The sequence below is a fragment of the Chromobacterium sp. CCUG 30098 genome (assembly GCF_059916605.1).
In genome coordinates, this window is record NZ_JAUCGS010000013.1 from 1 (window position 1) to 84,696 (window position 84,696).

Genomic DNA, 84,696 nt, shown 5'->3' on the forward strand with positions numbered 1-84,696 from the left:
ATCGAGCTGGGCTTTATGCATTGTGCTGTTGAACGGCGACACGGAAGCCTCCCCAAAGGGAGGCTTTGTTGCGTCCGGACGGAGCCGCCGCTTCTCCATTATCTTCCGTTTTCCTTCTCTTTTCCTGGCTTGTTGTTGGGTGCCGATGCGGCAAACGCCATACCCATGTCTTAATTGCGGGTTTGATGAACTAAGTCGACGGTGATCATCTAAATAAATAGTTACTGAATAAAATTAAAAAACTTTATACCACTGCACTAGGAAAGGACGCGAATGAGCGAGCATCTGTGTCGGGAAGGCCATTGCGGCGAAACCATCGGCCGGCGGACGGTGATGAAAACCGCGCTGGGCGCGGCGGCGCTATTTGCCATCGGCGCCAACGGGGGCGTGAACGGCGTGGCTTACGCGGCGTCTTTGAGCAAGACGCAGCGGGATGCGATGACGCCGGAGCAGGTGCTGGCGGAGATGGCCAAGGGCAATGAACGTTTCCGCACCGGCAAGCCGATGCAGCACGATTACCTGGCGCAAAAGCGTTCCAGCGCCGAGGGGCAATACCCCGCCGCGGTGGTGCTCAGTTGCATAGACTCGCGCGCGCCGGCGGAAATTGTGATGGACGCCGGCATAGGTGACACCTTCAATTCGCGGGTGGCCGGCAATGTGGTGAATGACGACTTGCTGGGCAGCATGGAGTTCGCCTGCGCGGTTGCCGGCGCCAAGGTGGTGCTGGTGATGGGGCATACCGCCTGTGGGGCGATCAAGGGGGCGATAGACCATGTGGAGCTGGGCAATCTGACCGGCTTGCTGGCGCGCATCCGCCCGGCGATTGCGCAGACCCGCTACGAGGGCGAGCGCAGCAGCAAGAACGCGGAGTTTGTCGACGCGGTGGCGCGCAGCAATGTGCTGCATACCATTGATCAGATCCGCAAGCGCAGCGATGTGCTGGCCAAGCTGGAGAAGGAGGGCCGGATCAAGATCGCCGGCGCCATGTACCATTTGAGCGGCGGCCGCCTCGAGTTTCTGTAAGCGCCGTCGATAGGGGGCCGGCGGCGTTCAGCTCGCCGGCGCTCTCAGCCGTTCCGCCATGTCTTCCTCCGAACAGACCTCGATGCCGGCCTGCCGCAATAGGCTGGCGGCCACGCCTTCCCCGTCCTTGAGCGTGCCGGAAAACTCGCCGTCGTAGATGCGGCGCGTGCCGCAGGAGGGGCTGTTGGCTTTCAACAGCGCTTGTCGGCAGCCATGGGCTTGCGCCAGACGCAGGCATGCCTGGGCGCCGCGCAGAAAGGCGGCGCTGACGTCTTCGCCTGCGGCGGCTTCCACGGTGGCCTGGCCGCGCAAGGCGGCCGCGCCGTCGCCGCCGCGCAGTTCCGCCGCCGGCCTAGGCGTGGGCAGCCCGCCCATGCATTCGGGACAGGCGGAGATCAGGGTGAAATCCCGGCGCAATCGCGCCCAGTCCCGTTCAGCCAGCGGTTTGGCCTGGCCGTCGTAGCGCACGGGCTGCCCCAGCAGGCAGGCGCTGACCAGCAAAGTCGGTTTCATTTCCATCGCGTTTCCAATAGCGCCGCCAGCTTGAGCGCGGCGGCGTGAAGTTCTTGTTCCTCCACGCCTGCGTAGCCCAGCACCAGCCCGCTGCGGTCCGGCCGTCCGATGAAGTGCTTGGCCAGCGGGCGCAGCCACAGTTGCTGCCGGGCGGCGGCCTGGCTGAGTTCCTCTTCGTCGAAGCCGGCGGGCAGTTGCGCGACCAAGTGCAGGCCGGCTTCGCCTGCGGACAGCGGCAGCGCGTCTCCCAAGGCGCGCTGCAGGGTGCCGCGCAGCAGTTGTTGCCGCAGTTGGTAGAGTTCGCGCATATGTTTAATGTGGCGGGCGAAATGGCCTTGTTCGATGAAATCGGCCAAGGCCGCCTGCACCTGATAATTGCCTTCTCGGTACAAGCGCGCCTGCACGCGGCGGAACGGTTCCACCAATTCTTCCGGCAGGATCAGATAGCCCAGACCCAGCGCCGGAAACATCACTTTGCTGAAGGTGCCGAGATAAATGACGCGTTCGCTGTCGGCCAGGCCTTGAAGGGAGGCGATGGGGTGGGTGGCGTAGCGGAATTCGCTGTCGTAGTCGTCCTCGATGATCCAGCTGTCGTGCTGTTTGGCTAATTGCAGCAGCGCGAGCCGCCGCGCCAGCGACATGACGACGCCGGTCGGGTATTGGTGGGACGGCGTGATGTAAATCAGGCGCGGCGGCGCGGCCTGATGCGCGGGCGTCGGGGCCATGCCCTGAGCGTCGACCGGGATCGGGACGATGTCCAATTCCGACGCGCGCAGCGCGGCTTGCGCGCCGCTATAGCCGGGGTCCTCCACCCAGGCGGCGTCGCCGGGGTCGGCCAATAGCCGGGCGAGTAATTCCAGCCCTTGTTGCGCGCCCTGGATGATGACGATTTGCTCCGGCTGGCAGCGAACCGAGCGCGATAGATACAGGTATTGGCTGAGGGAACGCTTGAGCTCGGGCAGGCCGCCGTCGTGGCGATAATGAAGATGATCCAGTTGCGGACGCTGGATATGGTGTTGCAGGCAACGCTGCCACTGGGCGTGGGGGAACTGCTTCAGTTCCGGCGTGCCGGGGGCGAAGGCGCCGGCCAGCCCGGTGGGCAGCGAGCACTGCCCGGAGACGCGTTGGCCGCGCTGAGACAGCCCCGGGTGTTGCGGAGCGCGCAGAGGCGGCGAGGCGCTGGGGCTGAACAGGGCGGCGACATAGGTGCCGGAGCCGTGGCGGCTTTCCAGATAGCCTTCGGCGGCCAGTTGTTCGTAGGCGTTGAGAATGGTGTTGCGGCCCAGCGCCAGCTCCGCCGCCAGCGCGCGGCTGGCGGGCAAGGGCGCGCCGCCGGCCAGCTGACCGGCGCGGATCAGTTCGCGCAATAAACGGTAGAGCTGGCGCGCCAAACTTTCCGCGCCCTGGCGTTGCAAGCGCTGACGCAGGAAATCGATCAACCACTCGGCGGACAAAGTGGTTCCTTCGGATTTTGCATGGTGGCACTGTTTGGGGTATGACTTGTCGCTTAGGCTAACAGCATTCCCAGAGCCGCAGGAGAAAAAAATGTTGAGTCAGCAGGATTTTTACGCCGCCAAGCTGGCGTACGAGATGGACGCGGCCGATGTCTGGAGCGCCTTGCAAGCCGGGGAGAAACTGGTTCTGATCGACGCCCGCGCGGAAGAGGCCTTCCGCAAGGAAACCCTGCCCGGCGCCGTGTCCGTGCCGCACCGGACCATGGATGAGGGGAGCACCGCGCATTTGCCCAAGGATGCGGTCCTGGTGTCGTTCTGCGACGGCATAGGCTGCAACGCGTCGACCAAGGGCGCTTTGAAGCTGGCGCGTCTCGGCTTCAATGTGCGCGAACTGCAAGGCGGCCTGGATTGGTGGGTGCGCGATGGCTACGCGACCACGGCGCGCGCCGGCGTCGCCGTGTCCTGCGCATGCTGAAAGGGGCAGCGATGTTGGAAACGGGCATGGCGCAGGCGGGCGAGGCCAACGCTCTGGGGCAGGCGGTGGGATGGCCGGTGGCCGACTGGCGCGAGGCGGCTTGGCCGCCTAAGACGGATCTGCAGGGGCGCTTCTGCCGGCTGGAGCCGTTGCAGGCGGAGCGGCACGGTCCCGCTTTGTTCGCGGCGATGGGCGCGGACGCGGAGGCGCGCAATTGGACTTATCTGAGTTACGGGCCGTTTGCCGATTACGCCGACTACTACGGCTGGCTGGCCGAGCAGCAATGGCGGCGCGATCCGCATTTTTACGCGATCGTGGACGCGGTCAGCGGGGAGGCGCTAGGCGTGGCCGCCTATCTGCGCATCGATCCGGCCATGGGCTGCATCGAAGTCGGGCATCTGAATTTCTCGCCCTTGCTGCAGCGTCGGCCGGCGGCGACGGAAGCGATGTATCTGTTGATGCGCCAGGCCTTTGAGCTGGGCTATCGCCGTTATGAGTGGAAGTGCGACGCGCTGAACCTGCCTTCGCAGCGAGCGGCGCAGCGGCTGGGCTTCCGCTTCGAAGGCGTGTTCCGGCAGGCCATGGTCTACAAGGGGCGCAATCGCGACACCGCCTGGTTTTCCATCCTGGATCAGGAGTGGCCGGCCTTGCGGCAAGGCTTCGAAGCCTGGTTGTCCGCGGACAACTTCGACGCGGCGGGCGGGCAGCGCCGGACGCTGGCGCAATGGCGGGACGGGGATTGATTTTGCCGGCGGACTTCAAGCCGCCCCGCTAGGCAGGTACAATGAGTGTTTGATTTATTGAATAGATTTGCTTGCCAGATGAAATCCCTGCCGCGTAATGCCCGCATCAAGGGCGAGCCGTTCTTGCCCAACCGCTTCATTTTTGGTGATGCCGTCGACGATCAGGGCCTGGAAGGTTCCGAGTACCTGATTCACACGGAAACGCCGGCTTTTGTCTGCCGCCTGCTTGGCGACGACGACACCGACTTTCCCGGCCGCGAGCGGGAAGGCCTGGTCAGCGCCATGCTGTTCGACGAGGCGGACAATGTGACGGTCTATGTCTGCAATCTGCGTCTGCGCTTGTTCGACTTCAACTTCAGCAATGAAGACGAGATGCCGACCGTGGGCCAGTTGCAGGCGATCTGCGACGAGGCGATGCAGGCTTATCAGCGCCTGCACAAGGCCTACGCCGACCGCGAAGCCGCCGGCCCGGTGCCGCGCGAGATGCGCGCCGGCCCCACCGAGCCGCTGCCGCCGGCGGAGCGCGGCCGCGCGGTGAACCAATTGGTGGAACTGGCGCGGCGCGCGGTGGATCAGCCTATGGACCGGGCGCAGCTGGCGGGCGAGGTGCAGATGGCGCTGGCGGCCGGCGATCAGGCGGTGTTCACCGAATCGCAGCTGGCGCTGTTGTCCCAGCCGGCCGCGAGGCAGTTGCTGGTGAATTGCGCGCGCGACGCGATCGCCTTCCCCGAGGTGATGCGCAAGGACGGCGCCGTGGTGTCGTTCGAGCTGTGGGCTTTGCCGTTCGCGTTTTCACGCGCCCAGGGCGGAGTGTGGTGGCATTTCCCGCAGCTGGAGCGGCTGGAGGTGGCGCTGGCGGACGCGCTGGAGGTGCCGGAGCAGTCGATATTGTGGATTTCTCCCACCTTGTTCACGCTGGAGATGCTGAACGAGCGCGCCTGCCAGGACTTGGTGCAATTGGCGCCGGTGATGGACGCCGGCTGCGATTTCGCGCCGCTGGACCCGGACTCCTCGCGCGCCACTTACGAGGCGGCGCGCAAGACCAACGAGCCGCAATTGGTGCTGGCCTGGATTCCCTTCCTGGTGGAGCGCGGCGCTTTGCCGCCGGAGCAGGCGCGCCGTCTGGCGCGCAAGGCGCTGGACGCGGCGATGCCGCTGGTGCAGCAGGCGGTGGGGGCCGAGATGGAATACGGCGAGGCCGAGCTGTTCGCGCCCTTGCCTTGGTGGGAGGCGGTGCAGACCGGCGTGCGGGCCTGGAACCGTAAGCGCCTGGGCGTGACCGCGGCGCTGCTGGCCGCGAGCGCCGGCGGAGTGCAGGAACTGGAGGCGGTGGCGGAATACCAGCCGGAATTGCAGGGTTATGAGGTGGGCTTCCGCCTGCGCGGTCGCGAGGAGTCCGCCGCGCACGCGCCGTGGCTGGTGACGCCGGACGTGGCGCCTGAGCGCGACGAGGCCTGGCGCGATCTGGCGGAATGCCTGAAAGAGGCCGGCATCCCCTTGTCGGAGACCTTGGCCAAGTTCCACTAGGTGCAGGGCTGAAGTGGTCAAAAAAAACGGGCTGGATTTCCAGCCCGTTTCGCATTGGCGCGGCGCTTTACTGGTCGATGCCGCCCAGCAGCACGTATTTGATTTCCAGATAGTCCTCAATGCCGTACTTGGAGCCTTCGCGGCCCAGACCGGATTGCTTGACGCCGCCGAAGGGCGCGGCCTCGTTGGACAGGATGCCGGTGTTGACCGCCACCATGCCGTATTCCAGACCCTCGGACACGCGGAAGATGCGGCCGATGTCGCGGGCGTAGAAGTAGCTGGCCAGGCCGAACTCGGTGTCGTTGGCCATCTGGATCGCTTCCGCCTCGCTGTGGAAGCGGAACAGCGGCGCCAGCGGGCCGAAGGTTTCCTCCTTGGCCACCTTCATCCGCGGCGTGACGTCGGTGATCACGGTCGGCTCGAAGAAGCTGTGGCCCAGCGCGTGGCGTTTGCCGCCGGCCACCAGCTTGCCGCCCTTGGCCAGCGCGTCGGCGATGTGCTCTTCCACTTTGCTCACCGCGTTCATGTCTATCATCGGGCCCTGGGTGACGCCGGCTTCCAGGCCGTTACCCACCTTGAGCTTGGCCACCGCGGCGGCGAACTTCTCGGCGAAGGCGTCGTAGACGCCGTCCTGCACCAGCAGCCGGTTGGCGCAGACGCAGGTCTGGCCGGCGTTGCGGTATTTGGAGATGATGGCGCCTTCCACCGCGGCGTCGAGGTCGGCGTCGTCGAAGACGATGAAGGGCGCGTTGCCGCCCAGCTCCATCGACACTTTCTTGACGGTGTCCGCGCATTGGGCGATCAGCTTGCGGCCCACTTCGGTGGAGCCGGTGAAGGAGAATTTCTTCACGGTGTCGCTGCCGGTCAGCACCGCGCCGATTTCGCTGGAGCCGCCGGTCAGCACCGAGAACACGCCGGCGGGAATGCCGGCGCGCTCGGCCAGCGCCGCCAGGGCCAAGGCGGACAGCGGGGTCTGGCTGGCCGGGCGCACCACCATCGGGCAGCCGGCGGCCAGCGCCGGGGCCGCTTTGCGTGTGATCATCGCATTGGGGAAGTTCCACGGCGTGATCGCGGCGGTCACGCCTATCGGCTCCTTGTTGACCAGGATGCGTTTGTCGGCGCCGGGAGAGGGGATGGTGTCGCCGTACAGGCGCTTGGCTTCTTCGGCGTACCACTCGATATAGGACGCGCCGTAGGCGATTTCGCCCTTGGCTTCCGAGAGCGGCTTGCCCTGTTCGCAGGTGAGGATGACGGCCAGATCATCCTGGTTCGCCATCACCAGATCGAACCAGCGGCGCAGCAGGGCAGCGCGTTCTTTCGCCGGCTTGCGCTTCCAGACGAGGAAGGCCTCGGCCGCGCCGGCCACGGCGCGCTCGGCTTCGGCCTTGCCCATCTTGGGCACGCTGGCGATGATTTCGCCGGTGGCCGGGTTGCTCACCGGGATGGTTTCGCCGTTGTCGGCGTCAAGCCAGGCGCCGTTCACATAGCACTGCTGTTTCAGCAGCGAGGGGTCTTTCAAATTCAACATGCGGCTCTCCAACGCGGAAGATGTCGGATAAGGCCCGCGCCGGGCGGCGCGGGCCTTGGACTTTGAACTGGCGCTTAAGCTTTGAGTGCGGCTTCCAGCTTGGCCAGGGCTTCTTCGAACACCGCGTCTTCTATGGTCAGCGGGAACAGGAAACGGACCACGTTGGCGTAGACGCCGCAGGTCAGCAGGATCAGGCCGGATTCCAGCGCCTTGGTCTGCACTTTCTTGGCGAAGTCCGGGTCAGGCTGCGGGCTGCCGGGCTGATTGAACTCCACCGCCAGCATCGCGCCCAGTCCGCGGACTTCGGCGATCTGCGGCACCGCGCTTTTCAGGCCGTGCAGTTTTTCCTTCAGCAGCTCGCCCAGACGGTTGGCGCGCTCCAGCAGCTTTTCTTCCGCGATGACGTCGATCACCGCCAGCGCCGCGGCCACCGCCAGCGGGTTGCCGGCATAGGTGCCGCCTAGGCCGCCGGGCGCCGGAGCGTCCATCAGTTCGGCGCGGCCGGTCAGCGCGGACAGCGGGAAGCCGCCGGCCAGCGATTTGGCCATGGTGATCAGGTCGGCCTGCACCGGGTAGTGTTCCATCGCGAACAGCTTGCCGGTGCGGGCGAAGCCGGACTGCACCTCGTCGGCGATCAGCAGGATGCCGTGTTCGTCGCAGATCTTGCGCAGCTGCACCACCCATTCGCTGGGCGCGGCGTAGAAACCGCCTTCGCCCTGCACCGGTTCGAAGATGATGGCGGCGACGCGCTTGGGATCGACATCGTATTTGAACAGCTTTTCCAGACCGTGCAGGGAGTCTTCCACGGACACGCCGTGCAGCGCGTTGGGATAGGGCGCGTGATAGACGTCGCTGGGGAAGGGGCCGAAGCCAACTTTGTACGGCGCCACCTTGCCGGTCAGTGCCATGCCCAGCAGGGTGCGGCCGTGGAAGGCGCCGCCGAAGGCGATGACGCCGGCGCGGCCGGTGGCGGCGCGCGCCACTTTCACCGCGTTTTCCACCGCTTCGGCGCCGGTGGTGAACAGCGCGGTTTTCTTGGCGTGCTGGCCCGGGGTCAGCTGGTTCAGCCGTTCGGTCAGGCGGATATAGGATTCGTAGGGAACGACTTGATAGCAGGTGTGGCTGAAGCGGGACAGTTGTTCCGCCACCGCGGCCTGCACCTTGTCGTGCAGATGGCCGGTGTTCAAGACGCCGATGCCGCCGGCGAAGTCGATGTAGCGTTTGCCGTCGGTATCCCAGACTTCGGCATTCTTGGCGCGCTCGGCAAAGAAGCCGCACATGACGCCCACGCCGCGCGGGGTGGCGTCGGCCTTGCGTTGCATCAAATCCTTATTGCTCATCTGCTCTCTCCTCGACGTTGTGCGGTCGGCGCCGCATCGGACGGGCCGCCGCGAATCGGTGTCGGAACGGGGCCGGTCTGTCATGGCGCCGGTTGCCGCTCCGTGGTTTTTGCTTTCATTATTGCTGTCTGACCATCTCAGGCATTCTATGTTCGTGTTTAGCAAAAAGCTACACATGCCCTAAAAAATTAAACACCTGTTGCGTGGACGTCAGCGGGGGAGGGAGAGGGGCGGAAAGCAGCGGAAGAAGGCGGCGGCCATGCCGGTTGGCATGGCCGCGGAGAAGCGGATTTAACGGCGGATGACGGCGTTGACCTTGCCCAGCACCTCGCTATCCAGCTGGCCGGCGGCCTGGGATAAGGACAGCCGCGCGATCAGATACTCGTACTTGGCGGTGGCCAGGCTGGTCAGCGTCGAGTAGTAAGCCTGCTCGGCCTGCAGCAGATCGATATTGGTGCGGATGCCGACCTCCTTGCCCAGGCGGGTGGATTCCACCTTGCTCTTGGCCGAGATCAGCAGTTGCTCCTGGGCCCGCACCAGCGCCGCGCCGTTGGTGACGCCGAGGAAGGTGCGGCGCACGTCTTCGCGCACCTGGCGGCGGGTGGCTTCCAGCTTGTCCTTGGCGGACTCCTGCTGCGCCGCCGCCTCGCGCACTTGCGAATTGATGCCGCCGCCGGCGAACAGGGGCAGGGTGACGCCGACGCCTATGCTGCTGCCGCGGGTGTGCGGCTGCTGCATCGGGGCGCGGGTCTGAGTGTCGCTGTAGCCGGCGGTCAGGCTGATCACCGGCAGGTGGCCGCCCTTTTTCTCGGTGACGTTCTTGTCGGCGATCTCCAGCGCCTGCTCGGCGGTCTTGATGCTCAGGCTGTTGCGCAGGGCCAGCCCGATCCAGGCTTCCAGCGTGGCCGGGGTCGGCAGTTCCAGCGGCAGTTTGTCCAGCACCGGCTGGATGGTCTTGGGGTCCAGCCCGGTGATGCGGCGCAGATTGTTTTCCGCCAGCTCCAGGCTGTTGATCGCCTTGATTTCCTGGGCCACCGCGCCGTCGTAGCCGGCCTGAGCCTCGTGCGTGTCGGTGATGGTGGCGGTGCCCACTTCGAAGGCGGTCTTGGCCTGCTCCAGTTGTTGCTGGAAGGTTTTCTTGCTGGCGCTGGTGGCGGACAGGGTGTCCTTGGCCAGCAGCACGTTGAAATAGGCCTGCGAGGTGTCCAGGATCAGCTGCTGTTCGGCGGCGCTGAAGCTGGTTTCCGCCTGCTGCGTCGCCAGTTTGCCTTTTTGATAGCCGGTGTATTTGCCCACGTCGAACAGCGGCTGCTGCAGATTGACGCCGTAGGTGGTGGAGTCGTAACGGCCCTGGCCGGCCGGCGCGATCGGATTGGTGTAATTGTAATTGGCGGTGGCGCCGACCTGGGGCATCAGCAGCGCGCGGCCCTGCGGCGCTTTTTCGCGGCCGGCGTCCAGGTCGGAGCGCGCGGCGGCGAAGTCGGCGTTGTAGTCGCGGGCGGCGCGCCAGGCTTCCACCAGGTCGAAAGCGTGGACCGGCAGGGCGAAGCCCAGCAGCAACAGGCTGCCCAGCAGGGGCGAGCGGAATCGGGTCTTGTTCATTGGTGTTTATTTGCTCGGTTTGTTTTGTGTGCTTGTGTGTGGCGGCAAGGCGCCGTCAGGCCTGAGGCCGCCGTATCTTGAACCATTGCGCGTACAGCGCCGGCAGGAACAGCAGGGTCAGCACCGTGGCCACCAGCAGCCCGCCCATGATGGCCACGGCCATCGGTCCCCAGAACGTGCTGCGGCTCAGCGGGATCATCGCCAGGATCGCCGCCAATGCCGTCAGCATGATAGGCCTAAAACGTCTAATTGTGGAGCCGACAATCGCATGCCAGGGATCGATGCCGTCGCGAATATCGTGCTCGATCTGATCGACTAGGATAACCGAGTTGCGCATGATCATGCCGGACAGCGCGATCACCCCCAGCATGGCGACAAAGCCGAAGGGCGCGCTGAAGGAGATCAGGGTCAGCGTCACGCCTATCATGCCCAGCGGCGCGGTCAGCAGCACCATGATGGTGCGCTGCACGCTGTGCAACTGCAACATCAGCAGGGTCACCACCACCACCAGCATCAGCGGCGCCACCGCGGCGATGGCTTTTTGCGATTTGGCGCTGGACTCCATGCTGCCGCCGGTTTCGATGTGATAGCCCAGCGGCAGCGTCCGCTCCAATTCTTGCATCTTGGGCTGCAACTGCCGGGAGATGTCCGCGCCCTGGGCGCCTTCCGCCGGGTCCGCGCTCACGGTGATGGCGGGCAGGCGGTTGCGCCGCCAGATGATGCTTTCCTCAGGCTGGTATTCGATGTGTCCGATTTGCGACACCGGCACGAAGCGGCCGCTGCCGGTTTGTATCATCAAATTGCCGAGGCCGGCGACGTTCTTGCGCTCGTCCGGATTGAGCCGGGCGACGATGGCGATGGCCTGGTCGCCTTCGCGGAAGCTGGTGACGGCGGCGCCGGAAATCAGCATCTGCAATTGCTGGGACAATTGCTGCGAGGACAGGCCGAGCGCGCGCGCCTTGTCCTGATCGATGCGGATGCGCAGCGCCTTCACCTGCTCGCCCCAATTGATGTTGACCTGGCGGGTGGACGGATGCGCGCGCATCAGCGCCTCCACCTGGGCGGCGATGGCGCGCACCTTGGCGTGGTCCTCGCCCATTACCCGGAATTGCACCGCGTAGCCCACCGGCGGGCCGTTTTCCAGCCGGGTCACCCGGCCGCGGACATTGGGGAAGTCGTTGTCGAACAGCTTTTCCAGCCGTTTCTTCACGTCTTCGCGCACATGTTCGTCGCGGGTCATCAACATCAGCTGCGCGTAGTTCAGATGCTGCAGCTGCTGATCCAGCGGCAGATAGAAGCGCGGACTGCCGCTGCCCACGTAGCTGGTGACGCTGACGATGTCCGGGTCGCGCTTGAGCAGCGCTTCCAGTTTTTCCACTTCGCGCTCCGTGGCCTGATGGCTGGCGCCGCGCGGCAGCCACATGTCCACCATCAGCTCGGGCCGGTTGGAGGAGGGGAAGAATTGCTGGGCCACCAGCAATTTGAAGGCGAGCAAGGACAGCACGAAGGCGGCCAGCGTCAGCGCGATCACGGTCTTGCGCCGCTCCAGGCACCACTCCACCACTCGGCGGAAGCGCCGGTAGAACGGCTTGTCGTAGACATCGTGCGCCTCGTGGTGTTGCAGGTTTTCCGGCAGCAGCTTGTAGCCCAGATAGGGGGTGAACACCACCGCGACGATCCAGGACAGCACCAGCGCGATGCCCACCACGGCGAACAGGCTGAATACGTATTCGCCGGCGTTGGACTTGGCTATGCCCACCGGCAGGAAGGTGGCGGCGGTGATCAGGGTGCCGGTCAGCATCGGGAAGGCGGTGCTGGTGTAGGCGAAGGTGGCGGCCTGGAATTTGCTCCAGCCCTGCTCCAGTTTCAGCGCCATCATTTCCACCGCGATGATGGCGTCGTCCACCAGCAGGCCCAGCGCGATGATCAGCGATCCCAGCGAGATGCGTTGCAGGTCGATGTTGAAGAAATACATCGCCAGAAAGGTCATCGCCAGCACCAGCGGGATGGACAGCGCCACCACGATGCCGGTGCGCAGGCCCAGGCTGAAGAAGCTGACCGCCAGCACGATGACCACCGCCTCCACCAGAGAACGCATGAATTCGCTCACCGCGTTCTTGACCACCTTGGGTTGGTCCGATACCGAGTGGATCTCCAGACCCACCGGCATCTTGGACTGGATCTGCCGCATGGCCTCGTCCAGGTTTTTGCCCAGGCGCAGCACGTCGCCGCCGGCCTTCATGGTGATGGCCATGCCCAGCACCGGCTTGCCGTTGAAGCGCATGGTATTTTGCGGCGGGTCGATATAGCCGCGTTTGACCGTGGCGATGTCGCCGAGGCGGAAGGTTTTGCCGTTGACGGTGACCGGGGTGGCGGCGATGGCCTCCACGCTGGCGTAGTTGCCGGTGGGACGGACCCAGATGCGGTCGCTGGCGGTTTCGAACACGCCGGACGGCGTCATCGCGTTTTGCTGTTGCAAGGCTTTCCAGATCGCGCCGGTGTCCAGGCCTAGCGAAGCCAGCTTGGCGGTGGACAGGTCCACGTAGACGCGCTGCTCCTGCACGCCCAGCAGGCTGACCTTGGCCACGTCCGGCACGCGCAGGATCTCGCGCTTGGCATCCTCCAGGTATTGGCGCACTTCCTCGTAGCTGAAGCCGTCGCCGGCGAAGGCGTAGATATTGCCGAAGGTGTCGCCGAACTCGTCGTTGAAGAAGGGCCCCTGGATGTCGGCCGGCAGGGTGGCGCGGATATCGCCTATCTTCTTGCGCACCTGATACCAGAGCTGCTGCACGTTCTTGGGCGGCACGTCCTCGCGCACCGAAATCAGCAACAGGCTCTCGCCGGGCTTGGTATAGCTTTGGACGAAGTCGATTTCGCCCATTTCCTGCAGCTTCTCCTCCAGCTTGTTGGTGACCTGCTGTTCCATTTCCAGCGTGCCGGCGCCGGGCCAGTAGGCTTGCACCAGCATGGCCTTGAAGGTGAATTCCGGGTCTTCCTTCTGGCCCAGCTGGGTGTAAGCCCAGACGCCGGCCAGCATCAGCATCACCATCAAATAGCGCACCAGCGACTGGTGGCGCAGCGCCCATTCCGACAGGTTCAGTTTTTTCATGGCCGTCTCAGCGCTCCAACAGTTTCACGGCCTGGCCGTCGCGCAGCAGGTGGATGCCGGCGGTGACGATCTTGTCGCCCGCTTGCACGCCCTGGGACAAGGTGGCGGAGTCGGCGTCGACGCGGCTGACCGTCACCGCGCGGCGGGCGACCTTGCCGTCGGCGGCGATCAGCCAGACATAGTGCTTGCCCTGCTCGTCCAGCAGCGCGGTCAGCGGCAGCCGCATCTGCGCGTCGGCGGCGTCCGGCAGCGCGACGCTGGCGGTCATCCCCAGTTGCAGGCGGCTGGAATCGCCGCTGATGGCGACGCGCGCCGGATAGGTGCGGGTGGCCGGGTCGGCGTCGGCTGCCAGTTCGCGCAGCGTGCCCGTCATCGGCGCGCCGCCGTTCCACAAGCGCACCTGGAACCGCCCGGCGCGGCGCACCTTGTCCAGCGCGTTTTCCGGCACCTGGATCGCGGCCTCGCGCGGGCCGTCCTGGGACAGACGCGCCATCGGCTGGCCGGCGGCTACCACCAGGCCGGGTTCGGCGGCCATCTGGCTCAGCACGCCGTCGGCGTCCGCCACCAGGCTGGTGTAGCCGGTCTGATTGCGGCTGGCGGCCAGCTGGGCCCTGGCCTGGTCCACCTTGGCGCGGGCGGCGTTGACCGCGTTTTGCTGGCCGTCCACCTGGGACTGGCTGACGAACTGCTTGGCCAGCAGCTCGCGGTAGCGTTTCAGATTCAGTTCCTGCTGGCCGAGATCGGACTGCGCGGCGGCCAGTTGAGCTTGTTTGGCCGACAGGTCCAGCGCGTAGTCGCTGGGGTCCAGCCGCGCCAGCATCTGGCCTTTCTTCACCCGGTCACCGCTATTGGCCAGCTTGGCCACCACCTTGCCGGCCACGCGGAAGGCCAGATTGGTCTCGTGGCGGGCGCGGATTTCGCCGGCGTAGCTGTCGCCCTGCTGCTGGGCGGCGGCGCCGGCCACCACGTAGCGGACCGGGCGCGGCGCTTCCGGCGGCGCCTCCGGCTTACTGCAGGCGGCGAGGGTCAGGCTGGCGATGCCCAGCCAGAGGCAATGAGCGGCAGTTTTCATGTCAATTCTCGTAGGTGGGATTCTTCAGGCCCTGCAGCACCAACTGCAGGGCTTCGCTCAGGTGCGCGCGGGAGTATTGATGCGAGTAGCCGCAGACATCGGGCACCACCTTGGCGAAGGAGTGGGCCCAGGTCATCGCCATCACCAGCGGCGCCAGCAGGGCGTCGCTGCTGCTGGCGATGGGCAGGACGCGGAATTCCCCGCTGTCCATGCCGCGGCGCAGAATGTGCTCGACCATGCGCAGACAGGGCGAGATCACTTCCGTGGTGTAGAAGCGCGCCAGCTCCGGAAAGTTGGTGGCTTCGGCGATGGCCAGCTTGCACAGGCCGGCGGCGGGCGTGGCGCCCACTTCGTCCCACCATTTGAGCAGCAGAATCTGCAGCAGCTCGCCCACCGGGCCGGTGTGTTGCTGCTCCAGTTCGACAAAGGCGCCGAGACGGCTGGACAGATGGTGGCGGACCATGGCCTTGAAGATTTCTTCCTTGTTCTGGAAGTACAGATAGGGCGTGCCCTTGGTCACGCCGGCGGCGCGGGCGATGTCTTCCATCTTGGTGGCGCTGAAGCCTTTCTCTACGAACAGGGCCAGCGCGGCGTCCAGGATTTCGCTGGGGCGGGCGTCTTTTTTGCGCTGCCAGCGCGAGGCGGGGGCTTGGGCCATGGCGATATAGCTGAATTCTGGTTCATTAATGATGTGGACTGTATTGCACAATGCCGTTGTTCTGCAATTAATAAATCACAGTTCATTAACAAGCTTGATTAAAATGCAACAGATCAGACCATTGGGTCAGAACCGTCATCTCGCCGGCCGGCAACGGCCCGGCGCAACCATGGAGAACGCCGTGCCGACCGATGCAGCAGAAAAAGCCCTGATTCTTGCCGAAGCCCTGCCCTATATCCGCCGTTTCGCCGGCAAGACCCTGGTCATCAAGTACGGCGGCAACGCGATGACCGACGCGGCTTTGAAAGAGGGCTTCGCCAAGGACGTGGTGTTGCTCAAGCTGGTGGGCATCAACCCGGTGGTGGTGCACGGCGGCGGACCGCAGATCAACGAGCTGCTGAACCGCGTTGGCAAGCAGGGCGAGTTCATCCAGGGCATGCGCGTGACCGACTCGGACACCATGGACCTGGTGGAAATGGTGCTGGGCGGCCTGGTGAACAAGGAAATCGTGTCTCTGATCAACAAGCACGGCGGCAAGGCCGTGGGCCTGACCGGCAAGGACGGACATTTCATTCGCGCCAGCAAGATGTATTTGAAGTCCGAGACCGACGATGAGATCGACATCGGCCAGGTGGGCGAAATCTCCAGCATCGATCCGGCGCTGGTGTCCTTGCTGGACAGTCAGGACTTCATCCCGGTGGTGGCGCCGATAGGCGTTGGCGAAGACGGCGAGGCCTACAACATCAACGCGGATCTGGTGGCCGGCAAGCTGGCGGAGACCCTGGGCGCGGAAAAACTGGTGCTGATGACCAATACTCCGGGCGTGCTGGACAAGAACGGCAAGCTGTTGACCGGGCTGTCGGCGCAGCAGGTGGACGGATTGTTCGCCGACGGCACCATACACGGCGGCATGCTGCCCAAGATCAGCTCGGCCTTGGACGCGGCGCGCAACGGCGTCAACGCGGTGCACATCATCGATGGCCGCGTGCCGCACGCGCTATTGCTGGAGATCCTGACCGACGCCGGCGTCGGCACCATGATCCGGGCTTGAGGCGAGGCTCCGCCCCGGCAGGGCGCCGCGCGCTTACCGAGGCGCCGCAGCCTGCGCTATAGTGGATTGGTAGGCGCTCGTCCGCGTCGCCAAGCGGCGGGCGGGGCCACGGGAACGGCCGGATTGCCGGTTTGAAAGGGGACATGCATGCAAACGGTAAGACAGTTGTTGGACAGCAAGCCAAACCGAGCCTTGGTCTACGTGAACCCGGACAGCACGGTGTTCCAGGCCTTGCAGGTGATGGCGGAAAACGACATCGGCGCGGTGCTGGTGATGGAGGAGGGCGGCATCGTCGGCATCTTCTCCGAGCGAGACTACGCGCGGCGCATCGTATTGCAGGGCCGCACCTCGGCCGGCACCAAGGTGCGCGACATCATGACCAGCCGCGTGGTCTACGTGACGCCCAGCCAGACGTTGGACGACTGCATGGGCCTGATGACGGAAAAGCGCATTCGCCACCTGCCGGTGTTGGAAGGCAGCGACGTGATGGGCATGTTGTCGATCGGCGACCTGGTGCGCGCCACCATCGAAGAGCAGGAGCAGGTGATCAACCACCTGGTCCATTACATCCAGTCCGCCTGAGCCCGGCGAACGGAGCCGCGCGCTCAGCCCAGCGGCGCCAGCCGCTGACGCAAGGCCTTCAAGGCCGGCGCGATGCGTTCGCGCATCGCGCCTTCGCTCAAGGCGAAGGCCGGGCCGCTGGCGTTCAAGGCCATCGGCGCCTGGCCGGGCACGGCCAAGTGCACGCCCACGGCCATCACATCCGGTTCGTATTCTCCGAAAGACGCTGAATAACCCTGGCGCAGATAGGCCTGGCGGGCCTCCTCCAGGCGCGCGCCTATTTCCGGCCACTCCGCGCCGTAGCGCGCGGCCAGCAGCGCTTGCAGCTTGAGCTGCTCCGCCGCCGGCAAGCCGGCGTAATAAGCGCGGCCGATGGCGGTGGTGGCCAAGGGCACCCGCGAGCCCACGGTCAATTGCACCGAAATGCGGGCCGGGCTGCGGCAGGTTTCCAGATACACCATATCGCTGCCGTCGCGCAGCGCCAGGCTGATGGACAGGCCTTGCTCCAGCGCGAACTCGCGCATCAGCGGCCCGGCGATTTGGCGGATGTCGTAGCTGGCGAGCACCGTGGAGCCCAAGGCCAGCACCGCCAGTCCCAGCCGGTAGTGGCCGCTGGCTTCGTCCTGCGCCAGATAGCCCAGGCGGGTCAGAGTGTAGCTCAAACGCGACACTGTTGATTTGGGCAGGCCGGTGCGTTTGGCCAGCTCCTGATTGGACAGCGCCAGTTCGCCGGGGCGAAACGCCGCCAGCACTTCCAGTCCGCGCGCCAGCGCGGTGACGAACAGCCTGTCCTTGTCCGTTTCCAAATCCATTGAATCCATCTTGTCTCGTGAGCCTCCGCTTGGGTTGCGCGCCGGGGGCGGGCGTCGAGTTTCGCAAAAACGCTTTACATCCGTCCAGGCGACGATTAGCCTATTCTGCAATGTGAAACCAAGTTCCGCAATGCGGAACAAGTAACGCGGAGACAGAACCTATGGCAGCCCCCTCCAGTCGCGCGCCGTTCAGCTGGGACGATCCTTTGCTTTTGGCCGAATGCCTGAGCGAAGAAGAACGCATGGTGCAGCAGAGCGCCCATGACTACTGTCAGGACAAGTTGTTTCCGCGGGTGTTGAGCGCCAACCGCGAAGAACGCTTCGACCGCGAAATCATCAACGAGATGGGCGAGCTCGGCCTGCTCGGCTGCACCATAGAAGGCTATGGCTGCGCCGGCCTCAACCACGTGGCCTACGGCCTGGTGGCGCGCGAAGTGGAGCGGGTGGATTCCGGCTACCGCTCGGCGATGAGCGTGCAGTCCAGCCTGGTGATGCATCCGATCTGGGCTTACGGCTCGGACGCGCAGAAGGATAAATACCTGCCGCGGCTGGCCAGCGGCGAATGGCTGGGCTGTTTCGGCCTGACCGAACCGGATTCCGGCTCGGACCCGGCCAGCATGAAGACGCGGGCGCGCAAAGTGGACGGCGGCTATCTGCTCAACGGCAGCAAGATGTGGATCACCAACAGCCCGCAGGCCGATGTGTTCGTGGTCTGGGCCAAGGACGACGAAGACGAAATCCGCGGCTTTGTGCTGGAGAAGGGCATGGCCGGGCTGTCCGCGCCCAAGATCCACGGCAAGTTCTCGCTGCGCGCCTCCATCACCGGCGAGATCGTGATGGACGACGTGCTGGTGCCGGAAGACGCCATCCTGCCGGGCGTCAAGGGTTTGAAGGGGCCGTTCGGCTGCCTGAACAAGGCGCGCTACGGCATCGCCTGGGGCGCGCTGGGCGCCGCCGAATTCTGCTGGCACGCGGCGCGCCAGTACACGCTGGACCGCAAGCAGTTTGGCCGTCCGCTGGCCGCCAATCAATTGATCCAGCTGAAACTGGCCAATATGCAGACCGAGATCGCCCTGGGCCTGCACGCGGCGCTGCGCGTGGGACGCCTGATGGACGAAGGCAAGGCCGCGCCGGAAATGATCTCGCTGATCAAGCGCAACAACTGCGGCAAAGCGCTGGACATCGCCCGGCTGTCGCGCGATATGCACGGGGGCAACGGCATCGCCGACGAATTCCACGTGATCCGCCATGTGATGAACCTGGAGGCGGTCAACACTTACGAAGGCACGCACGATGTGCATGCCTTGATTCTGGGCCGAGCCCAGACCGGTATTCAGGCGTTTGCCTGATAAGCCGGCGCGGCCGGGAGGCCGGCCGCGCCGTTATTCCTGTCTGTCCTTGGAGGCCCGGCTTGCCGGGCCGCTTTTTTTTCGATGGGCTGCATGTATCGGGAGACGCAGATGACGGGCGCGCTGGAAGGCATCAAGGTATTGGATTTGTCCAGGGTATTGGCCGGGCCGTGGACCGGCCAGTTGCTGGCCGACCTGGGCGCGGAAGTGATCAAGGTGGAGCGCCCGGGTTGCGGCGACGATACCCGGCAATGGGCGCCGCCCAGCCTGCCGGACGGCACCGCCGCTTATTTTCTGTGCGCCAACCGCGGCAAGAAATCGCTGACCGTGGACATCGCCAAGCCGGAAGGGCAGGAGATCGTCCGCCGGCTGGCCGCCGACGCCGACGTGCTGATCGAAAACTACAAGGTGGGCGGGCTGGCCAAATACGGGCTGGACTACGCCAGCCTGGCCGAACTCAACCCGCGGCTGGTGTATTGCTCGGTCACCGGCTTCGGCCAGGACGGGCCGTACGCGCAGATGGCCGGCTACGACTACATCGTGCAGGGCATGTCCGGCCTCATGAGCATCACCGGCCCGGCCGACGGCGAACCGCATAAGGTAGGGGTGGCGGTCACCGATCTGTTCACCGGGCTCTACGCCGCCAACGCGATCCAGGCCGCCTTGTGGGCGCGTCAAGGTAGCGGCCGCGGCCAGCATATCGACATGGCCTTGTTCGACTGCGCGCTGGCGATGCTGGCCAACGTCAATATGAACTGGCTGGTGGGCGGCGCAGTGCCGCCGCGCCTGGGCAACGCCCATCCCAATATCGTGCCCTACCAAGTATTCAAATGCGCCGGCGACGGCCACTTCATCCTGGCCTGCGGCAACGACCGCCAGTTCCGCTCGGTGTGCGAGCTGATAGGCTGCCCGGAACTGGCCGACGATCCCCGCTTCGCCAGCAATCCGCAGCGCGTCGCGCACCGGGACGAGCTGGTGCCCTTGCTGGCCGCCGGCTTCCTGGCTCAGCCGCGCGACGCCTGGCTGGCGCGGCTGGATCAGGCCGGCGTGCCCTGCGGACCGATCAATACCGTGGACGAGGCCTTCGCCGATCCGCAAATCCGGCATCGTCAGATGCAGATCGAACTGCCGGGTCTGGACGGCCAGGCCGTGCCCCTGGTGGCCTGCCCGATCAAACTGTCGGACACGCCGCCGCAATATCGCGAGGCGCCGCCCCGGCTGGGCCAGCACACCGACGCCTTGCTGGAGAAGGCCGGCTACGGCGCCGAGGACATTGCCCGCCTGCGCGGGGCGGGCGTGATCTGAGACGAGTAAATGCCTTTGGCATGGTTTGGGCCTGGGTGCCGCGCGCGGATTCGTGCGAAAATGCGCCGTCGAGTTGCCGCCGGCGGTCTGCGCCGGGGCAAGGTCCACCGCTTGTTCAATGAAATGCCTAGCGTGAAGAGCCGCTTCTTTGCCGTCTGTTGCCTGTTTGCCGGGCTCTTGTCCTGCGCCGGGGCTTACGCCGCCTTGCCGGCCGCGTCCAAACCCGCGGCCAAGCCGGCGGCTTCGGCACCCGCGGTCAGCGTGGCGGACAAGCTGTCCGAGGCGCAGCAGGCGCTGGATCAATTGGAAGCCATCAAGCTGGACAAGTTGCCGGCCGGCGTCACCCCGGGCGAGCTGTTGTTTCGCCGCGCCTTGCTGGAACGCTTGGTGGCGTCTTACGCCTGGCAGCTGGATCTTGCGGGGGAACGCGATCAGAGGCTGAGGCAGCAAGCCGAGGCCGAAGAGGCCTTGCGGAACTGGAGCGGCTTTGCGCAAGCCGGCCCCTATCCGGTGTCCTTGGTGGAGGGCTTGCGCAGCCGCCTGCAGACCGGCGGCTGGGAAAAGGATACCCAGCAGGCGCAGCAACTGATGTTGTCGCAGATGCAGGAGGCGATGCGCAACAGCCTCAAGCTCAACGAGGTGAGTCTGCGCCAGGCGCGGGAGCAGTTGGAAGGGGCCGCGGCCGGCGAGGCCGAGGCGCTGCGCTGGCGGATGGACGGCGCGCGCTGGCGCCGCGACATCAGCGCGTCGGAATTGCTGCAGTTCGACGCCTTGGGGCAGGTGCTGCGCATCCGTCAGCAGACCTTGCAGGCGCAGTTGGACTTGTGGCGGAAGCAACTGGACGGCGTCGGCAAACAGGTCCGTTTCCAGCCGGCGGAACTGGACGGGGTGCAACGGCGCTTGGGAGAGGAACGCCTGCGCCTGGAGCGGGAGATGAGCGCGCACGAGCAGCGCCGCCGCCGGGTCAAGGCCGAGCTGGAGGAACTGGAGCGGCAGTTGGCGGCCTTGAAGCAGAAAAAGGACGCGCCGGCGCAGGCCGCGCTGTTACAGGATTTGACCCAGCGCACAGTCGAGCAGCGCCAGGCTCTGGACAATAGCGACCTCGCGGTGCAGCTGATGCGCATCCGTCAGGAGGCGAACTCGCAGGAGGGCGGCATCTGGGAGTACCGCTACCAGTTGTACGCCGGCAAGGCGGCCAATCTTGCCGAGGTGGCCAGCGCCAGCCGTCAGGCCGGCGAGGAATTGGGCGCGGTGCGCGACTACCTGCAAAAAGAGGCGGAGCTGACCATGGCCAAGATGGCGGACGTGCAGCATGAAGTCGGCCTGGACCGCGGCGGCGGCCACGCGCTGGCGATGCTGCAACTGCTGCGCCAACGGCTGGACATCGTCAACGCCGCCCAACAGCCGGTGCAGGCGGCCTTGACCGGCATTCTGCTGTTGCAGCAGGAGTTCGACGTCGGCGCGCCGGCGGAGGGCACGCCGCAGGAGGTGTCCCGCCGGCTGAGCGAGCGCGTGTTGCAGGCGGCGCGGGCGCTGTGGAATTATGAACTGTTCAGCGCCGACGACAGCGTGGAGATCAACGGCCAGAAAGTGCAGGCCACCCGCAGCGTGACCATAGGCAAGAGTCTGGGCGCCATCCTGGTGCTGCTGATAGGCTACGCCGCCAGCACTGCGCTGCTGCGCGCTTTGCGGCGCTTGGCCACGCATAGGCTGGGTTTCAGCGAGGCCGCCGCCAATATCTGGTGGCGCTGGAGTTATGTCTGCGTGATCGCCCTGCTGGTGGTGTTCGCGCTCAATCTGGTCAAGATTCCACTGACGGTGTTCGCCTTCCTGGGCGGCGCCTTGGCGATCGGCATCGGCTTCGGCACTCAGAACCTGCTGAAGAACCTGATCAGCGGCGTGATGCTCTTGGTGGAGCGGCCGCTGAAAGTGGGCGACTTCGTCCAGGTCGGCGGCATCAGCGGCACCGTCAGCAGCATAGGGCTACGTTCTTCGGTGGTGCGCGCAGGCGACGGCATCGAGACGCTGATCCCCAACTCCACCTTCGTGGAGAGCGCGGTGACCAACTGGACTTACAGCAACCGGCGGATTCGCCGGAAAATCGCCATCGGCGTGGCTTACGGCAGCCCGCCGCGCGAGGTGTGCAATCTATTGCTGGCGGAGGCGGAGCGTCACGGCCTAGTGCTCAAGGAGCCGCCGCCGCGGGTGTTGTTCAGCAACTTCGGCGCCGACGCGCTGGAGTTCGAGCTGGAGTACTGGCTGGACATCGGCGACGCCGATTCCGTGCTGGTGGCCAGCGATCTGCGTCACATGATAGACGGCGCGCTGGCCAAGGCCGGCATCGAGCTGCCCTTCCCGCAGCGCGATGTGCATTTGCAACAGGATGAGCCTTTACAGATTGAAGTCAGACGGGCGGCCGGCGGTCGGGCGTCTGACAGTTTTTAAACGGTTGTTTGATTTTTGATCGCGCGCCATGCAACATGCATGCGGTAGCGGGGCTTTTGAACCCGGCGCGCGATTAAGGAGATGCAGTGGAACGCGATTACATGGAATACGATGTGGTGATCGTCGGCGGCGGCCCCTCCGGGCTGACCGCGGCGATTCGCCTGAAGCAGCTGGCGGCGGAGCAGGGCCGGGAGATCAGCGTCTGTCTATTGGAGAAGGGCTCGGAAATCGGCGCCCACATCCTGTCCGGCGCGGTGATCGAACCGCGGGTGCTCAATGAGCTGATCCCGGACTGGAAGGAAAAAGGCGCGCCGCTGAACACCGAGGCTAAGTCCGACCGTTTCCTGTTGTTGACCGAAACCGAATCCATTCAGCTGCCGACGCCGCCGCAGATGCACAATCACGGCAACTACATCGTCAGCCTCGGCAATTTCTGTCGCTGGCTCGGCCAGCAGGCCGAGGAACTGGGCGTGGAGATCTACCCCGGCTTCGCAGCCGCCGAAGTGCTCTATCACGAGGACGGCTCGGTCAAGGGCGTGGCCACCGGCGACATGGGCATCGGCAAGGACGGCGAGAAAACCGACGCCTGGCAACCCGGCATGGAGCTGTGGGCCAAGCAGACGATTTTCGCCGAAGGCTGTAGAGGCTCGCTGACCAAGATGTTGTTCGAGCGCTTCCGCCTGCACGACGGCGCCGATCCGCAAACCTACGGCATCGGCATCAAGGAATTGTGGGAGGTACGGCCGGAACTGCATCAGCCGGGCAGCATCACCCATACCGTGGGCTGGCCGGTGGACACCGCCACCTACGGCGGCTCCTTCATGTACCACCTGGACAATAATCAGGTGGTGGTCGGCTTCGTCATCGGCCTGGATTACCAGAACCCCTATCTGTCGCCGTTCGATGAATTCCAGCGCTTCAAGACCCATCCGGCCATCCGCAAGGTGTTCGAAGGCGGCCGCCGGCTGTCTTACGGCGCGCGCGCGCTGACCGAGGGCGGCCTGCAAAGCCTGCCGCGGCTGACCTTCCCCGGCGGCCTGCTGGTGGGCGACACCGCCGGCTTCCTCAACGTGCCCAAGATCAAGGGCACCCATACCGCGATGCAGTCGGCGATGCTGGCGGCGGAAGCGGTGTTCGAACTGCTGGGCCAGGAGCAGCCGGCGCGCGAAGCCACCGCCTACAGCCAGAAATTCAAGCAAAGCTGGCTGCACGAGGAACTGCACCGGGTGCGCAATATCCGGCCCTCGTTCCGCTGGGGTCTGTGGCCGGCGATGATTTATTCGGCGCTGGACACCTTTTTGTTCCGCGGTAAGGCGCCGTGGACGCTGCGCCACCACCAGGCCGACCATCAGAGCCTGAAGCCGGCCGACGAGTGCGCGCCCATCGCCTATCCCAAGCCGGACGGGGTGTTGACCTTCGACCGTCTGTCCTCGGTGTTCATTTCCAACACCAATCACGGCGAAGACCAGCCGCCGCATCTGAAGCTGAAGGACGCCAGCGTGCCGGTGCAGTTCAATCTGGCCAAGTACGACGCGCCGGAACAACGCTACTGCCCGGCCGGGGTGTATGAGATCGTCGGCCGCGAAGAGGGCGAGCCGCGCTTGCAGATCAACGCGCAGAACTGCGTGCACTGCAAGACCTGCGACATCAAGGACCCGACCCAGAACATCGTCTGGACCGTGCCTGAGGGCGGCGGCGGCCCCAACTATCCCAATATGTAAGCGGGATGGTCTGGCGAAACCCCGGAGCATGCTCCGGGGTTTTTCTTGACAAGCCGGGCCTATTGTTGGCAGCATGCACGACATGACCCAATCTTTCGCCTTCTTCAACAGCTATTTTTATTGGTACCGCACACCGGCGGCGCCAAGGGATGGCTGTGGACTGAAAGATTGACCCAGCACTAGTAAAGATTCCCGATAAATGCCGCCGCGCTACCGGCGGCATTTGTTTTTCCTCCCCGAAATACATGACCTCCGGAAGCCAGGCCAGACCCCAGGAGGTCCGTTCCATGAATGAAGTCAGCGATGCCGCGCAAATCGCGCGCCAGTCTTGGTCCCTGCTGTGTCCCAGCGACGCCGTTCCGGTGAAAGTGTTGACCGATGGCGAACGCTACGCCAACCGCCCGGCGCCGGACGCCGCGTGGATGGCCGCCGCGCGGCGCGACGGCGGCGTGCTGGAAAGCCGGCTGCCGCAGCTGCGCGCGATGGCCATGCTGTTGGCCGCGCAACGCTGGCGCGAACGGAGCGGGGAGACGCCGGCGCGGCTGGCCGACGCGGCGGATTGGCTGGCCGCGCGCATTCTGCTGCTGGGCCTCAGCCACGTGCAGGTGACGGCGGAGAGCTTTGCCCGGCTGGATCTGGCGAACCGCCGCTGCCGCGCCTGGTCGGAACAGATCGGCCTGCCGTTCGCGCCGGCCTTGCCCATTCTGGTGGCGGACGCCGGCGGCGAATCGTGTTTGCAGGCCTGGAGCCGCAGCGCCGAGGTGGCGCTGGCCCTGGCCGGCGGCAGAGGGGAAGCAGCGTTGACGCGGCATTGCGAACAGCGCTTGCAAGCGCTGCTGGCTAGGGTATCTTGATAATTGTTTCGCATAAATTTTGAGCCGGGGAGGCATGATGTCCATGGACGTGATCACGCAAGAAGACGAACGCAAACTGAATAATCTGACCCTGGTGGTCTATATCCTGCAGGCAATCAGCCTGTTTGTCGGCCTGACCGGCTTGGTGGCGGTGATCATCAACTACGTCAAGCGCGACGATGTGCGCGGCACGCGCTATGAAAGCCATTTCAGCTGGCAGATCCGCACCTTCTGGTGGGCCTTGCTCGGCACCGTGTTGGGCGTGGCGCTGGCCTGGATCCTGGTGGGCTTCGTGATTTTGGGCGTTACCTGGGTGTGGTACGTGTACCGCATCGTGCGCGGTTTCCTGAATTTCAACGACGGCAAACCGATGCCGGAGTGAGCGGTCTCCGGACAAAAAGAGCGGGCGCGGGCATATGCTATGCCCGGCGCCCGGCAAGGTTCTGCGCGAACCGGAAAATGGGCGGCCGGCGGGCCGCTGGTTTTTGAAAGCCGCCTACATGCTAAACCGCGTGCCTGGCCGCCCCCAGCAAAACCCGGCCGGCGCTTGCGCCATGTCAAGCCAGGGGCGCGGGCATGGCCAGCGGGCCGCGGTTTTGGCACAATGCGCAGGCTGTTTGAACGAGAGGCGCAATGCAAGCCGATGATTTGCAAAGCCTGGTGACCCGGGCCATGCCGTTTGGCAAACACAAGGGCACGCTGATCTGCGACCTGCCCGGCAACTATCTGAACTGGTTCGCCCGCGAAGGCTTTCCTCCCGGCGAAATTGGCCGCCTGCTGCAATTGATGCAGGAGCTGGACCATAATGGCCTAACCTATCTACTTGATCCGATAAGAAAGCGCTAGAAGCATGGCAATCCAATGGTTCCCCGGCCATATGAACAAGGCCCGCAAGGATGTGGCCGAGCGATTGAAAGACATCGACGTGGTCATTGAAATGCTGGACGCGCGGCTGCCGGCTTCCAGCGCCAATCCCATGCTGGCGCGCATGGCCAAGGGCAAGCCGCGGCTGATGATCCTGAACAAACAGGACCTGGCCGACGCCGCCGCCACCCAGCAGTGGCTGGACTGGTATCGCGCCAAGAAAAACACCCAGGCGCTGGGCATGGATGCCGGCGAGCGCGCGCCGGCGCAAAAGCTGGTGGCCGCCTGCCGCGAGCTGGCGCCGACGCGCGGCGGCCTGGAAAAGCCGCTGCGGGTGTTGATCTGCGGCATTCCCAATGTGGGCAAGTCCACGCTGATCAACAGCATGAGCAGCCGCAAGGTGGCCAAGACCGGCAATATGCCCGGCGTCACCAAGAACGAGCAGCGCATCATCCTGGCCGACGACGTGGAACTATTCGACACCCCGGGCATGCTGTGGCCCAAGATCGAGGTGGAAGAGGGCGGCTACAATCTGGCGGCCAGCGGAGCGGTGGGCCGCAACGCGATGGATGAAGAGGAAGTGGCGTTGGAGCTGCTCAAGTATCTGATGCAGCACTACACGCCGGAGCTGAGCGCGCGCTACAAGCTGGACGACATCGCCGGTCAGCAGGATTGGCAGGTGCTGGAAATGATAGGCCGCAAGCGCGGCGCGGTGCAGTCCGGCGGCAAGATCAATGTGCAGAAGGCGGCCGAGATCGTGCTGACCGATTTCCGCGACGGCAATATCGGCCGCATCACGCTGGAACGGCCGGAAGAATGGCTGGCCTGGGAAAAGCGCGCCAAGGAATTGGCCGCCATCCGCGCTGCCGAACGCGAAGCCCGGCAACAGGAGAGGGACAGCAAGAAGTCCGGCCGCCGCTGAGCCAGCGTCCCTTCTTGCTCCGCCCAAGCGCGGCCCATTGCGGGCCGCGTTTTTTTTGCCGCCTCAAAGCGGCTGGCAGGGCTCGCTGAAACCATAGCCCACGCCCCTGGCCGCCAGGATGGGGTTGTGTTGCGGCGCGATGCCGCTGAGCTTGCGCCGCAGGCGGCTGATCAGGGTTTCCAGTCTGCGTTCGTCGTAATGAAGATAATTGGCGCCCAGCGCCTCCGCCAGTTCGCGACGGTGCGCCGGTTCCGGCGCGCGCCGCAGCATCGCGCTCATCACCTGATGTTCCGCATGGGTCAGGTGCAGCTGCTGGCCGTTGGGCGCGGTCAGCGTGCGGTTGGCGGCGTGGTAACGCCAGCCGTCGGCGCGCTCCGCCGCGTCGCCGTCCAGCCGCCGCAGCACGCTGGCCAGCGTGGCCAGCAATTCCGCCAGCGGCGTCGGTTTGACCAGATAGGCGTCGGCGCCTTGCTGCAGGCCCTGCACCTTGTCGTCCAGCGCGCCGCGCGCGGTGAGCATGACTTGCCCCAGGCCGGGGTGGCTGGCGCGCAGCCGCCGGCTCAGCGCCATGCCGTCGATATCGGGCAAGCCCAGGTCCAGTATCAGCAGCCGGCAGGGATGTTCGGCCAGATGCCGTTCCAGCTCCTGGCCGCAGGCGAGGCCGGTGGCCTGGTAGCCGCAGCGCTTGAGCTGGAACAGCAGCTCTTCGCGCAGGTCCGGGTTGTCTTCAAGCAAGGCTATGTGCGTCATGAGCGGCTTTCGGTAGATGCAAGATGAAGCTGGCGCCGTGCGGCCAGTGAGGGTCCAGGCCCAGCTCGCCGCCGTGTTGGACGGCGATGCGCCGCGCCAGGTGCAGGCCCAGTCCCAGGCCGGGGCGGTTGCTGGTTTCCGCCAAGCGGGTGAAGCGCTGGAAAATCGCCTCTTCCTGGCCCGGCGCGATGCCGGGGCCGTAGTCGCTGATTTGCCAGACGATGCGGTCGGCGAGGCGGTGGACGCCGATCTGGATGGGAGTGTCCGGGTGCGCGTATTTCAGGGCGTTTTCCATCAGGTTCTGCAGCAGCATCGTCAGCAATTGGTCGTCGCCGCACAGCGGCATGCGCGCGCCGCCGCTTTGCAGCCAGAAGCGCCGCTGCGCGTCCGCGTCCAGTTGTTCCAGGCTGCGCCGGGTCAGCTCCAGCAAATCCAGCGGGCGGCTGTGCAGGCCGGCGTCGCTCACATCGGCGCGGCCGTGTTGCTCGGCCAGCCGCATCAATTCCTGCATCCGTTGCAAGGCGCGCTGGATGCGTTCGTGGCGCGCCTGCCGCTGCGCCAGCACCGGCGGCGCCGGCGCGTCCTCTTCCAGCAGGCGCAGGCTGCTGCTGGCGGCGTCGATGATGGCCACCGGGGTGCGGATTTCATGGGTGATCATCGCCAGCAGATCGGCCTGCTCTTCGCGCGCCTCGCGCTGACGCAGGCTGTCGGCCTGGGCCTGGCTGGCCTGATGCAGCGCCTCGATGCGTTCGCGCTCCAGCGTGCGCATGCGCAGGAACAGGCCGATGTAGAGCAGGGTGATGGGCGGCAGATCGGCCAGGCGGCCGTATTCCTGGATCCAGGATTGATAGGGGATGTGTCCCAGATGCAATAGCAGCGCGGGGATGTTGAGCGCCAGATTGGTGGGCAGATGCAGCGCGATCAGGCGGTCGCCGCTGTCGTTGCGCCGCCACAGCCGCCAGCAGACCGGCAGGGTCAGCAGATTGATGACGATGATGGCGTAGAGGGTGACCGGAATGCTGTAAGCGAGGCCAAAGGGCCAGAACAAGGCGCACAGCACGGTGGCGGCGCCGGCGGCGGCCTGCAGCTGGTATAGCCGGTAGGTGCGGGGGTAGTCGCGCTTCAGTTCCAGCAGATGGGCGAAATAGGCGCAGCCCAGCATGACGGCGGCGCCCAGGCCGACGTAATTGCACAACAGCGCGATCTGGGGCTGTTCCGGAAACAGCAGCAGGCGGGCCATGCCGTCGGTGGCGAAGCGGTGGCAGGCCACCGCCAGGATGTAGCCGAACAGCTTGGCGTGCTGCGCCCGGCGGGTGATCAGCCAGGCCGCCAGCGCGATCAGCACCATGGTCAGCATATAGCCGTAGATCAGACCCAATTGCAGCAGGCGCTGATTGTTGTGGGCGGCCAGTTCCGCCTCGCTCCACAGGCGCGGCTGCGCGTTCAAGGCCAGCGACTGGACTTTGACGAAGACCGTTTGCTCATGCGGTAGCAGGGAAAAACTGGCGGCGATCAGCGGCAGCTCCATCGCGGACACCGGACGCCAGGAACCGATGTCCCGTCGTTGCCAACCGCCGTCCGGCAGCCGCTGATACAGGCTTAGCCGCGCCAAATAGCTGGGAATCAGCTCCAGCCAGGGCCGGGGCGGCACATCGCTCAGCTTGAGCCGCAGCCAGCAGGTGTCGTGCCCGTAGCCGCGCGCCAGTTTGCCGTCCGGCAGCGGCTGGAAACGCGTCTGCCAGCCGGCGCTGGCGACGCGGTCTATGCCCAGGCCGGCGTCGGCGCTGCAATAGACGGCGGCGTCCCGTTCGCTGAAGGTCCGGAAGCCGGCATGCGCGACGCCGCCGGCCAAGAGCAGGCACAGCAGCAGCAATGTCGACAGCGCGCGTGTCATCGGGTCAACGGCTCGAAGTTCGGGATTGGGGCGACATTGTGACGGCAATGTCATTTCTTGTCAGCGCTTACGCCAAAAATTAAAACAGATATCGTCGGCGTAATGAAAGATGACTTTGTAATGATAGGCGCAGGCGGACGGTTTTCGCCGTTCGTCGCTTGGGGGCGGGTCCGAATTCAGCGCCGCAGCAAGAACAGGCCGACAAGGACCACCAGCGCGCCAACGGCCTGGGCCAGCCATGCCGACCAGTGTTTGCCCGGCTCCAGGCAGGCTTCTTCGGGATTCTGCGGGTTGTAGAACACCGGCACGGTTTTGCCCGCCGGATAGCGTTGCACGATCTCTCGCGCCTGCTCGTCGCTGCTGCCGTAGCCGGGGTTGGGGAAGCGCAGCCGCTCGGCGCGGTGGACGCCGTCGGCCACGCGGTATTCGTAGCGCACGATGGCGCGGTATTCCCGACGGTCCGAGCTGTCGCCGCCGCGCGCGTGGCGCCAGTCCACTTCGCTGGAGACGATCTTGCCGGCGACGCTGGGCCAGCCGGCGGCTTGCTGGGCCTTGACGGACTGCTGCCAGAGATAGGCGGAAACGGCCACGCCGATGGAGATGACCAGCAGGGCGATGACTTTTTCGCTCATGGGGCGCGGATGCCTCGGTGAATGCGCCGGCGCGGCAGCGGCAGCTTGGCCCGCAGCCGGTACAGCAGCGCCCAGCCGAACAGCGCGCTCAGCGCCGCCAGGATGAATTTGGCGCTGCCGATATCGCTGTCGCCACCCTTGATCAGCACGGATTCGGCAGGGCTGCGCGGATTGTAGTAGACGGTGATCGCCTTGCCGGAGGGGAAGCGCCGCGTCAGATCGTCGGCGTTGCTGCGGTCGCCCGGCAGGGCGCCGTCGACGGCGAACAGCCGGTCGCTGTGGTAGACCTGGCCGCGCACCGTGTACAGGTATTGCACATGCGGCTGCCAGTACAGCTGATCGGGATGCTCGTCGCTGGACACCACCAGCATGCGGCTGCTTTCCACGTGGCCCGGCGCGTTGCGCCATTCGCGCAATTGATGGCTGGGCGTCAGCAAGACCGCGATCAAGCCCAGCAGGCTGGCGAGAAAGGCCAGCATCAGCGCGCTGACCCGGGCTTGCGGCGAGAATTTCATGATGGGCTCAGACGGCCTGGCCGGGATGCTCGAACCAGGTCAGCAGAATGGCCTGGGCCGCCACCTGGTCCAGCGCCGGCTTTTGCTTGCGGCCGCGCACGCCGGCTTCTTCCAGCATGGATTCGGCCACCACCGAGGTCAGCCGTTCGTCCACCAGCCACACCGGCAGGCCGTAGCGGCCCTTGAGCCGGTTGGCGAAGCGGCGCGCCAGCTGCGTCATCTGGTGTTCGGTGCCGTCTATGTGCATAGGCAGCCCCACCACCAGTTGCGCCGGCTGCCATTCCGCGATCAAGGCGGCGATGGCGGCGAAACGCGCGTCGTTGATTTCCGTGTCTATCGTGATGAGAGGGTGGGGAATGCCGAGCAGGGTGTCCCCGACGGCAACGCCGATGCGGCGCTCGCCGAAATCGAATGCCAAAGCACAACCTTCAGGCATGGCCGACATCCGTGGACAAGAGCGAGGGATCGAAGCCCAGCAGCGCCATCGCGGCGTCGTAGCGTTCTTCGCAGGGCAGGCCGAAGATGATGTCCGGCCGGGCCGGCACCGTCAGCCAGCCGTTGTCGGCGATCTCCTGCTCCAGCTGGCCGGCGCTCCAGCCGGAATAGCCCAGGGTGATCAGCATGCGGTCCGGCTGCTTGTGGTTTTCAGACACCGCGATCAACACGTCCTTGGACGTGGTCAGCGCGATGTCGTCGGTGACCAGCAGGCTGGATTGCCAATTGCCCACCGGCATGTGCAGCACGAAACCCCGGTCCGGCTGAACCGGTCCGCCGAAGTAGACCGGCTCGGCGCGCAGCGAGTCGCCGTCCAGCGGCAGATCGATCTGATCGAACAACTGCGCCATGGCGATGCCGGAAGGCTTGTTGACGATCAGGCCCATGGCGCCGTGCTCGCCGTGCTCGCAGACGAAGACCAGCGAGCGCGAGAACAGCGGGTCCGCCATATTGGGCATGGCGATCAAGAATTGATTGGACAACGATAGCGGTTCCATGCGGCCATTATGGCATAAGTCGGCGGGCCGGGTAGATGCGGCTGCGCGACGCGCAACAGGTCCGCGCGCGACGCGCGGCGAAGGCGGGCAACTGCTAAAATGCCGATTTTCGCCCAGCCATTGCGAGGACATTTTGCGTCTCACCCACATCAAGCTTGCCGGTTTCAAGTCATTCGTCGACCCCACCAGCATTGCCGTGCCCGGCCAACTGGTGGCGGTGATCGGCCCCAATGGCTGCGGCAAGTCCAATGTGATAGACGCGGTGCGCTGGGTATTGGGAGAATCCTCGGCCAAGCAGCTGCGCGGCGAATCGATGCAGGACGTGATCTTCAACGGTTCGTCCACGCGCAAGCCGGTCAGCCGCGCCTCGGTGGAACTGGTGTTCGACAACGGCGACGGCGCGCTCACCGGCGCCTGGGGCCAGTACGCGGAAGTGTCGATCAAGCGGGTGCTGACCCGCCAGGGCGAATCCAGTTACTTCATCAACAACCAGCAAGTGCGCCGCCGCGACATCACCGATCTGTTCCTGGGCACCGGCGTGGGCGCGCGCGGCTACGCGGTGATCGAGCAGGGCATGATCTCCCGCATCATCGAAGCGCGGCCGGAAGAACTGCGCGCCTATCTGGAAGAAGCCGCCGGCGTGTCCAAGTACAAGGAACGCCGCCGAGAGACCGAACACCGCATCGCGGACACCCGCGCCAATCTGGAACGCATCGCCGACTTGCGGCAAGAGCTGGAACGCCAGGTGGAGCGGCTGTCCGAGCAGGCCGAAGTGGCCGCCCAATACCACGATCTGCGCGGCGCGCTGACGCACAAGCAAAACCTGTTGGCCTTGGCGCGGCGCGAAGAGGCCGCGCGCAACGAGGCGGCGGCGCGCGGGGAACTGGCGCGCATAGAAACCGAGGAAGCGGCGCTGGAGGCCGCGGTCACCCATGTGGAGGCCGAGTCCGAGACCGTGCGCGAAAGCCATTTCGCCGCCAGCGACGAAGTGCACGAGGCGCAACAGCGCTTGTTCGAGGCCAACGCCCAACTGGCGCGGCTGGAAGAGGCTCAGCGCCATCGCGAGCAGAACCGCGCCCGCGTCGACCGCGAACTGGGCGCCGTGCGCACCGAGCGCCAGGTGCTGGCCGAAAGCCGCGGCCAGGTGAAGGCCGAACTGGACGATTGGCTGCCGCGGCGGGAAGAAGCGCAGATGCGGCTGGAAGAGGCGCAGATGACGCTGGAGGACGGTGCCGACGAACTGCCCACCGCCGAGGCGGAATACCGCGCCATCGAACAACAACTGAACGGATTGACCGCGCAGCAGGCCAAGCTCGGCCGCGATCGCGACCTGGCGCGCCAGAACGGCGAGCATCAGCGCCGCAACCTGGAACAACTGTCCGGCCGGGAAGACGCATTGCGGCGCGAGCTGAGCGATCTGAACCTGCCGGACCAAGAGAAGCAACAAGCCGCCGCCGCCGAAGCGGAACGCGCGCGCGGCGCGCTGGAAACGGTGCGCAGCCGGCTGGTGGCCGACGAGGCCAAGCAAGCGGACCTGGCGGCCGAGCGGGAAAAACTGGACGAACAACTGGCCGGGCTGCGCAGCGAACAGGCGCGGGCCGAGGCCGAGGCCGCCGCGCTGGCCGGCATGCTGGCGCGCGAGGCGGCCAGCGAACAATTGGACGCCTGGCTGCAGCGCCGCGGCCTGGCCGAGGCGCCGCAGCTGTGGCAAAGCCTGCAGGTGGAGCCCAAGTGGCAGCCGGCGCTGGAGGCGGCGCTGGGCGAGCGTCTTGCCGCGCGTGCCGCCGCGCTGCAAGGAGAACCGCCGCCGGCGGCGCTGGCGCTGGCGGACGGCGCGGCGGCGCGCGATTGGCAGGCCGAGCGCCCGTGGCCGACGTTGCTGCAGCAAGTGCGCGCCGCCCAGCCCTTCCAGGCGGCCTTGCAGGACTGGCTGGCCGGCGTTTACCTGGCCGGCTCGCTGGACGAGGCCTTGGCCATGCGCGGGCAGTTGCCGGCCGGCGCCTGCCTGCTGACGCCGGAGGGCCACCGCGTTTACGCCGCCAGCCTCTGCCTGCACGCCGAAGCCAGCGGCGACGGCCTGATGGCGCGCAAGGCGCTGCTGGAAGCAGCGCAGGCGCGGTTGGACGCCTTGTCGCCGGAAATCGACGCCTTGCAGCGGCGCCGCGAATCCTTGCAAAGCCGCGGCGGCATGCTGGCCGAGGCGGTGCGCGCGCAAAAGGGCGCGCTGACCCGCTTGGAAGCGGAGCTGAACGCGGCGACGCTGGAACACGTCAAGCTGGATCAGGCCGCGCGGCAGGGCGCGGCGCGGCTGGCGGCGATCGAGGCCGAGCGCGGCCGCATCGCCGAAGAGGGCGAACTGGCGCGTCAGAGCATCGCCGAGGCCGAAATGCTGGGCGAAGAGACGGCGCTGACGCTGGAAGAACTGACTGTGCAGCTGGAAGACATGCGCGTGGACCGGCTCAACGCCGAAACCGGCTTGCAACTGGCGCGCAACAAGACCCGCGACGCCGAGCGCATGCTGCACGAGATCAAGCTGGAAATGAGCACCGCCGAGCAGAAGGTGGCGGAGCTGGCGCGGCGCGGTCGCGAACTGGACGAGCGCGACCAGCAACTGGCCGAGCGCCTGGAAACCCTGGCCGAAGAGGCCGAGGCGGTGGAGGAGGCGGTGCCGGAGGAGGCCTTGCAACTGGCCCTGGCCGAGCGGGAGCAACGCGAACATAGTCTGGGCGCGGTGCGTGACCGGCTAAACGGCCTGACCGAGAAGCTGCGCGAACTGACCCATCAACAACAGCAAGCCAACGCCGCTTTGCCGGCGCTGCGCGAAGCGCGCTCGGACTGGTTGCTCAAGCACCAGGAAGCGCGGCTGGCGATGGAGCGCTTCGCCGAAGAACTGGCCAGCGCCGGCGCCGACGAAGCCGCGCTGATGGCCGATTTGAGCGAGGCGGTGAAACCGAACGCGTTGGCCGCCGAGATCGCGCGGCTGGCGCGCGCGCTGGAAGGCCTGGGCGCGGTCAATCTGGCCGCGTTGGAAGAACTGGACGAAGCCCGGAAGCGCGGCGATTACCTGGCGGCTCAGTCCGAGGACCTGAATCAGGCGATGGCCACGCTGGAGGAGGCCATCGCCAAGATAGACGGCGAAACCCGCGAAATGCTGCAAGCCACTTACGACGCGGTCAACGCCAAGATGCGCGAGTTCTTCCCCACGCTGTTCGGGGGCGGCCGCGCCGAACTGGTGCTGACCGGCGAGGACTTGCTGGACGCCGGCGTGCAGATCATCGCCCAGCCGCCGGGCAAGAAGAACAGCACCATTCACCTGCTGTCCGGCGGGGAAAAGGCGTTGACGGCGATGAGCCTGGTGTTCTCGCTGTTCTCTCTGAATCCCGCGCCGTTCTGCCTGTTGGACGAGGTGGACGCGCCGCTGGACGACGCCAATACCAGCCGCTTCTGCGATCTGGTCAAGCAGATGTCGGAGCGCACGCAGTTTCTCTATATTTCCCATAACCGGCTGACCATGGAAATGGCCGAGCAATTGGTGGGCGTCACCATGCAGGAGCAGGGCGTCAGCCGCATTGTGGCGGTGGACATCGTGGAAGCGTTGAAAATGCGGGAAACCGCCTAAGAACCTGTTTGCGATCTGCTGCGCGTCGTGAGGCGTCACACGGTGAGTACCGCTTCGAAATGCTCATGTCGCACGCGTACATTCGGCTTTCTCAGCGGTTTTGGCCTTGCCTCGCCCTCGCTGGCGAGTTTTTGAAAAAGCGCTTGGCGCAATGGCAAAGTCCGCTTGGCGTCGGCCAGGTTTTTGTTAGTCATCGTTTAAACAGGCTGGTGAGGACTATTATCGTCAGTTACAGTTTGACGGCGCGCAAACCGGGCCGCGCGCGCGGATGGCATACTGCGCAGCTTCCCGACGGCAGCGGCCGTCGGGCGATATCATTGCTGGATGAATGGGCATGACCGTAAGCATCAAGCGTTGGGAACCTGAAAACCCTATCTTCTGGCTGCGCCGCGGGCGGCGCATCGCCAATCGCAATCTCTGGCTGTCCATCCTGTCGCTGCACCTGAACTTCAATATCTGGATGATGTGGAGCATGGTGGTGGTCAACCTGCCGGCGGTGGGGTTCGCGCTCAGCAATCAGCAGCAATTCCTGCTGGTGTCTATCCCGCCGCTGGTCGGCGCCCTGATGCGGCTGCTGTACTCGTGGATCTGGAGCTGGGTGGGCGGCGGCCTGTGGCTGGGCATTTCCACCTTGCTGCTCTTGCTGCCGGCTTTGGGCGTGGCCGCGGTGGTGCAGGACATTTCTACGCCGTTTCCCATCTTGCTGCTGGTGTCCGGCCTGTGCGGCATCGGCGGCGGCGCCAGCGCCTCCCATCTGTCCAATACCAGTTTCTTCTTTCCCAAGGCGGCCAAGGGGCTGGCGATGGGGCTGAACGCGGGCTTGGGGAATCTGGGCGTGTCGGTGGCGCAACTGGCGATTCCGGTGGTCATTCTGCTGCCCTTGTTCGGCGAGGCGGGCGGGCCGCAGATCTGGGGCGTCGGCGGCGTCGTTCACCCGGTGTGGCTGCAGAACGCCGGCTATCTATGGCTGCCCTTCATCGTGGTCATCGCGCTGGCCTGCCTGTTGTACGCGCATGATCTGCCCAAGCTGCGCATCACGCCGCATGACCAGCTGGACGCGATGCGCGACCCGCACACCTGGTATATCTGCCTGCTGTACATGGGCAGCTACGGCACTTTCCTCGGCTTCGCCGCCGCCTTTCCCTTGCTGGCGCGCAATATGTTTCCTCTGGTCGACGTCACCCCTTACGCCTTCATCGGCCCCATGGTCTGCGCCTTGTCGCGGCCGCTGGGCGGCTGGATGGGCGATCACATCGGCGGCGGCATCGCCACCATGCTCAGCAACGGGGTGATGGCGCTGGCCACCGTCGGCGTCTACCTGAGCATGCCCTCCGCCGGCAACGGCGGTTCGTTCTGGTTGTTCCTCGCCATGTTCCAGCTGATCTTCTTCGCCGCGGGTGTCAGCAATGGTTCTTCCTTCCAGTTGGCGCCCAAGGTCTTTCTTTTGCAGGCCGGCCAAGGGGCCAAGGCCGCCGGCCTGGACATCGCCGAGGCCTATGCGCGCGGCGGCCGCCGCGGCGCGTCGGCGATGAACGTCAGCTCGGTGATGGCGGCCTTCGGCGGTTTCGTGATTCCCAAATCCTTCGGCAGCGCGCTGGCCGCCTTCGGCAGCTTCCTGCCGGCCTTCGGCATGTTCTTTGTGTTTTATCTGGTGTCCATGCTGGTGGCCTGGTGGCAATACAGCCGGCCGGGCAGCCGGATGCGCTGCTGAGGCGAGCGATGCGCGCGCGGCCTGGATGGGCTTGGGCCTTGCTGGCATCTTTGCTGCTGCACGCCTTGTTGCTGTTTTGCTGGCGGCCGTTCGCGCCGCGGCCTTCTGCTCGCGCCGCGGTACTGACGCTAAGCCTGCCGGCGCCGCGGGCCGCCGGCGTTCCCGATGGCGTAGGGGCTAGGACGGAAGCGGCCAAAGCGTCGCCGGCCCCGCGCCGCCAATCTCCGCAGTCCAAGCGCCTTCCCATTGCCAAGGCTATTGCGGCGCCGCCGGCTGCGGCCGCGCCGCGGCAGCGTCCATCGTTGCCGACGGCGCTTGGAGGCGGCTCCAGCGTCGTGGAAGGCGAGCCGGCCGGCTCGGCGTCGACGCAAAGCGCTTCCGGCGCGGCAAGGGGCGGCGGACAGGACAGCGTGGCCTTGTATCGCGCCGAATATTTGAACAATCCGCGGCCAGAATATCCGGAGCGGTCGCGGGAAAACGGCGAAGAGGGCACGGTCTTGCTGCGGGTCAGCGTTAGCGCCGCCGGCCGCGCCAGCGAGGTGACGGTGGCGGTCAGCAGCGGCTATCCGCGGCTGGACCGCGCGGCCAAGGCCGCGGTGGAAAGCTGGCGCTTTGCGCCGGCCAAGCGCAATGGCCAGGCGGTGGATTCGGTGTTGACGGTGCCGGTGCGGTTTCAGAGCCCATGAGCCGCGTGCGCGGCAGGCGCTGAAAACGCAATGGCGGCGAGGGGCGGACCGCATTGCGGGACCGCGCGCCTCGCCGCCGGGTAAAGGCGGTTACGGCAGGAGAAATCCTAAGCCGTGACTTCTTCCTGTTCTTCCAGCGCCAGGCTGAAGCCCTCGCGCAGGCGGCCCAATTCCTGGCAGAAACCGGACAGGTCGTGTTCGCCAAAGCGTTTAAAGGCGATCTGCATATAGTCGATATGAGCGGGGAAGGCCTGGTCGAACAGGCGTTCTCCGTGTTGGGTCAAGGAGACGAACACGCTGCGGCGATCGTTGGGCTGCATGGTGCGGGTAACCAGACCCTTGTCTTCCAGCCGGTCGATGACGCCGGTCAGCGTCCCTTTGGTGATCAACGTGCGGTCGGACAGCTCCTTGCAATTCATGCCTTTGCTGTGGCCCAGCGTGGCGACCACGTCGAATTGCGGCGGAGTCAGGCCCAGCTGACGAATGTGCTGGCTGGCAAACTGTTCGAATGCCTGGTAGGTGCGCGCCAGCTCGTGGACCACCGGAAGGAAACTGGCTTGAGAAGTGTTTTTCATCGATCTATCCCTTGCTTTCCTAAGCAGTGTTTAAGACGATTTGGAATCATTCATTTGCATGAACACGAAATATTCTGGCACGAGATATTTCAGAGCGCCCCTGTCAGAAATGTCATCTACCGGACCTTATGGGCCTGAAAATGACGTTCCGCTTCCATTTGGCTCGCTTGCGGCGGGCCTGACTCGCGGCGCCGAACTGCCGACTGGGGCGGTTCGACGCGGTCCGATGGAACCAGCAGGGGCGATTCGGCATCCAATTCAGGTTGCGAACCCGGTTTGAAGCACCAAATTGCCCGCATCAGCTATCGCCTCGGCTTGATTTAGGCTGGCGGCAAGGCATTTACGGCTAAATTGCCGCCAAATGGTGCGCAAGCTGAGGCTTTCGTTATAATAACCGTGGTCTATCGCCGTTCTCGACTGGCCGAAACGCCAGATTCGAACGGTTTTGTTGCCGAATACTTAAAGGGAGGCTGTCGGCCTGGCTATTGCCGAAAGACGCCGCATCGCGCATTGAAAGATGCGCCGGCGCGCGGCGAGGGAGCTGCCGACGGCTTCGATTATTCGCCTTAATGCGGACTGGCTGATGAGCGAATTACAGATTGGTGTGTTGATACTGGGCGGCGCGGTGATCGCCCTGGTTTACGGATTCAATGCTTTCCAGGAATGGCGTTTTCGCAAGAAGACTCGCCAGGCCTTCACGCGCGGCCACGACGACGTGTTGCTGGACGTGCCCAAGAACAATGTGCGCGACGGCGTGAAGCAGGACAGGATGGAACCGGTGCTGGTGGACGCCGCGCCGGAGCCGGACGATTACGCCGCCGCTTATTTCGAGCCGCACATCCCCGCGGAGCCGGCGCGAGCCGAGACCGAACGCCCGCGCGAAGCGGTTTTCGACGCGGTGCCGGTGGTGGAGGAAGAGGAGGACATCCCGCAGATGGACTCCGCCGATCACCAGGCGCTGGTGGTGGCGATGCTGGATCCGTCGCTGGACTTCATCGCCGAAGTGGTGTTCCACGCGCCGCACGAGCTGGCGGCGATTCCGCGCTTCAACGTGGGCAAGCGCACACAGTTGATCGGCCGCACCGAAAAAGGCCTGTGGAAGCCGGCCGAGGCCTTGCCCGGCACCCGTTACAAGCAGATCAACGTCAGCATGCAGATGGTGGACCGCAGCGGCGCGGTGACCGAACAGGAACTGGCCGGCTTCTGCCAGCAGGTGTCGCGCTTCGCCGAGGAGCACGACGCCGCGGTCAGTTTCCCGCAGCGCCAGCAGAAGCTGGTGGCGGCGCGCGAACTGGACCGCTTCTGCGCCGATGTGGACGTGCTGATCGGCATCAACATCGTGCCGCAGGGGCCGATAGAAGGCACGCGTCTGCGCAGCTTCGCCGAGGCCGCCGGCCTGCAGCTGGAGCCGGACGGCGCCTTCCACTATCTGGCGGACTCCGGCAATACCCTGTATTCGCTGATGGCGGCGGACCAGATGCCGTTCACCTTCCACACCTTGCTGGACAAGTCCTTCCCGGCGCTGACGCTGTTGTTCGACGTGCCGCGCGTGGCCGGCGGCGTCGAGGTGTTCGACCGCGCCGTTTACTTCGCGCGCCAGCTGGCGCAGGAGTTCGACGCCCAATTGGTGGACGACAACCGCCGTCCGCTGTCCGACGCCGGCCTGACCCGCATCCGCGACCAGCTGCTGCACATCTACGGCAGCATGGACGACCGCGGCATCGCTCCCGGCAGCGTGGCCGCTTTGAGACTGTTTGCCTGAAACCGGCGGGAAGCCCTGGTGTCGCCTTGCTGTCCAGCCGCTACACTGGGGTGATAAGCCCGCTCGATAATCCTCCGTTTCCAAGGCCGGCGCCACGCCGGCTTTTTCTGTTTGAGTCCGACTGAACATGACCGCCCAAACTCCGCAACAGCGCGTAGCCGAACTGCATCAACTGCTGAACCGCTACGGCCACGAATACTATGTGTTGGACACCCCCACCGTGCCGGACGCCGAATACGACCGCCTGTTCCGCGAGCTGCAACAACTGGAACAGGAGCATCCGGAGCTGGCGAGCGCGGATTCGCCCACCCGCCGCGTCGGCGGCGTGCCGTTGGACGAATTCCAGCAAGTGACCCACAGCGTGCCCATGCTGTCGCTGTCCAACGCGTTTTCCGATATGCAGCTGAGCGAGCGGGAGCAGCGCCATGAAGAGCTGCTGCAGTTCGACGAACGGGTGCGCAAAGGGCTGGATCTTGCCGAGGTGGAGTACGCGACCGAGCCCAAGTTCGACGGCCTGGCGATCTCCCTGCTTTACCGCGACGGCGTGTTGGTTCAGGCGGCCACCCGCGGCGACGGCGTGACCGGCGAGAACGTCACCGAGAACATCCGCACGGTGCGAGCGATTCCGCTGCGGCTGCCGGCCGGCGCGGCCACGCCCGGCCTGCTGGAAGTACGCGGCGAGGTGCTGATGCTGAAGCAGGATTTCGACAAGCTCAACCGCGAGCAGGCGGCGCGCGGGGACAAGACCTTCGCCAATCCGCGCAACGCCGCCGCCGGCAGCTTGCGTCAATTGGATTCGCGCATTACCGCTCAGCGCCGGCTGTCCTTCTTCGCCTACGCCATCGCCCAGGTGGAGGGCGTGGACTGGCCGGCCAGCCACAGCGGGGAAATGGCCTGGTTGCGGGCGCTGGGTTTCCCGGTGGTGGCCGAGGACCTGCGGCCGGTGGTGCGCGGCGTGGACGGCTTGATCGCCTATTACGAACAAGTACAGCAGCGCCGCCCCGGCCTGCCTTTCGATATCGACGGCGTGGTGTACAAAGTCAATCAGCGCGCCTTGCAGGACGAGCTGGGCTTTGTGTCGCGCGCGCCGCGCTGGGCCATTGCCCACAAATTCCCGGCCGAGGAGGCCTTGACCCAGGTCGAGGCGATCGAGGAGCAGGTGGGCCGCACCGGCGCCATCACCCCGGTGGCGCGGCTGAAGCCGGTGTTCGTCGGCGGCGTCACCGTCACCAACGCCACCTTGCACAATGAGGACGAGGCGAGGCGCAAAGACGTGCGCGTGGGCGACACCGTGATCGTGCGCCGCGCCGGCGACGTGATTCCCGAGGTGGTGTCGGTGGTGATGGAGCGCCGACCGATGCAGCCGGCCGCGGATGGCGGCTTGTTCGACGAACCGCAATATCCGGCCTACCGGCTGCCCGGCGCCTGTCCGGTATGCGGCAGCCACGTGGTGCGCGAAGAGGGCGAGGCGGTGGCGCGCTGCTCCGGCGGTCTGTCTTGCCGCGCGCAGCGCAGCCAGGCGATCCAGCATTTCGCCGGCCGCCGGATGATGGACATCGACGGCCTGGGCGAACGCTATATCGACAAGCTGGTGGAGTACGACTATGTGCGCGGCGTGGCCGACCTGTACCGGCTGACGCTGGAAGACTTGCTGGAAATGAAGCGCCGCGCCGACGAGGACGAGGATGCGACCCCGGAAACCGTCAAGGCGGGCAAGGTGGCGAGCAAATGGGCGGAAAACCTGATCGAGGCGATCGCCGCCAGCCGGCGGCCGCCGCTGGCGCGGCTGCTGTTCGCGCTGGGCATCCGCCATGTCGGCGAATCCACCGCCAAGACCCTGGCCGATTGGCTGGGGACGATGGCCTTGATCCGCCGTTCCCCGGCGGCCTTGTTCGCCGCGCTGCCGGACATCGGCGGCGTGGTGGCGGAATCGCTGGCGGACTTCTTCGCCGAAGCCAATAACGAAGCCGCGCTGGACGCCTTGTTGAGCCATGTGGCGCCGGCCGACGAGCACGCGCCGTCGCCGCGCCTGGCCGAGCGTCTTCAGCCGGCCGTGTTGCTGGCGCGGCTGGACATTCCGCGTCTGACCGAGGTGCGCAGCCAACAGTTGGCGGCGCAGATCGACGGCCTGGCCGCGCTGGCCGGGCGCGAACGGCGCGCGCTGCTGGATCTGGAATTGCCGGCCGAGGTGATCAACGCGCTGGCCGATTGGCTGGACCTGCCGGGCAAGCGAGACAGCCTGCGCGCGCTCGCCGCCCTGGTCGACGAGATGCTGGCGGCGCTGCCGGCGCAAGCGGCGGCGGCCGGCGTGCTGGAAGGCAAGACCCTGGTGCTGACCGGCACCTTGCCGACGCTGAGCCGCGACCAGGCCAAGGAATTGATAGAAGCCGCCGGCGGCAAGGTGTCCGGCAGCGTGTCCAAGAAAACCCATTACGTGGTGGCGGGGGCGGAAGCCGGCAGCAAGCTGGCCAAGGCGGAAGAGCTGGGCGTGGCGATTCTGGACGAGGCCGGCTTGCAAGCCTTGCTGGCCGGAGAGTGACTGAAGAGCCTGTAGCCTCGGCGGGAAATGTTTTTTGCCACGGAAGCACACGGAAAAACACGGACCAAACCAGAGGCTGCTGTTATTTTCGTGGATTTCGTGGCTAAAGGGTTTGCCTTCCATGCCCTTCCGTGCGCTTCCGTGGCTAAATCGGTTTTTGTTTTTCCGTGGCAGGAATTTAAGAAGGAACGGAACAGATGACGGCGGACCAAGCTTTCGAACAAGGCAACCGATTGGCGGCGGAGGGCCGCTGGCGCGAGGCGGAGCAGGCGTTTGATCAATGTCTGAGGCGGAACGCCAAGGATTGGCAGGCGCTGGCCAACCGCGCCAACGCCCGTCTGCGCCAGGGCGACAGCGCGCGCGCGCTGGACGACTACCTGGCCGCCGCCGCGCTCAATCCGCAGTCGGTCAACATCAAGTGCAATCTGGCGGTGCTGCTCAAGGAGCTGGGCGAACTGGAACTGGCGGAAGCGCTGCTGCGCGAGGCCCTGGCGGCGGAGCCCGAGCATGTCGACGCCTGGAGCAATCTGGGCGTGGTCTTGCAACATCGTCTGCAATACCAGGAGGCCATCGCCTGCCATTTGCGCGCCATCGAGCTGGCCGGCGCGAGCCCGGCGCGCTGCAACAACCTGGGCTACGCCTGCACCTGCGCCTTGCTGCTGGACGACGCCATCGCCGTGTTGCAAGGCGGTTTGGAGCTGGACCCGAACGACGCCAATCTGCGCTTCAGCTTGTCCATCGCGCTATTGCTGGCCGGCCGCTACGCCGAGGCCTGGCCGTATTACGAGGCGCGCTGGGACGCCATCCTGCAACCGCGTCACCGCGAACGGCGCTGGCAGGGCCAGGCGCTGGACGCGTCCGCCTTGCTGCTGTGGGCGGAACAGGGCCTGGGCGACAGCCTGCAGATGGCGCGCTTCCTGCCGCGGCTGCGGGCCGAGCATCCGCGGGCGCGCCTGCTGCTGGCCTGCCCCAAAACCTTTCATCGCCTGTTCGCCCAATTCGACGGCGTGGAATTGCTGGAGCCGGAGGCCGCGCCGGCTTTCGATTGGCAACTGCCGCTGATGTCCTTGCCCGGCGCGCTGGGCGTGACGCTGGACAATCTGTCCGGCCAGCCTTATCTGAGCGCGGTGCCGGCGGCCGCGGTCCCGGCGCACGGCGGCGGCCGGCCGCGCGTCGGCGTGGTGTGGGAGAGCGGGCAATGGGGCGTGGGCAAGGCCGATCACTGGCGCCGCCATAAATCCGTGCCGCCGGAGGACTTCGCCGCTTTGTGCCGGCTGCCCGGCATTGATTTCGTGTCCTTGCAGCCGGGAGCGACGCCCTCGGCTTTGCAAGGTTTGTTGAGCACGCCGGCCTTGAACGACTTCGCCGACACCGCCGCCTGGGTGGCGGAGCTGGATCTGGTGATCACCGTCGATACCGCCGTCGCCCATCTGGCCGGCGCGATGGGCAAGCCGGTCTGGGTGTTGATGCGCGCGGAAAGCGCGCCCTTCTTCCTGGCCGCCGGCGAGCGCGCGCCGTGGTACGACTCGATGCGGGTCTGGCGCCAGGCCGAGGCCGGCGTCTGGGGGCCGGTGCTGGAAGGCGCGGCGCAAGAGTTGGCTCAGCGTTTTGCCGCCGCTTTGTGAGGCGGGACTTTCACCAGCGGGCCGCGGCGCGGTAGAATGCGCGGCTGTCAACGCTTGTTAACGAGAATGGGCATGAAAAAAATCACGAAAGCGGTCTTCCCCGTCGCCGGGCTGGGCACTCGCTTCCTGCCGGCCACCAAGGCCAGCCCCAAGGAAATGCTGCCGGTGGTGGACAAGCCGCTGATCCAGTACGCGGTGGAAGAGGCGATCGCCGCCGGCATGACCGAGCTGATTTTCATCACCGGCCGCAACAAGCGTTCGATCGAAGACCATTTCGACAAGGCTTACGAGCTGGAAACCGAACTGGAAAACAAGAACAAGCAGAAGCTGCTGGAAACCGTGCAGGGCATCATCCCGCCGTCGGTGTCCTGCATCTTCATCCGTCAGACCGAGGCGCTGGGCCTGGGCCACGCCGTGCTCTGCGCGCGGCCGGTGGTGGGCGACGCGCCGTTCGCGGTGATCCTGGCCGACGACCTGATCGAAGGCGCGCCGGGCGCGATGGAACAAATGGTCAAGCTGTTCGACGAAACCCACACCTCGGTGCTGGGGGTGGAAACCGTGGCGCCGGAGGAGACCGGCTCTTACGGCATCGTCAAGGTGGCGCCTGACGCGCGCGGCCATCAGCAGGTGGAGTACATCGTGGAGAAGCCGCGCCCGGAAGCGGCGCCGTCCAATCTGGCGGTGGTGGGCCGTTACATTCTGACCCCGCGCATTTTCGACAAGCTGGTCAACACCACGGCCGGCGCCGGCGGCGAAATCCAGCTGACCGACGGCATCGCGGCGCTGATGAAGGACGAGCCGGTGTTGGCGCTGCCGTTCAAGGGCGTGCGTTACGACTGCGGCTCCAAGCTGGGCTATCTTAAAGCCACGGTCAATTACGGCTTGCAGCATCACGAGGTGGGTGCCGAGTTCGCCGCCTATCTGCGCTCGCTGGCCAAGAACTAATCGTTTTTTCAATCACGCCGCTTGCTTCAAAGCGGCGTTTGCGTGTGTGAATCAAGGAGTCATCATGCCCAATATTGCCGAGGCCCGTGGCCTGATCAACAGCTCCGACGTGCTGTTTACCGCCGAGGAAGTCAGCGCGGCCGTTGACCGCATGGCGGTGGAAATCACCGAGGAACTGGGCGAAACCTATCCGCTGGTCTTGTCCGTGATGGGCGGCGCCGTGGTGTTTACCGGTCAGCTGCTGCCGCGCCTGGCTTTCCCGCTGGACTTCGACTACGTTCACGTGTCCCGCTACGGCGACAAGACCCAGGGCGGCGAACTGGTATGGAAACAAGCGCCCAAGGAAGACGTGCGCGACCGCGTGGTGCTGGTGCTGGACGACATCCTGGACGAAGGCCACACCATGGCGGCGATCCGCGACAAAGTGATGGCCATGGGCGCCAAGGCCTTCTACAGCGGCGTGTTCGCCAACAAGCTGATCAGCAAGGAAAAGCCGATGCTGGCTGACTTCGTCGGCCTGGACGTGCCGGACCGCTACGTGTTCGGCTACGGCATGGACGTGCGCGGCGCCTGGCGCAATCTGCCGGCGATCTACGCGCTGAAATAAGCGCGGCCAGATCGCGAAAAACCCCCGGCTCGCGTCAGCAAGCCGGGGGTTTTTATTTTTGGACCTGGTCTAAGAACGTGTTTCCGATCTCGCGAGCTAAGGCGAGACAAGGCGAAAACGGGCGAAAAAGCGGAATGTACAAGTGGTACATGAGCATTTTGAGCTCGGTTTCAACGCCGTATCGCCGACGCGCAGCAGATCGTAAACAGGTTCTCAGAGTCTGTTCAAAGCCTCGCGAGCTAGGGCGAGACAAGGCGTTGCGGCTGAGAAAGCGGAATGCTCAAGTGGTACATGAGCATTTCGAAGCCAGTTTCAACGCCCTTTACCTATCCATCCCGCCGACGCGCAGCAGATTATGAACAGGCTCTCAGGCGCCGGCCGCCAGCGCCGCGGGCTTCTGCGCCTGCGCCAAGGCGGCGTTGACCTGCCAGTCGTTGCCGTTGCGCTGCAAACGCACCGGCCAGCGGTAGACCGCCAGCAGCCGCTCCGGCGTCAGCACCTGTTCCGGCGCGCCGGCCACCACCAGCCGGCCCTGTTCCAGCAAGGCCACGTGGTCGGCGTAGCTGGCCGCCAGCGCCAGGTCATGCAAGACCTGCACCACGGTGCGGCCCTGGCGCGACAATTCCAGCAGCAGTTGCTGCAAGCGGTGCTGGTGGCGCAGGTCCAGATGGTTGGTGGGCTCGTCCAGCAGCAGCACCGGCGCCTGCTGCGCCAAGGCGCGGGCGATGGCCGCGCGCTGGCGCTCGCCGCCGGACAGCTGGTCCAGCCGCTTGTCGGCGTAATCGTCCAGCTCCACCGTGCCCAGCGCGTCGGCCACCGCGCTCTTGTCCTCCACCCGCGGCTGCGAGAAGGCGCCGAGGTAGGGCACGCGGCCCAGCATCACGAATTCGCGCACCGTCAGCGGAATGCCGGCCGGTATGTGTTGCGGCACCCAGGCGATGCGGCGCGCGCGCACCGCCGGCTCCATGCGGCCGACGCATTGCCCGGCCAGGCGCACCGCGCCGGCGCCGGGCGTGTTCAAACCGGCCAGCAGCCGCATCAGCGTGGTCTTGCCGGCGCCGTTGGGGCCCAGCAGCGCGCTGACCCGGCCGGTGGGCAAGTCCAGGTTGATGTCGTCCAGAATCCGCTTGCCGCCGATGTCGTAGGCCAGCTGGCGCACGCACAGGGTAGTGGTATCAGCCATTGATCAGACTCCTTTGTTGCCGCCGGAACAGCCATACGAAGAACGGCGGTCCGGCGAAGGCCGCCATTAAGCCCACCGGCAGATCGATGGGCCAGGCGATGGTGCGCGCCAGCGTGTCCACCGCCAGCAGGAATAAGGCGCCGGCCCAGGCCGACAGCAGGATCAGCCGGCGGCGGCAGCCGCCCAGCAGCAGCGCCAGCGCGTTGGGAATCATCATGCCGACAAAGCCGATCACCCCGGACAGCGCCACCGCGCCGCCGGTGGCCAGCGCCGCGCCGACGGCGGTGAGCCGGCGGGTGCGGCGCACATCGATGCCCAGCGAGCGGGCGGCGTCCTCGCCCAGCAGCAGGCAGTCCAGATCGCGGCCCACGGCGATCAGGATCAGCAAGCCCAGGCCGGCCACGCCCAGGCAGGCCAGCAGCCGTTCCGACGAGGCCGACGACAGATTGCCGGCCAGCCAGCTGGTGGCGGCGCGCAGCGTCAGGTCGTCGGACATGAAAATCATCAGGCTGGTGACCGCGCCGCAGAAGGCGCCCACCACCAGGCCCATCAGCAGCAGGCCGGCCAGGCCGCCGCGCACCAGCCGCGACAGCAATAGAATCAGCCAGGTGGCCAGCAGGCCGCCGCCGAAGGCGGCCAGCGGCAAGGACAGGCCGGCGGCGCCGATGGCCAGCATGCTGACCACGGCCAGCGCCGCGCCGCTGGACGTGCCGATCAGGCCGGGGTCGGCCAGCGGATTGCGAAACAACGCTTGCAAGGCCGCGCCGCTGGCGGCCAGCGCCGCGCCCACGCCCAGCGCCGCGGCGATGCGCGGCAGCCGCAGCTGGGTCAGCAGCGGATCGCTGAAGTCCGGCCAGGCGAGGCCGCTGCCGCCGCTGGACAAGGCCAGCAGCGGCAACAGCAGGCTGGCGGCGATCAGACCCAGCAGCAGCCAGCGGCCGCGATTGGGCGCGGCGGCTTCCATGCTCAGCGCGCTCACATCTTCACCATCTGCTCGACCACCGCCGGGCTGTTCAGTCCCACCATCATCGCGTCCTTGGCCGGCAGCAGATAGATGCGGCCCTGCTTGCCGGCCGGCGTGGAGGCGATTTCCGGCCGTTTGGCGAAGACCTCCTTGCCGCCGTGCACCGCGCCGGTGTGGCTGCCCAGAATGATCACATCCGGTTGCAGGCTTTGCCAGGCGTCGCGGGCCATCGGCTTGAAGCCGGACAGCTGGCTGGCGACGTTGACGCCGCCGGCGGCGCGGATCAGGGTGTCGGCGGCGGTGTCGCGGCCGGCCACCAGCTGACCGTCGTAGCTGACCAGATAGCGTACGCCGCGCGCCGGGCGCGGCGTCATCTCGCGTTGCCAGCGGCTGGCCAGTTGCTGGGCGTTGGCGTCGCGGCCCAAGAGCTGTCCCACTTTGCGGATCGCGTCGGCGAAGTCCGCGCCGTCCTCGCGGCGCGTCACCTCCTCGGCGCGCACCTGCAATTGGCGCAGCTGGGTCCACACCGTCGGCGGTTGCGCCTCGGCGCTGCCCAGCACCAGGGTGGGCTTGAGCCGGGCGATGGTTTCAGCGTTCAGCGCGCGGGAAAAGCCCACCACCTGGGCATGAGCCAGCGCCGGCGACTTGCTGGAGCGGTCGCGGCCGACGACTTCCTTGCCGGCGTCCAGCGCCACCACGATGTCGGCGATGTCGGGGGTCATCACCACGATGCGTTGCGCCGCCCAGGCGGGCAGCGCGGCGGCCAGGCCCAGCAGGGCGGCGAAGGCGAATTTAGGCGACATCGGCGCGCTCCAGTGCCGGCAGCTCGCCCAGCAGCTTGATCCATTCCACGCGTTCCGCCTGGCCCGGCTTGCGCTCGCCGAAGAAGGTGGCCAGCGACAAGCCCTTGTCGTCGAACAGTTCCAGCGAGGTCACCACGCCGTGATCGCCCGGCTTGCGGGTGACCCAGGCTTCGGCGATCAGATCGGTGCGCAGATGCAGGTTGAAGTGCGGGTCCAGCACATTGAGCCAGTTGCCGACGATCTGCACATTGCGCACCGGACCGGTGTGAATCTGGATCATGCCGCGGTTGCCGGCGAACACCATGATGGGGGCTTCGATATGGGCGGCGCGGCGCAGCAGCTGCTCCACCGCTTCCGGCAGCACGCGCCAGGCCTGGCCTTCCGGCGCCAGGCGGAAGCCCTGCTGCCGGGACACGCCCCAGCGGCGCAGGAAGGGATGGAAGGCGTGCACGTCCTGCAGGCTCTGCCATTCCTGCTGGAAGCCGGCCTTGTCGATGGCCTCGTCGTCCAGCTCCTTTGCTTCGGCTTCTTGCGGGTCTATGCTCAGCGCGGCCTTGGGCGCGGAGAAGGTCTCCACCAGGCGCTGGTAGGCGGCCGCATCGCTATTGGCGGTCAGATAGATCTTGTGCACCGCCTCGCCGAAACGGTCGAAGAACTGCAGGCTGCGCTGCTCGCCGCGCGCGCCGGCCGTGGTGACGGCGAAGGCGTGCTGCCAATGGAACAGGAAGATGCGCAGGTCGATGACCGGGTTGATGGCCAGGCCGATCTTGCCGTCGATCTGCACATTGCGGTAATCGCCGGTGGTTTCATGCACGCAGGCGTGATTGCGCGTCAGCGCCATCACCGGGCCCAACTGGGCGATCTGGCCCAGGATGTCGTTCCAATGCGGTTGCAGGGCCTGGCTGGCCGGGTCCGCGGCCACCAGTTCGGCCTCGCTGACGCCCAGGGCGTCGGCGGCGTCGCGCACGCGCAGTTTCGGCTGGCTGGCTTTCAGGATTTGATAACGATCCCACAGCTGGCTGAAGTCGGTCATGTTTGGATTCTCCTTGGAACGATCAAAAACGGGCGCCCGCCAAGGGGCGGGCGCTCGCGGTTAGAAGGTGTATTCGACGCTGGCGCTGAGGTTGCGGCCAGGCTGGGTGAACAGGTCCAGCGTGCGGTCGCTGCTGGTCTTGCCGCGCACGTCGGCGGCCTTCCAGTATTTCTGGTCGAAGACGTTGAACACGCCGGCGCGCAGCGTGGTGTTCTTGGCCGGCTTCCAGTAAGCGGTCAGGTCCAGCACGGCGTAGCCCGGAGCCTTGAACGGCGGCGAGGTCTGGCTGCTGCCCTGTTGCGCGACATTGGGCAGGCGGTCGTTGGCGCTGGCCAATTTCAGCAAAGCTTCGCCGCCGAAGCTGGCCTGGTCGTAGCGCAGGCCCAGCGTGGCGTTGAGCGGGGTGATGCTGGCCAAGGGTTCGTTCTTCTGCTTGTTCTGGCCATGGGTGTAGGCGATGGACGCCATCGCGCGCCAGCTCGGCGCGAAGCGCCAGGCGGCGCGGCCTTCCACGCCCTTGATCTCGACTTCGCCGATGTTCTGGTACTGATAGGCGGACAGGCCGTTGATCATGCCGATGTCGGCCAGATCGATGAAGTCCTTGTAGCGGTTGGCATAGGCGGTGACGCCGAAATCAAAGCTGTCCCACTGGCCTTTCAGGCCCAGCTCCACGCCGCGGCTGCTTTCGGACTTGAGATTGGGGTTGGGCAGCACTTGATAGCGCTGAATCGGGTTGGTGAACGCCATATTGGCGTCGTCGAACGGCGGCGCGCGGAAGCCGGAGGAGAACTGCAGGAAGCCGGTGTAGTGATCGGCGAACGGCAGGCTCAGGCCCAGCTTGGGCGAGAAGGCGCTGTCCTTGAAGGTGGGCACCTGATAGTTGTTGGGGTTGCCGTTGGCGAAAGCCTGATCCGGCTGCGGCGTCATCTTGTAGTGATCCCAGCGCAGCGACGGCGAGGCTACCAGGCCGTTGCCGAACTTGATCTCGTCCTGGACAAACAGGCCGATGCGCTCGGAGCGGCTGTCGGGGAAGGTCTTGTTGGGGTAGGTTTCGCCGCCGACGATATTGCTGGTGCTGCCGTTCGGGTTGTACTGGGTCTTGGTGCGCGGACGGCTGGTGTCGGTGCGGCTCAAGTCCGCGCCCCACAAGAGCTGGTGTTCGGCGGAGAGCGCCTGGAAGTTGTGTTCGGCTTCCAGGGTCAGGCCGTAACTATCCTGCTTGAAGCCGTAGTCGGACAAGATGCGCAGGCCGTTGCTGCGCCATTCGGTATTGGTGTCGGCGTTGTCCAGCTTCTGATAATAGGCTTTCACCGCCAGCCGGTCGAAGGCGCCCAGCTGCTTGCCTTCCCAGGCCAGCGACGCGCGGTCGCGCTGGGTGCGGTCTTTGGCCTGGTTGTCGGTAAGGGCGTAAGTGGTCCGGGGCACCGGCCCCAGCGAGTTCAGCAACGCGCTGTCGGTATCGCGTCGATAGTGCTCCAGCGTCAGTTCCAGCCGCTGGTTGGCGGCCGGCTTGAAGCCCAGCTTGGCCAGCACATTGTCGCTGTCCCAGCTTTGCGGATTCGGTTTGGTGCGCAGCGTGCTGCTGCTGTCGTTATTGCCCTGGTTGTCGGTTTCATGGCCGTTGCGATGGGTGTAGAGCAGCATCAGATCGGCGCGCTCGCCCTTGACACCCACGCCGGCGCTGCTGCCCCAGCCATTGTTGGCGGTGCCGCCAAAGCCCTTGACGCTGCCGCCCACGCCTTGCTCTTCCGGCACGAAGTCGTCCACGGTCTTGGTGCGGTAACCCACCACGCCGCCGATGGCGTCGGAGCCGTACAGGCTGGAAGTGGGGCCCTTAACGATGTCGATGGCGCGCAGGGTTTCCAGTTCCACGTAATCGCGGCCGGAAACGGCTCCGTTATTGCTGCCGCCGCCGGCATAGGATTCCGGCAGGCGGATGCCGTCGATCAGCATCAGGATGCGGTTGCCGTCGATGCCGCGGATGGTGTAACCGGCGTTGCCGCGGCGCGCCGGATCGGTGGCCACTTCCACGCCGGGCTCGTATTTGACCGCGTCGGCGATGTCGCGCACCAGTTGATCGTCCAGTTTGTGACGCGAGATCACGCTGGCGTTGGGCGCGGTTTCCGCCAGCGGTTTGCTGCTGCGGTGGGCGGTGACCTGAACGGTCTCCAGTTCCGCCGGCGTCGCCGCCAGCGCGGGCCAGGCGGCGGCCAGGCTCAGAACCAAGGGGGTGGCGCGAAATAAGGCCATGGAAACTCCAAACTTCCTAAGGTTGGGTGCTTCCGCTGGCTGGCTAGTCTTGGCTGGCTTGCGGTGTGTGTGGTCAGAGACCTATTTGATTAGGATGAGCTTGCCGTTGCGTGTGAGTTGCAAGCGATACATTTCGCCCTGATGCTCGATCAGGATTTCTCTGCCTTTGGCGAACAGCTCGCAGCTGCGCAGCACCGGCGACAGGTTGGCTGCGCTGGCCCCGTTGCCAAGTTTGGCCGCGTTTTGGGCATGCATGAATTTATCCATAGCCAAATGGTAACGATTCTCATTATCGAGTTCAACCAAGGAATGTGATTATTGCGCATGAAAAGTGCCAAATTGTGGCGGGATGGTCACAAATGGCCTGGTTGCCGTGCTACAGGCTAGGGATAATGGCGGTTTTTGCGCGGAGAGGCGGATGGAACTGAACGCTTTGATCAAGCCCTTGCCTTGTCCGGCGGGCGCGCCGCAGGCCTTGAGGCTGTACCGCGTGCGGCTGGATGTGGATTGGCCGGTGGACGAGGCGCTGCTGGCGGGCTTGAGTCAGGACGAGCGCAAGCGCTGCCTGCGCTATCTGCGCACCATCAACCAGCTGCAGTTCGCCTTGACTCGCTTGGCCTTGCGGCGGCTGCTGGCGCAAGAAACCGGCCTGGCGCCGGACGCGCTGATGTTTGAGCTGGGCGCCCATGGGAAACCCGTCTTGAGCCTGCCCGGCGCGCCGGTCTTCAATGTGTCTCACTCCGGCGCTTACGCGCTGATCGCCATCGCGCGCGGCGGGCAGGTGGGGGTGGACATCGAAACGGTACAGCCCATGCGCGACGTGCCGGCGCTGGCGGAGCAGACCTTGCTGCCGGGGGAGCTGGAACTATGCGGACACGGGCGGGACGTGGCGGCTTTCTTCCAGTTGTGGACCATCAAGGAGGCGGTGCTGAAAGCCTGGGGCGTGGGCATTGCTCAGCACCTGTCCGCGTTCGAGGCCTTGGAACTGACGAATAAGGAGCTGCCGTTGCGGATTGCCGCGCCCGAGCGCTGGCCGGCGACAAGAGCCTGGGCGCTGGAGGCGCCGGACGGGTATAAGGCGACCTTGGCTTGGGCAGAGAGCTAAGAACCTATTTACGATCTGCTGCGCGTCGGCGGGATGGATAGAAAGGGGCGTTGAAAACGAGCTCAAAATGCTCATGTACCGTATGTGCACTCCGCTTTTTCGCTTGTTTTCGCCTTGTCTCGCCCTTGCTCGCGAGACTTTGAGCAGGCTCTGAAGCTGTTCACGATCTGTTGCGCCTTGTGGAGCCTTACTCGGTGAGTGCGCCTTGGTTCGCGAGGCTTGGGTTCCCAGGCGCAAGCGGAGGAGGGGTTATGGGTTTGCGTGAGAATGGTCTTGTACGAATCAATACAAACCAGGTGGCTATTGCGGACGGCTTGCGCGGCAAGCCGTTTGTCTTTGTGGTGTGGTTTGCGCGGACGACAAAAAACCCGTCATGTCGCCATGACGGGCTTTTGCTAATGCTGGCGTCCCCACGGGGAATCGAACCCCGGCTACCGCCGTGAAAGGGCGGTGTTCTAACCGCTAAACTATAGGGACTTAAATTGTGGCGCACCCGGAGCGATTCGAACGCCCGACCCTCTGGTTCGTAGCCAGATACTCTATCCAACTGAGCTACGGGTGCTAGTGGCGTCCCCACGGGGAATCGAACCCCGGCTACCGCCGTGAAAGGGCGGTGTTCTAACCGCTAAACTATAGGGACACTTAAGTTGTGGCGCACCCGGAGCGATTCGAACGCCCGACCCTCTGGTTCGTAGCCAGATACTCTATCCAACTGAGCTACGGGTGCGCTGTCTTGCGAGACGTTGTGTCTTGCGAGAAGCGGAATAATATAGATCCGGCTTTTGAGCGTCAAGGATTTTTGAAAAAAATTTCACATGGCCGCGAGCGGACGGATTCAGGATGTCGCCTCATGCCAACATGCTAATCCCGATCTTCCGGCCAAAGCCCCATCCGGGGCTTTGGTCGTTTGGAGGGGTTAGGCCAGTTCCTGCATTTGCATCGTGGTCTGTTGCAAGCGGCGGGCGAAGGGTTCCAGCAGGCAATACACCTGCTCGCATTCCAGCGTGTCTAGCTTGGATTGCTCCAGCATCGCCGCCAGCGCCGACAAGGCGGTGCTGACTTGATTGAATTCCAGGCTGAGCAGATGAAGGCTGTGATCGAAGTGTTCGCAGTACTCGTCGAGTTGCCGCAATAGCGGGTCAATCGGGTGGAGCGTGGCATCCTGCTGACGCAAGCTTTTCAGTTGGAGCAGCAAGGTGGGGAGCGAAGGGATGTGATGGGAATGAGCATGAACGGGGCTAGTCATGACGACTCCTTGATGAGCGTTAAGCCTACCTCATCGCTGCCAAACGGGGAGACAGGCGCGTGGCAGGGTTGGCAGACCGGCATCAAGGACCCGGCGCGTGCAAGCACGCCCCCACCACGGCCAGCCTTAGCGTAAGACTTACCCTGTGGTGTGCAACGGACGTAAAAATGCCGCGTGCAGCGGCTGTCCGCCTTGATGTTCGAGCTGCCAAGCCCGGTGCTGAAGCACAGCACGGCCGGATTATCACGTGCTTGCGGCGGGGAGGCAAGGGGCGGGCGTCCGCTATGGCGGCATTGTGAGGCCGGGCGCGTTTGCGCCCGGCGTTTCGTTGGGTGGTTGCGGCTTAGACTCTGTTTACGATCTTGGGAGCAAGAGCGAGACAAGGCGAACTCGCCGTGTAACGCTCCACAACGCGCAGCAGATCGTAAGCAGGTTCTTAGCGCCGCTAACAACACCTCGCAGAGAAGCTGAGCCAAGGCGCGCCGACGCAGGCAGTACCAGTAGTACGGCAAGGAGGCGCAACGCAGGATCAGGGGTTTTGTTAGCGGGTCTTAGGCAAGGTCCGGCATGGCGGCGGCGGGGCTGGACAGCGCATCGGCGAGTTCGCTGTTGAGGCGGGCGAGCACGGCGTCCCGGGCGCTGGCGATGAAGAAGTGGTCGCCGTCGAACCAGTGCACGCGCGCGGGCGCGGCGGTTTCCCGCTGCCAGCCTTCGGTCTGTTCCGGCAGACGTTGCCGGTCGCCGCGCCCGGCCAGCACGGTGATGGGCAGGGCCAGCGGCGGGGCCGGCTGGTAGCGATAGGTTTCCACCAGTTCGAAGTCGGTGCGCAGGGTGGGCAGCAGCAGATCCATCATTTCCCGGTGGGCCAGGATTTCCGCGGGCGTGCCGTTGTAGTCGCGCAGCGCGTCGATGAAGCCGTCGTCGTCCATCCGGTGCAGCATGCGCGGCGGCTGGCGGTGTTGCGGCGCGTCGCAGCCGGACACGATCAGCCGCAGCGGCTGCGGCCGGCCTTGGGCGCGCAGCCGCCGCGCCAGTTCGAAGGCGATCAGCCCGCCCATGCTGTGGCCGAAGAAGGCGAAGGGCAGTTCGTCGTCCAGCGGCAGCTCCCGCGCCAGCGCGTCCACCAGCGGCGGCAGCGCCTTGAAGCCGGCTTCGCGGAAGCGGGAGGCGCGGCCGGGCAGTTGCGCGGCGCAGACTTCCACTTCCGGAGGCAGCCGGCCTTGCCAGCCGGCATAGGCGCCGGCGTGGCCGCCGGCGTAGGGAAAGCAGTACAGGCGCAGCCGCGGCGCTTGGTTGGCGGACTGGCGCTGGAGCCAGGGGGTGGGGTGCATCGATTCAGTCTCCTGTTTGCAGGGAAGGGGTGGCTCGGGCGTCCGCGGCGCCGGGGGGCGCGCCGATGGCGCGCAGCCGGGGGCTGCACAGGGCCAGCACGGCGACGCCGATCAGCAGCAGGCCGGCGCCGGCGAACAAGGCGCGCACCGGCGCCGAGGTCAGGCTCAGGCCGGCCAGCGTGGTGGACAAGGGCGTGACCGCCGCCATCATGAACATCAAAAAACTCATCACCCGGCCGCGCATCTCCGCCGGGATGCGGGCCTGGATCCAGGCCATCAGCCGGACTTGGACCAGGCCGCCCAAGAGTCCAATCAAGAACATCATTGCGCAACTGGCGGCAAACGCGGCGGACAGGCCCAGGCCGATGATCAGCGCGCCCATCAGCGCGTCGGCGCAGAATACCATCCATCCCAGCCGGCCCAGCGCCTTGGGCGGCAGCAGGCTGAGCAGGGCCATGCCCAGCAGGCTGCCCGCGCCTTGGGCGGACAGCAGGGTGCCGAAATGGCCGGCGTCCAGGCCCAAGACGTTCTTGACCAGCAGCGGCAGGCCGATCTGGATGGGGCCGGCGGTCAGGAAGGCGATCACCGCCCAGTAGAAGAACAGCGCGCGCAGGGTGGCGTCGCCCCAGGTCCAGGCGGCGCCGCGGCGGATGGCGCGCAGGATGCCGGCGGCGGATTGCGTCGGTGTCGGCGCGGCGGCGGCGAGCGGCCGCAGCCGGCTGAGCATCAGGCCGGCGCTCAGGAAGCAGGCGGCGCCCAAGAGGAAGGCGAGGCCCAGGCCGCCGCCGGCGCGGACGCCGGGCAGGGCGATCAGCGCGCCGGCCAGCATGGGGCCGGTCAGCAAGGTGAGCTGGTTGACCGCCATGAACACGGAGTTGGCCTGTTGCAGCCTGTCTTCCGGCACGGTGTTGGGCAGCAGGGCGGCGGCCGACGGTCCGGTGAAGGCGGCGACGACGCCCATGGCCGCGGCGAAGGGATAGAGCCAGGCCAAGGGCAGCCCGCCGCGGTAGGCGGCGTAGCCGAGCAGGGCCAGCAGCGCCGCGCAGCACAGCAGCGAGCACTGGAACACCCGCCGCGGCGAGTGCCGGTCCGCCACCGCGCCGCCGACGATGATGAACACCGCGCGCGGCAGTTCCATCGCGGTGACGACCAGGCCGAGGGCGAGGCCGTCGCCGCCCAGCTGCAGCACCAGCCAGGGCAGGGCGATCAGCGCGGTCTGCTGGCCCAGGATGGAGCAGAACCAGGCGGCGGAGAGCCAGAGAAAGCGCCGGTCGCGCCAGAGCGAGGACGGCGGGGCGGCGAGGACGGCGGACATGGGCTTAGACATGGCGTTCTCGCATCGCGCGCTCCAAGCTGTCCGCCAGCCCGGCCACATGCGGCTCGCGCAGCATGTCGGCGTGTTCGCCGGCGGCGCGGAACACCTGGACCGGGCCGGCGGCGTAGTCGGACCAGCCCAGGTCGGCCGGTCCGGCCATGCTGGCGGCCAGCCCGTCGGTGACCCACACCGCCACCGGGCAGGGCGCGGTTTGCGGCTGATGGCCGCGCAGGCTGAGCAGGTTGGCGCGGTAGACGTCGAACATGGCTTCCACCCGGCGCGGGTCCATGCCCTGGGGGAACAGGCCGGAGTCTTGCACCCGCCGGCTGAGCAGCGCGAAGCGCCCGGCGCGGTCCAGCGGCCGCAGCATGTCTTCCGAGACGGCCAGCGTTTTGCCGGTGGCGATTTCCACGGTGCGGGCCATGTAATGCAGCAGCCCGGCCTCGTCCTGGGGCAGCTCGTTCAGGAAGCCGGCGTCTGGGCGCGGCGGCGCGTCCAGCGCCGCCAGCAGGCTGACTTCGACGCCGGTCTCGACCAGCCGCCGCGCCAGTTCCGCCGCCACCGCGGCGCCGAAGGAGTGGCCGGCCAGGATCAGCGGTCCGGGCAGGCCGGCTTGCCGCACGGCGGCGGCGTAGCGTTCGGCCATGGCCGCCACGCTGTCGTCGGCGGCGACGGCCGGGTCCAGCCCCGCCGCTTGCAGGCCGTAGACGCGCCGGGGCGGCGATAGCCGCTCCACCAGCTTTTGATAGCCGATGATCTGGCCGGAACCGTCGTGCACCAGCAGCAGGGTGCCGTCGTCGCCATCGGTCCGGATCGGCACCAGCACCGACGGCGCGGCGGCCTGGCCGGCCTCGGCCACCAGCCGGGCGAACTCGGCGACGGTGCCGGAGGTGAACAGCGAGGCCAGCGGCAGCTCCACGCCCAGTTCCTCGCGGATGCGGGATAACAGTTGCAGCGTCAGCAGCGAGTGGCCGCCCATGTCGAAGAAGCTGTCGTCCACGCCGATGCGCGGCAGGCCCAGAACGGCGGCGAACAGCGCGGCCAGCTGTGTTTCCAGCGGGGTGCTTGGCGCGCGGTAGGCGCGCGCGGCCAGCTCCGGCGCCGGCAGCGCGCGGCGGTCCAGCTTGCCGTTGGGCGTCAGCGGCAGCGCCGGGAGGCTGACCCAGGCGCTGGGAATCATGTATTCCGGCAATTGCTCCGCCAGCGCGCGGCGCAGCGCGGCGGTGTCCGCCTCGCCGTCCGCCGGCACTAGATAGCCCACCAGCCGCGCGGCGGCGGGTGGCGCGTGGTGCAGGGCCACCGCGGCGGCGGCGATGCCGGGCTGGGCGCTGAGCGCGGCTTCGATCTCGCCGGTTTCGATGCGATAACCGCGCAGCTTCAGCTGTTGGTCGCCGCGGCCCAGGTATTCGATGCGGCCGTCCGCCAGCCAGCGCGCGCGGTCGCCGGTGCGGTAGATCCGCTCGCCGCAGCGGAAGGGGTTGGGGAGGAAGCGCTCCGCGGTGAGCCGCGGGCGGCGCAGATAGCCGCGGGCGACGCCGGGGCCGGCGAGATAGAGTTCGCCGGCGAGGCCGGGCGGCGTCGGCTGCAAGGCCTCGTCCAGGATGTAGGCGCGGTAGCCGGGGATGGCGCGGCCGATGTCGACGGGCTGGCCGTCGCGCGCGGCGATTTCCGTCGCGGTGCCCCAGACGGTGGCCTCGGTGGGGCCGTATTCGTTGTAGAAGCGCCGGCCTTGGCCTATCAGGTCGCCGGCCGACACCGTTTCGCCGCCGAACAGGACCGCGCGCAGCGATCCGCCCCAGCCGACGGGCTGGGCCTGGGCCACGGTCCGGTACAGCGAGGGCAGGCTGAGCCAGACTTCGGCCCGCTCGCGCTCCACCAGGCCGGCCAGGTAGCCGGGCTCCAGCTGGCCGCCGGCGCGGCTGAGGATCAGCCGGCCGCCGCAGGCCAGCGACCAGAACAGCAGGGCCACTGAGCTATCGAAGGAGAAGGAGGGCAGCAGCAGGAAGGCGGTGCCCGGCCGCGACAGTTCCGCCGGATAGAAGGCGAGGCGGGCGGCGGTGGAGGCGTGGAGATTGCCGTGCTGGATCGCCACGCCCTTGGGGACGCCGGTGGAGCCGGAGGTGTAGATCAGGTAGGCGGGGTGCTCGGGCCGCAGCGGGCGGACGCGCTCGGCGTCGGCGGGGTTGCCGTCCGGCAGCGCGGCCAGTTGCGCTTGCAGGGCCGGCTCGTCCAGATTCAGCCGCGCCGCGCCGTCCGGCAGCGTGGCGTCGCTCAGGGTCAGCACGCAGCGCGGGGCGGCGTCTTGCAGCATGAAGGCGATACGGGCCGGCGGGTAGTCCAGGTCCAGCGGCAGATAGGCGGCGCCGGCTTTCAGCGCGGCGAGCATGGCCACCACGGCGTCGGCGGAGCGCGGCAGCGCGATGGCGACGATGTCTTCCGGGCCGACGCCGAGCCGGATCAGGCCGCGCGCCAGTTGATTGGCGCGGCGGTTGAGTTCGCCGTAGCTCAGGCTGAGGCGGTCGTCGCTCAAGGCCGTCGCTTCCGGCGCGGCGGCGGCGCTGGCCTCGATCAGGGGCAGCAGGGTGGCCGGCGCGGACGCCGCGTCGCCGTCGTCCGCCAGCAGCCGCCGGCTTTCGTCCGCGTCCAGCAGCGCCAGGCGCGGCAAGGGTTGTTCCGCCTGGTCGGCCATGGCCAGCAGCAAGCGTTGCAGCCGGGAGGCCAGGCTGCGCGCGCCGGCGTCGGTGAACAGGTCGACGTCGTATTCCAGCATCGCCTGCAGGCCGCCGTCGGCTTCGTGCACGGTCAGGGTCAGGTCGAAGCGCGGCGAGCTGTCGTCGTTGGACAGGGTTTCCAGCTCCAGCCCCGGCAGGCGCAGCGTGTCCAGCGGCGCGTTCTGCAGCACCAGCATGGTCTGGAACAGCGGGTTGCGCGCCAGCGAGCGCTCAAGTCGCAGCGCGTCGACGATGGTTTCAAACGGCATGTCTTGCAGTTCGTAGGCTTCCAGTACCACGTCGCGGACCCGCGAGAGCAGTTGCAGCGCGTTGGGCGCGCCGCTCAGATCGACGCGCAGCGCCAGGGTGTTGACGAAGCAGCCGATCAGGCCCTCCAGGTCCAGGTGATTGCGGTTGGCGATGGGGCTGCCTATCACCAGATCGCGCTGGCCGCTGTAGCGGGACAGCAGTTCGGCGTAGCCGGCCAGCAGCACCATGAACAGGGTGCCGCCGGCGCGCTCGGCCAGCCGGCGCAAGTTCTGGGTCTGGGCCGGCGAGAAATCGAAGCGGACGAAGCGCCCGCGGCGCGGACCGCCGGCGCCGCGCGGCCGGTCGCCCAGCAGTTCCAGCGCCGCCGGGGCGTCGGCCAGGCGCGTTTTCCAGCGCGCCAGCATCTGGTCGTAGCGTTCGCCGGACAGGGCGTCGCGCTGCCATTGGGCGAAGTCGCCGTACTGGATGGGCAGGGCGGGCAGGCTGGGCGGGCGTTGTTCCCGCGCGGCGGCGTAGAGCTCGCCGAATTCACGCACCAGCACGCCCAGCGACCAGCCGTCGGACAGCGCGTGGTGCAGCGCGATCAGCAGCGCGGCGTCGTCCGGGCCGATGCGCAGCAGGGCGAAGCGCAGCGGCGGCGCGGCCTCCAGGTCGAACTTGGGCCGGGCGAAGGCGTCGGCGGCGCGATTCAGCGCCGCGTCCAGGCTGTCGCCGGCGTCCACGCGCAGCGTCAGTTCCTGCAGTTCCGGCCCGTCGCCGCCGTCGACGATTTGCCGCAGCTCGCCGTCGCTCAGCGCGAAACGGGTGCGCAGCGCCTCGTGGCGGCGGACCACGCCGGCCAGCGCGGCGCGCAGCGCGGCCAGGTCCAGACGGCCGCGCAGGCGCAGGCCCTGGGCGATGTTGTAGACGCCGTGTTCGCCCTGGTCCAGCCGTTCCAGGAACCAGAAGCGCTGTTGGGCGAAGGAGGCCGGCAGCGGCCGCGAGCGGTCGGCCGGCGGGATGCGGCGCTCCGGCGCGGCGGGGTCTTCCAGCGCGACGCGTGCCGCCAGCGCGGCGGCGAATTCGGCCACCGTGGGGTGTTCGAACAGGGTGCGCAGCGGCAGTTCGACGCCGAATTCGGCGCGCAGCCTGGACATGACCCGGGTGGCCAGCAGGGAGTGGCCGCCGGCTTCGAAGAAGTTTTGTTCGCGGCCCAGGCCGCTGACGCCCAAGACCTCGCCCCAGAGGCGGGCCACTTCGTTTTCGGCGCGGTTGCGCGGCGGCGCGCCGGCGTCGGCGCCGTTTTGTTGGGCCTGGCCGGGCTCGGGCAAGGCGCGCCAGTCCAGCTTGCCGCTATGGGTCAGCGGCAGCTTGTCCAGGGTGACGAAGGCGGCCGGCAGCATGTAGTCGGGCAGGTGCGCGGCCAGGTGGCGGCGCAGCTCGGGTCCCAGCGCGTCGCGCGGCTGGCTTTGCGCCGGGGTGTTGAAGCAGGCGGCGGGCTCGCCGTCGTCGTTCCCGTCCAGCCGTTCCAGCGCCAGCGGCGGCAGGGCGTCGGCCGCGGCGGCCAGCGCCAGGTCGAAACGGCCGTTGGCGGCGTCCTCGCTCCAGCTGAGGCGGGCGGCCAGGCCGGCGGCCGCGGCTTCGGCCAGCAGTTCGGCCGGCTCGGCGGCGTCAGACGGCGCTTGCGCCCGCCAGGGCTGGCCGTCGGCGGCTTCGTCGTCGGCCGCGCTGTTGGCCGGATCATGATCCAGCCAGGCGAGGAAGCGGTTGACCTCGGCGGCGCGGCGGTTGGCCAGGCCGGGTTGCAGGCGCGAGGCGTCGGCGGCCGGCGCGGCGGCGGCGCGCGGCGCGCCCTTGCTCAGCACCACGTCGTAGCGGTAGGTGGTCAGCTCGCAATCGCCGCCGTCTTCCTTCAGGCGGATTTCGATCGCGGCGATGTCGCCGCGGCGGCGCGCCAGGCGGCGGAACAGCGCCGGGTCCACCAGCAGTTCCTTTTCCTCGGCGATCAGCGCATCCAGTTGACGGCGCAGTTCCGCCCGCGTCGGCGCGGCGACGGCGGGCAGGCGGCGCAGCAGGCGGCTGGCCTGGAAGTGGCGCAGCAGGCCCAGGTGGCGCAGGTCGCCCAGCAGCAGTTTGCCGCCGGGGCGCAGCCGCGCCAGCGCCTGGTCCACCACGTCCAGGAAGTAGGCGGCGTCGGGGAAGTATTGCGCCACGGAATTGACGATCACGGTGTCGAAGTCGTCCGGCAGGCCGGCCAGCTCGCGGGCTTCGCGCCGCTCCAGCGTCACCTGTTCCAGGCCGCGCGCGGCCACGGTGCGGCCCAGGCGCTCCAGCGCGCGGGCGGAGAAGTCCAGGCCGTGGTAATGCTCGCAGTCCGGGGCGACGGCGAGCAGCAGCATGCCGCTGCCGACGCCGATTTCCAGCACCCGGCGCGGGTTCAGCGCGCGGATGCGGCTCAGGATCTCGTCGCGCCAGCGCCGCATGTGCTCGGCGGGAATCAACGCGTTGTCGTAGGAGTCGGTCCAGCCGACCAGATCGAGGTCGGCGTCCTCGGCCGGCGCGTCTTCGTAGATCATGTCGAAGGCGGGCAGCCAGCCCTTGTCCTTGTCCTTGGCGGCGGCGGCGTCCACGCCGTTGCGCTTGGCGACGTAGGCGACCAGCCGCGCCTGATCGCCGTCGCCGCGCACCACCACGGCGGCTTCCGCCACCGCCGGGTGCTGGCTGAGCAGGGCCTGGATTTCGGCGGTTTCGATGCGGAAGCCGCGCAGCTTGACCTGTTGATCGGCGCGGCCGCGGTATTCCAGCTCGCCGCGCGGGGTGACGCGCGCCAGATCGCCGCTGCGGTAGAAGCGCAGGCCGCTGTCCAGGTGCGGGTCCGGCATGAAGCGCTGGGCGCTCAGCTCCGGCTGGTTGACGTAGCCCAGCGCCACGCCGGCGCCGCCCACGTGGATTTCGCCCACCATGCCCGGCGGCACCGGCTGCAGGGCGTCGTCCAGCAGACGGATGCACAGATCGGGCAGCGCCGCGCCGATCACGCTGCCCAGCTTGCGCTTGATCTCGGGCAGGCCGATGCGACGGAAGGTCACATGCACGGTGGTTTCGGTGATGCCGTACATATTGATCAGCCGCGGGTAGTCGTCGCCGTGGCGGTCCAGCCAGGGTTCCAGGCTGCTCAGGTCCAGCGCCTCGCCGCCGAAGACGACGTAGCGCAGCGCCAGATCGCCTTCGCGCGGGTTTGCTTCCTCGGCGGCCATCAATTGGCGGAAGGCCGACGGGGTCTGGCTCAGCACGGTGACTTTTTCCTCGCACAACAACTGGTAGAAGGCGTCCGAGGAGCGGGCCAGCAGCGGCGGCACGATCAGCAGGATGCCGCCGTGGGCCAGCGCGCCCCAGATTTCCCATACCGAGAAGTCGAAGGCGTAGGAATGGAACAGCGTCCACACTTCGCGCGGGCCGAACTGGAACAGCTCGGCGCTGCTGGAGAACAGCCGGGCGCAGTTGCGGTGGCTGACCGCCACGCCCTTGGGCCGGCCGGTGGAGCCGGAGGTGTAGATGATGTAGGCCAGGCCGTCCGGGTCGTCGCCGGCCGGCAGCGCCGCCGCCGGCGCGGGCTCCGCCGCGTCCAGGGTCAGCAGCGGGCCGGCGAAGGGCGGCAGCGAGGGCGCCAGCGCCTCGGTGCTGAGCACGGCGCGCGCGCCGCTGTCTTCCAGGATGTAGCGGATGCGGTCGGCCGGATAGGCCGGGTCCATCGGCACATAGCCGGCGCCGGCCTTGAGCGCGGCCAGCACGCCGATCAGCATTTCGAAGGAGGGCGTCAGCCACAGGCCCACCGGTTCGCCCGGCCGCACGCCGGCGGCCGCCAGCCGCCGTGCGGCGGCGTCCGACAGCCGTTCCAGTTCGCCGTAGCTCAGTTCCCGGCCGTCGCAGCGCAGCGCCGCGGCGTCGGCTTGCCGCGCGGCGAAGCGGCTGAAGGCGCGGTGCACCGGCTCGCAATCGACGGCGGCGGCCTGCCGCGGCAGGGTCAGCAGGGCGGCGGCCTGCTGCGGCGTGGTCAGCGGCAGCGCGGCCAGCGGCGCGTCCGGCTGACGGCTGGCGGCGTCCAGCAGCAGGCTCAGTTGTTCGGCGAGGCGCTCCACCGAGAGCCGCTCGAACAGCGCGGTGTTGTAGGAGAAGGCGCCGGACAGGCCGTCCTCGGTCTCGCGCATGAACAGCTCCAGATCGAAACGGGCGGCCTCCTGGCTCAGCACCGGAGTCAGCCGCAGCCCGTCCAGCGTCGGCATCGCCGCCGGGATGTTGAGCAGGGTGAAGGCGACCTGGAACAGCGGGTTGCGGCTGGGGTCGCGGCTGGCCTGTCCCAGCGCGCCGACCAGTTGGTCGTAGGGCACGGCGGCGTGCTCCACCGCGTCGCGCATGGTGTCCGATTGCCGGCGCGCGAACTGGCGGAAGCTGTCCGCGGGGCCGATGCGGCCGCGGATCACCAGCATATTGGCGAAGAAGCCGATCAGCCCCTCGGTTTCCACCCGCTCGCGGCCGGCCAGTGAGGTGCCGATGGCCAGATCGTCCTGACGCGCGTGGCGGGCCAGCAGCGCCTGGAAGGCGGACAGCAGCAGGCAGAACAGGGTGGTGCGTTCGGCCGCCGCCAGCCGGCGCAGGCGCTCGGCGGTATCGGCGTCGATGTCGAAGCCCACGGTGGCGCCGTCGAAGCCCTGCACCGGCGGCCGCGGCTTGTCGGTGGGCAGCTCCAGCGTGGGCAGGCCGGCCAGCTGGGTTTTCCAGTAGGCGAGGTCGGCGTCCCAGCGGTCTTGCCGGCCGTTGGCGTGCTGCCAGCGCGCGTAGTCCAGGTACTGGATGGGCAGCTCGGGTAGTTCCGGCGCGCGGCCGCGGCTGAGCGCGGCGTAGGCGCGGGCCGCCTCGTCCATCAGCACCGTCAGCGACCAGGCGTCGCCGACGATGTGATGCAGGGTCAGCACCACCGCGTGTTCGTCCGCCGCCAGCTTCAGCAGCGCGATGCGCAGCGGCTGGCCGACGGACAGGTCGAAGGCGTGGGCGCTTTCGCGGCGCGCCAGCGCCTCCAGCCGGGAGGCGGCTTCTTCGGCCGGCAGGCCGGACCAGTCCAGGCGCTCGATGGCCGCGCGGCCGGCCGGCTGCGGGATCTGCGCCGCCGCGCCGTCCACTTCGCGGATGGCGGTGCGCAGCGAGGCGTGGCGCGCCACCACGCAATCAAAGGCCCGGCACAGCGCGTCCGCCTGCAAGGCGCCGCTCAGGCGGAAGGCGGAGCAGATATTGTAGGCGGCGGCGCCGGCGCTCAATTGGTGCAGGAACCAGAGCCGCTGTTGTTGGAAGGACAGCGGGCCGGAGGCGGCGTCGCCGCGGGCGATCCGCCCGCCGTCGACGGGCGCGGGGGCCGGGAGCAAGACGTCCAGTTCTTGTTCCAGCAAATGGTCGAGAAGGTCCAGGTCGTTATCGTTCCAATCGCTAACGCTCATTTCAATGGCTTTCCAGGTGATGTGTTGTCGGCGCCCATCGGGCTGCGCGTCCATCGCGCCCGATTTGATTTCGATTATTTTTCGAGGTCTGTAAAAATATTCAATTTATGCGGTATATTCTTTGGCGGGTTTTGTGAGTCGGTATTCTCCGATTTAAACAATTCCAATTAGCAATGTTTTGGTTGGATAAATAGATTTATTTAGAAACTGTTTTAATTTTCTAGCGACGGCACGGAGGTTGATATGACGCAGGACGCGATGAACGAAACCAAATACATCGTGGTGGTGAATCACGAGGAGCAATATTCGATATGGCCGGAATATCGCGACATTCCAGCCGGCTGGCGCTCGCTTGGCGTCAGCGGCGCGGAACAGGAATGCCTGGACTATATTGAAAAGAATTGGACGGATATGCGTCCCTTGAGCCTGAGGCAGTTCATGCAGGAAAATCAAACGGCTTCCCCTTCCGCGAATTAATGGTTTCTATGTCTTGTTTTTGAAGTCGCCGCATCGCGGCGACTTTTTCATTGCAAAGGCAGCCGTCGCGTCAGCCAGGGCAGCAGCAGCCGGTTCAGCCGGGACAAGAGCCGGTGGCGCAGGTCCAGCCAGTTGAGGTCCATGTGGTGGCGGGCGTAGCCGCCGTCGGGATCGTCGGCCGGCGGCCAGGAGCTGCCGTCCGGCGTGGGCGAGCCGGGTTCGAAGTAATAGCCGGGGCAGCACAGCGTGGCCGCGTCGTCCAGGCAGCCGCTTTGCTGCACGCACCAGGTGAAGAAGCGCGGCCCCACGGTGACGGCGGTGCGCATCGCCGGCGATTCGCGCAGCCGGGCCGGCATCGCCGGGTCCAGCGGCGCGCACTGGCCGGCGGCCAGCCGGTCCAGCACGGTGTCCCACAAGGGGTGGCCGGGCGCGCTGCCTATCAGCGCGTTGTTGAAGCCGTGGGTGCGCGACAGGATCAGCCGCCTCTCCGGCAGCAGCGGGTCTATGGGCCGCAGGTTTTCGATGTCCATGTCGATGTAGAAGCCGCCGTGCAGCGCCAGGAACAGATAGCGCGCGGCGTCTATGCGTTGGATGTCGCGCTCGAAGCCGGCGTAGCGAGCCGCGAACCAGGGATAGTGCTCGTCGACCAGCGCCTGCATCTTGGGCGCGTCCCAGAACACGAACTCCCAGTCCGGATGGCGTCGCATCCAGCTGTCGCGGTAGCGGCGGTATTTGTCCGGCAGCGCGGCGGCGCCTTGATACCAGATCTGATGGATGCGGCGCGGAATGCCCGCCTCCGGAGCGGAAAGTGTCGGCTTCACGAGAAGGTCGCTCCGCCGTCGATGGCGATGATGCGGCCGTTGAAGTAATCGCATTCGATGATGAATTTCAGCCCCTGCCAGATTTCCGCCGGCTCGGCCATGCGCCGCAGCGGCACTTGGGCGATCAAGTCCTCGCGGGTGGCCGGCGCCAGGCCCGCCGCCATCGGGGTGTCGGTCAGGCCGGGCGCGAGGCCGGCCACGCGAATGCCGAAGGGGGCCAGTTCCAGCGCCCAGGTCCGGGTCAGCGCGTCCAGGCCGGCCTTGGACGCCGCGTAGTTGGACTGGCCGGGATTGCCGGCGCTGGTGACGGAGGAGACGTTGACGATCAGGCCCGGCGTGTTGAGGCCGGACTCCACGCGGGCGGCGGCGAATTCGCGGCTCAGCAGATAGGGCGCGGTCAGATTGGCGTCCAGCACCGCCCGCCATTGCGCGGTGGGCAGCTTGCGGACGAAGCCTTCCACGTCCAGCCTCACCAGCCAGCCGTCGCGCAGGATGCCGGCGTTGTTGACCAGCAGATTGGCCGGCTCCGCGTCCTCCGACGCCGTTTTCAGAAAGGCGCGGACCGCGGCTTCCTGGCTCACGTCCAGCACCGAGCCGCGCACCGCGCCGGGGAGGCCGGCGGCGTCGTCCTCCAGCCGGCGCAGGCCGGCGGCGTCCAGGTCGGCGGCGTGGACCCGCGCGCCGGCGCGGGCCAGCTCCAGCGCGAAGGCGCGGCCGATGCCGCTGGCGGCGCCGCTGACGATGGCGTTGATGTGTTCCAGTTTCATTCTGCGGTTTCCATGGTGGTGGTTTGGGCGGCGGCCTGGCGCAGCGCGTCGCGCTCGGCGTCGGACATGCCGCGCAGCTTCAGGTAGACGGCGGCGATCTTGGCGGCCAGGCCGGGCGCGGACTCGCGTTCGGCCAGCAGCGCGGCCAGGGCGCGCGGGGTCTGGGCGTGGAAGGTGGCGCGCAGCGGCAGGGTCTGCCGGAAGATCTTGTTGACGCGCACCTGGATGCGGGTGGCCAGCAGCGAATGGCCGCCCAGCTCGAAAAAGTCGTCGTCGGCGGCGACGCCGGCGCGTTCGAACACTTCTTCCCACAGCGCGCACACCGCTTGCTCCAGCGCGCCCTGGGGCGCGCTGCCGGCGCGGGTCGGCGCGTTCGCCGCCGGTTCGGGCAGGGCCTTGCGGTCCAGCTTGAGGTTGGCCGTCAGCGGCAGCCGCTCCAGGGTGACAAAGCGGCTGGGCAGCATATAGCCGGGCAGCGCGGCGGACAGCCGGGCGCGGACCCGCTGCAAGGCGGCCGGATCGGCCTCGTCGCCGGCGCGCCAGGCGCCGCTGTCGTCCGGCACCAAATAGGCGATCAGCCGGGCGTGGCCTTGCGGGTCGCGGCGGACGGCCGCCGCGGCCTGGCGCACGCCGGGCAGCTCGCGCAGCCTGGTTTCCACTTCCTCCAGCTCCAGCCGGAAGCCGTTGAGCTTGGCCTGGCCGTCCAGCCGGCCCAGCACGCGGACCTCGCCGTTCGGCAGCAGGCAGGCCAGATCGCCGCTGCGGTAGACGCGGGCGCCGGGCCGGCCGGCCAGCGGATCGGGGAGGAAGCGGGCGGCGGTTTGCGCCGGCGCGCCCAGATAGCCCAGCGCCAGGCCGTCGCCGCCTATGCGCAGTTCGCCGGCCAGATGCGGCGGCAGCGGCTGGTCGTGGTGGTCGGCCGTCCACAGCGTGGTGCGGCGGATGGCGTGGCCGGCCGGCGGCGGCAGCTGGCCGCCGTCCACCCGGTGCAGCGCGGACCAGATGGTGGTTTCGGTGGGCCCGTAGACGTTCCACAGCGCGGCGCCGGCGTCCAGCAGCGCGCGGGCCAGATCGGCGGGCAGCGCCTCGCCGCCGCACCAGGCGCGCAGGCCGGGCGCCGGCTTCCAGCCGGCTTCCAGCAGCATGCGCCAGCTGGCCGGCGTGGCCTGGATCACGCCGGCGTCGCGGCGCGCGGCCTCGGCGGCCAGCGCCGGGCCGTCCCCGGCGGCCGAGGCCGGCGCGATGGCGACCGTGCCGCCGCAGACCAGGGGCAGCAGCAGTTCCAGCGCCGCGATGTCGAAGGACCAGGTGGTGACCGACAGCAAGACGTCGTCGGCGCTGAAGCCGGGCTCGGCGCGGAAATGCCGCAGGATGTTGGCCAGCGAGCGATGGGCGATCTGCACGCCCTTGGGCCGGCCGGTGCTGCCGGAGGTGAACAGGGTGTAGGCCGGCGCTTCCGGGTGGAGCGCGTCGCCGGGCAGCGGGCCCTCGTCGATGTCCGCGGCTGCGGGCGGCAGGGGCGCGGGCAGCGTCAACACCTTGGCGGAGGCGGGCCAGCCGGAGGCGTCGCCGTCGACGAGGATCAGGCCGGGGCGGGCGTCTTCCAGGATGGCGTCGCGGCGCAGCGGCGGCAGCGCCGGGTCCAGCGGCAGGTATTGCGCGCCGGCCCACAGCGTGGCCAGCAGGGCGGTCAGCGCGCGCGCGTCCGGCGGCAGCGCCAGCGCCACGGTGTCGCCTGGGGCGACTCCATCGGCGATCAGCCGGCGCGCCAGCGCGCGCGCGCCGCTCACCAGTTGGCCGTAGCTCAGGCTGCCGTCCTCGGCGGCGACCGCGATCTTGTCCGGGGTGAGGCGCGCGGCGGCGCTCAGCATGGCGAGCACGGTGTCGCCGTCCGGCGGCGGGAAGGCGGCCGGCGGCGTCGGCTCGGCCAGGCGCAGATCGCCGACGCGGTCCGCGCCGTCGGCGATCTGGCGCAGCAGCCGCGGCAGCGCGTGCAGCAGCGCGTCCACGCGTTCCGCCTCGATGCGGCCGGCGTCGAAGACGCCGTCCAGCTCGATGGCGTCGGCGCCGGGTTTGACGTAGAGGGTCAGCGGGTAGTTGGATTGCTCGCGCGCGGAGGCCGCGCCCACGCGCAGCGCCTGGGCGGCGTCGCCGACCTCGGCGCGGATCGGGTAGTTCTCATAGACCAGCACCGCGTCGAACAGAGGCTGGCGCGCGGACAGGCCGCTCCAGCGCTGAATGTCCACCAGGGCGCTGGCTTCGTGCGGCACCAGCCGGCTTTGGGCGTCTTGCAGCCGGCCGAGGAAATCGCCGATAGGCTGCGCGGCCGAGCAGTCGGCGCGCAGCGGCAGGGTGGCGATGAACAGGCCGACGGCGGCGTCGCGGCCGGGCAGCGATTCGGGCCGGCCGGACATGGTGACGCCGAACACCAGATCGTCGCAGCGGCCGATGCGGGACAGGGCCACCGCCAGCGCGCCCTGGAACAGGGTGTTGAGCGTGACTTTGCGCTCGCGCGCGGTCTTGCGCAGCGCGGCGCCCAGTTCCGGGCTCAGCCGCAGCGACTGGGAACGCGGCCGGGCCGGGCCGCCGGCCGGCAGCAGGGCCAGATCGGCCGCGGCGGCGTAGCCGCTGAAGTAGTCGCGCCAGAAGGCTTGCTGGGCCTGGCGGTCGCTATGCGCGCGCAGCCATTTGATGAAGCGTCCGAAGGAGGGCGCCGGCGGCAGCGCCGCGCTCTGGCCCTGGCTCAGTCCGCGGTACAGGGCCAGCGCCTCGTCGAAGACGACGGCCATGGACCAGCCGTCCAGCAGCGCGTGGTGATGGGTCCAGACCAGCCGCCACGGCGCGCCGTTACGCGTCAGCAGCGCGAGGCGCATCAAGGGCGGGGCGTCCAGCGCGAAGCCGGCTGCGCGGTCGGCGGCCAGATAGCGTTCCAGCGCGGCCTCGTCCGGCGTTTCGCGGACCGAGAACGGCAGCGCGGGTGCGCGGTGGACCCGCTGCAGCGGCGCGGCCAGCCCTTCCCAGGCGAAGCTGACGCGCAGCGCGTCATGCCGCGCCAGCACCTGTTCCCAGGCTTGGCGCAGCAAGGCCGGGTCCACCGCGCCGTCCAGTTCGGCGACCACTTGCTCGATATAGACGCCGGCCGGGCCGGCGGCGGCTTCCATCCGCGTGTGGAACAGCATGCCTTCCTGCACCGGGGTCAGCGACCACAGGTCGACGATGTCGCCATGCGCGCCCAACGCCGCGGGCAGGCCGGCCTCGTCCAGCGCGGCCAGCGGGAAATCGTCCGGGGTCAGGGCCGACGCCGCGGCGTCCGCGTCCAGGCTCAGCAGCGCCAGCAGCCGCTGCCGCGTCTGGCGGGCGAGGGCTTCCACCGTCGCGCGCGGCAGGGCGGCGCGGCCGTAGTTCCAGCGCAGCGACAGCTTGCCGTCGCTGACCAGGGCCACGATGTCGATCAGCCGCGGGCGCAGGCCGTCCGGGTCTTCCATCGCGCCCACTGATTCCGGCGCCGGTGCCAGTGCGCCGTCGGCCGGCAGGCTGGTGTCGAACTGGCCCAGGTAGTTGAAGGCGATCTGCGGCTCCGGAGCGGCGGCCAGCGCGCGGGCGTCGGCGTCGTCCGCCTGCCGCAGCGCGCCGTAGCCGGCGCCGCCGGCCGGCACTGCGCGCAGCGTCTGCTTGACCCGGCGCAGCAGGCGCTGCGGCGTGGCTTCGGCCAGGCCGCTCACGGTCAGCGGGTACAGGGCGGTGAACCAGCCCACGGTGCGGGAGAGGTCCAGCGTCTCGTCGTCGCGGCCGTGGCCTTCCATGGTGACGGACAGCGCGTCGGCGTCCAGCCAGTCGCGCAGCGCGCCCAGCGCCGCCGCCAGCAGCATTTCCTCGGCGCTGGCGCGCAGCGCTCCGCCGCGGAGCAGGGCGGCGGTTTCGCCGCCGTCCAGCGACAGTTCCACGGTGTCGGCCGCGCCGTAGCGGTTGTCGCGTTCCGCCTCCGTCGTCAGCGGGACGCGGACCGCGTCGGCGGCCAGCCGCGCCTGGTCTAGCCAGTAAGCGCGTTCTTCGGCGGAGGGCGCGCGCGGGCGCCGCGCCCAATGGCCGAAGCCGACGCGCGCCGGCGGCGGGGCCACGCCGGCCAGCAGGCCGGCGAGATCCTGCAACAGCACGCGCCAGGACACGCCGTCCACGATCAAATGATGGATGAGCAACAGCAGCCGGCCGGCCTCGCCGTCGCCGCAGTCGAAGTGCACGGCCCGCAGCAGCGGCCCGCGTTCCAGATCCAACTCCCGCTGCGCCGCCTCGGCGCGGGCCTCGATGGCGGCGGCGCGCTCCGCGGCCGGCAGCGCGCTCAGATCGACGCGCTCCAGCCAGTCTTCTTCGCGCAAGGCCTCGCGCGGCGCGTAGTGTTGACGCCAGCCTTCGGCGCCGGCGGCGAAGCGCAGGCGGAAGGCGTCGTGGCTTTGTTCCAGCCGCAGCAGGGCGTCGCGCAGCGCCGGCGCGGAGACGCCGGCGGCCACGCTCAGCAGCAGCGCCTGGTTCCAGTGGCCGGGACGCGGCAGGGCGCTTAGGCGTTCGAAGAACCAGTGCTGGGCCGGGGTCAGCGGCAGCGGCGCGCCGGACGGAATCTCCGGCAGTTCGGCTTCCGGCCGCGCCGGGCGGACCTGGGCGGCCAGCTCGGCGACGGTGGGATGGCTGAAGATGTCGCGCGCGGCCAGCGCCAGGCCGGCCTGGCGGGCCTGGGCCACGATCTGCAGGCCGAGGATGGAGTCCCCGCCCAATTGGAAGAAGTTGTCGTCGGCGCCGATGTCCTCGCGGCCCAGCACTTGTTGCCAGATCGCGGCCAAGGCTTGCTCTTGCGGGGTGTCGGGCGCGCGGCCGCGGGCCGGGGACGCCGCGTCCGTCTGCGGCGCCGGCAAGGCGGCGCGGTCGGTCTTGCCGTTGGGGCCGACCGGCCATTGCCGCAGCGCGATCCATTGCGCCGGCAGCATGTATTCCGGCAAGCGCAGGCGCAGCGCCGCCAGCATGGCCGCGCGCCAGTCGCCGGCCTCGGCCTCCGGCGTCAGCCGGACGTAGGCGGCCAGCCGGTCCGCGCCGGAGCGGTCGCGGTAGAGCGCGGCGGCGGCTTGGCGCACGCCGGGGCAGGCGGCGAGGCTGGCTTCGATCTCCTCCAGTTCCACCCGCTGGCCGCGCAGCTTGACCTGGCCGTCGGCGCGGCCCAGGTATTCCAGCGCGCCGTCCGGCAGCAGCCGCACGATGTCGCCGCTGCGGTACAGGCGGCCGCCGGGCAGCGGCGACAGCGGGTCCGGGATAAAACGCCGCGCGGTCTGCGCCGGCTGGCCCAGATAGCCGCGCGCCAGGCCGCAGCCGGCGATGTAGAGTTCGCCGCGCACGCCGGGCGGCACCGGATTGAGGCGGGCGTCCAGCACGTGGAAGACGACGCCGTCTATGGGCTGGCCGATGCCGACGGCGAGCGCCGGCGGGTCCGAGCGCAGGTATTCCGCGCTGGAGGCGTCGATGGCGGTTTCGGTGGGGCCGTAGAGATTGACCAGCGGGATGTCCAGCGCGGCGTGGAAGCGGGCCAGGGTGGCGGCCGGCAGCGCTTCGCCGCCGACGAAGACCCGGCGCAGCGCGCGGCAGCCGGCGAAGTCCGGCATCGCCAGCAGCACGGCCAGCAGGCTGGGCACCAGCTGCAGCACGGTGACGCCTTGTTCGCGCACGGCGCGGATCAGGTAGTCCGGGTCGCGGTGGCCGTCCTCGGTCGCCAGCAGCAGCTTCGCGCCCTGGGTCAGCGGCGCCCAGAATTCCCATACCGAGGCGTCGAAACCCACCGGGGTTTTCTGCAGCACCGCGTCGTCCGCGTCCAGCGGGTAGCGGCGCTTCATCCAGGCCATGTGGTTGTCCAGCGCGGCGCGGCCGACGGCGACGCCCTTGGGGCGGCCGCTGGAGCCGGAGGTGAACAGCAGATAGGCCAGCGCGTCGCCGTGGACCGGCGCGACGGGGGCGGCCGCGTCTTCATCGTTCAGATCTTCGGCCAGGTTTGCTTGCAAGACGGCGCAGCCGGGCGGCGCGTCAGCGGCGGGGTCCAGGCTGAGTAGCAGCGCCGGCGCGGCCTCTTGCAGGATGTCGCGGCGGCGCGCTTCCGGCTGGCCGCGGTCCAGCGGCAGATAGGCGGCGCCGGCTTTCAGCGTCGCCAGCATCGCCACCACCAGCTCGGGCGAGCGCGGCAAGTCCAGCGCCACCACCGCGTCCGGGCCGGCTCCGTGCGCCAGCAGCCGGCGCGCCAGCCGATTGGCGCGGGCGTCCAGTTCGGCGTAGCTCAGCGTCGCGCCCTCGCCGGCCACGGCCACGGCGTCCGGGCGTTGCCGCGCGACGGCGGCGATGGCCTGCGGCACCGAGAAGTCGGCGAGGCCGGCGGACGGGCCGCGTAGCGGCTTGGGCGCGCTCTCGGTCAGCGGCGCGTCCAGGCACAGGGCGTCCGGGTTCCGCGTCAGCGCCTCGGCGGCGGCCAGGTAGAGCCGGCCGATGGCGGCCACTTGCGCGTCGGGGAAGGCCGCGCGGTCGTAGGAAAAGCCCAGGGTGACGGCGCCCTCGGCGCGGCTGGCGCTGAAGGTGACCGCCAGCGGGATGTCCACCGCTTCCAGGCGGCTGCTGTCCAGCACTTCCAGCGCGCCGGCCTCGCCCAGTTCGCGGTAGACGTGGAAGTCCACGTAGTTGAAGGAGGCTTCGAAGCGGGCGGCTTCGCCCAGCTTGAGGATGTCCGCCAGCGGGAAGAAGCGGTGAGGCAGGCTGTTGCCTTCCGCCGCCATGGTTTCCGCCAGCAGCGCGCGCCAGCTGCCGCCGACGCGGACGCGCAGCGGCAGGGTGTTGAGGAAGAGGCCCAGCGCTTCGGCGCCGTCGGCGTCGGCCGGGCGGCCGTTGCTGACCAGGCCGGTGACGATTTCGTCCTGGCCGCACAAGCAGGCCAGCGCGCGGGCGTGCACCGCCAGCAACAGGGTCTTCAGCGGCAGGCCGCTGTCGGCGGCCAGGCGGATCAGCGCGGCGGCGACCGCGGCCGGGAAACCGATTTCCTGCGCGCCCACCCTGGCCTTGCCCGCCGGCGCGGCATGCTGCGGCCAGCGCGGAATGGCGGCGGACGGCAGGCCGCTCAATTGGGCGCGCCAGTAAGCCTGCTGCGCCGGATCGGCCAGCGCGGCCCGCTCCGCGGCGACGAAGTCGCGGAAGGCCGCGCGCGGAGCCGGCGCGGGGCCGGTCTGGCCGCGCATCCGTTTGAACAGGGCCGCGCACAGGGTGGCCACGCTCCAGCCGTCCAGGATGGCGTGGTGGAAGGCCAGCGTCAGCTGCCATTCGTCGTCGGCCAGCCGCAGGCAGCCGACGCGCAGCAGCGGCGGCCGCTCCGGCGCGAAGCGCTGCTCGCTCAATTGCCGCAGCTGGCTGGCCACGGCTTCGTCCCGCTGCTGCGGCGACAGGCCGCGCAGGTCGTCGATGTCCAGACTGGGCGTCAGATCGCGCCAGACCAGCTGCAGCGGCTGGGAGTAGCCGGCCAGCGCGAAGCCGGTGCGCAGCAGCGGATGTTCGCGGCTCAGCTCCGCCAGCGCCTGGCGCAGGCGTTCCGGGGCGATGTCGGCGCGCAGCCGGTGGGAGAACACGTCGTGGTACAGATTGCGGCCGTCGTCGTATTCATTGTGGAACAGCATGCCGGCCTGCAGTCTGGCCAGCGGCAGCGCGTCTTCCACCTCGGGCGGCAGCCGCGCGCGGTCGGCGGCGTCTATCAGCGCGAAGGGCGGCAGGACCGCGTCCGGCGCGCTGGTGTTTTCGTCTTCGCCTTCGCCCATCGCCTCGACGATGGCGGCGATGGTGCCGTGGCGGAAAATGTCCTGGATGCTCAGCGGGCAGCCGCGCTCCTTGGCCAGGCCGGCGATGCGCACGCTGCGGATGGAGTCGCCGCCCAGCGAGAAATAATTGTCGTGGATGCCGACGCGCGGCAGGCCCAGCACCTGGCTCCAGATCTCGGCCAGCAGCTGTTGCCTGGCGGTGGCGGCGGGGACGTAGGGCGTGTCTAGCACCGAGCGCGCGCCTTGCGGCGACGGCAGCGCGCGCGCGTCCACCTTGCCGTTGAGGGTGAGCGGAAACTCGGCCAGCGCGATGAAGGCCGCCGGAATCATGTGGGCCGGCAAGCGCGCGGCCAGATGGCGGCGCAAGGCGTCGGCGCCGGCCGCGGCCGGGTCGTCGGCGCGCAGATAGGCGATGAGTTGGTCGTCGGCGGCGACGAGGTGAACGTCGCGCACCGCCGGATGGCTCAGCAGCGCGGCGCGCACTTCGCCCAGCTCGATGCGGAAGCCGCGTATCTTCACTTGATGGTCGATGCGGCCGCAGTAGAGCAGCTCGCCGTCGGCGCTGCGCCGCGCCAGATCGCCGGAACGGTAGCGCCGTTCCGCGCCGACGCCGGGAAAACGCTCGGCGTTCAATTGCGGGCGGTTCAGATAGCCTAGGCTGACGCCGGCGCCGCCGACCAGGATTTCGCCGGGCGCCCCCAAGGGCACGGGGTGGCCGCAGGGGTCCGCCAGCTCCAGGCTCAGGTCGTCCAGCGGCTCGCCTATCGGGCTGAGTTCGCCGCCGGCCTCAAGATCGGCGGCGAGGATGCGGCGGAAGGTGACGTGAACGGTGGTTTCGGTGATGCCGTACATATTGGCCAGCCGCGGGCCGTCGTCGCCGTGCCGTTCCAGCCACGGGCAGAGCTCGGCCAGCCGCAGCGCTTCGCCGCCGAAGATCACCCAGCGCAGCGCCGTCGGCCGCGGCAGCGGCGCGGCGCTTTCCGCGGCGATCGCCAGCTTGAACGCCGACGGGGTCTGGTTCAGCACGGTGACGCCCTCGCGGCCCAGCAGTTCGACGAAGGCGGCCGGATCGCGGCTGAGTTCGCGCGGCACCACCACGCAGCGGCCGCCGTAGAGCAGCGCGCCCCAGATTTCCCACACCGAGAAATCGAAGGCGAAGGAGTGGAAATAAGTCCAGACGTCGTTCTCGTTGAAGGCGAAATGGCGGGCGCTGGCGGAGAACAAGCGCAGCACGTTGCGGTGGGAAACCAGCACGCCCTTGGGTTGGCCGGTGGAGCCGGAGGTGTAGATCACGTAAGCGCCGTGCCCGGCTTCCAGGCCGGCGGGCGGCCGCGCCGCCGGTCTGGCGCCGCAGCCTATTTCCGCCAGCGACAGGCAGCGGTGTTCCGCCGGCAGCCGCGGCCTGTGTTCGGCGTCGGTCAGCGTGAGCAAAGCCTGGCTGTCGTCCAGCTGATAGGCCAGCCGCTCTGCCGGATAATCCGGGTCCAGCGGCAGATAGACGCCGCCGGCCAGCGTCACGCCCAGCATGGCGGCGATTTGTCCGGCGGAGCGCGGTAGGCAGACGCCCACCCTGACGCCGGGCGCGACGCCGTCCTGGCGCAAGCGTTCCGCGATGGCGGCGGCTTGGGCGCGCAGCTGCCGGTAGCTCAGCGTCGCGGGGCCGTCGCTGACGGCGACGCGGTCCGGAAAACGCTCGGCGGCGGCCAGGAAGGCGGCGGCCAGGGTGTCCGGCCCGCCGCGGCCGGCCGGCGGGAGCGGCGCGGGCGGCTGAACCGCGCTGGGCCGCACCAGGCCCAGCTCGCGCAGCGCGGCGTCCGGCCGCGCGGCGATCTGGCGCAGCAGCTCCAGATAGGCCTCGGCCAGCGCCGCGGCCGGCGCCTCGTCCACCCGCGCGCGGTCGAAGCCCAGCTTCAAGCTCAAGCCGTCCGCGCCCGGCACCAGGGTCAGGGTCAGCGGGTAGTGGGTGCGCTCGCGCTGGGAAACGTCGGAAATCCGGAAGCCCAAGCCGTCCGAGGGCAGGGCGTCGCCTATCGGGAAGTTGTCTATCGCCACCAGGGTTTCGAACAGCGGCTGGCCGCGCGGCACGCCGCTGTGGCGCTGGACGTCGGCCAGATCGCTGTGCGACAGCGATTGCAGCTCCAGCTGGCGGCGCTGCACCTCGGCCAGCCATTGCGGCAGCGCGGCGTCGGCCGGCGTCGCCAGGCGCAGCGGCAGGGAGTTGATCAACAGGCCCGCCATGCCGTCCACGCCGGGCAGATCGATGGCGCGGCCGGACAAGGTGAGGCCGAAGACCACGTCGTCCTGGCGCGCGTAGCGGCTGAGCAGAATGGCCCAGGCGCCCAGCAGCAGGGTGCCCGGCGTCACCCGGCAGCGTTCGGCGGCGGCGGCGAGGTCGCCGTCGACGCGGTAGTCCAGCCCTCGTTCGATCTGGCCGACGTCGGCGCCGGCCAAGGCGCCCGGCAGCGCCGGCCGGTCCAGGCCCAGCGGCGTCGGCGCGGCGAGATCGCCCAGCAGGGCGCGCCAGCGGCGGGCGGCGGCGTCCTGGTCCTGGCGGCCCAGCCAGCTCAGATAGGCGGAGAAGGGCGGCGGCGGCGGAGGCAGCGCCGCGCCGGACAGCAGCGCGAAGTAATCGCGCATCAGGATGGGCAGCGACCAGCCGTCCAGCAGAATGTGATGGTGGCTCCAGATCAGCCGCCATTCCGCCGGCCCGTAGCGCAGCAGCGTCAGCCGCATCAGCGGCGGCCGGTTCAGCTGGAAGCCGCGGCGGCGGTCTTCGTCCAGCAGCGCCTCCAGCCGCCGCTCGCGCTCGGCCGCATCGTCTTGGCTCCAGTCGTGGACGGCCAGCGGCGCGCGGGCGCGGCGGAATACCACCTGGCGCGGCTCGGCCTGGCCCTTGGTGACGAAGGCGGTGCGCAGGATGGGATGGCGTTCGGCCAGCCGCTCCAGCGCGTCGGCCATGGCGGCGGGGTCCACCGCGCCGTCCAGCCGGCAGATCAATTGCTCGAAATAGACCGGCGAGCCGGGCGCGAACAAGGTGTGGAACAGCACGCCGCGTTGCAGCGGGCTCAGGGGCAGGATGTCCTGGATCTGGTCTTTGAGGTTCGGTGTGCTTGTCATGGTCATTCTATGTCGGTGAGGTCGTCCAGCAAGGCGGCCAATTCGTTCTCTTCCAGCGCGACGCCGGCGAAGTCCGAGGTGTGGTAGGCGACGGCGGGCAGGCCGCCGGCGCGGCAGAGCGCGGCCAGTTCTTCCAGCGCCAGTCGGCACTGTTCGGCCAGGGCCGGGGTGTTGTGGGCGTCGGCGTAGTCGAAGTCCAGCCGCAGGCGGCCTTTCTCGATGCGGGCGTTGACGGCGACGGCGTGCGGCAGCCGCTGGCGCGGGTCTTGCGCCGGTCCGGCCTCCCGCGCCGACAGCCGCGCGCGCAGCCGCGGCAGCACGCCGTCGGCGGCGTCGTCCAGCCGGCCCAGATAGTTGAAGCTGAGCGGCCGCGGCGGCGCCTGGTCCAGCGCGGCGGCCTGGGCCGGATCGCCCAGATAGCGCAGGGCGCCGAAGCCGATGCCGCCGCCGGGCACGCCGCGCAGCGCGGCCTTGGCCGCCGCCGCCGCCGGCTCCCAGCCGTCGCCGGCCGGTTCTATGCGCAGCGGGTGCAGGCAGGTGAACCAGCCCACGCTGCGCGACAGATCGGGCGCGGGGCCCGCCGCCGCGCCGCGGCCGTGGTTTTCCAGATCCAGGGCGAGCGCGGGCAGGCCGCTCAGCCGGCGCCAGGCCAGGGTCAGCGCCGCCAGCAGCAGTTCCTGCGGCTGGGCGCGGTAGCGTTCCGCGCCGCCTTCCAGCAGCGCGGCGCTGGCGTCGGCGTCCAGGCTGACCGTCGCGCGGCGGCGTTCCGCCACGCGGCCGACGGCGCAGAGTCCGGGCGGCGCGGCCAGCGGGGCGACGGCGGCGCGCCAATAGCCGAGTTCGCCGGCCAGCGCGGGCGCGGCTTCCGCCAGCGAGCGCGTCCAGGCCCGGTAGCTGACGGCCACCGGCGGCAGCGAGATCTCTACGCCGTCCGCGGCCTGGCCGTAGGCCTGGTCCAGGTCGTCCAGCAGAATGCGCCAGGACACCACGTCCAGCACCCAGTGGTGGGCGATCAGCAGCAGTTCGGGGCGGCCGTCCGGCCCGGCCTCGATCAGCACGGCGCGCAGCAGCGGGCCGCGCTCCAGGTCCAGCGATGCTTGCAAGCGCGCGCCGTGGGCTTGCAGCTCCGCCTCGCGCGCGGCCGCTTCCGTTTCCCGCAGCGTCAGCGTTTCAAGCGGCGGCGCGGCGCGCGGGCCGTAATGCTGGCTCCAGCCGCCGTCGGGCTCGCGGCGCAGCCTCAGGCGCAGCGCGTCGTGCCGCAGGGCCACGGCCGTCAGCGCCGCCCGCAGCGCGGCCGGGTCCGCGGCGGCGTCCAGGCTCAGCCGCAGGCTGAGGTTCCAGTGCTGCGGCGCGGGCCAGTCTTGTTGCAGGAACCAGCGCTGGATGGGCGCCAGCGGCGCCTCGGCCTGTTCCGGCTCCTCGATGTGGGTCCGCCGCGCTGTCGCGCCGGCCACCGCCGCCAGTCCGGCCACCGTGGGATGGGCGAACAGCGCGCGCGGCTCGATGTCGAAACCGGCCTGCTTGGCGCGCGAGACGATTTGCAGGGCCAGGATGGAATCGCCGCCGGCGGCGAAATAATTGTCGTGAACGCCGATGCCGCCGCGTCCCAGCGCCGAGCGCCAGATCTCCAGCAGCGCGGCCTCGGCCGGGCTCAGCGCGGCGTCCGCGTCCGGCGCGTCCGGCGCGGCGTCTTCCGGCGACGGCAGCGCCGCGCGGTCTATCTTGCCGGCCGGGGTCAGCGGCCATTGGCGCAGGATCAGGATGGCCTGCGGCAGCTCGTGGGCCGGCAGCCGGGCGGCCAGGTGTTCGCGCAGCGCGGCGGCGTCGGCGGCGGCCTCCGGCTTGAGCCGGGCGTAGGCCAGCAGCTGGGGGCGCTCGCCGTCCCGGCGGATCAGCGCCAGCGCCTCGTCCACGTCCGGATGGGCGCTGAGCGCGGCGGCGACGCCGTCCAGCTCGATGCGGTAGCCGCGGTGCTTGACCTGGCCGCCGGCGCGGCCCAGGAAGCGGATGCCGCCGTCGGGCAGGTATTCTCCCAGGTCGCCGCTGCGGTACAGCCGCGCGCCGGGCAGGCCGGACACCGCGTCCGGCACGAAGCTGGCGGCGGTGCGGCCGGGCTGGCCGATATAGCCGCGCGCCAGCGCCTCGCCGCCGATGTGCAGCTCGCCGGGCACGCCGGGCGGCACCAGGCCGCCCCAGCGGTCCAGCAGATAGAGGCGGACGCCGGCCATGCCGCGGCCTATGGACGGCAGCGGCTCGAGCGCGTCGCAGGCCTGCATGCTGGCGCAGACCGTGGCCTCGGTCGGGCCGTAGGCGTTGACCACGCGGCGCTTGGCGGCCCAGCGCGCCAGCAGGCCGGGCGCGGCGGTTTCGCCGGCGGAGATCAGGGTGCGCAGGCCGGGCAGGTCGTCTTGCTCCAGCGCCGCCAGCAGCGCCGGCGGCAGGGTGGCGTGGGTCAGGCCGTGACGCCGCGCGGCGCGGCGCAGTGCGCCGGCCGGGTCTTGAGCGGCGTCGGCTTCCGGCAGGCACAGGGCCGCGCCGCTGCCCAGGGCCATGAAGATTTCCGACACCGAGGCGTCGAAGCTCAGCGGGGCGAACTGGTAGACGCGGCTGCCGGCGTCCACCTGGAAAACCTCGCATTGGGCGCGGCAGAGGTTGGCGACGCCGCGATGGCTGACGCCCACGCCCTTGGGCCAGCCTGTGGAGCCGGAGGTGTAGATCAGATAGGCCAGATTGTCGACGCCGGCGGCGCAGGGCGGCGCGGCGTCCTGCGCAGAATCAGGAGCATCTGGGGCTTGGTCCAGCAAGAGCAGCTTGGCCGGCAGCCGGCTCAGCGTCGGCAGCAGGCGCGTTTCGCTGAGCAGGATGGCGGCGCCGCTGTCGGCCAGCATATAGTCCAGCCGTTCAGCCGGATAGGCCGGGTCCAGCGGCAGATAGACGGCGCCGGCCTTCAGCGTGGCCAGCAGCGCCGTCACCGCGTCCGCGCCGCGCGGCAGCAGCACGCCCACCACGGTTTCCGGGCCGGCGCCCAGCGCTTGCAGCCGGTGGGCCAGTTGGTTGGCGCGGCGCTCCAGTCCGGCGTAATCGAGCGCGCCGTTCTCGTCCAGCAGAGCAGGCGCGCGCGGCGCGGCGGCGGCCTGGCGCTCGAACAGGCGCTGCGCCAGTTCCGGCGAGGCCAGCGGCGGCCGGGCGGCGTCGGCGATCCGCGCCCGCCGCGTGTCCGCGGGCAGCAGCTCGATGGAGGCGACGGCGGCGTCCGGCGCGGCGACCATGCGTTCCGCCACCGCAAGCCAGCGTTGCAGCAATTCCTCGGCCGCCGCGTCGGCGACGCGGCTGCGGTCGAAGGTGAGCTTGACGGTCAGGGCCGCGCCGGGGATCACGGCCAGCGTCAGCGGGTAGTTGGTGTGTTCGCTGAAGCGCGGCGTTTCAAAGCCCAGGCCGGCGGCCTCGTCGCGCAGCAGCGCGTCGGCGGGGTAGTTCTCGAAGACCAGCAGGGAGTCGAACAACTGGGCGTTGTCGCGGCCGGCCCAGCGCTGGACGTCCACCAGCCTGTTGTGGGCGTAGTCCTGCACCCGGGCCTGATCGGCCTGCACCTGGGCCAGCAGCGCGCGCGCGTCGGCGGCCGGATTGAGCCGCACCCGCAAGGGCAGGGTGTTGATGAACAGCCCTATCATTTCGCCTATGCCGGGCAGATCGCCGTTGCGGCCGGACAGGGCCGCGCCGAACACGATGTCCTCGCCGTGGCCGCTGCGCGCCAGGGTCAGCGCCCAGGCGGCCTGGAACAGGGTGTTCAGCGTGCTGGCGCAAGCCTGCATCGCGGCGGCGGCGCGCGCGCTCCACTCCGGCGACAGCCGGATTTCCCGCTCGACGAAGTCGGCGCCGCCGCCGGCGGGGCCGGCGAGCAGGGTGGGCTGTTCCAGCCCGGAGAAATAGCGGCGCCAGAAGCGCTCGTCCGAGCGGGCGCGGCGGCCGGCGCGGTCCAGCCAGCCGATATAGGCGGAGAACGGCCGCGCCGGCGGCAGGGCCGGGGCCTCGCCGCGGCTGAGCGCGCGGTACAGGGTCAGCAACTCGCGGAAGAACAGCGGCAGCGACCAGCCGTCCAGCAGCAGGTGGTGATAGCTCCAGATCCAGCGCCAGCGGTCCTGGCCCAGGCGGATCAGCGCCAGCCGCATCAGCGGCGCGGCGTCCAGCGCGAACGGCCGCGCGGCGTCGGCGGCCAGATAGTCGGCCAGCGTGGCCTCGGGCTCGGCCAGGCCGGACCAGTCCAGCCGGCTGATCGGCAGCGGCGCGGCGCGCATCGCCGCCTGCAGCGGCTGGGCCAGGCCCTGCCAGTGGAAGCCGGAGCGCAGCAGCGGATGACGCGCCAGCATCGCGCGCCAGGCCTCGGCGAAGGCGTCCGGGTCCAGCGGGCCGTTGACCACGCTGCTGAGTTGTTCCAGATAAGCGCCGTCGGCGGCGTCGGCCACGCTGTGGAACAGCATGCCCTGTTGCAGCGGGGACAGCGGATAGAGATCGTCGAAAGGGCCGCTCCGGCGCGCCAGCTCCTCCACGGCGGCCTGCTCCAGCCGCGCCAGCGGGTAATCGGCGGCCAGCAGCGGCGCGGCCTCGATCTCGTCCAGCGCCAGCGCGAGTTCGCGGGCGAAGGCGTCGGCCCAGCCGGCGACGGTGGCCGCTTCGAACTGGCCGCCGGGGTAGCGCCAGTCCACGCGCAGCCTGCCGTCCAGCACCACCAGCACCAGGTCCAGCGCGAAGGGGCGCAGGTTGGCGGCGGCGCGTTCGCCGGCAATCAGCTCGGGCCGCAGTTGGAACCAGGCGTTGTCGACGCCGCGCGGCGCGCCCAGGTAATTGAAGCTGATTTCCGGCAGGCCGGCCGCGTCCAGCCGCCGGCGTGCCTCTTTGTCCGGCCCCAGCCAGCGCGCCTGGCCGTATTCCGGCGCGATGGGGGTCAACAGCGACAAGGGCGCGGCGATGGCGGCCAAGAGTTCGGCCGCGCCGGCGGTGGCGGCGTCGCCGGCCACGCTCAGCGGATACAGCGCGGTGAACCAGCCCATGGTGCGGGACAGGTCCAGGCCGGATTCCGCGTCGCGGCCATGGTGTTCCAGCGTCACCGCGAAGCGCGGCGCGTCTAGCCGGGAGGCCAGCGCGCGCCATAAGGCCAAGAGCAGCAGGGCGCTGACGCGCTGGCCGGCGGCGCGGGCGCCGGCGGCCAGCAGGCGGCCGGTCAAGGCCGCGTCCAGCTCGCGGCTGAGCAGCCGCGAGGCGGCTTCGGTATTGGCCGCCGGCGCAGCGAAGTCGCGGCGCAGCGTCGGGAAGCCGGCCGCGGCCTGGCCGAGCCAGGGCGCGGGGTCCGCCTCGGCGGCGTCGGCGCGCTGCCGCTCCGCCCAGCGCCGCCAGTTGGCGGGCACGGCGGCGAGCCGCGGGGCTTCGCCGCGCGTCAGCGCGTCCAGTGCTTGCGTCAGATCGTCCAGCAGAATGCCCCAGGACACCGCGTCCACCGCCAGATGGTGGACGATCAGCGCCAGCAGCGGCGCTTGCCGGCCGCGGCGCAGCAAGAGCGCGCGGGCCAGCGGGCCGGCGTCCGGGTCCAGCTGGCGCTGGGCCTGTTCTATCGCCGCGCGCGCGGCCTCCTCGCTCTCGTCCGTCAGCTCCAGTTCGCGGCAGGGCCAGCCGCCGGCCGCCTCGGCCAGCGCCGGTTCCGGCGCGAAGCGCAGGCGGAAGGCGTCGTGGCGCGCGGCCACGGCGTCGAGCGCGGCTTGCAGCCGGGCCGCGTCCACGGGGCGGGCCAGTTGCAGCGCCAGCGCCTGGTTCCAATGCCGCGGCTCGGCCAGCTCCTGGCCGGCGAACCAGCGCTGGATGGGCGTGGCCGGCAGCGGACCGGCGGCCGCGGCATCTTCCTCGGCCGCCGCCGTGCTGAGCGCGGCGGCCAGCTGGCGGATGCTGGGCTCCAGCAGCAGCTGGCGCGGACTCAGCGCCAGGCCTTGCGCGCGGGCGCGGGCGACCACTTGCAGGGAGAGGATGGAATCGCCGCCGAGGGCGAAGAAGTTGTCGTCGATGCCGGGCAGCGGCACGGCGAGGACGTCGGCCCAGATCTGGGCCAGCGCGCGTTCGGCGTCCGAGCGGGCTTCGACGCGCAAGGCGGCGCTGAGCGCTTGCGGCGCGGGCAACGCGGCGCGGTCCACCTTGCCGTGATGGGTCAGCGGGAAACGCTCCAGCGCCACGATGACGGCGGGCAGCATGTGTT

Annotated in this window: 54 protein-coding genes and 4 tRNA genes; 24 read left to right on the forward strand and 34 right to left on the reverse strand. The window is 68.1% G+C overall.

Annotated elements, in window-relative coordinates:
• The first annotated feature begins 273 nt into the window (after nucleotides 1-273).
• Entirely contained in the window at nucleotides 274-1,023 is a 750-nt protein-coding gene (locus QUG03_RS21095; RefSeq protein WP_107798039.1) for a carbonic anhydrase family protein, read from the forward strand.
• Nucleotides 1,024-1,050: 27 nt separating this feature from the next.
• Here QUG03_RS21095 and QUG03_RS21100 read toward each other — a convergent pair whose 3' ends face one another.
• Both QUG03_RS21100 and pdxR read right to left on the reverse strand, forming a co-directional pair.
• Complete coding sequence (locus QUG03_RS21100) at nucleotides 1,051-1,536, reverse strand: 2-thiouracil desulfurase family protein (protein ID WP_500820915.1); 486 nt, start codon at nucleotides 1,534-1,536, stop codon at nucleotides 1,051-1,053.
• Nucleotides 1,533-2,990 (reverse strand): MocR-like pyridoxine biosynthesis transcription factor PdxR, encoded by a 1,458-nt coding sequence (gene pdxR / locus QUG03_RS21105; RefSeq protein WP_500820916.1) that lies wholly within the window; start codon nucleotides 2,988-2,990, stop codon nucleotides 1,533-1,535. The genes QUG03_RS21100 and pdxR overlap by 4 nt, the downstream gene beginning before the upstream one ends.
• Before the next feature lie 91 nt (nucleotides 2,991-3,081).
• On the opposite strand from pdxR, the gene QUG03_RS21110 reads away from it, so the two are divergent.
• The 3 genes from QUG03_RS21110 to QUG03_RS21120 all read left to right on the forward strand — a co-directional run bounded on the left by QUG03_RS21110 (nucleotide 3,082) and on the right by QUG03_RS21120 (nucleotide 5,735).
• Nucleotides 3,082-3,465 (forward strand): rhodanese-like domain-containing protein, encoded by a 384-nt coding sequence (locus QUG03_RS21110; protein WP_253315086.1) that lies wholly within the window; start codon nucleotides 3,082-3,084, stop codon nucleotides 3,463-3,465.
• A gap of 11 nt (nucleotides 3,466-3,476) precedes the next feature.
• Entirely contained in the window at nucleotides 3,477-4,208 is a 732-nt protein-coding gene (locus tag QUG03_RS21115; RefSeq protein ID WP_227106752.1) for a GNAT family N-acetyltransferase, read from the forward strand.
• Nucleotides 4,209-4,286: 78 nt separating this feature from the next.
• Entirely contained in the window at nucleotides 4,287-5,735 is a 1,449-nt protein-coding gene (locus tag QUG03_RS21120; RefSeq protein WP_107798043.1) for a hypothetical protein, read from the forward strand.
• A gap of 67 nt (nucleotides 5,736-5,802) precedes the next feature.
• Here the strand turns inward: QUG03_RS21120 and gabD are convergent, their stop codons facing one another.
• From gabD to QUG03_RS21150, 6 genes are all read right to left on the reverse strand, one after another.
• Entirely contained in the window at nucleotides 5,803-7,263 is a 1,461-nt protein-coding gene (gabD, locus tag QUG03_RS21125; protein ID WP_107798044.1) for an NADP-dependent succinate-semialdehyde dehydrogenase, read from the reverse strand.
• Nucleotides 7,264-7,337: 74 nt separating this feature from the next.
• Nucleotides 7,338-8,603: a 4-aminobutyrate--2-oxoglutarate transaminase gene (gene gabT / locus QUG03_RS21130; RefSeq protein ID WP_107798045.1), complete on the reverse strand. Its 1,266-nt coding sequence runs from the start codon at nucleotides 8,601-8,603 to the stop codon at nucleotides 7,338-7,340.
• Between the two features lie 291 nt (nucleotides 8,604-8,894).
• Nucleotides 8,895-10,205: a TolC family outer membrane protein gene (locus QUG03_RS21135; protein WP_500820918.1), complete on the reverse strand. Its 1,311-nt coding sequence runs from the start codon at nucleotides 10,203-10,205 to the stop codon at nucleotides 8,895-8,897.
• Between the two features lie 55 nt (nucleotides 10,206-10,260).
• Complete coding sequence (locus QUG03_RS21140) at nucleotides 10,261-13,314, reverse strand: efflux RND transporter permease subunit (protein ID WP_500820919.1); 3,054 nt, start codon at nucleotides 13,312-13,314, stop codon at nucleotides 10,261-10,263.
• Between the two features lie 7 nt (nucleotides 13,315-13,321).
• Entirely contained in the window at nucleotides 13,322-14,386 is a 1,065-nt protein-coding gene (locus QUG03_RS21145; RefSeq protein WP_500820920.1) for an efflux RND transporter periplasmic adaptor subunit, read from the reverse strand.
• Nucleotide 14,387: 1 nt separating this feature from the next.
• Complete coding sequence (locus QUG03_RS21150) at nucleotides 14,388-15,044, reverse strand: TetR/AcrR family transcriptional regulator (RefSeq protein WP_107798049.1); 657 nt, start codon at nucleotides 15,042-15,044, stop codon at nucleotides 14,388-14,390.
• A 169-nt stretch (nucleotides 15,045-15,213) separates the two neighbouring features.
• On the opposite strand from QUG03_RS21150, the gene argB reads away from it, so the two are divergent.
• Nucleotides 15,214-16,095, forward strand: a complete 882-nt coding sequence (gene argB, locus QUG03_RS21155) for an acetylglutamate kinase (protein WP_107798050.1) — start codon at nucleotides 15,214-15,216, stop codon at nucleotides 16,093-16,095.
• A 147-nt stretch (nucleotides 16,096-16,242) separates the two neighbouring features.
• A complete protein-coding gene (locus tag QUG03_RS21160; protein WP_048414414.1) occupies nucleotides 16,243-16,677 on the forward strand; it encodes a CBS domain-containing protein in 435 nt (144 codons plus the stop codon).
• A gap of 23 nt (nucleotides 16,678-16,700) precedes the next feature.
• Here QUG03_RS21160 and QUG03_RS21165 read toward each other — a convergent pair whose 3' ends face one another.
• On the reverse strand, nucleotides 16,701-17,468 hold the full coding sequence (locus QUG03_RS21165; RefSeq protein WP_227106760.1) for an IclR family transcriptional regulator: 768 nt from the start codon (nucleotides 17,466-17,468) through the stop codon (nucleotides 16,701-16,703).
• A 161-nt stretch (nucleotides 17,469-17,629) separates the two neighbouring features.
• Here QUG03_RS21165 and QUG03_RS21170 point away from each other — a divergent pair, with 161 nt between their 5' ends.
• The 8 genes from QUG03_RS21170 (at nucleotide 17,630) to ylqF (ending at nucleotide 26,928) form a co-directional block, all read left to right on the forward strand.
• Entirely contained in the window at nucleotides 17,630-18,817 is a 1,188-nt protein-coding gene (locus QUG03_RS21170) for an acyl-CoA dehydrogenase (protein ID WP_227106762.1), read from the forward strand.
• 111 nt (nucleotides 18,818-18,928) lie between these two features.
• Nucleotides 18,929-20,122 carry a CaiB/BaiF CoA transferase family protein gene (locus QUG03_RS21175; RefSeq protein WP_500820922.1) on the forward strand — a complete coding sequence of 398 codons (1,194 nt, stop codon included), beginning with the start codon at nucleotides 18,929-18,931 and terminating at the stop codon, nucleotides 20,120-20,122.
• Nucleotides 20,123-20,182: 60 nt separating this feature from the next.
• A complete protein-coding gene (locus QUG03_RS21180) occupies nucleotides 20,183-22,567 on the forward strand; it encodes a mechanosensitive ion channel family protein (protein WP_500820923.1) in 2,385 nt (794 codons plus the stop codon).
• A gap of 101 nt (nucleotides 22,568-22,668) precedes the next feature.
• On the forward strand, nucleotides 22,669-24,288 hold the full coding sequence (locus tag QUG03_RS21185; RefSeq protein ID WP_500820943.1) for an electron transfer flavoprotein-ubiquinone oxidoreductase: 1,620 nt from the start codon (nucleotides 22,669-22,671) through the stop codon (nucleotides 24,286-24,288).
• 287 nt (nucleotides 24,289-24,575) lie between these two features.
• Nucleotides 24,576-25,142 (forward strand): hypothetical protein, encoded by a 567-nt coding sequence (locus QUG03_RS21190; protein ID WP_500820924.1) that lies wholly within the window; start codon nucleotides 24,576-24,578, stop codon nucleotides 25,140-25,142.
• Nucleotides 25,143-25,185: 43 nt separating this feature from the next.
• Nucleotides 25,186-25,524 (forward strand): DUF4870 family protein, encoded by a 339-nt coding sequence (locus QUG03_RS21195; protein WP_107801617.1) that lies wholly within the window; start codon nucleotides 25,186-25,188, stop codon nucleotides 25,522-25,524.
• A gap of 251 nt (nucleotides 25,525-25,775) precedes the next feature.
• Nucleotides 25,776-25,988, forward strand: a complete 213-nt coding sequence (locus QUG03_RS21200; protein WP_019100859.1) for a DUF3820 family protein — start codon at nucleotides 25,776-25,778, stop codon at nucleotides 25,986-25,988.
• 4 nt (nucleotides 25,989-25,992) lie between these two features.
• Nucleotides 25,993-26,928, forward strand: a complete 936-nt coding sequence (ylqF, locus tag QUG03_RS21205) for a ribosome biogenesis GTPase YlqF (protein WP_107798056.1) — start codon at nucleotides 25,993-25,995, stop codon at nucleotides 26,926-26,928.
• 63 nt (nucleotides 26,929-26,991) lie between these two features.
• Here ylqF and QUG03_RS21210 read toward each other — a convergent pair whose 3' ends face one another.
• The 6 genes from QUG03_RS21210 to QUG03_RS21235 form a co-directional block, all read right to left on the reverse strand.
• Nucleotides 26,992-27,678 (reverse strand): response regulator transcription factor, encoded by a 687-nt coding sequence (locus QUG03_RS21210; protein WP_107798057.1) that lies wholly within the window; start codon nucleotides 27,676-27,678, stop codon nucleotides 26,992-26,994.
• Nucleotides 27,656-29,572 (reverse strand): sensor histidine kinase, encoded by a 1,917-nt coding sequence (locus tag QUG03_RS21215; protein WP_500820925.1) that lies wholly within the window; start codon nucleotides 29,570-29,572, stop codon nucleotides 27,656-27,658. Before QUG03_RS21215 ends, QUG03_RS21210 begins: the two co-directional genes overlap by 23 nt.
• A 176-nt stretch (nucleotides 29,573-29,748) precedes the next feature.
• Nucleotides 29,749-30,204, reverse strand: coding sequence for a DUF3592 domain-containing protein (locus QUG03_RS21220; RefSeq protein ID WP_500820926.1), 456 nt, complete (start codon nucleotides 30,202-30,204; stop codon nucleotides 29,749-29,751).
• The gene (locus QUG03_RS21225) at nucleotides 30,201-30,719 is read right to left on the reverse strand and encodes a DUF3592 domain-containing protein (protein WP_107798060.1); all 519 of its coding nucleotides are present in this window, start codon (nucleotides 30,717-30,719) and stop codon (nucleotides 30,201-30,203) included. The genes QUG03_RS21220 and QUG03_RS21225 overlap by 4 nt, the downstream gene beginning before the upstream one ends.
• A gap of 7 nt (nucleotides 30,720-30,726) precedes the next feature.
• Nucleotides 30,727-31,164, reverse strand: coding sequence for a Holliday junction resolvase RuvX (gene ruvX, locus QUG03_RS21230; RefSeq protein WP_107798061.1), 438 nt, complete (start codon nucleotides 31,162-31,164; stop codon nucleotides 30,727-30,729).
• Nucleotides 31,148-31,711, reverse strand: a complete 564-nt coding sequence (locus QUG03_RS21235) for a YqgE/AlgH family protein (RefSeq protein ID WP_107798062.1) — start codon at nucleotides 31,709-31,711, stop codon at nucleotides 31,148-31,150. Before QUG03_RS21235 ends, ruvX begins: the two co-directional genes overlap by 17 nt.
• Here QUG03_RS21235 and smc point away from each other — a divergent pair.
• The 3 genes from smc (at nucleotide 31,710) to QUG03_RS21250 (ending at nucleotide 37,727) form a co-directional block, all read left to right on the forward strand.
• Nucleotides 31,710-35,330 carry a chromosome segregation protein SMC gene (gene smc, locus QUG03_RS21240; protein ID WP_500820927.1) on the forward strand — a complete coding sequence of 1,207 codons (3,621 nt, stop codon included), beginning with the start codon at nucleotides 31,710-31,712 and terminating at the stop codon, nucleotides 35,328-35,330. The two genes, QUG03_RS21235 and smc, sit on opposite strands and share 2 nt — an antisense overlap.
• 334 nt (nucleotides 35,331-35,664) lie before the next feature.
• Nucleotides 35,665-37,041 carry an MFS transporter gene (locus QUG03_RS21245; RefSeq protein WP_500820928.1) on the forward strand — a complete coding sequence of 459 codons (1,377 nt, stop codon included), beginning with the start codon at nucleotides 35,665-35,667 and terminating at the stop codon, nucleotides 37,039-37,041.
• Nucleotides 37,042-37,457: 416 nt separating this feature from the next.
• A complete protein-coding gene (locus QUG03_RS21250) occupies nucleotides 37,458-37,727 on the forward strand; it encodes an energy transducer TonB (protein WP_500820929.1) in 270 nt (89 codons plus the stop codon).
• A 107-nt stretch (nucleotides 37,728-37,834) separates the two neighbouring features.
• Here QUG03_RS21250 and QUG03_RS21255 read toward each other — a convergent pair whose 3' ends face one another.
• Nucleotides 37,835-38,302, reverse strand: a complete 468-nt coding sequence (locus tag QUG03_RS21255) for a MarR family winged helix-turn-helix transcriptional regulator (protein WP_019103187.1) — start codon at nucleotides 38,300-38,302, stop codon at nucleotides 37,835-37,837.
• Nucleotides 38,303-38,885: 583 nt separating this feature from the next.
• Between QUG03_RS21255 and QUG03_RS21260 the strand changes: the two genes are divergently transcribed.
• The 5 genes from QUG03_RS21260 (at nucleotide 38,886) to QUG03_RS21280 (ending at nucleotide 45,780) form a co-directional block, all read left to right on the forward strand.
• Nucleotides 38,886-40,064, forward strand: coding sequence for a cell division protein ZipA C-terminal FtsZ-binding domain-containing protein (locus QUG03_RS21260; protein ID WP_227106779.1), 1,179 nt, complete (start codon nucleotides 38,886-38,888; stop codon nucleotides 40,062-40,064).
• A gap of 127 nt (nucleotides 40,065-40,191) precedes the next feature.
• The gene (ligA, locus tag QUG03_RS21265; protein ID WP_500820930.1) at nucleotides 40,192-42,603 is read left to right on the forward strand and encodes an NAD-dependent DNA ligase LigA; all 2,412 of its coding nucleotides are present in this window, start codon (nucleotides 40,192-40,194) and stop codon (nucleotides 42,601-42,603) included.
• Between the two features lie 197 nt (nucleotides 42,604-42,800).
• Nucleotides 42,801-44,228 carry a tetratricopeptide repeat protein gene (locus tag QUG03_RS21270; RefSeq protein WP_500820931.1) on the forward strand — a complete coding sequence of 476 codons (1,428 nt, stop codon included), beginning with the start codon at nucleotides 42,801-42,803 and terminating at the stop codon, nucleotides 44,226-44,228.
• 72 nt (nucleotides 44,229-44,300) lie between these two features.
• On the forward strand, nucleotides 44,301-45,173 hold the full coding sequence (gene galU, locus QUG03_RS21275) for a UTP--glucose-1-phosphate uridylyltransferase GalU (protein ID WP_500820932.1): 873 nt from the start codon (nucleotides 44,301-44,303) through the stop codon (nucleotides 45,171-45,173).
• A 64-nt stretch (nucleotides 45,174-45,237) separates the two neighbouring features.
• Nucleotides 45,238-45,780, forward strand: a complete 543-nt coding sequence (locus QUG03_RS21280; protein ID WP_019103182.1) for a hypoxanthine-guanine phosphoribosyltransferase — start codon at nucleotides 45,238-45,240, stop codon at nucleotides 45,778-45,780.
• Between the two features lie 367 nt (nucleotides 45,781-46,147).
• On the opposite strand, the gene QUG03_RS21285 is transcribed toward QUG03_RS21280, so the two are convergent.
• The 6 genes from QUG03_RS21285 to hemP form a co-directional block, all read right to left on the reverse strand.
• Nucleotides 46,148-46,963: an ABC transporter ATP-binding protein gene (locus QUG03_RS21285; RefSeq protein WP_107798069.1), complete on the reverse strand. Its 816-nt coding sequence runs from the start codon at nucleotides 46,961-46,963 to the stop codon at nucleotides 46,148-46,150.
• On the reverse strand, nucleotides 46,956-47,942 hold the full coding sequence (locus tag QUG03_RS21290) for a FecCD family ABC transporter permease (RefSeq protein ID WP_500820933.1): 987 nt from the start codon (nucleotides 47,940-47,942) through the stop codon (nucleotides 46,956-46,958). Before QUG03_RS21290 ends, QUG03_RS21285 begins: the two co-directional genes overlap by 8 nt.
• Nucleotides 47,939-48,730: a heme/hemin ABC transporter substrate-binding protein gene (locus QUG03_RS21295; RefSeq protein ID WP_500820934.1), complete on the reverse strand. Its 792-nt coding sequence runs from the start codon at nucleotides 48,728-48,730 to the stop codon at nucleotides 47,939-47,941. The genes QUG03_RS21290 and QUG03_RS21295 overlap by 4 nt, the downstream gene beginning before the upstream one ends.
• Nucleotides 48,720-49,763 carry a hemin-degrading factor gene (locus QUG03_RS21300; RefSeq protein ID WP_107798071.1) on the reverse strand — a complete coding sequence of 348 codons (1,044 nt, stop codon included), beginning with the start codon at nucleotides 49,761-49,763 and terminating at the stop codon, nucleotides 48,720-48,722. Before QUG03_RS21300 ends, QUG03_RS21295 begins: the two co-directional genes overlap by 11 nt.
• A gap of 60 nt (nucleotides 49,764-49,823) precedes the next feature.
• Nucleotides 49,824-52,013, reverse strand: a complete 2,190-nt coding sequence (locus tag QUG03_RS21305) for a TonB-dependent hemoglobin/transferrin/lactoferrin family receptor (RefSeq protein ID WP_486636504.1) — start codon at nucleotides 52,011-52,013, stop codon at nucleotides 49,824-49,826.
• Between the two features lie 81 nt (nucleotides 52,014-52,094).
• A complete protein-coding gene (gene hemP, locus QUG03_RS21310; RefSeq protein ID WP_107801622.1) occupies nucleotides 52,095-52,268 on the reverse strand; it encodes a hemin uptake protein HemP in 174 nt (57 codons plus the stop codon).
• A gap of 163 nt (nucleotides 52,269-52,431) precedes the next feature.
• Between hemP and QUG03_RS21315 the strand changes: the two genes are divergently transcribed.
• Entirely contained in the window at nucleotides 52,432-53,118 is a 687-nt protein-coding gene (locus tag QUG03_RS21315; RefSeq protein WP_500820935.1) for a 4'-phosphopantetheinyl transferase family protein, read from the forward strand.
• Nucleotides 53,119-53,520: 402 nt separating this feature from the next.
• On the opposite strand, the gene QUG03_RS21320 is transcribed toward QUG03_RS21315, so the two are convergent.
• From QUG03_RS21320 to hmlG, 8 genes are all read right to left on the reverse strand, one after another.
• Nucleotides 53,521-53,595 (reverse strand) — tRNA-Glu (locus QUG03_RS21320).
• Between the two features lie 8 nt (nucleotides 53,596-53,603).
• Nucleotides 53,604-53,680 (reverse strand) — tRNA-Arg (locus tag QUG03_RS21325).
• A 3-nt stretch (nucleotides 53,681-53,683) separates the two neighbouring features.
• Nucleotides 53,684-53,758: transfer RNA gene (locus QUG03_RS21330), tRNA-Glu, on the reverse strand.
• 10 nt (nucleotides 53,759-53,768) lie between these two features.
• A tRNA-Arg gene (locus QUG03_RS21335) sits at nucleotides 53,769-53,845 on the reverse strand.
• A gap of 189 nt (nucleotides 53,846-54,034) precedes the next feature.
• Nucleotides 54,035-54,364, reverse strand: coding sequence for a hypothetical protein (locus QUG03_RS21340; RefSeq protein WP_500820937.1), 330 nt, complete (start codon nucleotides 54,362-54,364; stop codon nucleotides 54,035-54,037).
• Nucleotides 54,365-54,915: 551 nt separating this feature from the next.
• A complete protein-coding gene (locus QUG03_RS21345; RefSeq protein WP_500820938.1) occupies nucleotides 54,916-55,695 on the reverse strand; it encodes a thioesterase II family protein in 780 nt (259 codons plus the stop codon).
• A gap of 4 nt (nucleotides 55,696-55,699) precedes the next feature.
• Nucleotides 55,700-57,010: a jagaricin export MFS transporter HmlH gene (gene hmlH, locus QUG03_RS21350; RefSeq protein WP_500820944.1), complete on the reverse strand. Its 1,311-nt coding sequence runs from the start codon at nucleotides 57,008-57,010 to the stop codon at nucleotides 55,700-55,702.
• A gap of 4 nt (nucleotides 57,011-57,014) precedes the next feature.
• On the reverse strand, nucleotides 57,015-65,456 hold the full coding sequence (gene hmlG / locus QUG03_RS21355) for a jagaricin-like haemolysin non-ribosomal peptide synthetase HmlG (protein ID WP_500820939.1): 8,442 nt from the start codon (nucleotides 65,454-65,456) through the stop codon (nucleotides 57,015-57,017).
• A gap of 243 nt (nucleotides 65,457-65,699) precedes the next feature.
• On the opposite strand from hmlG, the gene QUG03_RS21360 reads away from it, so the two are divergent.
• The gene (locus QUG03_RS21360; protein ID WP_107798078.1) at nucleotides 65,700-65,933 is read left to right on the forward strand and encodes an MbtH family protein; all 234 of its coding nucleotides are present in this window, start codon (nucleotides 65,700-65,702) and stop codon (nucleotides 65,931-65,933) included.
• A 47-nt stretch (nucleotides 65,934-65,980) separates the two neighbouring features.
• Here QUG03_RS21360 and QUG03_RS21365 read toward each other — a convergent pair whose 3' ends face one another.
• From QUG03_RS21365 to QUG03_RS21380, 4 genes are all read right to left on the reverse strand, one after another.
• Nucleotides 65,981-66,754 carry a glycosyltransferase family 32 protein gene (locus QUG03_RS21365; protein ID WP_235084513.1) on the reverse strand — a complete coding sequence of 258 codons (774 nt, stop codon included), beginning with the start codon at nucleotides 66,752-66,754 and terminating at the stop codon, nucleotides 65,981-65,983.
• A complete protein-coding gene (gene hmlD, locus QUG03_RS21370; RefSeq protein WP_500820940.1) occupies nucleotides 66,751-67,521 on the reverse strand; it encodes an SDR family oxidoreductase HmlD in 771 nt (256 codons plus the stop codon). The genes QUG03_RS21365 and hmlD overlap by 4 nt, the downstream gene beginning before the upstream one ends.
• Nucleotides 67,518-78,464, reverse strand: a complete 10,947-nt coding sequence (gene hmlC, locus QUG03_RS21375) for a jagaricin-like haemolysin non-ribosomal peptide synthetase HmlC (RefSeq protein WP_500820941.1) — start codon at nucleotides 78,462-78,464, stop codon at nucleotides 67,518-67,520. Before hmlC ends, hmlD begins: the two co-directional genes overlap by 4 nt.
• Nucleotides 78,461-84,696: amino acid adenylation domain-containing protein (locus tag QUG03_RS21380; RefSeq protein WP_500820942.1), on the reverse strand; the 6,236-nt coding region annotated here is incomplete at its 5' end. The genes hmlC and QUG03_RS21380, both read right to left, overlap by 4 nt.

Coding starts and splice junctions, on each gene's coding strand:
- QUG03_RS21095 (WP_107798039.1), top strand. CDS start 274: ATGAGCGAGCATCTGTGTCGGGAAGGCCATTGCGGCGAAACCATCGGC.
- QUG03_RS21100 (WP_500820915.1), bottom strand. CDS start 1,536: ATGAAACCGACTTTGCTGGTCAGCGCCTGCCTGCTGGGGCAGCCCGTG.
- QUG03_RS21110 (WP_253315086.1), top strand. CDS start 3,082: ATGTTGAGTCAGCAGGATTTTTACGCCGCCAAGCTGGCGTACGAGATG.
- QUG03_RS21115 (WP_227106752.1), top strand. CDS start 3,477: ATGTTGGAAACGGGCATGGCGCAGGCGGGCGAGGCCAACGCTCTGGGG.
- QUG03_RS21120 (WP_107798043.1), top strand. CDS start 4,287: ATGAAATCCCTGCCGCGTAATGCCCGCATCAAGGGCGAGCCGTTCTTG.
- gabD (WP_107798044.1), bottom strand. CDS start 7,263: ATGTTGAATTTGAAAGACCCCTCGCTGCTGAAACAGCAGTGCTATGTG.
- gabT (WP_107798045.1), bottom strand. CDS start 8,603: ATGAGCAATAAGGATTTGATGCAACGCAAGGCCGACGCCACCCCGCGC.
- QUG03_RS21135 (WP_500820918.1), bottom strand. CDS start 10,205: ATGAACAAGACCCGATTCCGCTCGCCCCTGCTGGGCAGCCTGTTGCTG.
- QUG03_RS21140 (WP_500820919.1), bottom strand. CDS start 13,314: ATGAAAAAACTGAACCTGTCGGAATGGGCGCTGCGCCACCAGTCGCTG.
- QUG03_RS21145 (WP_500820920.1), bottom strand. CDS start 14,386: ATGAAAACTGCCGCTCATTGCCTCTGGCTGGGCATCGCCAGCCTGACC.
- QUG03_RS21150 (WP_107798049.1), bottom strand. CDS start 15,044: ATGGCCCAAGCCCCCGCCTCGCGCTGGCAGCGCAAAAAAGACGCCCGC.
- argB (WP_107798050.1), top strand. CDS start 15,214: ATGGAGAACGCCGTGCCGACCGATGCAGCAGAAAAAGCCCTGATTCTT.
- QUG03_RS21160 (WP_048414414.1), top strand. CDS start 16,243: ATGCAAACGGTAAGACAGTTGTTGGACAGCAAGCCAAACCGAGCCTTG.
- QUG03_RS21165 (WP_227106760.1), bottom strand. CDS start 17,468: ATGGATTTGGAAACGGACAAGGACAGGCTGTTCGTCACCGCGCTGGCG.
- QUG03_RS21170 (WP_227106762.1), top strand. CDS start 17,630: ATGGCAGCCCCCTCCAGTCGCGCGCCGTTCAGCTGGGACGATCCTTTG.
- QUG03_RS21175 (WP_500820922.1), top strand. CDS start 18,929: ATGACGGGCGCGCTGGAAGGCATCAAGGTATTGGATTTGTCCAGGGTA.
- QUG03_RS21180 (WP_500820923.1), top strand. CDS start 20,183: ATGCGCCGTCGAGTTGCCGCCGGCGGTCTGCGCCGGGGCAAGGTCCAC.
- QUG03_RS21185 (WP_500820943.1), top strand. CDS start 22,669: ATGGAATACGATGTGGTGATCGTCGGCGGCGGCCCCTCCGGGCTGACC.
- QUG03_RS21190 (WP_500820924.1), top strand. CDS start 24,576: ATGAATGAAGTCAGCGATGCCGCGCAAATCGCGCGCCAGTCTTGGTCC.
- QUG03_RS21195 (WP_107801617.1), top strand. CDS start 25,186: ATGGACGTGATCACGCAAGAAGACGAACGCAAACTGAATAATCTGACC.
- QUG03_RS21200 (WP_019100859.1), top strand. CDS start 25,776: ATGCAAGCCGATGATTTGCAAAGCCTGGTGACCCGGGCCATGCCGTTT.
- ylqF (WP_107798056.1), top strand. CDS start 25,993: ATGGCAATCCAATGGTTCCCCGGCCATATGAACAAGGCCCGCAAGGAT.
- QUG03_RS21210 (WP_107798057.1), bottom strand. CDS start 27,678: ATGACGCACATAGCCTTGCTTGAAGACAACCCGGACCTGCGCGAAGAG.
- QUG03_RS21215 (WP_500820925.1), bottom strand. CDS start 29,572: ATGACACGCGCGCTGTCGACATTGCTGCTGCTGTGCCTGCTCTTGGCC.
- QUG03_RS21220 (WP_500820926.1), bottom strand. CDS start 30,204: ATGAGCGAAAAAGTCATCGCCCTGCTGGTCATCTCCATCGGCGTGGCC.
- QUG03_RS21225 (WP_107798060.1), bottom strand. CDS start 30,719: ATGAAATTCTCGCCGCAAGCCCGGGTCAGCGCGCTGATGCTGGCCTTT.
- ruvX (WP_107798061.1), bottom strand. CDS start 31,164: ATGTCGGCCATGCCTGAAGGTTGTGCTTTGGCATTCGATTTCGGCGAG.
- smc (WP_500820927.1), top strand. CDS start 31,710: ATGCGGCCATTATGGCATAAGTCGGCGGGCCGGGTAGATGCGGCTGCG.
- QUG03_RS21235 (WP_107798062.1), bottom strand. CDS start 31,711: ATGGAACCGCTATCGTTGTCCAATCAATTCTTGATCGCCATGCCCAAT.
- QUG03_RS21245 (WP_500820928.1), top strand. CDS start 35,665: ATGACCGTAAGCATCAAGCGTTGGGAACCTGAAAACCCTATCTTCTGG.
- QUG03_RS21255 (WP_019103187.1), bottom strand. CDS start 38,302: ATGAAAAACACTTCTCAAGCCAGTTTCCTTCCGGTGGTCCACGAGCTG.
- QUG03_RS21260 (WP_227106779.1), top strand. CDS start 38,886: ATGAGCGAATTACAGATTGGTGTGTTGATACTGGGCGGCGCGGTGATC.
- ligA (WP_500820930.1), top strand. CDS start 40,192: ATGACCGCCCAAACTCCGCAACAGCGCGTAGCCGAACTGCATCAACTG.
- QUG03_RS21270 (WP_500820931.1), top strand. CDS start 42,801: ATGACGGCGGACCAAGCTTTCGAACAAGGCAACCGATTGGCGGCGGAG.
- galU (WP_500820932.1), top strand. CDS start 44,301: ATGAAAAAAATCACGAAAGCGGTCTTCCCCGTCGCCGGGCTGGGCACT.
- QUG03_RS21280 (WP_019103182.1), top strand. CDS start 45,238: ATGCCCAATATTGCCGAGGCCCGTGGCCTGATCAACAGCTCCGACGTG.
- QUG03_RS21285 (WP_107798069.1), bottom strand. CDS start 46,963: ATGGCTGATACCACTACCCTGTGCGTGCGCCAGCTGGCCTACGACATC.
- QUG03_RS21295 (WP_500820934.1), bottom strand. CDS start 48,730: ATGTCGCCTAAATTCGCCTTCGCCGCCCTGCTGGGCCTGGCCGCCGCG.
- QUG03_RS21300 (WP_107798071.1), bottom strand. CDS start 49,763: ATGACCGACTTCAGCCAGCTGTGGGATCGTTATCAAATCCTGAAAGCC.
- QUG03_RS21305 (WP_486636504.1), bottom strand. CDS start 52,013: ATGGCCTTATTTCGCGCCACCCCCTTGGTTCTGAGCCTGGCCGCCGCC.
- hemP (WP_107801622.1), bottom strand. CDS start 52,268: ATGCATGCCCAAAACGCGGCCAAACTTGGCAACGGGGCCAGCGCAGCC.
- QUG03_RS21315 (WP_500820935.1), top strand. CDS start 52,432: ATGGAACTGAACGCTTTGATCAAGCCCTTGCCTTGTCCGGCGGGCGCG.
- QUG03_RS21340 (WP_500820937.1), bottom strand. CDS start 54,364: ATGACTAGCCCCGTTCATGCTCATTCCCATCACATCCCTTCGCTCCCC.
- QUG03_RS21345 (WP_500820938.1), bottom strand. CDS start 55,695: ATGCACCCCACCCCCTGGCTCCAGCGCCAGTCCGCCAACCAAGCGCCG.
- hmlH (WP_500820944.1), bottom strand. CDS start 57,010: ATGTCCGCCGTCCTCGCCGCCCCGCCGTCCTCGCTCTGGCGCGACCGG.
- hmlG (WP_500820939.1), bottom strand. CDS start 65,456: ATGAGCGTTAGCGATTGGAACGATAACGACCTGGACCTTCTCGACCAT.
- QUG03_RS21360 (WP_107798078.1), top strand. CDS start 65,700: ATGACGCAGGACGCGATGAACGAAACCAAATACATCGTGGTGGTGAAT.
- hmlD (WP_500820940.1), bottom strand. CDS start 67,521: ATGAAACTGGAACACATCAACGCCATCGTCAGCGGCGCCGCCAGCGGC.
- hmlC (WP_500820941.1), bottom strand. CDS start 78,464: ATGACCATGACAAGCACACCGAACCTCAAAGACCAGATCCAGGACATC.